The sequence below is a fragment of the Anaeromyxobacter sp. genome, from assembly GCA_016718565.1.
GTDB lineage: Bacteria > Myxococcota > Myxococcia > Myxococcales > Anaeromyxobacteraceae > JADKCZ01.
This window is the reverse complement of the sequence record JADKCZ010000002.1, coordinates 341858-451786: the sequence shown is the minus strand read 5'-3', so window position 1 is coordinate 451786 and position 109929 is coordinate 341858. Positions and strand designations below refer to the sequence as shown.

The following is a 109929-nucleotide window of genomic DNA, read 5'->3' as shown; positions in this document are numbered from 1 at the left end:
GGGCATCGGCTGGGCCATGACCTTCCAGGACCCCAGCACCGGCTGGCTCTCCAACCACTTCGTCACGCTGCACGAGAACAACGTGCCCACCGGCTACGCCACCGTGCTGGCGCTGGACGGCTGGGAGCACGCCTTCATGCGGGACTACAAGGCCTTCGAGCGCGGCAAGTACGTCGAGGCCTTCCTCAAGAACGTCAACTGGGAGGCGCTCGACAAGCGCGTCAAGTAGGCGCGCCGCCGCCGCAGTCCCCCGGGCCCGGTCGCCACGCACGGCGGCCGGGCCCGCTCGCGTCTCCACGGAGGCCATGCCCACGCCCCTGCCGCCCGCCCGCCGCGCCGCCCTGCGCCGCCGCCTGCTCGCCTGGTACGACGCGGCGGCGCGCCCGCTGCCGTGGCGGGTGGCGCAGCACGGCGCCGATCCCTACCGGGTCTGGCTGGCCGAGGCCATGTTGCAGCAGACGCAGGTGGCCCGGGTCATCCCCTATTACCTGCGCTTCCTCGAGGCGCTCCCCACCCTGGAGGCGCTGGCCGCCGCGCCGGAGGACCAGGTCCTGGCGCTCTGGAGCGGCCTCGGGTACTACGCGCGCGCCCGCGCCCTGCGCCGCGCCGCCCAGGCCGCGCGCTCGCGCCACGGCGGCCTGCCCGACACGGCGGAGGACCTGCGGCGGCTGCCGGGCTTCGGCCCCTACACGGCCGGCGCGGTGGCCAGCATCGCCTTCGCCCGCCGCGAGCCGGCGGTGGACGGCAACGTGGCGCGCGTGCTGGCGCGCCTCTGCCTGGTGTCCGGGGACCCGGCCAGCCCGGCCACCCGGCGCACGCTCTGGGCGCTGGCGGGCGAGCTGGTGGACCCGGTCCGACCGGGCGACTGGAACCAGGCGCTCATGGAGCTGGGCGCGACGCTGTGCGGGGCGAGGGCTCCTGCCTGCGCGCGCTGTCCGGTGGCCGGCAGCTGCGCCGCGCGGCTGGCCGGACGGGAGCGCCAGGTGCCGCCGCCGAGGCGACGCGCCCCCCGCCGGGCCCTGACGCTGGCCTGCGCGGTGCTGGAGCGGCGCGGGCGCCTGCTCCTGGTGCGTCGCCCCTCCGGGGGGCTCTTTGGAGGGACCTGGGCGCTGCCCTCCGCCGAGCTGGAGCCTGGCGCGGCGCCGGCCGCCCTGGGGGCGACGCTGCGTCGGGAGCTCGGCGCGAAGGCGGCGAGGGTCGGCCCCGAGGTGGCCCGGACCGAGCGGCTGCTCACCCACCGGGCGCTGGTCCTGGTTGGATATCGCTGTGAGGTCGGCGTCTTGCGCCGGCAGGACGGGGCGCGGTGGGTGGCGCGGGCGGACCTCGACGGCCTGGGGGTCGCGTCGGCCATGCGGGCGCTGATCTCGCAGGTTTGAGCGCCGGACGGGCCCGGACGGCGGGGCGGGCCAAGAAATCGTACCGGGGTCCCTTGGCAACTGCCCCGACTTCCGCTAGGTTGCGCCTCCCGTTGGACACCTCGGGCCGCAGCCGACGAAGTGGCTTGACACGCGGGATCGCTTCCGTATAATTCGCCGCCCTCAACTTGAGGGTCTCATTCCGCCCGAGGGCACCTTCCCGGGCGATCTTGTTGAAGAAAAGAGCTCGTAACCGATGCCGACGATCAGCCAGCTCGTGCGCAAGGGCCGTGAGAAGCTCGCGGTGAAGAAGAAGGCTCCGGCCCTCAAGGAGTCGCCGCAGAAGCGCGGCGTCTGCACGCGCGTCTACACCACGACCCCCAAGAAGCCGAACTCGGCCCTCCGCAAGGTCGCCCGCGTCCGCCTCACCAATGGCTTCGAGGTCACCAGCTACATCCCGGGCGTCGGTCACAACCTGCAGGAGCACTCGGTGGTGCTCATCCGCGGCGGCCGCGTCAAGGACCTCCCGGGCGTGCGCTACCACATCGTCCGCGGGACGCTGGACGCCGTCGGCGTCACGGGCCGGAAGCAGAGCCGCTCCAAGTACGGCGCCAAGCGCCCCAGCTAGCACAGCCAAGGAATCACGATGCCTCGTCGTCGCGTAGTCGAGAAGCGGAAGATCCTGGCCGATCCCAAGTTCCAGGATCGCCTGGTCGCCAAGTTCATCAACGACCTGATGCGCCAGGGCAAGAAGTCGACGGCCGAGCAGATCTGCTACGGCGCCTTCGAGCAGGTCGAGACCAAGCTCAAGGACGACCCGCTCAAGGTCTTCAAGAAGGCGCTCGACAACGTCAAGCCGGTGGTCGAGGTGAAGAGCCGGCGGGTCGGCGGCGCCACCTACCAGGTGCCGGTCGAGGTCCGTCAGGACCGCCGCGTGGCCCTTGCCATGCGCTGGCTCATCGAGTATTCCCGCGCCCGCGGGGAGAAGACCATGATGGAGAAGCTGGCCGGCGAGATCATGGACGCCGCCTCCAACCGTGGCAACGCCGTGAAGAAGCGCGAAGACACGCACAAGATGGCCGAGGCCAACAAGGCCTTCGCGCACTACCGCTGGTGAGCAACTAGAGGAGGCTTTCGAGAGCGGCCGGTCGGACCGGCAAGGTTTCGCGAGGAACCCGCTTCGCTCTTTGACAGCTCGGTTTGGTCGTGAGCTCCGCCCCGATGGGCGAGCTCGTTGGCGCACGCACGAAGGTTCAGGACGAGAAGATCATGCCCCGTACGCATCCACTCGAGCGCTACCGCAACATCGGCATCATGGCGCACATCGACGCCGGCAAGACCACGACCACCGAGCGGATCCTCTTCTACACGGGCGTGACGCACAAGGTCGGCGAGGTCCACGAGGGCACCGCCGTCATGGACTGGATGGAGCAGGAGCGCGAGCGCGGCATCACCATCACCTCCGCCGCCACCACCTGCCCCTGGCGCGACCACCGCGTCAACATCATCGACACCCCCGGCCACGTGGACTTCACCATCGAGGTGGAGCGCTCGCTGCGCGTCCTCGACGGCGCCGTGGCGGTCTTCGACGCGGTCAGCGGCGTGGAGCCCCAGTCGGAGACGGTCTGGCGCCAGGCCGACAAGTACAAGGTCCCGCGCGTCTGCTTCATCAACAAGATGGACCGCGTCGGCGCCGACTTCTTCATGTCGGTGGCCACCATCAAGGCCAAGCTGGGCGCCCGCCCGGTGCCCATCCACCTGCCCATCGGCGCCGAGGACCAGTTCCGCGGCATGGTGGACCTGGTCAAGATGAAGGGCATCACCTTCGACGACGAGTCGATGGGCGCCATGTACCAGGAGATCGAGATCCCGGCCGAGCTGCTCGAGCAGGCCAAGGAGTACCGGGCCGCCATCGAGGAGGCCGTCGCCGAGATCGACGACGCCCTGATGGCCAAGTACCTGGACGGCAAGCCGCTCAGCAACGCCGAGGTGGCCGCCGGTCTCCGCAAGGGCGTCTGCTCGATGGCCTTCTTCCCGGTCATCTGCGGCACCGCCTTCAAGAACAAGGGCGTCCAGCAGATCCTCGACGTGGTGGTGGACTACCTCCCCAGCCCGCTCGACAAGCCCGACGTCACCGGCGTGACCATGAAGGGCGTGGACACCAGCCGCAAGACCTCCGACGCCGAGCCCTTCAGCGCGCTGGCGTTCAAGCTGATGAACGACCCGTTCGTCGGCAACCTGACCTTCTTCCGCGTCTACTCGGGCAAGCTCGAGGCCGGGTCGTACGTCTACAACGCGACCAAGGACAAGAAGGAGCGCATCTCCCGCATCCTGCAGATGCACGCCAACAAGCGCGAGGAGATCAAGGAGGTCTACGCCGGCGACATCGCCGCCGCCGTCGGCCTGCGCACCACCACCACCGGCGACACCCTCTGCGACGAGGAGAAGCCGGTCATCCTCGAGCGGATGATCTTCCCCGAGCCCGTCATCTTCGTGGCCGTCGAGCCGAAGTCGAAGGCCGACCAGGACAAGATGGGCGTGGCCCTGCAGCGGCTCCAGATGGAGGACCCCTCCTTCAACGTCCGCTCGGACGAGGAGACGGGCCAGACCATCATGGGCGGCATGGGCGAGCTCCACCTGGAGATCCTGGTGGACCGCATGCTGCGCGAGTTCAAGGTCGAGGCCAACGTGGGCAAGCCCCAGGTGGCCTACCGCGAGACCATCACCCTGACGGTCGAGGCCGAGGGCAAGTACGTCCGGCAGACCGGCGGCAAGGGCCAGTACGGCCACTGCTGGCTGCGGCTCATCCCGCAGCCGCCCGGCAAGGGCTTCGAGTTCGAGAACGTCATCGTGGGCGGCGCCATCCCCAAGGAGTTCGTCAAGCCCATCGAGAAGGGCATCGTCGAGGCCATGGAGGGCGGCATCCTGGCCGGCTACCCGATGGTCGACATCCGGGTCGAGGTCACCGACGGCAGCTACCACGACGTCGACTCCTCCGAGATGGCGTTCAAGATCGCCGGCTCGATGGGCTTCAAGGAGGGCGCCCACAAGGCCAAGCCCGTCCTGCTCGAGCCCATCATGAAGGTGGTCGTCACCACCCCCGACGAGTTCATGGGCGACGTCATCGGCGATCTCAACAGCCGCCGCGGCAAGATCCAGGGTATGAACCCCGGCTCCGGCGCCCAGATCATCGACGCCCTGGTCCCGCTGGCCACCATGTTCGGCTACGCCACGGACCTGCGGTCCAAGACCCAGGGCCGCGCCACCTACTCCATGCACTTCGGCCACTACGCGCAGGTCCCGAACAGCATCGCCGAGACCATCGTCAGCAAGGCCAAGGGCGTCACCACCAAGTAGCGCCGGTCTGGTTTCCGGTACACCAGGAAGGAGAGCGACACCATGGGCAAGGAGAAGTTCGAGCGGAACAAGCCGCACGTGAACGTCGGCACGATCGGGCACGTGGACCACGGGAAGACGACGCTCACCGCGGCCATCACGAAGGTGGCGGCGCAGAAGGGCCTGGCGTCCTTCATGGCGTACGACCAGATCGACAAGGCGCCGGAGGAGCGGGAGCGCGGCATCACCATCGCGACGGCGCACGTGGAGTACCAGACGGCGGCGCGGCACTACGCGCACGTGGACTGCCCCGGCCACGCCGACTACGTGAAGAACATGATCACGGGCGCGGCGCAGATGGACGGCGCCATCCTGGTGGTGTCGGCGGCGGACGGCCCGATGCCGCAGACGCGGGAGCACATCCTGCTGGCCCGGCAGGTGGGCGTTCCGTACATCGTGGTCTACCTGAACAAGTGCGACATGGTGGACGACTCGGAGCTCTTGGACCTGGTGGAGCTGGAGGTCCGCGAGCTGCTGACCAAGTACGAGTTCCCGGGCGACAAGACCCCGATGATCCGCGGCTCGGCGCTCAAGGCGCTGGAGGGCGACAAGGGCGACCTGGGCGAGCCGTCGATCGGCCGGCTGATGGACGCGGTGGACGCGTACATCCCGACGCCGGTGCGTGCCACGGACAAGCCGTTCCTGATGCCGGTGGAGGACGTGTTCTCCATCTCGGGCCGCGGGACGGTGGCGACCGGCCGCGTGGAGCGCGGCATCGTCAAGGTGGGCGAGGAGGTCGAGGTGGTGGGCCTGCGCCCGACGCAGAAGACGGTGGTGACGGGCGTGGAGATGTTCCGCAAGCTGCTGGACGAGGGGCGTGCGGGCGACAACATCGGGGCGCTGCTGCGCGGCCTGAAGCGCGAGGACGTGGAGCGCGGGCAGGTGCTGTCGAAGCCGGGCTCGATCACGCCGCACACCAAGTTCAAGGCGGCGGTCTACGTGCTGACGAAGGAGGAGGGCGGTCGTCACACGCCGTTCTTCAACGGGTACCGGCCGCAGTTCTACTTCCGGACGACGGACGTGACGGGGACTTTGAACCTCCCGGCCGGGGTCGAGATGGTGATGCCGGGAGACAACATCGGCGTCGAGGTGGAGCTCATCACCACCGTGGCGATGGAGAAGGAGCTGCGCTTCGCCATCCGCGAGGGTGGGCGCACCGTCGGCTCCGGCGTCGTGTCCGAGGTCATCCTGTAAGAGGTCCGCTGGCGGACGGCGGTGAGAGGGCGCTCCTCGGGAGGAGCGCCCACCCTACCGCGCAGCGCCGAGCAGAGAGAGAAGGCTTTTCGATGGCGACGCAGAAGATCAGGATCCGGCTCAAGGCCTACGACTACAAGCTCCTCGACCAGTCGGCCGGGGAGATCGTGGAGACGGCGAAGCGTACCGGCGCGAAGGTGGCCGGGCCGATTCCGCTCCCCACCCGGATCAACAAGTTCACCGTCCTGCGCAGCCCCCACGTCGACAAGAAGTCGCGGGAGCAGTTCGAGATCAGGACGCACAAGCGCCTGCTCGACATCCTCGAGCCGACCGCGCAGACGCTGGACGCGCTCATGAAGCTCGACCTGTCCGCCGGCGTCGACGTCGAGATCAAGTAGGCGAGGGCACCATGGCCAAGTTCGACGTATACGACCTCGAGAAGAAGAAGGTTGGTGAGCTGGAGCTCGCCGACGCCGTCTTCGCCGGCGAGGTGAACGAGCACCTCTTCTACGAGGTGGTCAAGGCGAAGCTCGCCTCCGACCGCTCGGGCACCCACGCCGTCAAGAACCGTTCCCTGGTCTCCGGCGGCGGCAAGAAGCCCTGGAAGCAGAAGGGCACGGGGCGGGCCCGCCAGGGCTCGACCCGCGCCAGCCAGTGGGTCGGCGGCGGCAAGGCGATGGGGCCCAAGCCCCGCGACTACAGCTACGACGTCCCCAAGAAGGTGCGCAAGGCGGCGCTCCGCTCGGCCCTGGCCCTGCGCGGCAACGCCCAGCAGCTCCTCATCGTGGACAAGTGGGCGCCCACCGGCCCCAAGACCTCCGCGGCCGCCAAGGTGCTGGCGACCCTGGGCGTCAAGAAGGCGCTGGTGGTCGACGACGGCGCCAACTTCGCCCTGGCCCGCTCGGTGCGCAACCTGGTCGGCCACGACTTCCTGGCCGTCGAGGGGCTCAACGTCTACGACATCCTCAAGCACGACACCCTGGTGCTGACCGCGGCCACCGCCAAGAAGCTCGAGGAGGCCCTGTCATGAGCATCACCCTGCAGGACGTCGTCAAGCGTCCGCTCATCACCGAGAAGGCGGAGCGCAACCGCGAGGCGGCCCGCGCCTACGCCTTCGAGGTCCACCGCGACGCCACCAAGATCCAGGTGAAGCAGGCGGTCGAGACGCTGTTCAAGGTCCACGTCCTGGCGGTTCGCACCGCCGTGGCGCGCGGCAAGAACAAGCGGGTCGGCCGCAGCACGGGCCGGCGGCCCAATTGGAAGAAGGCCTTCGTGACCCTCAAGGAAGGCGACACCATCGCCCTCTTCGAGGGGACCTCGGCCTAACCGGGAGAGATCATGGGCCTCAAGTCCTACAAGCCGACCAGCTCCGCGCGGCGCCACATGACGGTCTCGGACTTCGCCGAGATCACCAAGGCCAAGCCGGAGAAGAAGCTCACCAAGCCGGTCCGCAAGACCGGCGGCCGCAACAACCACGGCCACATCACCACCCGGCACATCGGCGGCGGCCACAAGCGCCGCTACCGCGTCATCGACTGGCGGCGCGACAAGGATGGCGTGCCGGCCAAGGTGGCCTCGATCGAGTACGATCCGAATCGCACCGCCCGCCTGGCGTTGCTGGTGTACAAGGACGGCGAAAAGCGCTACATCCTCGCGCCCATCGGCGTGGCGGTGGGCGACGTCCTGATGTCGGGCGAGACCGTCGACATCCGGCCGGGCAACGCCCTGCCGGTCAAGAGCATCCCGCTCGGCACGGTCATCCACGGGGTCGAGGCCCAGCCGGGCTCCGGCGCCAAGATGATCCGGTCGGCCGGCTCCTTCGGCCAGCTGATGGCCAAGGAGGGCGAGTACGCCCAGATCCGCATGCCGTCCGGCGAGGTCCGCAAGGTCCAGCAGGACTGCCGGGCGGTGGTCGGGCAGCTCGCCAACGTGGAGAGCTCCACGGTGCGGGTCGGCAAGGCCGGCAAGAGCCGCTGGCTGGGCATCCGCCCGACCGTCCGCGGCCTGGCCATGAACCCGGTCGACCACCCGCACGGTGGCGGCGAAGGCAAGTCGGGGCAGGGCAATCCGCACCCGGTCTCGCCGTGGGGCCAGAAGACCAAGGGCCAGAAGACCCGCAACAACCGCCGCACCGACAAGTTCATCATCTCGCGGCGCAAGCCCGGCGTTCGCAACACGCCGCAGTAGCCCGCGGGAAGGGACAACCGACACATGGCGCGTTCAATCAAGAAGGGCCCGTTCGCCGACAAGCACCTCACCAAGAAGGTGGAGGAGGCGAACAAGTCCAACAAGAAGTCGGTCATCAAGACCTGGTCGCGGCGCAGCACCATCCTCCCCGACTTCGTGGGGCACACCTTCGCCGTGCACAACGGCAAGAAGTTCGTGCCGGTCTTCGTGACCGAGAACATGGTCGGCCACAAGCTTGGCGAGTTCGCCCCCACCCGGAGCTTCTCTGGCCACTCGGCGGAGAAGAAGGCCGCGGCGGCCCCGGCTGGCCCGCCGAAGAAGTAGCGAGGACACCATGGCCGAGACCGAGACCAAGACGATCGTGAAGCGCGTGCGGCGGGCCCCCCCGCTCCCGCGCTCCCGCCCCAACCGCCCGGCGCCCCCCGCGCCCGGGCCGCACGCCAGCCTCAAGTTCCTCCGCCTGGCGCCCCGCAAGGTCCGGCTCGTCGCCGACACCGTGCGCGGCCTCCCGGTGGGGGACGCCCTGGCGGCGCTCAAGTACCGCCCGCAGGCGGCCGCCAAGCCGCTGGCCAAGCTGCTCCGCTCCGCCCTCGCCAACGCCGAGAACAAGGGCGGCAAGGTGGACGTGGACGCCCTGGTCATCAAGACCTTGACCGTCGACCAGGGCCCCAAGATGCGCCGGTTCATGCCGCGCGCCATGGGGCGCGCCTTCCGGGTCGAGAAGAAGACGAGCCACGTGTACGTCGAGCTCGGGACCGTCGGCCGCTAGCGGCCAAGGAGATCAACGTGGGTCAGAAAGTCCATCCCATCGGGTTCCGCCTCGGGGTCATCCGCACCTGGGACTCCAAGTGGTACGAGGAGCGGAACTACGCCAAGTGGCTGCACGAGGACATCCACCTCCGCGAGTTCGTGAAGGAGAAGCTCGGCGCGGCCGGCATCTCCCGCATCGAGATCGAGCGGGCGGCCAACAAGGTCAAGATCAACGTCCACACCGCGCGCCCCGGCATCGTCATCGGCAAGCGCGGCGCCGGCATCGAGACCGTCAAGAAGGACCTCCAGGCCCTCACGCAGAACGAGGTCTACCTGAACGTCGTCGAGGTCCGGAAGGCCGAGACCGACGCCCAGCTGGTGGCCGAGAACATCGCCACCCAGCTCGAGCGCCGCATCGCCTTCCGCCGCGCCATGAAGAAGGCGGTGCAGACCGCCCTCAAGTTCGGCGCCAAGGGCATCCGCGTGGCCTGCGCCGGCCGCCTGGGCGGCGCCGAGATGGCCCGCTACGAGTGGTACCGCGAGGGCCGGGTGCCGCTGCACACCCTGCGCGCCGACATCGACTACGGCTTCGCCGAGGCCAAGACCACCTACGGCAAGATCGGCTGCAAGGTCTGGATCATGAAGGGCGAGGTCCTGCCGCAGTCCGCGGCGGCCCGGGCGCCCCGTTCCGCCGGCCCGCGCGCCGATCGCGCGTAAGGCCTAGGGACCAGGACAGGAGAGACACATGCTTCAGCCCGCTCGTACCAAGTACCGCAAGATGATGAAGGGCCGCATGCGGGGCAAGGCGTACCGCGGCTCGGACCTGAACCAGGGCGAGTACGGCCTGCAGGCCACCGAGTGCGGCTACCTGACGGCCCGCCAGATCGAGGCCGCCCGCGTCGCCATCACCCGCCACGTCAAGCGTGGCGGCAAGCTCTGGATCCGGGTGTTCCCGGACAAGCCCATCACCAAGAAGGCGGCTGAGACCCGCATGGGCACCGGCAAGGGCAACGTGGAGTACTACGTGGCCGTCATCAAGCCGGGTCGCATCCTCTACGAGATGGAGGGCTGCGACGACGCCACCGCCAAGAAGGCGTTCTCCCTGGCCGCCCACAAGCTGCCGGTGTCCACGAAGCTGGTCAAGCGCGGCACGACGCTGTAGGAGGACGACCCCATGGCGAACGTGAAGGAGCTGCGCGAGCTGTCGAGAGGTGAGCTGGAGGCCCGCGCGAGCGAGCTGAAGCAGACCCTCTTCGAGCTCAAGAACAAGGCGTCCACCGGCGTGCTCGATTCGACCGCCGAGCTCATGAAGACCCGCCGCGAGGTGGCCCGCTGCCTCACCGTGGCGCGCGCCAAGGACCTCCCGGCCAAGGCCGGGAAGGCGAAGGAGTGATGGACATGGAGCGCGGCAACCGCAAGACCCGCGTCGGCGTGGTGGTCTCGAACAAGATGACCAAGACCGTGGTCGTCAAGGTCGAGCGCCGCGTGCCAGACCGGAAGTACGGGAAGATCGTCGCCCAGGCCAAGAAGTTCAAGGCCCACGACGAGAACCAGGAGTGCCAGCCGGGCGACAAGGTCCGCATGGTCGAGACCCGTCCGCTGTCCAAGGACAAGCGCTGGCGCGTGGTCGAGATCATCGAGAAGGCGACGGAGGTCTAACCATGATCCAGATGCAGACCATCCTGGACGTTGCCGACAACTCCGGGGCCAAGAAGGTGATGTGCATCAAGGTGCTCGGCGGGTCGAAGCGGAAGTACGCCTCGCTCGGCGACGTCATCGTGGTGTCGGTCCGCGAGGCCATCCCGCAGGCCAAGGTGAAGAAGGGCGAGGTGGCCCGCGCCGTCATCGTCCGCACCGCCCGCGAGGTGAAGCGCCCCGACGGCAGCTACATCCGCTTCGACGGCAACAGCGCGGTCCTCATCAACAAGGACCTCGAGCCGGTGGGCACCCGCATCTTCGGCCCGGTGGCCCGCGAGCTGCGCGCCCGCAAGTTCATGAAGATCATCAGCCTGGCCCCCGAGGTCCTCTAGCCATGCCAGTCATCCGCAAGGGCGACACCGTCAAGGTCATCGCCGGCAAGGAGAAGGGCAAGTCCGGCAAGGTCCTGGAGGTCCTCCGCGAGGACGGCCGGGTCCGGGTCGAGAAGCTCATGACGGTGAAGCGCCACCAGAAGAAGGGGCGCAGCCAGTCCAGCCCCGAGGGCGGCATCGTCGAGAAGACCGGCACCATCGCCATCTCCAACGTGATGGTGGTGGCGGCGGGCGGCGAGCCGGTGCGCCTGGAGAAGGCGCCCCGCGAGCTCGGCGCCAAGGAGAAGGCCCGCCTGGCGAAGCGCCAGGCGGCCACGTAAGCAGCTCACCCGCATCGCCCGGCAGCTGCAGGCGCCGGCCGAAGGCAAGGAGAACGACGATGGCAGCACGACTCAAGGAGCGGTACGAGAAGGAGCTCCGCCCCGCGCTCATGAAGGAGCTCGGCTACGGCAACCCCATGCAGGTGCCCCGCCTCGAGAAGATCGTGGTGAACATGGGCCTGGGCGAAGCCATCAGCAACGGCAAGATCATCGACGCCTCGCTGGCGCAGCTGACCATGATCGCCGGCCAGAAGCCGGTCATCACCAAGTCCCGGAAGTCCATCGCCAACTTCAAGCTGCGCCAGGGCCAGAGCATCGGCGTGATGGTGACGCTGCGGGGCGAGCGGATGTACGAGTTCTTCGACCGGCTGGTCTGCATCGCGCTGCCCCGCGTCCGCGACTTCAAGGGCGTCTCGCCCAAGGCCTTCGACGGCAAGGGGAACTACACCCTCGGCGTCCGCGAGCAGATCATCTTCCCCGAGATCAATTACGACCAGGTCGAGAAGATCAAGGGCCTGAACATCACCGTGGTGACGACGGCCAGGGATGACGAGGCGGGCCGCGCCCTCCTCCGCTCGCTCGGCATGCCGTTCCGCACCTAAGCCCCCCGACCAGGAGACCCCATGGCCAAGCTTTCCAAGATGGCGCAGGCCAAGCGCAAGCTGAAGTTCAAGGTGCGCCAGTACAACCGGTGCCCGCTGTGTGGCCGGCCCCGCGCCTTCCTCCGCAAGTTCCAGATGTGCCGCATCTGCTTCCGCAAGCGCGCGCTGCAGGGCGAGATCACCGGCGTCATCAAGTCCAGCTGGTAAGGGAGACCGCCGCGATGAGCTTTACCGATCCCATTGGCGACATGCTGACGCGCATCCGCAACGCGTCGTCCGCACGTCACGAGAAGTGCCTGGTCCCGGCTTCGGGCCTCAAGCTGCGCCTGGCGGAGGTCCTCAAGAGCGAGGGCTTCATCCAGGACTACGTCCGGCACGACGACGGGCACCAGGGGGCGATCACCATCGTCCTGAAGTACGGTCCCGATCGCGAGCCGGCCATCAGCGACATCAAGCGGGTCAGCAAGCCCGGCCTGCGTCGCTACGTGGCCACGGACGACATTCCGCGGGTCCTCAACGGACTCGGGGTCGCCATCCTGTCCACCAGCAAGGGCGTGATGGTCGACCGCGAGGCCCGCAAGCACAAGGTCGGCGGCGAGCTGATCTGCACGGTTTGGTAAGGGAGCCGCACATGTCCCGCGTCGGAAAGCAGCCAGTCAAGATTCCCGAGAAGGTCAAGGTCGCCATCACCGGCACCCTGATCAAGGTCGAGGGGCCCAAGGGCAAGATGTCCTTGACCTTCAACCCCGTGGTCAAGGTGGAGGTCGCCGGCAACGAGGTGCGCGTCACCCGCCCGGACGAGACCCGCCTGGCCAAGGGCCTGCACGGCCTGACCCGTACCCTGGTCCGCAACGCGCTGGACGGCGTGTCGAAGGGCTACGAGCGCGGCCTGGAGATCAGCGGCGTCGGCTTCAAGGCCGAGGTCAAGGGCAAGGACATCAACTTCACGCTCGGCTTCTCCCACCCGGTGGTCTTCAAGCTGCCCGAGGGGATCACCGCCGAGGTGGATGCCAAGCAGACCAAGCTGCTGATCAAGGGGGTCGACAAGCACCTCCTCGGCCTCACCGCCGCCAAGATCCGCGCGCTCCGCCCGCCCGAGCCGTACAAGGGCAAGGGCATCAAGTACGCTGAGGAGACGGTCCGTCGCAAGGAAGGCAAGACCGGCGCCGCCTAGGCGACGGAACCACCACGCTCATGCGGCGGCCGAGTCGGCGCCACCGCACGGAGGAACGTCATGGCCCAGAAGGTCACCTCGCGCGAGAAGCGCAAGGCTCGCATCCGCCGCAAGGTCTCGGGCACCGCTGCCCGCCCGCGCCTCACGGTCTACAAGAGCCTCAAGCACATGTACGCCCAGCTCGTCGACGACGTGGCTGGCCAGACGCTGGTCAGCGTCGGCAGCACCTCGAAGACCCTCAAGGGCGAGGTCGGCGACGACGACAAGACCGCGACCGCCAAGAAGGTCGGGGCGGCGCTCGCCAAGGCCGCTCTGGCCAAGGGGATCACCGCGGTGGTCTTCGACCGGAACGGTTTCGATTACCACGGTCGCGTCGAGGCGGTGGCCGCCGCTGCGCGCGAGGCCGGGCTGCTGTTCTAGGCGCCCGCCAGACAAGGACGAGAACGAATGGCTGCTCCCATCAACGCGAACGAGCTCGAGCTCAACGACCGCGTCGTCCACATCAACCGCGTCGCCAAGGTCGTGAAGGGCGGTCGGCGCTTCAGCTTCTCTGCGCTGGTCGTCGTCGGCGACGGCCAGGGTCACGTGGGCGTCGGCCTCGGTAAGGCCAACGAGGTCCCGGAGGCCATCCGCAAGGGTGGCGACCAGGCCAAGAAGCACCTCTTCAAGGTGCCGCTGGTCGGCAGCACCATCCCGCACGAGGTGCTGGGGCACTTCGGCTCTGGCTGGGTGCTGCTCAAGCCGGCCGGGGAGGGCACCGGCGTGATCGCCGGCGGCGCCGTCCGCGCCGTGCTGGAGTCGGCGGGCATCCGCAACGTGCTCACCAAGTGCCAGGGCTCCCGCAACCCGCACAACGTCCTCAAGGCGACGGTGGCCGGCCTCAAGCGCCTCCGCTCCGCCGAAGACACCGCCCGTCGGCGCGGCAAGACGCTCGCCGAGATCCAGGGCTAGGAGCATCCATGGCTGCCATCAAGGTGAAGCTGCTCAAGGGGCTGGCCGGCATCTCGGCCGACCACCGCCTCACGGTGGTCGGGATGGGGCTGAAGAAGACCAACTCGGTCAAGCTCCTCCCCGACACGCCCCAGACCATGGGGATGATCTCCAAGGTCTCCTACCTCGTGGCGTGGGAGCGCGTGGACGCCCCCACCCCGGTTGGCCGCAAGGCCCGCAAGAAGGCGGCCGCCCGCTCGTAGCGGCGCCGGCCCCGTGCTAGAAGGAGTGCCTTCCATGTCGCTCAATTCGCTCAAGGTGCCCAAGGGCGCCAAGTCCACCCGCAAGCGCGTCGGCCGCGGCCAGGGCTCCGGCCTCGGCAAGACCGCCGGCCGCGGCGCCAAGGGCCAGAAGGCCCGCACCGGCAACATGCGGTTCGAGGGGTTCGAAGGCGGCCAGATGCCGCTGCAGCGCCGCCTCCCGAAGTTCGGCTTCAAGAACATCCACCGGCGTGAGTACGCCGAGGTGAAGGTCGGCGACCTGCAGGGCCTGGCCGGCGTGGTCGACGTGGCGGCGCTCCGGGCCAACGGCCTGGTGCGGGGCCAGTTCGACGGCGTGGTGCTGCTGGGCGGCGGCGAGCTGACCAGCCCGGTGACCGTCAAGGTCGACCGGGTCACGGCCGGCGCCCGCGCCGCCGTCGAGAAGGCCGGCGGGACCGTGGAGCTCCTCCCGGCCCCGGTGACGATGTACCAGAAGGCCAAGGCCGCCAAGAAGGCCGCCTCGGCCAAGGCCTAGCGCCGGAAGGGCTTTTGGCATGGCGAGCGGTCTGACGAACATCTTCCGGGTCCCGGAGCTGCGCAAGCGGCTGATCTTCTCCCTGGGCATGCTGGCCGTGTACCGGCTCGGCATCTTCGTCACCACCCCCGGCGTGGACCGCAAGGCCATGGGCGAGATCGTCCGGCAGGGCAACCTGCTGGGCCTCCTCAACTTCTTCTCGGGCGGAGCGCTCGAGCAGCTCTCCATCTTCGCGCTCGGCATCATGCCGTACGTGTCGGCCTCCATCATCCTGCAGCTGCTGACGGTGGTGGTGCCGGCCCTGGAGAAGCTGAACAAGGAAGGGGAGCTGGGGCGCCGAAAGATCACCCAGTACACCCGCTACCTGACCATCGTGCTGTCGGCCATCCAGGGCTACGGCATCGCCAGCTACCTCGAGTCGCTCACCACCAACGCGGGGCTCTCGGTGGTGGCCGAGCCGGGCTGGGGCTTCCGGCTGCTGACCATGATCTCGCTGGCCGCCGGCACCGCCTTCATCATGTGGATGGGCGAGCAGATCACCGAGCGGGGCATCGGCAACGGCATCTCGCTGGTGATCTTCGCCGGCATCGTGGCCCGCGCCCCCGCCGCCGCCTACCAGACCTTCATGGCCTACCGGGCGCCCGGCTCCCAGATGAGCGAGCTCGGCCTGCTCATCCTGGGCGTGGTCATGCTGGTGGTGGTCGGGATCATCGTCTTCGTGGAGCGCGGCCAGCGCCGCATCCCCATCCAGTACGCCAAGCGGGTGGTCGGCCGGAAGCTCTACGGCGGCCAGTCGACCCACCTGCCGCTCAAGGTCAACACCTCGGGCGTCATCCCGCCCATCTTCGCCAGCTCCCTGCTGCTCTTCCCGGCCACCCTGGCCGGGTGGTTCCCGGCCCTGACGGCGCTGCAGACCGCCTTCCAGCCGGGCAGCTGGATCTACAACGTCCTCTACGTCCTCCTGATCGTCTTCTTCGCCTACTTCTACACGGCGGTGACCTTCAACCCGGTGGACGTGGCCGACAACCTCAAGAAGTACGGCGGCTACATCCCCGGCATCCGCCCGGGCAAGAAGACGGCCGACTACATCGATCACGTGCTGTCGCGCATCACCTTCGGCGGGGCCATGTACCTGTCCGCCATCTGCGTGCTGCCCACCCTGATCACCGACAAGTTCGGCGTCACCTTCTACTTCGGCGGCACCTCGCTGCTCATCGTGGTGGGCGTGGCCCTCGACACGGTGCAGCAGATCGAAGGGCACCTCATCACCCGCCACTACGAGGGCTTCACCGGCCCCCGGGGGCCGCGCATCCGCGGCCGCTCCATGGCGTCCGGCCAGCCGGTCGGGGCATGATGCGGGGGCGCCCCGTCCCCGGGGCGCGCGCCCGCGAGGTGAACCCATGATCCTCATCCTGCTCGGCCCGCCCGGCGCGGGGAAGGGGACCCAGGCCAAGCTGCTCTCGGCCCGGCTCTCGGTCCCGCACGTCTCCACCGGGGACATGTTCCGCGACCACAAGGCGCGGGCCACCGAGATCGGCATTCGGGTCCAGGCCATCATGGACTCCGGCGGCCTGGTCACGGACGACATCACCAACGCCATGGTCGAGGAGCGGCTGGGCAGGGCCGACGTGGCCAGCGGCTGCATCCTGGACGGCTACCCTCGCACCGTGGGTCAGGCCGGCTTCCTGGACGGCCTGCTGGCCCGCCTGGGCCGCCCGCTGGGCCGGGTGGTGTCCTACGAGGTCTCCGAGTCGGCCCTGGTCGAGCGCATCGGCGGCCGGCGCTCCTGCCCCAGCTGCGGGGCGGTCTACCACGTCACCCAGCAGCCGCCCGCGGTGGCCGGCGTGTGCGACCGGGACGGCGCCGCCCTGGTGCACCGCGAGGACGACAAGCCGGAGAACGTCCGCAAGCGGATGTCGGAGTACGCCGTCAAGACCGCCCCGCTGAAGGCCTTCTACCAGGCCCGCGGCCAGGTGGCCGAGGTGGGCGGCCTGGGCGCCCCGGACGCCATCCTGGCGGCCACGCTGACGCTGCTGGGCCGGTAGTCCGGCCCGCCCCCGCCCATGGATGCCCTTTCGCGCGAGCGCATCGCCGTCAAGTCGCGCGACGAGCTGGCCCGCATCCGCGACGCCTGTCGGGTGGTGCACGACGTGCTGGCGGAGCTGGCCGCCGCGGCGCTGCCGGGCGTGACCACCGCCGAGCTGGACCGCCTGGCCGAGGCCAGGGCCCGGCAGCGGGGGGCCGAGCCGGCCTTCCTCGGCTACCACGGCTACCCCGCCTCGGTGTGCATCTCGCTGAACGACGAGGTGGTGCACGGCATCCCCTCGGCGCTGCGGGTGCTGCGGGACGGCGACATCGTGGGGCTCGACTTCGGGGTGGTGCTGGATGGCTTCTACGGCGACTCCGCGGTGACCGTGCCGGTCGGCACGGCCTCCCCCGAGGCGCTGCGGCTCATCGAGGTCACGCGGGGCGCCCTGGCGCGCGCGGTGGCCGAGGCCTGGCCGGATCGGCGGGTCGGTGACATCGGGGCCGCCGTCCAGGCCTACGTGGAGCCGCGCGGCTTCTCGGTGGTGCGCGACTTCGTGGGCCACGGCATCGGCCGCAGGCTGCACGAGCCTCCCCAGGTCCCCAACTTTGGGTCACCCGGCACCGGGCCCAGGCTGCGGCCGGGCATGGTCCTGGCCCTCGAGCCGATGGTGAACGCCGGCGGCTTCCAGGTCGAGACGCTCGACGACGGCTGGACCGCGGTGACGCAGGACGGCCGGCTTTCGGCCCATTTCGAGCACACCGTGGCCATCACCGAAGATGGCCCGGAGATCCTCACCGTCGCGTGAAGCAGGGCTTCACCCACCCCGAAGCGGGGTGGCTGGGGCGAGGGCGGGACCTGGCGGCTCTGGGCAACGCTTGCATCAGGAAAATGCCTGTGTTAATAGGCCCCCTCCGCTCAGCCGCGTGCTGGGGAGGTCGATCCGGGAAAACCCGGAGAAAATTCGGGCGGCAAGCTGCACCTGGGGGCGTCGCAAGCCCCTGCCGCCGGTCCCGCCGGAAGGCTCGGCGGGGCTTTTCGTCTTTGATGAGAAGGTCAGAGGGAGGCGTCGGTCATGAAGGTCCGCGCGTCGGTCAAGAAGATTTGCGACAAGTGCAAGGTCATCAAGCGCAAGGGCACCGTGCGGATCATCTGCCCGGCCAACCCCCGTCACAAGCAGCGCCAGGGCTAGCCCGGCGCGAGACTGGAGAGTAGACGAATGGCTCGCATCGCCGGCGTCGACCTTCCCCGCGAAAAGCGGATCGAGGTCAGCCTGCAGTACATCTTCGGCATCGGCCGGACCACCGCGACACAGATCTGCGAGAAGTCCAAGGTGGACGTCACCACCCGGACCAAGGATCTGACGGACGACGAGGTCCGCCGCATCCGCGAGACCATCGAGGCGCAGCTCAAGGTGGAGGGTGACCTCCGCCGCGAGATCTCGATGAACATCAAGCGGCTCATGGACCTCGGCTGCTACCGTGGTCTGCGCCACCGCAGGGGCCTGCCGGTCCGCGGGCAGCGCACCCACACCAACGCGCGCACCCGCAAGGGCCCGAAGAAGGGGCTGGTCCGCAAGGCCCCCTCCGCGGCCCCGGCGCCGAAGTAGTCCAGCACCTCATCCACCGGAGAACGACGAGTGGCCGACGAGAAGCAGACGACGGAGAAGCCCGCCAAGAAGCCTGAGGCGGCGCCCAAGGCGGAGGAGAGCAGCGCTCCCTCCGTGCCGAACCTGGGCGGCATCGAGCCCATCACCGCTTCACCCGTGACCCCGAAGAAGGGGAAGAAGCGGGTCAAGAAGAACATCGCCGCCGGCATCGTCCACATCGCGGCGTCGTTCAACAACACCATGATCACCATCACCGACCCGACCGGGAACGTCATCTCCTGGTCGAGCGCCGGCGCCCGCGGCTTCAAGGGCTCGCGCAAGTCGACGCCGTTCGCCGCCCAGGTGGCGGCGGGCGACGCGGCGGCCAAGGCCATGGAGCACGGCCTCAAGTCGGTCAGCGTGGTGGTGACCGGCCCCGGCGCAGGCCGCGAGTCGGCGCTGCGCGCCCTGGCCGCCGCCGGCCTGAAGATCTCGCTCATCCGGGACGTGACCCCGATCCCGCACAACGGTTGCCGGCCGCCCAAGCGCCGCCGCGTCTGATCAGGAGAGACCACCGTGGCTCGTTACTGCGAAAGCGTCTGCCGGCTTTGCCGCCGGGAGAACCTCAAGATGTACCTGAAGGGCGACCGCTGCTACACGGACAAGTGCGCCATCGAGCGCCGCCCTTACCCGCCGGGCCAGCACGGCCAGGGCCGGGTCAAGTTCTCCGAGTACGGCGTCCAGCTGCGTGAGAAGCAGAAGGTGAAGCGGATGTACGGCCTGCTGGAGGCCGGCTTCCGCCACGCCTACGCCAACGCGGCCGCCCGCAAGGGCAAGACCGGCGAGAACCTGCTGCAGACCCTCGAGCTCCGGCTCGACAACGTGGTCTTCCGGCTGGGCTTCGCCGACACCCGCAACGAGGCGCGCCAGCTGGTGCGCCACGGGCACTTCAAGGTGAACGGCCGCAAGGTCAACATCGCCAGCTACCAGTGCCGCGTGGGCGATCGCATCGAGCTGAAGGAGCGCTCCCGCAAGGTGGCGCGCATCGGCGAGGCCGTCGAGGCGGTGGACCGCCGCGGCGTGCCGGCCTGGCTCGACCTGGACAAGACCGCCTTCAAGGGCACGGTGCGGACCTCGCCGGCGCGCGAGGACATCACCATGCCCATCCAGGAACAGCTCATCGTCGAGCTCTACTCGAAGTAGCCGCACGCTTCCCACCTCGCCGCGGGCCCGGGACACCGGGCCCGCGCCGTCAGACGCCGCGCGCCCCATGGCGCCTCGACACCGCCAGGCTGGGCGGCGCCGGGGAGGGGGCGGCGGACCAGGAGACAGCCCATGGCGTCCGATTCCATCACCACCAAGAACTGGCGCGACCTCATCAAGCCCCGCGGGCTGACGGTCGACCAGGAGACCCTCACCAACACCTACGGCAAGTTCGTGGCGGAGCCGCTGGAGCGCGGCTTCGGCATCACCCTCGGCAACTCGCTGCGCCGCGTGCTCCTCTCGAGCCTGCAGGGCGCCGCCATCACCTCGGTCAAGACCGAGGGGGTGGAGCACGAGTTCATGACCATCCCCGAGGTGGCCGAGGACGTCACCGACATCATCCTCAACCTCAAGGAAGTCCTGCTCCAGATCCACACCAACGAGGTCAAGACCATCCGCATCGAGGCCGACGGCCCGCGGGAGATCAAGGCCGGCGACATCATCGCCGACGGCCAGGTCGAGATCCTCAACCCCGGCCACCACGTCCTCACCATCAGCGAGGGTGGGCGGGTGCGCATGGAGATGACGGCCCGCCGCGGCCGCGGCTACGTGCCGGCCGACCGCAACAAGGTCCCGGGCGCGCCCATCGGCACCATCCCCATCGACGCGCTCTTCAGCCCCATCCGCAAGGTGAACTACCAGGTCACCAACGCGCGCGTCGGGCAGCAGACCGACTACGACAAGCTGACCCTCGAGGTCTGGACCGACGGCTCGGTGGCCCCGGCCGACGCGGTGGCCTACGCCGCCAAGATCGTCAAGGAGCAGCTCTCCATCTTCATCAACTTCGACGAGACCGAGGAGCCCGTCGAGGAGGTGAAGCCGGTGGAGGAGGCCAAGCTGAACGAGAACCTCTTCCGCTCGGTCGACGAGCTGGAGCTCTCGGTCCGCAGCGCCAACTGCCTGCAGAACGCCAACATCAAGACCATCGGCGACCTGGTGCAGAAGACCGAGGCCGAGATGCTCAAGACGAAGAACTTCGGCCGGAAGTCGCTGAAGGAGATCAAGGAGATCCTGGCCGAGATGGGCCTCTCGCTCGGGATGAAGCTCGAGAGCTGGCCGCCGAAGACCCCGCCCGCGGCGCCGAAGGCGTAGCGCACCGGACAGACAAGGGAGCATGAGATGAAGCACCGGATTGCCGGCCGCCGGCTCGATCGAACCACCGAGCACCGCACGGCCATGTTCAGGAACATGGTGACCTCGCTGCTGCGGCACGAGAAGATCGTCACCACCACGCCCAAGGCCAAGGAGCTGAAGCGGATCACCGACAAGGTGATCACGCAGGCCAAGCGGGGCACGCCGCACGCCCGCCGGCTCGTCAACCGCGACATCAAGGACGTCGAGGTGCTCGTGAAGCTGTTCGGCCCGGTGGCCGAGCGCTTCAAGGGCCGCCCGGGCGGCTACACCCGCCTCATCAAGGTGGGGCGGCGCGCCGGTGACAACGCCGAGATGTCGGTGATCGAGCTGGTGGAGAAGACCCCGGCCCCCGCCGAGGGCGAGGGCAAGACCAAGAAGGCCGCTGAGTAGAGCGGCCGCACGGGGCCGCCTGCGGGTGGCCCCGAGGAGGCAGGATCACATGGCAGTCGTTCTTCGGCTCTCGCGGGCCGGCACGCACAAGGCGCCCTTCTATCACGTGGTGGCGACCGACTCGCGCAAGCCCCGCGACGGCAAGTACCTCGAGGACGTCGGGATGTACGACCCGACCCGCAAGCCGGCCCTCATCCAGCTCAAGGCGGATCGGGTGGCGCACTGGCTCAAGGCCGGGGCCCGCCCCAGCCAGACCGTGGCGGCCATCCTGAAGCGCGCCAAGATCGGCGCGCCGGCGGCTGAGCCCAAGGCCTGACGCGGATGCGCGACCTCGTCCTGTGGCTCGCGCGCGAGCTCGTCGACCAGAAGGACGCCGTCGTGGTCGAGGCCATCGAGCGTGATCGCTCCACGGTCTTCGAGCTGACGGTGGCCCCGGACGATCTCGGGCGGGTCATCGGCCGGGGCGGGCGCACCGCCAAGGCCTTCCGCACGGTGCTCGACGCGGCGGCTCGCCGCGACGGGCGCCGCGCCGTCCTCGACATCCTCGACTGAGCGTGCCCTTCGTCCGCGTCGGCACGGTCGTCCGGGCCGTCGGGCTCAAGGGCCTGCTCGGCGTGGGCGGCTCGGATGGCGGGCTGGCCCTGGTCTCCAGGGTGGTGCTGCGGCAGGGCGGGCGCGACGAGGAGCTGAAGGTGCTGGAGGCGCGGCCGCAGGGGCGCCTCTGGGTGGTGCAGGTGGAGGGCATCTCCGACCGCACCGCCGCCGAGGGCCGGGTCAGGGCCGAGGTGCTGGCCGACCGGGAGGAGCTCGGCGAGGCAGGGGAGGACCAGCACTACTGGTCCGACCTGGCCGGGCTGAGGGTGGTGACGGTGGCGGGCGCCGAGCTCGGCACCGTGACCGGGCTGCTCGAGACCGGCGGGGTGGACGTGCTGGAGGTGACGGGGCCGGCGGGCGAGGTGCTCATCCCCCTGGCGCCGTACGTGACGGTGGAGCTGGAGGCCGGCCGCGTCGTGGTGGACCCCCCCGAGGGGCTGCTGCCGGGGCCGGGAGGAGACGAGGCGAAGTAGAGGCGAGGCGCGCCGTGGCGAAGCTGGAGGTCGAGATCCTGACGCTGTTCCCGCGGATGTGCGCGGGCTACCTGGGCGAGAGCATCCTGGGGAAGGCGCAGGAGAGCGGGCTCCTCGAGGTGCGGGTGTCGGACATCCGGGAGCACGCCGAGGGGCGGCACCGGGTGTGCGATGACGCCCCCTACGGCGGCGGCGCCGGGATGGTGATGAAGGTGGAGCCGCTCACGGGGGCCATCGAGGCCGCCCGCGGGCGCCTCCCGGGCGCCAGGGTGGTGCTGCTGAGCCCGCGGGGCCGGCCGCTCGACCAGGGCCTGGCGAGGGAGCTGGCGGCCCACGGGCGGCTGGTGCTGGTGTGTGGGCGATACGAGGGCGTCGACGAGCGGGTCCGGCAGGAGGTGGACCTGGAGGTCTCGGTCGGGGACTTCGTGCTGACGGGCGGCGAGCTGGCCGCCCTGTGCCTGGTGGATGCGGCGGCGAGGATGGTGCCAGGGGTGCTCGGGAACGAGGCCTCCGCCGGCGCCGAGAGCTTTGCGGGCGTGGACGGGGTGCTGGAGCACCCCCACTACACCCGGCCCCCGGACTTCCGGGGGAGGAAGGTGCCGGAGGTGCTCCTCTCGGGAGACCACCGGCGGATCGAGCGGTGGCGGCGGCGCGAGGCGCTGCGCGTCACCCGGGAACGGCGGCCGGACCTCCTGGAGAGGGCCGGGCTGACGGGGGCGGATCAGCGCCTCCTCGACGCCGGCGACGACGAGTTGTAAGAAGGGCAGTTCCAAGGAGAAGGACAGGCCATGCTGCGCAACGCGATTGCCGAGATCGAGGCGAAGTACCAGCGGAAGGATGTCCCGGACCTCCGGGCCGGGGACTCCGTCCGCGTCCACAGCAAGATCAAGGAGGGTGACAAGGAGCGCATCCAGATCTTCGAGGGCGTGGTCATCGCCCGCCGCCGCGGCGGCGTGCGCGCCAACTTCACGGTGCGCAAGGTGAGCTACGGCGTCGGGGTGGAGCGCATCTTCCCGACCCACAGCCCGCGCATCGACAAGATCGAGGTGACCGGCCACGGCGAGGTCCGCCGCTCCCGGCTCTTCTACCTGCGCGATCTGCAGGGCAAGGCCGCCCGCCTGACGCAGGACGGCGGCCCCGGGACGCACGGCGGCAAGCCGGCCGCCCAGGCCGAGCCGACCGAGCCCCCGCAGGCCTGACGCGGGCGCAGCGCCGCGGGCACACCGGCCTTCCCGGCGGTGCGCCGCGGCGCTCCCCTCACGCGCCGTGCTGCTGCTCGAGTTCGCGGCCCAGGGAGTACGCGGCGTGGCGCCTTCGGGCGGCCGCGCCGCGCTGCGTCCCGGCTACAACGTGCTGTCGGCCGACGGCGCCGCGCTGCGGCGCCTGCTGGAGGCGCTGCTCTTCCCCGAGGCGCGCGACGCGGAGCAGGTGCCGCGGGCCGCCGGCGGCGCCGGGGCAGGCCCGCTGCGCGCCGGCCTGACCCTGGTGGGCGCCGACCGGGTCACCTACCGGCTGGTGCGCGACTTCGCCGCCGGCTGCCAGCTCCACCGCTTCGACGCCGAGCGCCGCGCCTTCGCGCCGGTGTCGCAGGACCTGGCCGAGATCGCCGCCTTCCTGCGGGACCCGGTGGGGGTGCCGACACGCGCCCGGATGACCGCCCTGCTGACCTTCGCCGCCGCGGAGCTGCCCTCGCGGTCGGGGGGCGGCGGGCTCGCCGTCGCCGGCGCCGCGTCGGCGGGCGCGGCGGCCCGCCCCGCCGCCACGGTGGCGCAGGCCACCCGGCGAGTGTCCGAGCTCTCGGCCGAGCTGGTGCGGGCCGAGGCCGCCGAGAAGCTGCAGTACCAGATGGACGGGCTGCAGACGCGGCTCTTCAAGCTGGAGGAGGCGCTCCGCAGCGGGCAGCGGCTCCAGGAGGGGCTGGCCACCGCCGAGGCCGCGCTGGCGGCCCTGCAGCCGGTGGCCGAGGTGGCGGCGGCGCTGGGGGACCCGGCCGGCAAGCTGGGGGCCTTCGCGCGGGCCTCGGCGCGGCGCGACGAGGCGCTGGCCCGGGTGGCGGCCGAGCGCGAGGCGCTGGAGGGGGCCGAGGCCCGCGGCGCGCCGCTCGCGCCCTGGAGCGACGGCAGGTTCTGGGCCGGCGCCGCCAGCGGTGCGCTGGCCCTGGCGCTGGGCGCGGCCGGGGCGGCCAGCGGGTCGGAGCTGCGCACCGTGGCGCTGCTGGCGCTGCCGGCCTTCGGCTGGGCCGGCTGGGTGGCCCACCGCTGGATCGGCGGGCTCGACGAGTGGGAGCGGCAGGGGCGGCGCCGCAAGGTGGTGGACGACTGGGAGCGCAAGGTGGGAGAGCAGTTCGGCCGCGACGCCACCGACGTGGCCGGCGCCCTCGGCGCGCTGGGCGTGACCAAGCCCGCCGAGCTGGCCGAGCAGCTGGAGCGGCTGGCCGAGGCCGAGGTGGCCGTGGCCGGCTGGCGCGGCAAGCTGGTCGAGTGGGGGCGGGATCCCGAGACCGCCGGCGCCCTGGCCGCCAAGGGGCAGGTCGAGGAGGAGCTCAAGGGCGTGGAGTCACGCCTGGCCGGCGAGGCCGGCGGCTTCGTGCGCGACGCCCGCACGGTCGAGGCAGAGCTGGAGCGCGCCCGCGCCGAGCTGGCCCAGGCCCAGGCCCGGCCGGCCACCCCGCCCGCGCCCTCCAGCGGGGCGGAGGACGGCGCGCCGGCCGGCGGCGTGGACGCCGTCGAGGGCAGCGGGGCGCCGCTGCTGGCCCACCTGGGGGCGCCCGGCGGCGAGCCGCTGCGCGCCCTGCTGGAGCGGGCCGCCGCCGAGCTGGGCGGCAGCCCCGCCGCGGTGGCGCGGACGGTGGCCCAGCGCGCCTCGCAGGCCATCAGCGGGCTGACGCTCAACCGGCTCACCGGGGTCACCGCCGACGACCGCGGCAACGTGCAGGTGGTGAGCGGGGGCCGGCCGGCACCGGCCCTGACCCTGCCGCCCGCCGACCGCGACCTGGTCTACGTGGCGCTCAAGCTGGCCCTGCTGGAGCAGGCGGTGGCCTCCGGCAAGACCGCGGCGGTGCTGGAGGACGCCTTCGCCGGCCTCTCCGACGCCGCGCGCCGCACCATCGGCCGCCTGCTCAAGCAGGCGGCCAAGGCCGGGCAGATCCTGCACGCCACCTCCGACCCGGCCTTCCGAGAGGCCGCGGACCACCAGGCGTGAGCGCCCCGCCCCGGCTGGCGCCCGGCGCCCGATCCACGCGCGCCGGCTGGCGGGGCGCCCCGTGAGCGCGCCCACCCCGCCGCCGGGCGAGGCCCCGGACACCCGGGCCCGCGGCCAGGCTGCCGAGGCGCTGGTCGAGGCCCACCTGACCGGCCTGGGCTGGCAGGTGCTGGCCCGCAACCACGCCACCCGGCGCGGCGAGGTGGACCTGGTCTGCCAGGAGGGCGAGGTCATCTGCTTCGTGGAGGTGCGCAGCCGGTCCAGCCTGGCGCAGGGCTCTCCGCTGGAGACCATCACCCCGGTGAAGGCCCGCCGCGTGGTGGCGGCCGCCACCGACTGGGCCTGGCGCCACGGCAAGCTGGACGCCGCGCTGCGCTTCGACGTGGTGGGCGTGGTCCCCGGGCCGGACGGCCCGGCCATCGAGCTGGTCCGGGGCGCCTTCGACGCCCACGGCCAGCCGACGCCGTGAGCGGGGCGCCGGTGGCCGAGCGAGCGCCTGGGCGCGGGACCCTCTACGTGGTGGCCACGCCCATCGGTCACCTCGGCGACCTGACGCCACGCGCTGCCGAGGTGCTGCGCACGGTGGACGCGGTGGCGGCCGAGGACACCCGCCGCACCGCCCAGCTCTACGCGCACCTGGGCGCCGCGGCGCCGCCGCTCCTCTCGCTGCCGGCCTTCGACGAGCGCGGCCGGCTCGAGGTGGTGGTGTCGCGCCTGGCGGCCGGGCAGGTGGTGGCGCTCTGCACCGACGCCGGCACCCCGGGGATCTCCGACCCCGGGGCGGCGCTGGTGGCGGCCGCCTGGGAGGTGGGGGCGCGGGTGGTGCCGGTGCCCGGTGCCTCGGCGGTCCTGGCGGCGCTGTCGGCCTCCGGCCTGCCGGCCGACCGCTTCTTCTTCGCCGGGTTCCTGCCGCGCAAGGGGGGCGGGCGGGCCGAGCAGCTGGCCTTCCTGGCCGGGCTGCCGTGCACCCTGGTGCTCTACGAGGCCGGCAACCGGACCGCCGACACGCTGCGGGACCTGGTGGTGGCGCTGGGCGACCGGGTGGCGCTGGTGGCGCGCGAGCTCACCAAGCTGCACGAGGAGCTGGCGCGGGGCCGGCTCTCCGAGCTGGCGGCCCGCTTCGACGGCCAGGTGCGGGGCGAGGTGACCGTGGTGGTGGCCGGGGGCGGGGCGGCGGCCCCGCCGGCGCCGCTCCCGCCGCTGGACGACGAGCTGCGCCGCCGGCTGGCGGCCGGCGAGCCGCCCAGCGGGGTGGCGCGCGAGGTGGCCCGGGCGCGCGGCCTGAAGCGGGCCGACGTCTACGACGCGCTGGAGCGGCTCAAGCGGGGCGGCTGAGGCGCCCGGAGGCGGTGGCGCCGCGGGCCGTCAGAACTGCAGCACGCCGGCCACCTGCAGGTCGAAGACGGTGGCCTCGGTCAGGCGGAAGCGGCGCGCCGGGGCGTCGTAGCGCCAGTCGAAGTTGGGGTTCTCGGCCTGGCCGGCCAGCGACTCGCCGGTGAGCAGGTGCGGAGTGACGTAGCCCATCGAGGCCGCGCCCTGGATCATGACGTGCTCGGAGGCCCGGAAGAGCAGCCCCAGGCGCGCGCTCACGGTGAGGTAGTCCTCGGTGGCGTGCAGCTTGCCGGTGGCGTCGGTCAGCTCGTTGTACCAGCGGGCCGAGGAGGTGTAGTCGCCGGTGACGCGCAGGTCGAAGGCGATCTTCTGCCCCGCGGCGGCGTCCTCGTAGGGCACCAGCTCGGCCCCGAAGGTGAGGCCGGCCAGGTAGGGCAGGCGGGCGCCCCAGCGCGACGGGTCGGCGGCGCACAGGGCCGCCGCGTCGCTCGCCATCTGCGGCCCGGTGGCCGAGGCGCCGGGCGCCGCCAGCTGGGCCGCGTGCTCGCAGTTGGAGTAGGTGCCGGAGGAGCGGCGCAGCGCGGTCACGTGGGCCCGCAGGTAGGGGTCGAGCGCGCCCATGCGGCGCGACAGGGTGGTGTGCAGGTCGTAGCGCCACACCTTCTGGCCCACGGGGCCGACCTCGCTGGGGACCACGTAGGGCAGCAGCCAGCTCTGGGTGCGCCCCTCGATGGGATCGAACCGCCTGGCGGTGGGGAAGGTGACGTCCAGCCCCACCACCCAGGCCGGCTTGGTGTCGTCGCGGCGGTCGGAGAAGATGCCCCAGGCCAGCCCCACCACCAGGTCGCCGGTGGCGCCGCCGTGGTAGACGGTGGTGCCGGCGTCCACCGGGAAGAGCGGGCGGGTGCAGCCCGCCCCGGCGCAGGGCGCGCCGTCCGGATCGAGGACGTTGCCGGCGATGGTGTCCACCACGTCCACGCCCACGCCCGGGGCGGCGCGCCAGCTCACCTCGTGGCCCAGGACGTAGGGCAGCTCGGCGTGCAGGCCCAGGTCCTGCCACAGGCCCACCGCCAGGCGCGTCACCAGGGTGTTGGTGATCTCGGCGTAGCGCAGCTGCGGCAGCTCGGTGACCGTGCCGAAGGGCTCACCGGGCGAGGCCGCGGCGGCGTACTCGCGCTTGATGGCGGACCGCTTCTGGGAGCGCTCCCAGCGCACCGAGAGGTCGAGGTCGAAGGCGTTGTCCGGCTCGCCGCTCGACGGCACGCGGGTCAGCTCGGCCGCGCCAGCCGGCGGCGCCAGGGTGAGCAGGGTGCAGGCGGTGACGAGAGCGATCAGCCGGCCCATGGCGCTCCTCCGGTGGGGTCGAGGGACGCTAGCAGCGGGTCCGGGGGTGGTCAAGGCGACGGCCGCGGCGCGCCCGCACCGCCGGTGCAGGCAGCTCACTCGTCGCCGGCGCCGTTCTCGGCGTCGCGCAGCCCCAGCTCCTTCATCTTCACCTGGAGCGACTTGCGGCTGATCTGGAGCCGCTTGGCGGCGCGGGTGACGTTGCCGCCGGTCTCCTCGAGCGCCCGGGCGATGAGCTCGCGCTCCAGCTCGGCCTGGGCCTGGCGGACGATCTCCTTCATGGAGGCGCCGCTGGGGGCGGCGATGGCGCCCAGCGGGCCGACCGCGGCGATGGGAACCGGGGCGGCCGCCCCCCGCTCCCGCAGGGCGTCGGGCAGCGCCGCGGCCTCGATGAGCGGCCCGTCGGCGAAGAGCACCGAGCGCTCCATCAGGTTCTCCAGCTCGCGGATGTTGCCGGGCCAGGCGTAGCCCTGCAGCAGCTGGAGCGCCTCGTCCTCGATGCCCTCGACCTTCTTGCCGAGCCGCCGGTCGTACTTCTCGATGAAGTGGCGCACCAGCAGCGGGACGTCCTCGCGCCGGTCGCGCAGCGGCGGCAGGGCGATGGGCACCACCGCCAGCCGGTAGTACAGGTCCTCGCGGAAGCGTCCCTCGGCGATGAGCGCCTTGAGATCCCGGTTGGTGGCGGCGATGAGCCGGACGTCCACCTTGAGGGTCTTGATGCCGCCCACCCGCTCGAACTCGGACTCCTGCAGGGCCCGCAGCAGCTTGACCTGGATCTCGACCGGGATCTCGCCGATCTCGTCGAGGAAGAGGGTGCCGCCGTCGGCCAGCTCGAAGCGACCCGGCTTGGAGCCGACCGCCCCGGTGAAGGCGCCGCGCTCGTAGCCGAAGAGCTCCGACTCCACCAGGTCCTTGGGGATGGCGGCGCAGTTGACCTTGATGAGCGGCTTGTCGCGCCGGCTGGAGCCGCGGTGCAGCGCCTTGGCGATGAGCTCCTTGCCGGTGCCGCTCTCGCCGGTGATGAGCACGGTGGAGGGCGAGTCGGCCACCCGCGCCACCATGTCGTAGATGGTCTTCATGGCCGGCGAGGAGCCCACCAGCGGCGGGCGGTCGGCCTCGCTGCCGCCCTCGTGCACGTTCTGCCGCTCCAGGTCGTGGGCCCGGGCGGCCTTGGCGATCACCTTGCGGAGCTCGTCCTGCTCGAAGGGCTTGGTGACGTAGTCGAAGGCGCCGGCCTTGAGGGCGGCCACCGCGCTGTCCACCGAGCCGTGGGCCGTGATGAGGATGACCGGCACGTCGGGGTAGTCGGCGCCGACCCGCTTGAGCAGCTCCATGCCGCCCACCTTGGGCATGACCAGGTCGGTGACCACCACGTGCACCGGGGTCTTCTGCAGGACGGCCAGCGCCTGCTCGCCGTCGGCGGCGGTGGTGACCTCGTACCCGTCGCGCTTCAGCATGGCCGCGAGCACGCGGCGGATGTTCATCTCGTCGTCGACGATGAGGACGTGCGCCACGGGCCGAGTGGTAACACGGATCGGGGGGCCGCGGCAGCGGGGAGGGGGGCGGCGGCTCGGCGGACGGGAGGGGCTCCTGCGCGACCCCTCAGCCCCGGCGCCGCCGCTTCTTGAGGCGGACCTCGGCCCGGGCGCGCCGCCGCTCGCGGGCCTTCTGCCGCTCCGGGTCGTCGCGCCGGGGCTCGGCCTCGGGCCGGTCCTCGCGCAGCCCGGGCAGCGAGATGACGAACTCGGCGCCGCCGCCGGCCGGGGCCTGCACCGCGATGGCCCCGTGGTGCGCCGTCACGATGCGCTGGCAGATGGCCAGCCCGAGCCCGGTGCCCTTCTCCTTGGTGGTGTAGAAGGGCACGAAGATGCGCTCCCGCGCCTCCTCGGGGATGCCGGCCCCGCTGTCGCGGAAGCGGACCTCCACCAGGTCGGGGCGGCGGGCCCCCTCGCGCCAGTAGGCCAGGTCGTCGCGGGTCACGCTGGTGGAGACCTCCAGCCGCCCGCCCGCCGGCATGGCCTGGAAGGCGTTCTGCGCCAGGTTGATGAAGACCTGCTTGAGCTGCTCGGCGTCGCAGGCCACCCGCGGCAGCTCCGGCGCCAGGGCCACGGTGAGGTCGATGCCCTCCGGGACGGCCGGCGCCAGCAGGCGGAAGGTGCGGGTCAGGACCTCGTTCAGGTCGGCGGGGGCCAGCGCCGGCTTGAGCGGGCGCGAGTAGTCGAGGAACTGGGTGACCACGCCGTTGAGCCGGTTGACCTCGTCCACCACGATCTCGAGGAACTCGCGGTCCCCCTCCGGCAGGGTGCGCGGATCCAGGTACTGGATGGCCCCCTTGATGGCGGCCAGCGGGTTGCGGATCTCGTGGGCCAGGCCGGCCGACATCTCGCCGATGGCCGCCAGCCGGTCGCGCTCCTTCATCTGCTGGAACAGCTTGGAGTTCTCGATGACCCGGGCGCACTGCTCCGCCACCTCCAGCATGGCGGCGATCTCGTCGGAGGCGAAGGCCTCGGGGACCCGCTCGTCCCAGCAGGCCAGGAAGCCGACGGCCCGCTCCCCGGCCGCCAGCGGCATGCAGATGCCGGCCTTCATGGAGGCCATGACGGCGCGGGCGTCGGAGAGCCGGCTCAGCTCGGCGGCCACCGCGGCGGTGGCGGGCCGGCCGCTGCGGGGCTCGGCCTCGGCCGGGCCGGCCGGCAGCAGGCGGCGCAGCTCGCCCATGCGCCGGTCCAGGTTCTCCAGCAGCACCGCCTTCTGCCCGCTGGCGGTGGCCGCCAGCAGCGCCCGCGCCGCGGCCGGCTCGAGGAACTTGACCGGCGCGGGGCCGCGGAAGTCCTGGGCGCGGTAGCCGGGCCGGTCCTCCGCCAGCATCCAGAGCGACGCGTGGGTGACCCGCCGGGTCTCGACCAGGCCGTCGAGCACCACCAGCCCCAGCTCGGCCGGGTCGATGACCGTGCCGCAGCGGTCGCGCACCGCCTCCAGGCGCCGCACCAGCTCGTAGCGCTCGTGGAAGAGGGTCACCACCACCCACTCCTCGACCCGGGCGCGCAGCGGCTCGAAGAGCGAGAGGATGACGAAGGAGGCCACCACGGTGTTGAAGTAGAAGAGCTCGCGCCGGTCGCCCACCCAGGAGACCAGGCCGCCGTAGACCACCACCAGCACCAGGCTGAGGGCGGTCACCACCACGATCTTCCCGAGGAACTCGTGCAGGTCGAGCAGCCGGTGGCGCTGCAGCGTCTGCGACAGGAAGAACATGAAGATGGTGAGGGTGATGGAGCCCAGCCCCTCGACCGGCCAGGGCAGGCCGAAGCGCGGCGCCATGTCGAGCAGCGACAGCGCCATGGCCACCACCGCGCCCACGAACAGGTAGCGCAGGCGGGCCCGCTCGACGCGGGTGGCGGCGGCGCGCATCCGGTTCCACAGCACCGAGAGCACCACCGTCAGGCCGAAGAGCACGTAGGCGGCCACCAGCAGCTTGGCCGGACGGGCGTGCACCAGCGGCGAGAGCGCCACCACCAGGCCGCCCAGCGAGCCGGCCAGCATGGCGTTGCGGGCTCGCCGGGCCGGGCGGCGGGCCACCCCGAGGAACTCCAGGAAGAAGGCCAGGCCGGCCGAGGGCACCAGCGCCCCGGACCCCACGGCCAGGCGCTCCCACCAGGTGGGGTCGCCGCCCACCTCGGGCCAGCGCTGCAGGCAGATGGCCAGCGAGAAGAGGAAGAGGTCGAGGCTGAAGAGGGCGAAGAGGGTGAAGACGCGCGAGCGGTTGTCGCGCAGCAGCGCGGCCACGGCCAGCGCCAGCGTCACGATGGCGGCGAGCAGCGCGGCCTGGGTGCGGATGTCCACGGCGATCCATCCTAGCCCGCTTTGCCCGGGGCGCCGCCGCCGCCGGCCGGCGACTTGACCGGCTGGCGGGCCGGGCGCACCCTCGGCCACGATGACATCGCTCCTCCTGGCGCTGGCCGCGGCGGCCGCGTCGGCGCTGCTCGGCGAGGCCGACCTCGCCCCGGCCCTGACCGGGCCACCCGCCACCGCCGCCGCGCTGCTGGAAGACGGCCGCCCCACCGACGCGCTGGCCGCGCTGGGGCGCGCCACCCGGCCAGAGGCGCGGCTGGTGCGCGGCCTCTCCTGCGAGGCGGCCGGCCGCTTCGATGAGGCCCTGGCGGCGCTGGACCGCCTGGAGATCGCGCTCCCGGCCCTGGCCGACCGGGTGCTGGCGGCGCGCGGCCGCGCCCTGGCCGGGCTGGGCCGCCACCGCGAGGCGGCGCAGGCCTTCGCCGGGGTGGGGCCGGGCTCGCTGCACCGGCAGGGGGCGGTGCTGGGGAGGGCCCGCGCCCTGGCGGCGGCGGGCGACCCGCGGTCCGGGCTGGCGGCCCTGGCCCCGCTCCTGGAGGCCGGCCAGGGTGGGGTCCGGCCTGCCGCGGCGCTGCTGCTGGCGGGGCGCCTGCTGGCGGCGTCGCCCCCGCCGGATCCCGCCGGGGCCCGCGCCGCGCTGCTGGAGTGCTGGGCCGGCCGCCCCGCCGAGCCCGAGGCCCCGGCCTGCCTGGCGGCCCTGCGCGAGCTGCCAGGGGCGGCCGGCGAGGCGCCGCCCCCGGCCGAGGTGCTGCGCCGGGCCGAGGGGCTGCTGGAGCGGAACCAGACCGCCGAGGTGCTGGCCCTGCTCGGGCCGGTGGTCAAGCTGGCTCCGCCGGCGGCCGCCGCCGAGCCGGAGGCCTGCCGCGCCCGCGCCGCCCTGGGCCGGGCGCTGCGGCGCGACCGCCAGAACGGCCGGGCCGCCGAGCTGCTGCGCCCGGTGGCCGACCGCTGCACAGACCCGGCCGTGCGCAGCCGCGCGCTCTACGTGCTGGCCACCGCGGTCTCGGCCGGCGGCGCCCGGGAGGAGGCCATCGCGCTCTACCGTCGCTTCGCCCGCGAGCAGGCCGACAGCCCGCTGGCCGACGACGCCCTCTTCGCCGCGGCCGACCTGGCGGCCCGGGCCGGCCGCGCCGCCGAGGCCGGGGAGGCCCTGGCCGCGCTGGTCCGCGACCACCCGGCGGGCGATCGGCGCGACGAGGCCCGCTTCCGCCTGGCCTGGCTGGCCTGGCGAGGTGGCGACGCGGCGCAGGCGGTGGCGGGCCTCCTGGCCATCGAGGAGGAGGCGCGGGAGGTGGACCCCTACGAGCACGCCCGCGCCGCCTACTGGCGCGCCCGCCTGCTCTCCGCCGGCGGCGAGGCGGAGCGGGCGGCGGCCCGGGCGGTCTGGGCCGGCCTGGTGGAGGCCGCCCCCGCCGACTACTACGCGCTGCTGTCCAGGGCCCGGCTGGCGGGCGAGGACGGCCTGCTGCTCCCGGGGGCGGCCCCGCCGGCGCCCGCGGCGGCGCCGCTCGATCCCGGCCCGCTGGCCGAGGACCCCCACCTGGCGGCCGGCCTGGCGCTCCTCAGGGCCGGGTTCCGGCGGGTGGCCGCCGAGGAGCTGCGCGCCGTGGAGCGCTCGCGGCTGGCCGCCGGCGGGCCGCTCGGGCCGGTCCTCTGCCTGGCGGCGCTGCTGGAGCGGGCCGGCGACCACCAGGCGGCGCACCAGCTGCTGCGCGGCGCGGCCCGGGCGGCGCTGCGGCAGCCGCCGGAGGGCCCGCTGCGGCAGCTCTGGGAGGTGGCCTACCCGCCGGCCCACCGCGAGCTGGTGCGCCGCCACGCCCCGCCGGCCGGGGTGCCGCCCGAGCTCCTGCAGGCGCTCATGCGGGAGGAGAGCGCGCTGGATCCGGCGGCGGTCTCCCCGGCCGGCGCCGTGGGGCTGACCCAGCTCATGCTGCCCACCGCGAGGCGGGTGGCGCGCCGGCTGGCGCTGCCGGCGCCCGACCGGGCCGGGCTGATGGAGCCGGCCACCTCCATCCACATCGGCGCCGCCTACCTGGGCGAGCTGCTGGGCCGCTTCCACGGCTCGGCGCCGCTGGCCCTGGCGGCCTACAACGCCGGCGAGAACGCCGTGGAGCGATGGCGCGCCGCCGCGCCCGGCCTGCCCCTCGACGAGTTCGTCGAGGAGATCCCCTACGACGAGACGCGCGGCTACGTGAAGCGGGTGCTCCGCTCCTACGCCAGCTACCGGCTGCTCTCGGGCGGCGCCCAGGCTGCCCAGGTGGTGGCGCCGGAGCGCCCCGGCCGGGCCGGTCGAGCGGCGGCGCGGCCGGGCGGGTGAGGGCGGCGGCGACCGGACGGCGTTAGGATGTGAGACGCCATGCTCGACGGCGGCGTCCTGGTCCTCAACCGGCTCTACCGGCCGGTGCACGTCACCTCGGTGCGCCGCGCCCTGGTGCTCCTCTACCAGGGCGGCGCCCGGGCCCTCGACGCCGAGTTCCGGCTCTTCGACTTCCCCAGCTGGGCGGCGCTCGGCGCCGGCGCGGGGCAGGACGCGGTGGCCACGGTGGGCGGCCGGCTGCGGGTGCCGCGGGTCATCGTGCTGCTGGCCTACCAGCACCTGCCGCGGGCCAGGGTGCGCTTCTCCCGCTTCAACGTCTACGCCCGCGACGACGACACCTGCCAGTACTGCGCCCGCCGCTTCCCGCGCAGCGACCTGAACCTCGACCACGTGGTGCCGCGCTCGCGCGGCGGGGACACCAGCTGGGAGAACGTGGTCTGCTCCTGCGTGGCCTGCAACCTCCGGAAGGGCGGGCGCACGCCGGAGGAGGCCGGGCTGCGGCTGCTCCGGGCCCCGGCGCGGCCACGCTGGACGCCGCTGCTGCGCAGCGCGGCGCGCCGGGTGCTGCACGCCGAGTGGCGCCCGTTCCTCACGCTGGCCGACGCCGCCTACTGGAACGTCGAGCTTTTGGACTGAGCCGCGCCGGCGGCGTAGGATCCGACGAGATGGGCGACGCACCGATCCTGAAGCTGGTCCACGTGCTCGAGGAGGCGGCCAAGCCGGCCGCGCCCCGGGCCGCGCCGCGCCCCAAGAAGCCGGCCCCGCGCGCCGGCCGCATCCTCTCGGTGGGCGGCGGCAAGGGCGGCATCGGCAAGAGCCTGGTGGCCGCCAACCTGGGCATCGCCCTGGCGCGGCGCGGCAAGCGGGTGGTGCTGGTGGACGCCGACCTGGGCGGCGCCAACCTGCACACCACCCTGGGCCTGGAGCTGCCCAGGCGGACCCTCTCCGACTTCATCGAGCGGCGCGTCGAGCGCATCGAGGACGTGCTGACGCCCACCGGCGTGCCCAACCTGACGCTGGTCTCCGGGGCGCTCGACCACCTCGACGCCGCCACCCCCAAGCACGCCCAGAAGATGCGGCTGCTGCGCCACGTCCAGGCCATGGACACCGACTACGCCATCCTGGACCTGGGCGCCGGCACCCACACCAACACCCTCGACTTCTTCCTGGTGTCGGACCACGGCGTGCTGGTGCTGGTGCCGGAGCCCACCGCGGTGGAGAACGCCTACCGCTTCGTCAAGGCGGCCTTCTGGCGCCGCATGCGCAGCGTGGCCCAGGTCTTCGGCTACGAGGCGCTGCTCCGCCAGGTGATGGAGGGCGCCAGCTTCAAGAGCCCGGTGGAGCTGGTGGCCACCGTGGCGGAGCGCGACCCGGAGGCGGGCATGAACCTGGCGCGCCAGCTGGCCGCCTTCCGCCCCCGCCTGGTGGTGAACCAGGCGCGCACGCCGCAGGACGCCGAGATCGGGCTGGCGGTGGTGGCGGCCTGGCGCAAGTACTTCGGCCTGGAGATGGACTACCTGGGCGCCATCACCTACGACGAGGAGATGTGGCGGGCCGTCCGGCTGCGCCAGCCGCTGCTGGTGGCGCGCCCCGAGGTCCCGGCCGGCCGCGCCTTCGACGGCATCGCCGAGCGGCTGCTGGTGATGGACGCGGCGGAGCGGGCAGCGGAGCAGCCGTGAAGCGCCTCTCGGACCAGACCCTCTACGAGATCCTGGAGGTCTCGGTGGACGCCCCTCCCGAGGAGATCGAGCGGGCCTGGTCGCGGGCGGTGGCCCTCTACGCGCCGGGCTCGCTGGCCACCTACACGCTGGTGTCGCCGGACGAGGCCCAGCTCCTCAACAACCGGATCGAGGAGGCCAAGCTGGTGCTGCTGGACGCGGACGCCCGCGGCCGCTACGACGAGCGGATCGGCGTGCGGCCCCGCCACCAGCCGCCCCTCGCGCCGCCGGCGGGGATCGCCACGCCCTGGCCCCCGGCCCAGGCGGTGGCGCCGGCCGAGGCCGCGCCGGCGGCGACCACCCCCGGCGTCCCGGTGGCGCTCGAGCCCGCCGCGGCGCCCACCACCTCGCCGCCGGCGCCCGCCGACGAGCCCACCAGCCAGCTGACGCTGCCCACGGTGGAGGCCAGCCCGGCCTGGCCACCCCTGGCGGTCACCTCTCCGGCGGCCGCCGCCGCCGCGGCCGCCGCCGCGGCAGCCGAGGCAGCCGCCGCGCCGCCACCCGAGCCGGGGGCTCCGGGCGCCGACCTGGCCGAGGCGCCCGTCCTGCCGGGCCTGGGGGCCACCTTCCCCGAGTCCCTGCCCGGGGCCACGCTGGAGCCCGCCCTCGACCCGGGCGCGCCGCCGGCCGCCGCGCCGGCCCAGCCTGACCCGGCGTCGCTGGCCGACCACGGGCCGCCCCCCATCCGGCTCGACGCACCCGTCGCCACGCCCGCACCCGTCGCCACGCCCGCGCCGGAGGCCGCCGCCTTCCCCGCGCCCCCCTCGCCCGGCACCGCGGCGCTGACCAGCTCGCCGGTGGGCGCCGGCCCGGCCGCGCCGGCGCCCATCCCGCTCCGCCACGAGCTGTCGGCCCCCCGGCAGCTGCTGGTGCCGGAGGGCGCGGCCTGGACCGGGGAGATGCTGCGCCAGGTCCGCGAGGCGCGCGGCCTCACCCTGCCGCAGCTCTCGGAGCGGACCAAGGTGACGCGCCACCACCTCGAGAACATCGAGGCCGAGAAGTTCGCGGCGCTGCCGGCGGGGGTCTACCTGCGCGGCATCCTCCTGAGCCTGGCCCGCGAGCTGCGCCTCGACGGGCAGCGGGTGGCGCGCTCCTACCTCGATCGGCTGGCGGCCGCGCAGGCCGCCGCGCCCAAGCGGTGAGCGGGCGGGCCCGGCGGATCGCCGCGCCCATCGGCCGTGGAGACGCTTCGCTTCGTTGACCCGGCCGCGGGCGTCCCGTACCATTCCGGGATGGCGCTCATCGAGGCCCCCGACCAGGCGATGCGGCTGGCGCGGGCCATCTGCTCCGACATCTCGCTCTACAACGAGCAGAAGATCGTCAAGAGCATCGAACAGGACAGCTTCTTCGACGCGCTCCGCGCCGAGCTGGAGGAGGGGCGCGAGCACTACCGCGCCCGCGTCGATCCCGCGCTCTTCGCCCGCACCAACTACTTCGACCGCGCCATCGTCGACGTGATCCTGAAGTCGAAGGGTCGCGTCCGGTCGCGCATCTGGTAGGCCCCGACCCCGCGCCCGAGCGGCGCGCCCTCGAGGCTGGTCCCGAGCTGGCGGGCCTCCGGCTGGACCTGGCGCTGGTGCGCTGCTGGCCCGACCTGACCCGGGCCCGCCTCCAGCGGCTGCTCGACGAGGGGCAGGCGCTGGTGGACGGCCGTCCGGCCAAGGCCTCGCTGAAGCTCCGCGGCGGCGAGCGGCTCACCATCGCGCTGGCCCCGCCGCCCCCCTCGGACCTGGTGGCCGAGGACCTGCCGCTCGCGGTGCTGCACGAGGATCGCGACCTGCTGGTGCTCGACAAGGCGCCGGGCATGGTGGTCCACCCGGCGCGCGGCGCGCCCTCGGGCACGGTGGTGAACGCGGTGCTGCACCACCTGGGGGGCGCCGCCGCCGGCGCCCGCACCGGCCTGGTGCACCGGCTCGACAAGGACACCAGCGGCTGCCTGCTGATCGCCAAGACCGAGGCGGCGCTGGCCACCCTGCAGGCGGCCTTCAAGGCGCGCGCCGTGGAGAAGACCTACCTGGCGCTGGTGCACGGCGCCCCGCCGGAGACCGGGCGGCTCGACACCATGTACGGGCGCCACCCGGCCGACCGGACCCGCTTCACCTCGCGCGGCCAGCACGCCCGGCGGGCGGTGACGGGCTGGCGGGTGCTGGAGCGGTTCGGCGACCGGGCGGCGCTGCTGGAGGTGGCGCTGGAGACCGGCCGGACCCACCAGATCCGGGTGCACCTCACCGAGGCCGGCCACCCGCTGCTGGCCGACGCCACCTACGCCGGCCGGCGCCGCGAGGCGCGCCTGGCGGTGGGCGACCCGCTGAAGGTGGCGGCGGCGGCGGTGGGCCGCCAGGCGCTGCACGCCTGGAAGCTGGCCTTCGACCACCCGCGCACCGGCCGGCGGCTGCGCCTGGTGGCGCCGGTGCCGGCCGATCTCGAGGCGGCGCTGGCCGTGCTGCGGGCCGCCCTGGGCGGGCCGGCCCCGCCGCGCTGAGGCGGCCTCAGTCCCCCAGCGAGATGCCCAGGTCGCGGCAGGTGTGGATGGTGTCGGAGTCCACCGGCACCAGCTTCGACTGGCCGATCACCTCGGTGACCGGGATGGCCCTCATCTCCGGCGGCTGCCAGGCCACCATGACGTTGCGCTTGCCCTCGGCCACGAAGCGCACCGCCGCCGCGCCGAAGCGCAGCGACAGGAGCCGGTCCCAGGTGGTGGGGGAGCCGCCGCGCTGCAGGTGGCCCAGCACCAGCGAGCGGGTCTCCTTGCCGGTGCGCTTGTGGATCTCCTTGGCCACCCACTCGGCGATGCCGCCCAGCATGACCTCCTGGCGCCCCACGTCGGCGTTCTCCCTGGTGACCAGCCCGCCGCCGGCCACCTTGGCGCCCTCGGCCACCACCACGATGGCGTAGCGCTTGCCGGTCTCGTTCTCCATGATCCGGTCGCAGACCCTGTCGATGGCGAAGGGGATCTCCGGGATGAGGATGACGTCGGCGTCGCCCGAGAGGCCGCTGTGCAGCGCGATCCAGCCGGCGTAGCGGCCCATCACCTCCACCACCATGACCCGCTCGTGCGCCGCGGCGGTGGAGTGGAGCTTGTCGATGCACTCGGTGGCGGTGGTCACCGCGGTGTCGAAGCCGAAGGTCTGCTGGGTCTTGACCAGGTCGTTGTCGATGGTCTTGGGCACCCCGATGAACTGCAGCCCCTTCTCGGAGAGGCGGTGCGCCAGCCCGAGCGAGCCGTCGCCGCCCAGGGCCACCAGCACGTCGAAGCCCAGCCGCTTGAAGTTCTCGACCACCTTGTCCGACTCGTCGCGGTACTCCACCGTGCCGTCGCCGCGCTCGTGGGGGCGGTGGAACGGATCCCCCTTGTTGGTGGTGCCCAGGATGGTGCCGCCGTGGTCGAGGATGCCGGCCACCTTCTCCGGGGTGAGCTGGACGATCTTGCTGGTGTCGAAGAGCCCGGCGTACCCCTGCAGGATCCCGTGGACCTCCCAGCCGCGCTGGTGGGCCGCCATGGTGACCGCGTAGATGACCGCGTTCAGGCCGGGCGCGTCACCGCCCCCGGTGTTGATGGCGATGCGGAACCGGTTGTTCTTGGCCATGGCGTCACTCCCCCCAGCGCTGAATCGAGGACCGAGGGTCGCATGGGGCGGCACCCCCGGCAACGAACCGGATGCCCATTCGGGCCTGGAGGCTCAGGGGCCGGCGCGGCCGCGCAGGCGGGTGCGGGGGCGGGCGCCGGCCGCCGGCGACGCCTCGGCGCAGGCGAGGGTTCAGCCTCCAGGGGCGCCCTGCGGCGGCGTGGCGGCCGGGGGAGGGTCGATCGGGGGTGGGTCGGCCTGGGGTGGCGTGGCCGGCGGCTGGTCGGCCGGGGCCAGCGGCGCGGCCGGCGCGGTCGGCTGCGGCCCGACCAGCGGCGGGGGGCTCCAGGGCCTGGCGGCGTCGAGCGGCGAGGCCGGCAGGCCAGCCGCGGGCGGGCGGCGCGGGCCGGGGCGCCGGGGGGAGGCGTCGAACTGCACCTCCAGCCGCAGCACCACCGAGCGGATGCGGTTGCGGCCGCCGCCGGGCGGGCGGACGAAGTCCAGCTCCGGCTCCAGCTCCACGAAGAGCCAGCGGCGGTAGACGTCGCGGCGCAGGCGGGCCCTGACGCGCCAGGTCTCGACCACCCAGGCGGTGGCCGGCCCGACGAGCGTCCCCGGCACCGGCCCGGGCACCAGCCCCGGCCGGCTGGCGCCGAGGGCCGCGCCCGACAGCCCGACCGCGCTGCGCGCTCCGACCGTGGCCAGCAGGGAGAGCTCGCTGGTCCACTCCCAGCCGCGGGTCACCTCGGAGAGGGTGGCGGTGTTGGCGAGCCGCAGCAGCAGCCAGGGCTTGAGCGGTCGCTCCAGGTCGAGGTCCTGGCGCGTGCCCCAGCCGGTGTTGGTCTGCCAGAAGCCGGAGAGCGCCAGCCGCGCCACCAGCACCTCGCCGAGCGGCTGGACGTGGCGGAAGCGGAGCCGGGTGAACCAGCCCACCGGCAGGCCGAAGAGGAGGCCGACCCGCAGGTCGGTCTGGGTGAAGAGATCGTCCAGGACGTCGAGCCGCAGCCCGGCGCTGCCGCGCCCGGTGGGGTCGGCGGCCGAGGCGTCGCCGGGCAGGAGCCGGTCGAGGGCGTCGGTGGTGCCGCCCGAGATGACCAGGCCGAGCCGGTCGAGGCGCCGGTCGAGCCCTGGGAAGCGCAGCTCGGCCCGGACGTCGGTGGTGTACGCGTGCGCACCGTCGTCGTAGAGCTTGAGGTTGTTGCGCCACCGCACGAAGGAGCGGGCCCGCGGCAGGTCCACCTCGCGCTCGTCGGAGAAGAAGCGATCGAGCCGGGCCACCGGCCAGAGCAGGCCGCGGGAGACCGCCTGGTGCCCCTCGTCGAGCCAGTCGTCGGGCTCCGAGGTGGGCGCGGCGGACTGCGCCAGCCCGGGGAGCGGGGCCAGGAGCAGGGCCAGCGCCGCGGTCACCAGGAACGCCGGGAGGAAGGCGGTGGGGCGCAGGTCGCGTGCCATCGTCATGTCAGAGTTACACCCAGACCGGCTCCCACGCTGCACTGACAAGAGGGGGTGCCAGGAAGGCCCCTAGGCCGGGTCGCCGGAACCCCAGGGGTCGACGTCCCCCGCCGCAACCGCTCGGGATCCCTCCGCTGCACCAGGCCCGGGGGCTGCACCCCGGGCCTCCGGGAGGCCGGGCCATGAACGACAGGACGCTCACCGAGGTGCGCAAGAAGCTGGTCCGCCTCATTCGGAGCGACCCGCCGCCGCCGGTCATGGGGCTCCCGCGCGAGCCGCTGGCGCCGGTCTTCGACCGGTGGATGGCCAAGCGCTTCGACGCCGACGAGGTCCACGCGCTGTTCCGGCTGGAGCTGGAGTACGGCGAGCGGGCCATGTCCGACTGGTTCGCCGAGGTGCTGGTGGAGGCCGGGGCGCTCTGCCCGCAGCGCATCCGCACCTGAACCCCTGCTGCACCGCGCTGGCCCGCTCCCGCGCCGCTCAGCGCGCCGGCCGGGCCGCCGCGGCGCGCACCACCAGCCTCCGCCAGTTCCCGCGCGCCACCCGCGTGGCCGGCACGAGCTCGAACCCGGCCGCCGCCACCAGCCGCTCGGTGTCGCGGTTCGGCCGGCAGCCCCCCGCCACCAGGGTCCAGGCCGGCTGCACCAGGTCCTGCAGCCGGGCCGGCAGCGCCGCCTCGGCCCGCACGTGCTCCAGCAGGCGGAAGGCGCCGCCCGGAGCCAGCACCCGGCGCACCTCGGCCAGCCCGGCCGCCGGGTCGTCCACCGAGCAGAGGACCATCCCCGAGAGGACGGTGTCGAAGGCGCCGCCCTTGAAGGGCAGCGCCTCGGCGCGGGCCCGCACCAGCGCCACCCCGGGGGCCCGCCGGTGCGCCGCCGCCAGGTTCTGGGGGCAGGGGTCCACCGCCACCGCCGCCAGGCCGGGCGGCAGCCAGGGCAGGTTGCGCCCGGTGCCGGTGCCGAGGTCGAGGGTGCGGCCGGCGGCGCCGCCCGGCAGCCAGCGGCGCCAGCGGCCGAAGCCGCCGCGCTCGGCCAGCCACAGGCCGAGATCGTAGAGCCAGGGGATCTGCTCGAGGCCGCGCATGGTGGGGTCCTAGTCGAGGTAGCCGCGGGCCTGCAGCCGGAAGAGGTGGGCGTAGCGGCCGTCCTGGGCCACCAGCTCGCGGTGGCTCCCCAGCTCCACCAGCCGCCCGCCGTGCAGCACCGCGATCTGGTCGGCCAGCCGCACCGTGGAGAAGCGGTGCGAGATCACCAGCGCGGTCCGCCCCGCCGAGAGCTGGCGGAAGCGCTCGAACAGCTCGTGCTCGGCCTCGGCGTCCACCGAGGCGGTGGGCTCGTCCAGGATGAGCAGCTGCGCGTCCTCGCGCATGAAGGCGCGCGCCACGGCCAGCTTCTGCCACTGCCCGGCCGACAGCTCGTGGCCCCGCTCGAACCAGCCGCCCAGCACCGTGTCGTAGCCCTGCGGCAGCCCGGCCACCACCTCGGCGGCGCCGCCCCGGGCCGCCGCGGCCTCCACCAGGGCCCGGTCGTCGAGGCGGGAGGGCTCGCCCAGGCCGATGTTCTCGGCGGCCGTGAACTGGTAGCGGACGTAGTCCTGGAAGACGGCGCCGATGCGGGAGCGCAGGTCGGCCGGCTCCAGGTCGCGCAGGTCGACGCCGCCCCAGCGGATGGCCCCCTCGGTGGGCTCGTGCAGCCGCAGCAGCAGCTTCACGATGGTGGACTTGCCGGCGCCGTTCTCCCCGACCAGCCCGAGGGTCTGGCCGGGCGCCAGGGTGAGCGAGACGTCGCGCAGCACCCAGGCCTCGCGCCCCGGGTAGCGGAAGGAGACGTGGTCGAGCTCGAGGGGGAGCGGTGGGCCGCGGGGCAGGGTGGCCGCCGGGGTGCGGCGCGGGCGCTCGCCGCCGGCCGGGATGGCCAGGAAGGCGAAGAGGTTCTGCATGAAGAGGGCGTCCTCGTACATGCCGCCCACCGCCGCCAGCACCGCCTGGATGGCCCCCTGGCCCTGGCGGAAGACCACGATGTAGAGCGTCAGGTCGCCCAGGCTGATGGCGGCGGCGGCGGCCCGCCCGGCCATGAGCGCGTACATGGCGTAGAAGGCCAGCAGGGAGAGCAGGCCGAAGCCGGTGCCGGCGGCGAAGCGGCGCAGCGCCAGGCGGCGGTCCTCGGCGAAGAACTTCTGGAAGAGGGCGCGGTAGCGGGCCAGCACCAGCGGCCCGAGCCCGAAGAGCTTGACCTCCTTGACGTGCACGTCGCGCGTCAGGATCCACTCGAGGTAGTTGAGCCGGCGCCCCTCGGGGGCCCGCCAGGAGTAGAGCTTGAAGGCCTCGCCGGCCAGGCGCGCCTCGGCCAGGAAGGCCGGGATGGAGGCCGCCACCACCACTGCCACCGAGGCCGGGGAGAGGCGCCACAGCAGGCCCGACAGGGCGGCCAGGGTGACCGTGTTCTGCCCGATGGCCACCAGCTGGAGCGCCAGCGAGAGCGGCCGGGAGGCGGCCTCCCGCCGGGCGTTCTGCATCTTGTCGTAGGTCTCGCTGTCCTCGAAGTGGCGCAGCTCCAGGGTGAGCGCCTTCTCCAGGATGCGCTCGTTGAGCAGGTTGCCCAGGCTGGCGCGCAGCAGGTCGCGCCGCAGGCCGGCCAGGCGCAGCAGCAGGAGCTGGGCGGCCATGAGCGCCAGCTCCAGCCCCACCAGGGCCAGCACCCGCTCCCGGGCCGCCGCCGCGCCGCCGGCCGAGGCCACCACGCCGTCCACGATGAGCTTGCCCACCCAGGCCACCGCGGCGGGCAGCAGGGCCAGCCCGGCGGTCAGGGCCAGGAGCTGCAGGGCCCCGGCCCGGTCGGCCGCCCAGACCAGCCGCAGCGTGCCGGGCACCTCGCGGAAGGTGGAGCGCAGGGAGGCCAGGCGGCCGGGGCGCTCGACGGATGGGGCGGCGGCGGGCTTCATTTTTGGACCGCTCTCCTGTAATGACCGGGGCACCGATGATCATGCCCGAGCCCCGCAGCGACGCCACCACGGCCATGGCCCCGTCCGACTGGTCCATCGAGCGCGCCACGCAGTACTACAACATCGCCGGGTGGGGGGCCGGGTACTTCTCGGTGAACGACAAGGGGCACGTGGTGGTCCACCCCCACGGCCAGCCCGGCCCGGTCATCGACATGATGGACGTGGTGGAGGACCTGATCGAGCGGAAGATCGGCTTCCCCTGCGTGGTGCGCTTCCAGGACGTGCTGCGCGCCCGGGTCAAGCAGATCAACGAGGGGTTCAAGAAGGCCATCGCCGACAACGACTACGGCGGGCGCTACTTCGGCGTCTACCCGGTCAAGGTCAACCAGATGCGCGAGGTGGTCGACGAGATCGTCGACGCCGGGGCCCCCTACCACTACGGGCTGGAGGCCGGCTCCAAGGGTGAGCTGCTGCTGGTGCTGGGCATGAACACCGACCCCGAGGCCCTCACCATCTGCAACGGCTACAAGGACGAGGAGTTCCTGCGCCTGGCGCTGCTGGGGCGCAAGCTGGGGCGCAAGGTGATCGTGGTCATCGAGAAGCTCTCCGAGCTGCCCATGCTGCTCCGGCTGGCCGACGAGATGCAGGTCGAGCCCATGATCGGCCTGCGCTCCAAGCTGACCACCCGCGGCACCGGGAAGTGGGAGGGCTCCTCCGGCGACTTCGCCAAGTTCGGGCTGACCATCCCGGAGCTGATCCACGCGGTGAAGCTGCTCAAGGCGCAGGGCAAGGAGCACTGCGCCAAGCTGCTGCACTTCCACGCCGGCAGCCAGCTCACCGAGATCCGGGTCATCAAGGACGCCGTCAACGAGGGCGCCCGGGTGTACGCCAAGCTGCGCAAGATGGGGCTGCCCATCGAGTACTTCGACGTGGGCGGCGGCCTGGGGGTGGACTACGTGGGCACCCGCTCCAGCGGCTACGCCTCCTCGCTCAACTACTCCCTGGAGGAGTACGTCGAGGACGTCGTCTACAGCCTGCAGCGGGTCTGCACCAGCGAGGGCGTGCCCGAGCCGCACATCGTCTCGGAGTCGGGCCGGGCGGTGGCGGCGCACCACTCCTGCATCATCATGAACGTCTTCGGCCACATCGAGATCGGCTCGGCCGAGGAGATCGCGGCGGCCTCGGTGCCGCAGCCCAACGAGCCCTCGGTGGTCCGCGAGATGCGCGAGATCGTGGCCTCCATGACGCCGCGCAACCGCGCCGAGGCCTACCACGACGCCGCCGCCAAGAAGGAGGAGGCCCTGCAGATGTTCAAGCTGGGCTCGCTCGGCCTGGAGGAGCGCGCCGTGGTGGAGAGCCTCTTCTGGAAGCTGGCCCGCGGCATCGCCGACCTGAACCGCGGCAAGAAGCGGCTGCCCCGCGAGACCAAGGACCTGGGCGACAAGATCGCCGATCAGTACCTGGCCAACTTCTCGCTCTTCCAGAGCGCCCCCGACCACTGGGCCTTCGACCAGCTCTTCCCCATCGTGCCGCTGCACCGCATGGCCGAGGCGCCCACCAAGGACTGCACCATCGTGGACGTGACCTGCGACTCGGACGGCAAGATCGACCGCTTCATCGAGGGCGACGGGGTCGACGAGACGCTCTCCCTGCACGCGCTGCGGCCCGGCGAGCCCTACTACCTGGGCATGTTCCTGACCGGCGCCTACCAGGACATCCTGGCCGACATGCACAACCTCTTCGGCCGGGTGAACGAGATCCACGTCTTCGCCGACGACGAGGACCCGGAGGACTTCTACATCGAGGAGTACATCCCCGGGGACACCGTCCAGCAGGTGCTGTCGCGGGTGCAGTACGAGCCCTCCGACCTGTGCCGGCGGGTCAAGAGCGCCCTCGACCAGCGCATGAAGGACGGGGCGCTGCGCCCCAAGGACGGGGTCTACCTCTCCGACTTCTACGACGAGGTGATGCGCGGCTACACCTACCTGGCCGGCACCTCGCCGGGCTAGCCGGGCCGGGACCGGCCGGCCGCGACCGGCCCACCCCGGAAGGGGCGAGCCGCGGGGGGCCTGGACGCGATAGAGACTGTGGGTCACCCCACATTCCAGCCGGGAGCGAGCGCGCGGTCCGGGCGCGGCCCGAGGGAGCCTCCACACACCATGGCCGTCTACAAGAAGATCGAGGTCGTCGGAACGTCCAAGTCCAGCTTCGCCGAGGCCGTCAAGGCCGCGGTGGCCGAGGCCGGCAAGTCGGTCCGCCACATGAGCTGGTTCGAGGTGGTCGAGCAGCGCGGCGCCATCAAGGACGGCAAGGTGCTCGAGTTCCAGGTGACCGTCCGCATCGGCTTCAAGATCGAGTAGCCGGGCGCCAGCCCGGCGAGACCCAGGGGCCGCCCTCCGCGGGTCCGCGCCAGCCGCGCGGCGCGCGGGGTGCGGCCCCTCCCTCATGTCCACCCAGACCGTCGCCCTGCTGATCGCCGCCGTGGCCACCCCGCTCGCCCTGGTGGGGGGGTGGGTCTGGCGCAGCATGTTCACGGCCACCCGCGGGCGACGCATCGCGCGCTACGCCGCGCCGCGCCGGGCGCTGCTGGTGCTCGACCTGCAGGAGGGGTACGTCGGGACGGCGCGCCGCCAGCCGGTCACCCAGGCGCCCGGCGGCGGGTACTTCGGCACCGTCAACCGCCTCATCGCGGCCTTCGCCGCGGCCGGCGACGAGGTGGCCTACGTCCGGCAGGTCTTCGGCAGCGACCTGGTGGTCCGGCTGCACGGCGGCCGCCGCGCCGGGCGGGTCATCGTCGACCGGCGCGTCGCGCTCATCAACGACCACGACTTCGAGAAGAACCGCACCGACGCCTTCTCCAGCGCCGGGCTGGAGCGGCTGCTGGTGGACCGGCAGGTGGACCACGTCTTCCTGGTGGGCGTGGACGCCGCCTACTGCGTCCACTACACGGCGCTGGGCGCGCTCAATCGCGGCTACCGGGTCAGCGTGGTGGTGGACGCGGTGCGCTCGCGCCACGGCATGGCCCGGGTGCTGGCGCGCTACCGGCGCGCCGGCGTCGGGGTGGTCACCAGCCAGGCGCTGCTCGACGAGGCCGTCGCCGCCGCGGGCCGGCCGGCCACGGGCCCGGGCGTCGACACGGGACGGCCCTAGACGAACCCGAGCCGCGGGTAGGCCGGCAGCGCGGCCCCCTGCAGCAGCAGGGCGTCGGTGGCGGGGGCCGGCAGGCCGAGCCAGCGCTCCAGCACCGTGGCGTAGAGGCTGCGGAAGTCCACCGTGAAGCGCAGGTTGCCGTTGCCGTCCAGGTCGCCGAGGTCCGGGTAGGCGCCGTAGAAGCCCCCGGTGACGCCGCGCCCCACGCAGAAGGCCAGCCCGGCGGTGCCGTGGTCGGTCCCGTTCTGGTTCTGCTGCACCCGCCGCCCGAACTCGCTCCAGGCCAGGATCATGGTCCGGTCCTGGGCGTTGCCGCTCTCGGTCTGCACGTCGGCCAGGTCCTCGTAGAAGGCCGAGATGGACCCGCCCAGCGCCCGCATCAGGTTGGCGTGCTCGACCTGCTGGTTGGCGTGGGTGTCGAAGCCGCCCACCCGGGTGAAGAAGACCTGCGCGTCGAGGCCGCCGGCCAGCATGCGGGCCACCAGCTTGAGCTGGCGCGCCAGGCCGCCGGAGAGGGCGCCGCCGTCGAGCCGCCGCACCGGGTAGCTGGCGTCGCCGGGGTAGGGCACGGCCGGGGTGCGCGGCGGCAGGGTGCCGTCGGTGCCGAAGCCCTGGGTGGCCGAGAGGAAGGCCTTGCCCACCTGGGCGGCGTAGGCCAGGCCGGGCGGGCCCCCGGCGCCCGGGTCGCTCACCGCGGCGTCGTAGCCGGCCTCCAGCAGGCCGGCGTCCCAGGGGGCGCCGAGCAGGCCGCCGCGCAGCGAGGAGGGGAAGACGAAGCCGCTCGGGCTGGTGATGGAGACGAAGCTGCGCCCCTGGCCGCGCAGCATCACCGGCAGGTCGTTGGTCACGGTGATGCCCCGCAGCACGTCGCCGGCCGGGGCGAAGGCGGCGTCGGCGTAGCGCCCCAGCCAGCCGGTCCCGCCCGGCTGCGCCGAGCCCTGGCCCCACAGATCGGTGGAGACGAAGTGGGAGAGGTTGGGGTTGTTCATGCCGATGCCCGGGATCCAGGCCACCCGCCCGCGGTCGGAGAGCAGGCTCATGCCGGAGAAGTCGGTGTTGAGCCCCGCGCCGGCGCCGATCTCCACCAGGCCAGCCGGCAGCACCCGCAGGGTGGGGCGCCGCTGCTCGTAGACCGAGCGGTTCTGCCCGGCGGTGGGCGGCAGCATGTTGAGCCAGTCGTTGCCGCCGTCGATGTTGATCACCACCAGGATGGGCCTGGTGGGACGGGGCGAGGCGGGCTCGAGGGCGCGGGTGGCGGGGGCACAGCCGGGCAGGCCCCAGGCGGCCGCGCCGGCCGCGGTCAGCCCCTGGAGGAAACGGCGGCGGGTCAGGCGCATGGCGGCTCCTAGGAGAGCTGGCTGGAGGGGGCGCAGAGGATCAGGAAGGCCAGCTGGCGCGCCTGGTCCTGGGAGGCGGCGTCCCAGGTGAAGGCCGCGGGCCAGAGGCTGCCCAGCCAGCCGGCCTGCACCGCCGCCGGGATGGGGGCCGGCTGGAGCAGCGCCACCAGGCGGTCGAGCACCTCCTGCGGGCTGGCCGGGGCGGTGGGGAACCAGCGCGCCACCTCGGAGGGGAAGAGGGCCCGCGCCGCGCCGCCCTGCGTGAAGGTCTCGCCCAGCGCCAGCGCCGCCGCCAGCTTGGTGCGGTAGCGCACGGTGTTGGAGTTGAGCCAGGCGCGATCCTCGTGCCAGCCGTTCGGGCCGGCCGGGTCGAGCAGCCGCATCCCGGCCAGGTCGAAGGTCTCCACGACCTGGGCCCAAGCGGCGAAGCGGTTCTGGGCCGCCCCGGCGGCGTCGGCGGCGGCCAGGTCGAGGCCCAGGGCTCGAGCCGCCCGCACCGTCCAGGAGACCGGCCCCTCCACCAGGGCGAAGCGGTTGGCCGGCTCGAAGAACCACTGGCTCTTGAGCAGCACCTTCAGGACCTGGCGCAGGTCGAAGCCGGGGGTGGTCCGGACCAGCTCGGCCACCTGGTCGAGGTCGGCCTGGCTGGCGGCCCCGCTGACGAAGTGCAGCACCAGCCGGCGGGCCAGGAACTGCGAGGCCTGGGCGGCCCGCGACACCACGATGGAGCGGAGCACGTCCTCGCCCTTGGCCAGGCCGGGGCCGGACGCCGCGTCGATGTCGGCGAAGACCTGCCCGAGGAAGGTGACCGGGCCGCCGCCGTGGCGGTCCGGCAGGCGGGCGGGCGGCGCCTCGGCCCCCAGGGCGTTCCACAGGTACTCGCCCTCCGGGTTGGCGCCGCCGTCGTAGACGCGGAAGGTGCCGCGCCCCGCCACCCAGCGCCCGGGCGAGGTGGGGTCGGGGATCCGGTCGCCGGCGGCCACCGTGAAGCTCCAGCCGGACAGCGCCCGGGCCAGCTCGGTGATGTCCTGCTGGTTGTAGCCGTTGTCGGCGCCCAGCGAGTAGAGCTCCATGGCCTCGCGGGCGTAGTTCTCGTTGGGCACGTTGGCGCCGTCGGCCCGGTTGAGCACCGAGTCGAGCCAGATGGCCATGGCCGGGTCCCTCGACATGGCCGCGTGCAGGTCGGCGAAGGGCGCCAGGCCGAGCTCCCGCAGCGTCTGCTGCTGCTGCAGCATGAGGGCGACGCTGTCCACCTTCTGCCAGCCGGTGGCGAACAGGTTGTGCCAGAAGAGCGCCAGCCGCTCCTGGAACGGGTAGGGGCCGTGCTGCATGCGGAAGGCCAGGTAGGCCTGGGCGCGCGAGAGGTCGTTGCGCCAGGCCTGGGCCCCCTCCACCAGGTAGGGGTGGGGGCCGGGCACGGCGGGCGCCTGGTTGGGCGCGGAGCCGCGCGCCGGCTCGTCCACCGGGTCGGCGTGCGCCAGCGCGGCGGTGAAGGCGCCGTGGTCGGCGCCGAGGCCGTCGATCCAGGCGTCGATGGCGGCGCCAGGCGGGGAGGCGGCCAGCGCCGCCGCGGCCTCGGGCGAGAGGCCGAAGCCGGCCCGGCGGCCCAGGTGGGCGGCGTCGGCCGGGGTCCAGCTGGTGATGGGATCGAGGTTGGCCATCGCGCGCCTCCGCGTCGTCGGGCGAGTCAGTCTTCGAGGGCGCCCTGGGAGATCCAGGCGCGGAAGGTCTGCACCGTGGGGGCGCAGAGGTTGGGCAGGCCGTAGGGCATGCGGTTGCCGGCGGCCTGCCCCGCGCCGCCCGGGTCGTCCTGGGTGACCTTCTCCAGGAGCCAGGAGTGGGCCGGGTCGAAGGCCGCCACCCGCTTCCAGCCGGCGCCGGTGGGCGCGTTGGCGGGCTCGACGCCCACCAGCTGGCTCCAGACCTGGTGGGCCGAGAGCCGCACCGCGAAGGAGACGTGGCCGGCCGGCGACGGGTCGCCGTGGCAGGAGAGGGCGTCGTTGCCGGCCCCGCAGCTGGACCGCAGGGCGGGCAGGACGTGGCCGGTGAAGGTGGGGGCGGCCACGGCCGCCGGGAGCGGGCAGGTGGTGGGGGGCGCCGGCGGCTCGGCCGCGCCGCAGGCGGCCAGGCCGGTGGCCAGCGCCAGCCCGGCAGCCAGCGCCAGCGGCGCGAGCCGGGCAGGGCGCCTGGCAGGCCCCGGTCCGCTGCGGAGGTGTGGTGGCACGGTCCGAAGAAGGTATCGACGGGGCGGGCCGCCGGCTACCCGGCGGGGCCTGTCCACGTTGGGTCTGTGTCCGCCCGCGCACATCCAGATCCACTGTAGGTGCAGCGGCGCCGATGTGCGGCGCCCCCTTCGCAGCGTTGTGGCCGGACGCGCCAGCCACCACAATCGGTGCACACCATCGAGAGAGGTCCACCATGTGCCCGTCGCCCCGAGCCCGTCTCCTCGCCGCCGCGCTGACGCTGGCCGCCGCCGCCCCGGCCGCGGCCCAGCAGCGGGGCGGCGCCGCGCCGCCCGCGCCGGCGCCGAGGGCCAGCCCGGCGGCGCAGGCCGCCGAGGAGGGCGACGGTGAGCGGGCCATGGGCACCTGGGCGCTGGTGGTGTTCAACACCAAGCCCTTCGAGTTCCCCAACACCGGGGGCGCCGCGGCGCTGCCGCTGACCGTCTACACCCTGGGGCTGCGCCACTGGCTCAGGGAGCCGCGCTGGGGCTTCCGCAACTGGGGCTACGACCTGGGCGTCGGGCTGGTCTTCAACCGCAGCTCGATCACCCAGCCGCAGACCGGCACCCTCACGACCCGCGACGGCCCGTCGGCCACCGGGTTCGGCCTGCACGCCGGGCTGCCGCTGGCCCTGACCCACCACAAGCACGCCACCTTCGAGGTGGTGCCGGAGATCGACCTGATCTACGCCGGGCAGGTCCTCCCCGCGGCCAGCGCAGGCGGCGACGCGACCGAGTACAGCGGCTGGTCGCTGCGGGTCGGCGCCCGGGCCGGGTTCGAGGTCTACTTCGGCTTCGTGGGGCTCCCGCAGCTGGCCATCGAGGCCAGCATGGGCGCGGCCATCACCTACGACAGCGTCAGGTCGAAGGTGGGCCCCATCGAGCGCTCGACGCGCCAGTGGGGGCTCAGCACCCAGCGCGGCAGCGAGCCCTGGAGCGTCTTCACCGGCAGCGTGGCGGCCCTGTACCACTTCTGAGCGGAGGCAGGGCCGGGCGCCTCCGCCCTCATGACCTGGAGGATGGCGGACTCGGCAGGAGGACCTGCCCGGGGGCGCGCCACCTGTCGACGGGAGGCGCGCGGGGGCCCGGCGAGATCCGGCCGTTCAGGGCCCGGGGGCCGGAGGTCCTGGAGGCGCGGGCGCGGGCTGGTGCGTGCGGGTCCCCGGCACCAGGAGCAGGCCGATGCCCGCCATGATGGCGACGTCGGCGACGTTGAAGATCCCCGTGCGCACCGGGCCGATCCCCACGTTCATGAAGTCGACCACCCACCCGCCCGTCATGGCCCGGTCGATCAGGTTCCCGATCCCCCCACCGGCGACCAGCGCCCACCCCAGCGCCTGGCGGGCCGGGAGTCGCCTCGAGAAGGCCGCGCCCGCGGCAACCAGCGTCACCAGCGCAACCCCCCAGAGGAAGATGGCGCCCCGGGTCCCCTCGCCGAGCCCGGCCCCGGCGCCGAGGAACCCGCCCGCGTTCCGGGCGTGCTCCAGGCGGATCACGTCGCCGAGGAGGGTGATCCGCCTCCCCTCGGGGAGCAGCGCCAGCGCCAGCCGCTTGGTGGCCTGGTCGCACCCGATGCAGCCGAGCAGGAGGAGCAGCACCACCCACCGGCTGGCGGGGAGGGCTGGGCTGCCGAGTCCTGTCGGGGCGCTGGCCGGCACGGGGGTGACCGGGGCGCCACCCTCATGGCCGTGGTGTTGGCAGTACGGGCAGGACCGCAGCGACGCCAGCGCCTCCGGTCCAGAGGTCCGAAGTGGCTGCTTGAACGTCCAGAAGCCGACCGAGCGGCGGCAGCTCGGGCAGCGAATGGACCAGAACGCCACGCAGCTGAGGGTCCCGACGATGGCCGACACCAGGCTCGCCGTGAGCGCGACGTCCCGGGGGGCCAGCCAATCCAGCAGGACGGCGACCGCCGTGGCGGCGAAGAGCACCCAGGCCAGCGTCAGCTTCCAGCCCTGCCCGGTGGCTCGAACGAACGACGGCTTCTCCGCGGGTGCGAGCGGCGTCATCGGCTCCAAGGGTAGCACGAGGGGTGAAGGCGGTGCGCCAGAGGTGGAGTCACTGCAGGGTGGGCCCGGAGCAGGCTGGGCCCGGTCCGGTCCTGCTACGAGGCGGAGCTGAGGAAGGCCCCCGCCATGGCCGGGAGGGTGGTGCTGCGCTTCACCATCCGGCCGGACGGGCGGCTGGAGGAGGTCGAAATCGTCGAGGACCAGCTCGCGGGGGCCAGCGTGGCGGACTGCGTCCGGTCGCAGGTCGCAGCCTGGCGGACGCCGTTCCGGCCGAAGGAGGGCGTCGCGGTGGAGTACCCCTTCATCTTCGCGCCGCTCCGCTGAGCGGGGCGCACCGCCACCGAGGCAGGCGCCCGGTCGGCGCGGGCCCGGGGTCGCGAAAGCGGCGGGTGGGAGCGGTGTGGCGCGGAGCCGGCGCCCCGTCGGCGGGGACGACACCGGCCGGGAGGACCCGCGTCGGGCGTGGTTCGCCTCTACCTGGAGAGGCCGGGTGGCGGGGTCGAGCAGGCCGCCCTGGCCGCCACTACCGAGGAGGCGGGTATCCAGATACTGGTCGCACTGTCCGATTCGTTCATCGCTCGGTGGCGCTGAACCTGGCCGCTACCAGGTAGGACTGGCCTAGCGTGAGAAGCAGGAGCCGCTGATCCTCGATGAGCCACGCTCCGCCTGCCATGAACGCTTCGGAGGCCGGCTTCCAGTACATCGGCGGCCGCTGCCCAGCCAGGCTCCAGGAGATACCCAGCGCATCCAACTCTTCCCCGTAGGCGCTGAGGAGGCGGAGGGGTCCGGTGGCGAGGAGGCCGGCCCCCCAACCGAGGAGCGCGACGAGAGGAACCTCCGAGTTCAGGAAGCGATGGGAAGGCACCCAGCCACCGGTCTCCCGCTGATGCCGGTCCCAGATCCTGCCGGCCGCGGCCGTGGGGTTGGGAGCTGGCTTCGAAAAGTACAGGCTGGCCTGCGCATCGACGTGCGTCCACAGCAGCGGGTGGTCGTCGCCAAGAGCCAGCTCATCGCACCATCCGAGTTCGATGCGGTGCTCCCTCACTGAGCCGAGAGAGAGGCTCCATGTTTGCGACCGGGCATCGGCTTCCACGACTCGAACCACGAGGTCCAATTCGTCCCCGCGTCGCGTGAGCGACTCGATGCTGATGCCGCCGAGCTGGTCCAGTACCTCCCCGGCGCGGCGCAAGAAGGCTTCCATATATGGGAAGGTAGCACCCCTGGTCTTGGTCGCCAGCCGTCGCTCCTCCACGGGAACCGTGCCAGACGTCGGGTTCCACGCGCCCACCGCGCGGACCTCGGACCCCGAGGCACCCTTCTGTGTTGTTCGGGCGCCCGAACAACACGGAGGGGTCGTTCAGGTGCGCCGGCGGAACCGCGCCGCGAACGGCGACCTTGGCGGCAGGGCAGGGGAATCGAAAGAGCAGCCGGATGGCGGGGGAAGCCCGGTCGTGGCGGCTCTTCCCGGTCGATCCCCTTCGATGACGGCATCACCGCCCCAGGCGATCCCCGCTGATGCCCTGCGTCTCCTGGGTCAGTTGACCACGGCGATGGCTGGTGGGGACCGCCAGGGAGCCGTTGAGCTCCTCCGGGCCCTGCAAGTGGCGCTGGAACGGGAGTCCTGAGCGCCCAGGAGCCTCCAGGCGGCCCTGGAGCAGCGCGGGACGGCTGCCGGGGTGGCCAGGGCCTACGGCGTCACCAGGGCCAGCGTGTGCCAGTACCTGACGCTCCTGCGGCGGCTGCCGCCGGAGGTGCTGGAGGCGGTGGAGGTTGAGAAGGACCCGGTGAAGCTGAGGCAGCTCACGCTGCGGAGGCTCCTCACGGCGTCGAGGGCGAAGGGGGAGGACTGGCCTCGACAGCCGGCTGGGCGGACTTCCACCAGACGATGAGCCCCGTGGCCGCGCCGACGAGCATCCCGATCAGGCCCAGCACACTCGCGTGCTCCGCCGCCGACGGCCCGCCGGCCACGAGGCCCATGGCAACCCCGGCTGAGAGGCCGAGGAAGGCGGCCAGGTAGCTCGCCCACGGGCTTCGGGGGTCGAGCCCCCTCCAGAAGGCGAGCTCCATCAGCCCGGTGAAGATCATGCTCGGCAAGATGGCCGCGACGTAGGCCACCAGCAGGACCACCGGGATCAGGACAACGGAGCCCGTGATGATCGCCATGAAGAGGAACGGCGACGACCCGAGGAGCGGGGGCGCGAAGAGCTCGATGAAGACCCTCGTGGTGCGTGTCATGGGCCGGAACCTCCCTTGCAGCGTCAGGCTTCGGCGGCCTGGGACGGCTTGAAGTGGCGGTCCAGCTCCGAGGCCCACGCCACCCCGAGCCCGGCGGCGTTCTGGCCGAGCCAGTCGGAGAACCGCGTCGTGCCGGTGGCCGGGCCGCTCGACACCAGCAGGTTCGAGGTGAGGCCCACCACCTCGTCGGAGGTCAGGACGACGTCGCCCACCACGGCCTGGAGGAGGCGGGAGGCCAGGAGCAGGAACCAGGGCGGCACGGTGGTCACCAGGGCCCTCGACCCGACGGCCCGGCGGACGAGGTGAACCAACTCGTCGAAGCCGAGCGCCTCCGGCCCGACGGCGTCCAGGGTGACGTTGGTCCTGCTCGCCCCCTGCTCCGCCGAGAGGCGCGCCATGTCCTCGACGTGGATCGGCTGGAGGCCGTAGCGCCCGGGCGCGATCCCGAAGACCGGCAGGCGGCGCAGCAGCCAGGCGATGTTGTTGATGAGGACGTCGCGGCCGCCGAAGAAGACCGCGGGGCGCAGGATGGCGTGGGACAGGCCGGTCGCCGCGAGGGCCTGCTCCACCTCGGCCTTGCCCTTGAAGTAGGGCAGGGGAGAGTCGAGCGACGGGTTGGTGATGGAGACGTGGACCACCCGCTCGACGCCGGCCTCGGCGGCCGCCTGGAAGAGGGAGCGGCTGTGCCCCACGGCGCGGGCGTGGGTGGTCGTCCCGTGGGCGAAGCGAACCCAGTAGGTGTTGTAGAGGACCTTCACGTCGGCCAGCGCCGCTCGCATGCGCGCCGGGTCCTCGAACTGGAACCGTCGCACCTCGACGCGGCCACCGAACGGGTCGGGTCGATCAGGATGGCCGGTGAGCGAACACACCGCCTCGCCTCGCTCCAGGAGGAGCCTCGAGAGGTGCAGGCCGCTGTACCCGAACGCTCCCGTCACCGCATGGACCTCGCGACGCATGGTGTCCTCCTGTTGTCATAGTTCAGAAACTTCAGAACGATCAGCGCCCACGCGCCCCTTCGCCTGGCACCGCCAGCACCTACTTCTTCCGACGCTTGGTGCTGAAGGGCAGGTCCGCCATGAACGACAAGGCCGCCTTGGACGAGGCCGGGTCCTTCAGGAAGCGGTTCGCCAGGGACTCGACCGTGGTGAGGAGGTCGGCCATCTGCTTGAGCCGGCCCAGCACCTCGCCCTTGGCGCTCGGCTGCTCCAGGAGCTGGTGGATGGCGTCCAGGGCCGGGTCGAACTCGCGGCGCTTCCGCTCCTTCATGATGCGGAAGAACATCGTCCAGACGTCGGGCTCGGTGACGTAGAAGTCACGCCGGTCGCCGGGGACCTCGACCTGCCGCACCACGCCGAAGGTGCGCAGCTCGCGCAGCGACATGGAGGCGTTGCCCTTGGACATCTGGAGCCGCTCGGAGATCTCCTCCAGGCTGAGGTGACCCGCGGTGGCCATCAGGAGGGCGTGGACCCGGGCCACGGAGCGGTTGATGCCCCAGAGCGCCCCCATCGCGCCCCAGGCTTCGACGAACTGCTGGACGGTGTCGTTCGAGGTGGGCTCCATCGTGTGTTCAGAATAATCTGAACGATGGAGTCGGTCAAGGCGGGGAGTTCCAGGGAGCGACGCCGAGGGAGCCGCGCCGGGCGTTGGGTACGGCAGGCCCACCGCGCGGACCTCGGACCCCGTGGCACCCTTCTGTGTTGTTCGGGCGCCCGAACAACACGGAGGGGGCGTTCAGGTGCGCCGGCGGGGCTGCGCCGCGAACGGCGACCTTGGCGGCAGGGCAGGGGAATCGAACCCCCCAACAGCGCCTCTCAGCACCATCCACCGGTTTTGAAGACCGGGCCCGGCACCAGCCTGGGACGCCCTGCCGTCACCGGGTGTACGGGAGCACCGGCGGGGCGTCAAGCGCGCCCAGGGCCGGGCTGGTCACCCGCGGCGCGCCCGGTCAGTCGTGGTGCTCGAACCAGATGAAGTCGATGAGCACCGCGGCGGCCAGCACCAGGGCCCGCAGGGTGGTGTCGTCGGGCGGCAGGGTGACGAGGAAGTTGTCGGCGTCGGTGAAGATCTCGGTGAAGGCGCCGGACCACTTCTTCTCGACCCGCCCCACCTCGCGCGGGTTGCTCTCCGGCCCCACCCGGAGGAGCAGCGTCCAGGGGCGCAGGATGGGGCCGATGAAGCGCGCCAGCACCCGCCCGTCGGGCCCCTCCAGGTCCATCCGCTTGTGGAACCAGCCCCAGCGCTGCCGCACCCGGCCCAGCACCCGGCCCCCGGCGGCCTCGGACAGCGTCAGCTCGGAGAGCCACCAGGTCCAGGGGCGGTCGAGCAGCAGCAGCGGCCGGTCGGGGTGCTCGGCGGGGTAGAGCCCCATGACGAACGGGCGGCGGGCCTTGAGGAAGAAGCGGCCCATGAAGGCGCCCACGCCGTCGGCGTGCTCGGCGAAGCCGGCGGTGAAGGCGCCGTCGGCGGTGTAGACGGCGAAGCGCCCGCGGGCCTCCAGGCCGGTGAAGTTCTCCAGCATGGTGCGCTTCTGCTGGACCACCAGGCGCGGGGCCTGCGCCAGCGCGGCGGAGAACGGGACGGTGGCGGTGGGCGAGGTGGGGCGGGCCATGCGGCATTGTCGCCGCGGCGGGCCCGCACGGGAAGCGGGAGTTGCGAGGCCGACGGCGGCGCCGGCCCCGCCCACCGGCCCTAGCGGCTGGCCTTGCTGGCCTTGGACGGTCGCGCCGCGGCCGCGGCCGGGGCGTGCTCCTCGCCCCAGGAGGAGAGCACCACGGTGGCCCGCTCGTGCGGCATGGCCGCCCGCGGCGAGCGGTAGCGCTCCACCGGCGAGTAGTAGGCCAGGTTGGAGACCCGGCTGGTGTAGAGGCAGGCGTAGTTCTCCACCTGCTCGCCCAGGCGGGAGTTCTCGTTCCCCTCCTTGAAGGTGAGCCCCCACTGCGGGTTGACGCCGGCCTCCAGCGCCTGCGCCACCTCCTCGAGCCGCGCCTGCGCCACCTTGAGGGCCCGCCGCAGGGTGTCGAGCTCGGCCTTGAGGCGCCGCCGCTCGCCCTCCGCCCAGGCGCGGCCGTCGCCGGCCGGCTCGCGGTCCAGCCGGCGCTCGGCCAGGTTGAGGGCGGTGCGGTGGGAGGCGATGGCGTCCTCCAGCCGCACCCGCAGGGCCTCCAGCGCGGCCAGCTCGGCCAGCGCCTCGCGGTGGCCGGTCAGCCACAGCAGCTCCCGCTCCAGCTCCTCCACCACCAGGCAGGTGCGCCACAGCGAGCTCTTCCGCGAGCGCAGGATGTCGCCGTAGATGTGATCGCCGACGTAGAGGATGCGGTCGCCGCCGATGCCCAGCAGCTCCTCGAGCCGCCACAGGTCGCCGCCCTGGTAGGTGCGGCCGCGCTCCAGCGCGCTGGCCTCGCCGGCCGGCAGCCCGTCCGGGCCCAGCAGCAGCAGCGGGCGGTGCTCCGAGAAGAAGCCCGGCTTCTGGGCGCCGGTCACCACCGCGTCGAAGTAGTTCCGCCAGCTCGGGTACTCGGGCAGCAGCCCGTCCAGCACGTGGCGCATCACCGCGTCGGTGTAGTCGGTTAGCGAGTTGGTGAGCAGGAAGAGCTTCTTGCCGCCGGAGCGGAGCCGGTGGAGCGCCCCACCCAGCTCGGGGTCCTTGACCAGGTAGCGCGCCAGGTCGGCCCGCACCACCACCTTGAGGCTGCCGTCGCGGTGGACGGTGTCGATGGCCTCGCGGATGTCGTCGTAGAGCCGGACGTAGTCGACCGCCCCGCCGCCCGCCTCCAAGAGCTCGATGGCCTCGGCGAACAGGCAGGCCTCGGGCAGGGCGAAGAGGGTGTCGATCCAGGCGAAGCGCGGCGAGGAGAGGTGGATCTTCTCCTCCCGGTACAGCCGCTGCAGCGCCGCGTCGGGGATGGGCCGGCGGCCGTGGGTGCCGCGCCCCACGTGGTTGTGGCGGTCCATCTTGAAGAGGTTGCCGTGCTGCTTGTCCACCACCAGGCCGCGGATGACGAAGGCCGGGTCGTAGCGGGCGGCCGACAGCGCCGCCGGGTAGCCGTGGTGGGCCACCAGCCGCGCCACCGTCATGCGGAAGGCCAGGTCCTCCAGCTCGCGCAGCTGGTAGATGGCCAGCGTGTAGTCCATGTCGAAGCCGACGGCCTCGATCTTGTCCATGCGCAGGTTCCGGTTGACGAAGACCTGCCGCTCCGGCGGGACGTCGCGCCGGCCGGCCACCGGCGCCGCCAGCAGGGCCTCGACCTCGGCCGCCAGGGCCGGGCCCAGGGCGGCCTCCACCACCTGGTCGGCCGCCTCATCGCTCCGCTGGTGCGCGCGTGGCATGGAGGGCCGGGATACCACGCGCCCCGGGCGCCCTCAACGCGCGCGGAAAGTTGCGTCCCGGCGGCCGGGGTCTAGGCTCGGCGAGCCGATGCCCCGTCGCCCAGCCGCCCCCACGCCTGCCCCCGCTCCCGCCGCGCTGACGCGCCGGCTGGCCGCGCTCGAGGCGCGGGTGGCCAGGCTGGAGCAGGGCAAGGCGCCGCCCGGCGACGGCCGCGCCGCGGCCGTGGAGCGCGTCAGGGAAGTGGAGCGGTGCCCGGGCTGTGGCCTGCCGCTGCGGCGGCGGCTGGGGCGCTGCGCGGCCTGCCGCCGCCCGCTCGACCACCGCTGAGCGGCGGCGGCGGCGCAGGGTGGGCCGGCTCAGGTCCGCCGAGGCGGACGGCCTGGCCTACTCGTCGGCGACCAGGCGGGTGGCCGGCACGCCGAGCGCCCTGGCGATGGCCACCACGGTGGTGTACGGCGGGTTGCGGCCGCCGCGCTCGATGAGGCTCACGTAGGCCACCGACAGCTCCAGCGACTCGGCCAGGTTCTCCTGGGTCAGGCCGCGGTGCTTGCGGTGGTCGCGGATCCGCTCACCGAGCTTGCGCAGCTCCTCGCGGCGGGGATCCTTGTGGCTCTTGGGCTTGGCAGGCATGTATCCGGCTCCCTCTGGTTCGCCCCGCTCGTCGAGCGAAGGTTGTCCCGAATACGGCGGGTGCGCGATCCTGTCCACCGACAGTGTGTAGAACCGAAGCCCCAGGCGGCTCCCCCGCCCCGTGCCCGTGTCGCTGAGATAGCCATAGGCCGGCCGGAGCGCCGCGCTCAATGTGGCGCCCGGCGTGTCGCCCCGTCTGGGGACGTCCGGGCGGACCCAGGGTTGCCCCAGGGTTGACGCTGCCCGGGGCGCGGGTAAGGTCCCCGCCACATGACCCGCCCGGTGACGGTCGGCGCCCGCGTCCTGGAGCTCGACGCGGTCCGCGCCACCACGCTCTCCAATGGTCTCAGGCTGCGCATCCTCGCCGAGGCGAGCTCGCCCACGGTGAGCTACTCCACGGTGTTCCAGGTCGGCTCGCGCAACGAGCGGCCCGGCATCACCGGCATCAGCCACCTCTTCGAGCACATGATGTTCAACGGGGCGGCCCGCTACGGTCCCAAGGAGTTCGACCGGGTGCTGGAGGGCAAGGGCGGCCACTCCAACGCCTTCACCTCCAACGACCTGACCGTGTACTACGAGGACTTCGGCGCCGAGGCGCTGGAGACGGTCGTGGACCTCGAGTCGGACCGGATGGGCGCGCTCCGGCTGGACGACGCGGCGCTGGAGCAGGAGCGCGAGGTGGTGAAGGAGGAGCGGCGCCTCCGCACCGACGACTCGGTCTTCGGCCTGATGGAGGAGCAGCTGGAGTCGCTGGTCTTCCAGGCCCACCCGTATCGCTGGCCGGTCATCGGCTGGATGGACGACATCCAGCGCATCTCCCGGCAGGACTGCCAGGACTTCTTCCGCACCTGCTACGCCCCCAGCAACGCCGCCATCTACCTGGTGGGCGACGTGGACCCGGACGCCGCCGCGGCGCTGGTGGAGCGCTTCTACGGCGCCCTGCCGGCCGGCCCGCCCCTGCCGCCGGTGGCCGCAGGCGAGCCGGACCAGCGGGGCGAGCGGCGCGCCGAGATCCGCTTCCCGGCCCAGGCTCCGGCGCTGCTGGTGGGCTGGCGCGGGCCGGCGGCCCGCAGCCCGGACGCGGCCGCCCTCGACCTGGCGCAGGTCTGCCTGGCGGTGGGCGAGGCCTCGCGGCTGCGGCGCATCCTGGTGCACGAGAAGGCGCTGGTGGTGTCGGTCCAGGCCTCCTTCGCCTGGCGCATCGACCCGGGCGTCTTCCTGGTCTCCTGCGAGCTGGCCCCCGGGGCCAAGGTGGCGGGGGTGGAGCGGGCCCTCTTCGACGAGGTGGCCCGCCTGGGAGCCCGCGGCCCGACGGCGCGCGAGCTGGCGCGGGCCCGGGCCCTGCTGCGCAGCGCGGTGCTGCACGATCTCGGCACCCACCACGGGCTGGCCCAGGCGCTCGGCCAGGCCGAGGCGCTGCTGGGCGACTGGCGCGAGGCCGGCCGGACGCTGGAGCACTACGAGGCCGTCGGCGCGGCGGACGTGAAGCGGGTGGTGGCCCGCTACCTCGACCCGGCGCTCCGCTCGGTGGTGACGCTGGTCCCCGGGGCCACCCGATGAGCCGCGGCGTCGCGCTGCCGCCGCTGCGCCGGGAGCGGCTGGCCTCCGGCCTGACGGTGGTGGTGGCCTCGCGCCCGGGCGTCCCCCTGGCGGCGGTCCGCATCGTGGTGCGGGCCGGCTCGGCCCTCGACCCGGCCGGGCGCTTCGGCCTGGCCCACCTGACGGCCGCCGCGGCGCGCCGCGGCACCCGCACCCGCAGCGGCGCCGAGATCGACGAGGGGCTGGAGGCGCTGGGGGCCTCGCTGGGCGCCGGCGTGGACGAGGACGCCGCCTCGGTGGGGCTGTCGGCGCCGGTGGAGGCGCTGCCGAAGGTCCTGATGGTGCTGGCCGAGCTGGTGGGCGCGCCGGCCTTCCCGACCCGCGAGGTGGCGCGGCTGCGCGACCGCGAGGTGGCGGCGCTGGCCCACGACCTGGACGAGCCGGACGTGGTGGCCGACCGGGCTGCGCTGGTGGCCGCCTACGCCGATCACCCCTACGGTCACCCGTCCGAGGGCCGGGCCCGCCACCTGGCGACCCTGCGCCGGGGGGACCTGGCGGCCTTCCACGCCCGCCACTGGCGCCCCTCGCGGACCACCCTGGTGGTGGTGGGGCCGGTGGACGCCGAGGCCACGCTGGCGCTGGTGCGCCGCCGCTTCGGGGCGTGGCGCGGCGAGCCCGGGGGCGACGTCGAGCTGGCGCCGCCCCCGCCGCCGCGCCCCGCGGTGGTGGTGGTGGACCTGCCCGAGCTGACCCAGGCGCAGGTCCGGCTGATCGGGCCCGGCCACGCCCGCGGCTCGGCCGCCTACGCCGCCGGCGTGGTGACCGGCTCCATCCTGGGCGGCGGCTTCACCTCGCGCCTCATGCAGGCCATCCGCGTCGAGCGCGGCCTCTCCTACGGGGCGCGGGCGCGCTTCGCCTCGGGGCGCGCCGGCGGCCTGTTCTTCGTCTCCTCCTTCACCAAGGTGGAGACGGCCGGGCAGCTGGTGCAGGTGGCGCAGGACGTGCTGGCGAGCTTCCGCAGCCAGGGGCCCTCCGAGGAGGAGCTGGTGCGGGTGCGCGGCTACCTGGCCGGCCTGCACGCCCTCTCCTTCGAGACCCACGAGGCCTGGGCCGAGAAGCTGGCCGAGATGGAGCTCTACGGGCTGCCGGCCGACGAGGTGAGCGGCTTCCGCGCGCGCATCGAGGCGGTGGACGCCGCCGCCTGCCGCGCGCTGGCCGAGCAGCGGGCGCTGGGCGAGCGGCCGCTGGTGGTGGCGGCCGGCCCGGCCCGCTCCCTGGCGTCCCAGCTGGCCCCCTTCGGCCCGGTGCGGGTGGTGACGGCCCGCTCGGTGGCGTAGCCGTGGCGGCGCCGCCCCCGCGCCCGCCCGCCCTGGCCCCCACCGCGGTGCTGCACCTCGACGCCGCGCTGCTGGCGGTGGACAAGCCGGCCGGCCGCCTGGTCATCCCCGGCCGCGACGCCGGCGAGCCGAGCCTGCGCGCCGACCTCGAGGCCGCCCACGGTCCGCTCTGGGTGGTGCACCGGCTCGACCGCGGCACCAGCGGCGTGCTGCTCTTCGCCCGCAGCGCCGCGGCCCACCGGGCCCTCAACCTGGCGTTCGAGCGGGGCGAGCCGGAGAAGACCTACCTGGCCCTGGTGGCCGGCCTGCCGCCCGAGGACGCGCGGGTGGCGCTGGCGCTGGCCCCGGCGCGGCGGGGCCGGATGCGCCCGGCGCGCCCGGACGAGCCGGGCGCCAAGGAGGCGGCCACCCGCTTCCGGGTCCTGGCGGCCTTCCCGGCGCGGGTCGGGCGCCCGGCCGCGGCGCTGGTCGAGGCCACGCCGGAGACCGGCCGGACCCACCAGATCCGGGTCCACCTCAGGTCGCTGGGCCACCCGCTGCTGCTGGATCCCGACTACGGGGAGCCGGGTCCGGTGCTCGGCGAGGGCGGCGCGGTGGTGCTGGCGCGCACGCCGCTGCACGCGGCGCGGCTGGTGCTGGCCCATCCGGACGGAGGCCGGCTGGCGCTCGAGGCGCCGCTGCCGGCCGATCTCGAGGTGGCGCTGGCCTGGCTGCGCGGCTGAGCGGCCGCCGCGGCCTCAGCTCCGGGCGTGGATGAGCGTCTTGACGTCGCCGCGGAAGGTGATCTCGAGCTTGCTCTCGCGCACCGCCGTGACGAAGCCCAGCCCGAAGGTCGGGTGGTCCACCACGTCGTCCACCGCGAAGGTGCGCTTGGGGGAGTAGGCCACCGCCGGCCGCTTGCGCGCCGCCAGCAGCTCCTCGAAGGGGACCTCCACCTTCCGCTCGCGGGCCGGCCTGGCCGCCTTCTTCTTGGCCACCGAGGCGGTGCTGGTGGCGGTCCCGACCGCGCCCCGGTACTTGTGCTCGCCCTGGCAGGTGTTGCACTTCACCTTGACGGGCTTGGCCCCGAGCATGGCGATGACCGTGTGGGCCAGGGAGAGCTCGCACTTGGTGCAGAACGCATCGACTTCGCCGCCGACCTTTGTCATGGGCCGCGCAGCATACAGGAAAGGGCTGGCGCGTGCGGTCAGGAACCGTGCCATGATGCCCCCCGCATGCGCCGCCTCGCCGCTGCCCTGGAAGACTTCGGGCAGATGATCTTCTTCGCCTTCGAGGCGGTCGCCTGGGCGTTCCGCCCGCCCTTCCGTCCGGGCCTGGTGCTGGGCCAGATGGCCTTCATCGGGGTGGGCTCGATCTTCATCGTGGGCGTGACCGGCACCTTCAGCGGCATGGTGCTGGCCCTCCAGTTCGGCTACGCCATGAAGCAGTTCGCCGCCGAGGGCTACGTGGGCGGGTCGGTGGCCCTGTCCCTGGCCCGCGAGCTGGCGCCGGTGCTCACCGCCCTGATGGTGACGGGGCGCGCCGGCAGCGCCATCGCCACCGAGCTCGGCACCATGCGGGTCACCGAGCAGATCGACGCCATGGACTCCATGGCGGTCAACCCCATCCAGTACCTGGTGGTGCCGCGGGTGCTGGCCTCGCTGGTGATGTTCCCGGCCCTCACCATGCTCTTCAACGTGCTGGGCTTCGGCGGCGCCTACGTCATGGGCATCTACGTGAGCGGCATCCCGGTGGGGCCGTTCATCGAGCACACCCGCGGCTTCCTGGTGCCGGACGACATCCTGCACGGGCTGTGGAAGGCCGTCCTCTTCGGGCTGGTGGTCTCCATCGTCACCACCTGGCGCGGCTACGCGGCCAGCGGGGGGTCGCGCGGGGTGGGGGAGGGCACCACCCGGGCGGTGGTGACCAGCTCCATCGGCATCCTGGTGGTCGACTACGCCCTGACCCTCCTCGCGGTGGGGACCTGACGCCGTGATCCAGGTGGACGACCTGTGGAAGTCGTTCGGCCCGAACGAGGTCCTCAAGGGGATCACGCTCTCCATCCCCAAGGGCCAGACCTACGTGGTGCTGGGCGGCTCGGGCTCGGGCAAGACGGTGCTCATGAAGCACGTCATCGGGCTGCTGCGGCCGGATCGCGGCAGCGTGCGGGTCAACGGGGTGGAGATCTCGGCCCTCTCCGGCAAGGCCCTCACCGAGGCGCGCCGGGTCTTCGGCATGGTCTTCCAGGGGGCGGCCCTCTTCGACTCGATGACGGTCTTCGAGAACGTGGCCTTCCCCCTCACCGAGAAGAACCGGCGCATGGGCGCGGCCGAGGTGCGGCGGCGCTGCCTGGAGAAGCTCCAGGTGGTGGACCTGGGCGAGGAGGTGCTGGGGCGCTTCCCCTCCGAGCTCTCCGGCGGCATGCGCAAGCGGGTGGCGCTGGCGCGGGCGCTGGTCTCCGACCCGCAGGTGGTGCTCTACGACGAGCCCACCACCGGCCTCGATCCCATCACCACCGACTCGGTCGACGGCATGATCGTGGCGGCCAAGCAGAAGCTGGGGGTCACCTCCATGGTCATCAGCCACGACATCGCCTCGGCCTTCCGGGTGGCCGACCGGCTGGCCGTGCTCTACGATGGCCACCTGGCGGCCGAGGGCACCCCGGCCGAGGTCAAGGCCAGCCCGGATCCCTACGTGCAGAAGTTCCTCTCCACCTGGTTCGACAAGCAGTGAGCCCCCACCCGTGAGCAAGCTCCACTTCAACAAGGCCCTCTCGGTGGGCGCCCTGGTGGCCGTCACCGGCGCCGCCTTCCTGGGCGCCTTCACCTTCTTCAAGAAGGGCGGCTACTCGGAGGACGAGAGCTACCAGGTGTACGCCTACTTCTCGGACGCCACCGGCCTGACCTGGAAGAGCCGGGTCCAGATCGCCGGCATCCAGGTGGGCGAGGTGTCGCGGATCTCGCTGGAGGGGTCGCGGGCCCGCCTCGACCTGCGCATCAAGAAGGAGGTCGAGCTGCGCCCCGGCGCCTGCCTCACCAAGTCCTTCCCCTCGGCCCTGCTGCCCGACGCCCTGCTGGAGCTGGCGCCCGGCACCGGGACGGGCCCGGGGCTCTCGGGCCTGCCCGAGGAGCGGCGCGAGGTGACCTGCGTGCGCGAGGCCACCAGCGTCCAGAAGCTGGTCGACGCGATGGCCAAGATCGCCGACGACGTGCAGGTGGTCACCGGCGACCTGGCCAAGACGGTCGGCGGCGACCGCGGCTCGATGCGCGAGATCATCGAGAACCTGGCCCAGCTGACCCGCCGGCTCGACGCCACCGTGGCCGCCAACGAGGGCCGGCTCTCCGCCATCCTGGCCAACGTGGAGGTGATCTCCAGCGACCTGCGCGACGTGACCCAGAGCGAGCGGGAGCGGGTCAAGCAGATCGTCCGCAACGTGGAGGACTTCACCGTGCAGCTGCGCGAGGTGGCGGCCACCGTGCAGGGCGTGATGGACGGCGGCGCCGGGGCCGGTGGCGCGCCGGCCGTCGGAAGCCAGGCCGAGCAGGCGGCCGCGGCGCGGGCCCGCGGCGTCAAGCAGGCGGTGGAGAAGCTCAACGTCAACCTGGCCAAGCTGGACGAGCTCCTGGTGAAGCTCCAGGAGGGCAAGAGCGTCGGCAGCCGCCTCATCGTGGACGAGAAGATGGGGCGCGACCTGGCCAACGTGGTGGACGTGGCCTCCAACTACGTGGAGAAGCTCGACAAGCTGCAGGTGGAGGTGCACTTCCGCTCGGAGTGGCTGCTCAACCAGACCGGGGCCAAGGCCTACTTCGGGGCCCGCCTGCTGCCGCGGCCGGACAAGTACTACCAGGTCGAGATCGTCTCCGACCCGCGCGGCGTGGACACCGTCACCACCGAGACCATCACCACCCGGGACCCCACCACCGGCACCGACCGCACCGTGGTCTCCACCAAGACGCTGCACGAGGAGAAGCTCACCTTCTCGGTGCAGATGGCCAAGCGCTACGGCCTGGTGACCTTCCGCGGCGGCGTCATCGAGAGCTCGGGCGGCGTGGGCTCGGACCTGCACCTCTTCGACGACGCCCTGCAGCTCTCGGTGTCGGTCTACCAGTTCTCCCGCCCGTACCAGAACGTCTTCCCGCGCGCCAAGGTCTGGATCGACTACCAGTTCCTGCAGCACTTCTACCTGACGGCCGGCGCCGACGACTTCCTCAACGTGTGGCGGCAGGGGCGCTACCCGGGCGGACCCAAGTTCACCCTGGGCAACGACGTGTTCTTCGGCGGCGGGCTCTACTTCACCGACGAGGACCTCAAGACGCTGCTCGGGGTGGGCGCCGGCTCGGCCATCACCTCCATGAGCGGCAAGTAGGCGCGCGTGCGGTCCTGGACCAAGCTCGGCCTGCTGGTGCTGCTCGCCGTGGTGGCGGGCCAGGTGCTGGTGCGCGGCGCCGCGCCGCCCCTCCGCGAGGGCAGCCAGGCCCCGCCGCTGGCCCTCACCGCGCTGGACGGCCGCCTGGTGGACCTGGCCGGCCTGCGCGGCCGGGTGGTGGCGGTCAACTTCTGGGCCACCTGGTGCGCCCCGTGCCGGCAGGAGCTGCCCGAGCTGGCGGCCACCTGGCTGGCCACCCAGGACCGCTGCTTCGAGCTGCTGGGGGTGGTGGAGGAGTCGGCCAGCGACGAGGTGGCCGCGGCGGCGGCCCGGCTGCCGTACCCGGTGCTGCCGGATCCCGGGGCCGAGGTGGCCGCCGCCTGGAAGGTGGCCGGCTACCCGCGCACCTACCTCGTCGACGCCGAGGGGCGGGTGCGGCAGGTCTTCGACGGCGCCCTGACCCGCGCCCGGCTGGAGGCGGCGCTGGCGCCGCTCCTGCCGGCCAGCTGCCCCCCGAGGTAGGCCCTGGCCCACCCCTGTCCCATCTGCCGCAAGCCGGTGGCGCCGCGCGCCGCCAACGCGGCCTTCCCGTTCTGCTCCCCCCGCTGCCGCCTGCTGGACCTGGGCAAGTGGATCGAGGGCGACTACCGCATCGCCGGCGATCGGGCCGGCGACGGCGCGGCCGGTCCGGCGCGACCGGGCGACGACGAGGAGCAGCCGTGAGGCCGGTGCTCTACCTGCTCAGGGCCCTGCCGGGCGGCCAGGTCGGCCGGCTGGGGGAGCGCTTCGAGGTGCGGGGCGGGGAGCCCCTGCCGCCGCCGCGCCCGCGGGTGCTGGCCGAGGCGGCCGACGCCGAGGTGCTGGTGGTGACCTACCTCGACCGGGTCGACGAGGCGCTGCTGGCCGGGCTGCCGCGGCTGCGCCACCTGGCGTCCTACGGCGTGGGCACCAACCACCTCGACCTGGAGGCCTGCCGCCGCCGCGGGGTGCTGATCACCAACACGCCGGGGGTGGTCACCGAGGCCACCGCCGAGCACGCCCTGGCGCTCCTGCTGGCCGTGGCCCGGCGCGTCGCCGAGGGCGACCGGATCATCCGCCGCGGCGGCTGGACCTCGCTGGACCCCTCCTGGCTGCTCGGCACCGGCCTGGACGGCAAGGTGCTGGGGCTGGTGGGCTTCGGCCGCATCGGGCAGGCGGTGGCCCGGCGCGCCGCCGCCTTCGGCCTGGCCATCACCTACGCCGCGCCCCGCCTGGTGGACCACCCGGGCGCGCGCCGGGTGCCGCTGGAGCAGCTGCTGGCGGAGTCGGACGTGGTCTCGCTCCACTGCCCGCTCACCCCGGCCACCACCGGCCTGCTCTCGCGGGAGCGGCTGGCGCTCATGAAGCCGGGCGCGCTGCTGGTGAACACGGCGCGCGGCCCGGTGGTGGACGACGCGGCGCTGGTGGAGGCGCTGGCCGGCGGGCGGCTGGGTGGGGCCGGGCTGGACGTCTTCCCCGACGAGCCCGGCGTGCCGGCGGGCTACCTGGCGCTGGAGAACGTGGTGCTGACCCCGCACCTGGGCTCCGGCACCCGCGAGACCCGCGGCGCCATGGCGGCTCTGGTGGTGGACGAGGCCTTGCGGGTGGCGCGCGGCGAGCCGGCGCGCCACCGGGTCGGGTAGCGGACCCGGCCGGTCCGGCACGGCCAGGGCGCCGCGCCACGCCACCTCGTCTCGGCTGCCCCGGGTGTGGTATGAGGCCGCGCCTCGCATGGGCCTCGTCGATCTCCATTGCCACCTGCTGTGGGCGCTCGACGACGGGGTCGAGACGTCGGCGGAGGCGCTCGCCGGGGCCCGGCTGCTGGCCTCGCTGGGGTTCACCGACGTGGCCCCCAGCCCGCACGCCAGCCCCGACATGCCGTCCGGCGACGCGGCCGCCTGCGAGCGCCGCCGCGCCGAGCTGGCCGCCCTGCTGGAGGCCGAGGGGGTGGCGCTCCAGCTGCACCGCAACACCGAGAACAAGCTCGACGAGGGCTTCCTGGAGCGCGTCGACGGCGACGACCGGCGCGGGGTGGGGGAGACGCAGCGCTGGGTGCTGGTGGAGCTGCCCTTCCGCGCGGGCGTCCCGGCCCTGCCCGAGCTCGTCTTCCGGCTGCGCCGCAAGGGGGTCCTGCCGCTCTTCGCCCACCCCGAGCGCTGCGCCGAGTTCGAGCGGCCCGGCCGCGCCGAGGAGGTGGTGCGCCTGGGCGGCGCGCTGCAGCTCAACGTGGCCTCGCTGGTCGGGCTGTACGGCAAGGCCGCCAAGAAGGTGGCCGACCGGCTCCTCGACGAGGGGCTCTACGCCGTGGCCGCCACCGACCTGCACCACGCCGCCGGGGCGGAGGAGTGGGTGCCGGAGGCGCTGGAGGCGCTGGAGAAGCGGGCCGGGCGGGCCACCTTCGAGCGGCTGCTGGTCGAGCACCCGCGCCGCATCCTGGACGGGCAGGAGCTGGCCTGAAGCGCGCCCTGCAGATCCTGGCCGGACTGGCGGTCTCCGGGCTGGCGCTCTGGCTGACGCTGCGGGGCAAGGACCTGGGGGCCATCTGGCAGGCCACGCGGGCCGCCGACTACCGCTACCTGGCGCCCTACCTGCTGGTGCTGCTGGCCATCCACCTGGTCCGCACGGTGCGCTGGGGCATCCTGCTCGAGCCGGTGGCCACGGTCCCCTTCGCCCGGCTGAACGCCGTCTCGGCGGTGGGCTTCATGGCGCTGGTGCTGCTGCCCTTCCGGCTCGGCGAGTTCGCCAGGCCCTACCTGGTGGCCGACCGCCCGCGCCTGCGGGTCTCGGCGGCGCTCTCCTCGGTGGTGGTGGAGCGGGTGGCCGACGGCATCTTCACCGGGCTCCTGCTGGTGGTCACCCTGCTGGCGGTGCCCGAGGGCACGCCGGGGCTCCGGGTGCTGCGGCTGGCCGGGGTCGGGGTCTCGCTGGCCTTCGCCGGGCTGCTGGCCTTCCTGGTGCTGGCCTACCGCAACCGGGCGCTGGCGGTGCGGCTCACCGCCCGCCTGCTCGGCCCCCTCTCGCAGCGCCTGGCGACCCGCCTCTCCGGGATGATGGACGCCTTCATCCACGGGCTGCGGCTGGTGCCGAGCCGCGGCAAGGTGGCCCTGTTCTTCGCCCTCACCGCCGCCTACTGGGCGCTCAACGGCTGGGGCATGCAGCTGCTGGCCCGGGCCTTCGCGCTGGACCTGGCGCTGGTGGACGCCTACACGGTGCTGGGGGTGCTGGTGGTGGGGGTGATGATCCCGGCCGGCCCCGGCATGGTGGGCACCTTCCAGGGCGCGGTGGTGCTCGGGCTGTCGCTCTTCGTGTCGCACGAGGCGGCCCAGGCCCGCGGCCCGGCCTACGCCAACGTGCTCTGGGCGGCGCAGATCGGCTTCCAGGTGCTGCTCGGCCTCGTCTTCCTCTTCTCGCCGCACGTGCAGGTGGGCCGGCTCTTCGCCGGGCCCGGGGACGCCGGCGTGGAGCTCGAGGAGGAGGAGGCCGAGTACCAGGCCGGCGGGGACGGGGCCGCGCCTCCTCCTTGACGGATCCCGCCGGGGGCCCTATAAACCCGCGTCCTTGCGGCCGAAGCGGCCGCGCCATCACCTCGGTGAGGTAGCTCAGTCGGCTAGAGCGGGGGTCTCATAATCCCCAGGTCGGGAGTTCGATTCTCCCCCTCACCACTCGAGAGGCCGCCCCGCACGGGCGGCCTCTCCTTTCTGGGCTGCCAGCGGCGCCCTGGCCCGACCCGCGGTCGGCCACCCCCACCCGTGCCACCCCCGCCCGGAAGGTTGCGGGCTGCCCCGGCCCGGCCGATGCTCTCCCCACACACCAGGGAGGTGGCGCGTGAAGGTGCTCATCGCGGATGCGTTCCCGCAGGACCGGCTGGCCGACCTGTCGGCGCTGGGGCTCACGGTGGATCACCGCCCCGACGTGCCGGTGAAGGACCTGGCCGCCGCCGTGCAGGGGGCCTCCATCCTGGTGGTGCGCGGCAAGCAGGTGCCGGCCGAGGTCTTCGAGAAGTCCGACGCCCTCTCGCTGGTGGTCCGGGCCGGGGCCGGCGTGAACACCATCGACGTGGCGGCCGCCTCCAGGGTCGGCGTCTACGTGGCCAACTGCCCGGGCCAGAACGCCATCGCGGTGGCCGAGCTGGCCATCGGCCTGATGGTCTCGCTCGACCGGCGCATCCCCGACAACGTGGAGCGCCTGCGCGCCGGCAAGTGGGAGAAGAAGGCCTTCTCGGAGGCCAGCGGCCTCTACGGGCGCACCCTGGGCGTGGCCGGCTTCGGCCCCATCGGCCAGGAGACCGCCCGCCGCGCCCTGGGCTTCGGCATGAAGGTGCTGGCCTGGTCGCGCTCGCTCGACGCGGCGCGGGCCGCCGCGGCCGGGGTGGGGCTGGCCACCGACCTCCTGGACCTGGCGCGCCGCAGCGACGTGCTCTCGCTGCACCTGCCGCTCAAGCCGGCCACCCGCGGCCTGGTGTCGCGCGAGGTGCTGGCCGCCCTCAAGCCCGGCGCCCTGCTCGTCAACACCGCACGCGCCGAGGTGGTGGACCAGGAGGCGCTGCTCGAGGCGGTGCTGGCCGGCCGGCTGCGCCTGGGCACCGACGTCTTCCCCGGCGAGCCCGAGAAGGGCAAGGCCGACTTCGACAGCCCGCTCGGCAAGGCGCCCGGCGTCTACGGCACGCACCACATCGGCGCCTCGACGGCCCAGGCGCAGGACGCCATCGCCGCCGAGACGGTGCGCATCCTGGCGGCCTTCGTGCGCGACGGCTCGGTGCCCAACTGCGTCAACGTGGCGCGCCGCTCGCCGGCGCGCGCCCGCCTGGTGGTCCGCCACTTCGACAAGGTGGGCGTGCTGGCCAACGTCCTGGGCGCCCTGCGGGAGGCCGGCATCAACGTCGAGGAGGTGCACAACACCATCTTCGAGGGGGCCGCGGCGGCCTGCTGCGTCATCCAGCTGGGGGCGCGGCCCGAGCCGGCCCTGCTGGAGCGCATCGCCGCCCGCACGGACGAGGTGATGTTCGTGGAGTGCTTCGACGTGGCGCCGGGGTAGCGCGCCGGCCGGCTATCCCCACGCCCCGGCGTGGACCTCGGCCCCCTCCGCCTCGAGGAGGGGGCCCACCACCTCCACCACCCGCTGCCCGGCGGCGAAGACCGCCCGGCACGGCAGGTCCAGGGTGGGGTTCTCGGGGTGCGAGCCGGTCAGCGCCTTGAGCTGCCGCTCGGAGAGCCCGTACACCACCCGCCCGACCCCGGCCCAGTAGAGGGCCCCGGAGCACATGGCGCAGGGCTCCGCCGAGCTGTAGAGGGTGCAGCCGGCCAGGAAGGCCGGCCGCCAGGCCTGGCTGGCCCGCGAGGCCAGCAGGCGCTCGGCGTGGGCCGTCATGTCGCGGGTCGGCTGGTAGCCGTTCTCCTGCTCCAGCAGCACCTCGCCGGCGGGGCCGACCAGCACGCAGCCGAACGGGTGGTTGCCGTGCTGGAGGGCGCGGCGGGCCACCCGGTAGGCCAGGCGCAGGTGGTCCTCGTCCGAGCGGCGCGCGGCGGTGCCGGGCTGGTCCATGGGTGCTCCTCCTGGCCCCGTTGTACGATGCCGCGCCCCGCGACGCGACCACAGGGATCCCCCACATGCCCGAGCCACGCACCCTGCTGATCCGCGACGCCACCCTGGTCGCCACCTTCGACGAGGCCCGGCGCGAGCTCCCCGGCGCCTCGGTCCTGGTGCGCGGCAACCTGGTGGAGGCGGTCGGCCCGGCCGCCGACCTGCCGGCCACCGCCGACGAGGTCATCGACGCCCGCGGCCACCTGGTCATCCCGGGCCTGGTCAACACCCACCACCACATGGTGCAGTCCTTGACCCGGGCGGTGCGGGCGGTGCAGGACGCCGAGCTCTTCTCCTGGCTGCAGGGGCTCTACCCGATCTGGGCCAACCTGACGCCCGAGATGGTGCGGGTCTCCACCCAGGTGGCCATGGCGGAGCTGCTCCTCTCCGGCTGCACCACCACCAGCGACCACCTCTACATCTACCCGAACGGCTGCCGGCTCGACGACGCCATCGAGGGCGCGGCCCTGGCCGGCATGCGCTTCACCGCCACCCGCGGCTCGATGAGCGTGGGCCAGAGCCAGGGCGGCCTGCCGCCCGACCGGGTGGTGGAGCGCGAGCCGGACATCCTGCGCGAGACCCAGCGGCTGGTGGAGCGCTGGCACGACCGCCGCCACGGCGCCATGCTGCAGGTGGCGGTGGCGCCCTGCTCGCCGTTCTCGGTGAGCCAGGACCTGATGCGCGAGTCGGCCAGGCTGGCGCGCGCCCTGGGGGTGCGGCTGCACACCCACCTGGCCGAGAACGACCACGACATCCGCTACACCAGGGAGAAGTTCGGCTGCACGCCCACCGAGTACGCCGAGGAGCTCGGCTGGCTGGGGGAGGACGTGTGGCACGCCCACTGCGTCAAGCTCGACGACCCCGGCATCCGGCGCTTCGCCGCCACCGGCACCGGGGTGGCCCACTGCCCGTGCAGCAACATGCGCCTGGCCTCCGGCATCGCGCCCATCCGGAGGATGATGGACGCCGGCGTGCCGGTGGGGCTGGGCGTGGACGGCAGCGCCTCGAACGACGGGGCGCAGATGGTCTCCGAGGCGCGCCAGGCCATGCTGCTGCAGCGGGTCGGCATCGCCCTCGAGCCCTTCGGCTGCGATCGCGGACCGGCCGCCATGACGGCCCGCGACGCGCTGGCCCTGGCCACCCGCGGCGGCGCCCGGGTGCTGGGGCGGGGCGACATCGGCCAGCTGGCCCCCGGGTTCTGCGCCGACCTGGCGCTCTACGACCTCGGCACGCTCGGCTTCGCCGGGGGGGCCGTGCACGACCCGCTCGGCGCGCTCCTGCTGTGCGCCGCGCCGCAGGCCGCCTGGACGGTGGTGGACGGGAGGGTGCGGGTGCGCCAGGGGCGGCTCGCCTCCTTCGAGCTCGAGCCGGTGGTGGAGCGCCACAACGCCCTGGCGCGCCAGCTGGCGTCGGCGGCGGGCTGAGGCGGGCCGAGGCCCGCCCGCGGCTCAGCCGAGGGCCGCCCGCGCCTCGGCCACGAAGCGGGTCCGCTCGTCGGCCTCGTCGATCTCCCGCGACAGGTCGGCGACCAGCTGCTCCAGCCTGGCCCGGGAGGGCGGGGCGGCGGCGGCCCAGGCGGCCCAGGCCTCCTCGAAGACCAGCCCGCCGATGGGGCCGATGTGGCGGACCAGCACCTCCTGCAGCGGCGCCCTGGCCGTCACCACCTCCGCCGGGACGGCGGCTGGCGCCGCCGGCTGGGGCGCGGGCCGGTGGGGGGCCGGCGCCTGTCCGGCGGCCGCGTCCAGGCGGCGCACCGCCTGCTCCAGCGAGAGCCCGACCAGCGCCGCGTCCACCGCCAGGGTCCCGATGACCAGCACCATGCCGCGGGCGAAGGGCCTGGCCAGGGCCCGCCCCCGGGCGTAGCGCAGGTCGAGCGAGCCGTCGGGGCCGGCGCGCTGGCGCAGGCCGGAGGTCTCGTCGGCGAAGAGCGCGGCCACCTGGCGCAGCGCCGCCTCGTCGAAGAGGGGCGGGAAGGCGGAGGCGAGCAGCTCGCCGCTCGGGCCGCAGGCCATGGTGCCCACCACCCCCGGGATCCCCGCCAGCTGCTGGAGCACCTGCTGCATGGCTCAGGCCCCCGGCTGGGCGCTGACGGCCCGCCGGACCGCGGCCTCGGTGTCGGCCAGCGAGGCGGTCGGCTGCAGGCTGACGGCCAGGTAGGCGTCCTTGGCGTGCAGGAGGAGGAGCTGGTCCAGCTGCGGGTTGCAGAGCACCAGGCGGCTCAGCTCGCCGAGGCCGAGCAGCTTCCCGAGCGGGTCGGCCAGGGAGGAGAGCAGGGAGGCGCTGCGGGTCGCCAGGGCGGTGCCCTCCGGGGAGGCGTCGTTGAGCGCCACCCCGCCGCGCAGCACCGCCGCGTGGCGCACGCCATCCACGGCGCGGGCGCGCAGGGCGGCGGCGGGGGCCCTGGGCGGCGCCGGCTCGGTGGGCGGCCTGGGGGCGGGCGCCGCCGCCTGGGCCGGCGGGCGCTCCCGGCCGTCCTGGCGGGCCTCGTCGAGGCTCCGCGCCGCGTCGAGCAGCAGGTGGTCCAGCCGCTTGTCGATGGAGCGGGCGAAGGTGGCCACGTTGGCGTGGGCCTCGAAGCTGCCGGTGGGCCAGGCCAGGATGGCGGCGAGCACCTCCTCGCCGTGCACCGCGCCGAACTCGGCGTGGATCACCTCGCCGTGCTGCATGAAGACGGCCGCCGCCTGCCCCTGGTAGGAGAAGACGATGGAGCCGGAGAAGCGGTGGCCACCCTGGAGCTGCAGCACGTCGGCCACGGAGAGCGCCGCCACCGATCCCTCGAAGCCTCGCTGTGGGTTCGACGACATGTGAGGCTCCCGTGATGCTCGGCCCGGGGAGCTCTCCCCGGGCCGGCGAGCGGCGCGTGCACCGAGCCCTGAAGGTACCGCCTCGGCGCGCCGCAGCCAACGATCTGGTCCATCCCTGCCCTGCGCGCAACCGCACAGGGGGTCCTGCGACGGCCGGTCCGGCCGCCGGCGCCAGGCCTACTTGAGGAGCCTGAACTCGACGCGCCGGTTGAGCTGCTGGTTCCGCGGGCTGGTGTTGGGCGCCAGGGGCCGCCCCTGGCCGAACCAGGCCACCACCAGGCGGTCCGCCGGGATCTGGTGGCGCGAGGCGAGCCGATCGCGCACCGCCTCGGCGCGCCGCCTGGAGAGCGCCAGGTTGGCCTCCGGGTCGCCGGTGTCGTCGGTGTGCCCGGCGATCTCCAGCCGGGCGCCGGCCAGGGCCGGGCGCCGCAGCGCCTCCCCCACCACGGCCAGCTTGCCGAGGCTCGACTCGTCGAGCGATGCGGCGCCGAGCTTGAAGAGGATCTGCATGCGCACCATGGGGCCCTCGGCGCTCTCGGCGGGCCCGCCCTTCACCTCGGCCTGGCTCATGACCCGCACGAACTCGTCGCTGGAGATGTCCTCGCCTCGCTGGGCCCGGGCCTTGATGCGCGCCACCTCCAGCGCCTTGCCGGCGCGGGCGTTGGCGGGATCGAGCTTGAGCCCACGCTCGTAGGCGGCCACCGCGCCGGCCGTGTCGCCCAGCAGCATGAGCGTGTCCGCCACCCCGACGTGGGCCTTGGCGTGCGCCGGGTCGAGCTCGGCCGCGGTCCGGTAGGCCACCAGCGCCTCGGGGTAGCGGCGCAGCCGCTCCAGCGCGAAGGCGTGCTCGTAGGCCACCGGGGCGTCCTGCGGGCACTTGGCGGCGGCGACGTCCAGGAGCTTGGCCCGCTCGAGCAGGCTGGTGACCGACTTGACGTGCACCAGCAGGGCCGGACAGTCGATCTCGCGGGTCGGCGCCTGGGCCGGCGCCGGGGCCGGCGCCGCCAGCGCGGAGGCCAGCGCGGCGGCGGCGAGGAGGCGGCCCGGGCCCGGCCTCACGTGGCGCTCCGCTTCAGCAGCTTGGCCACGCTGACCCGGAGCCGCTCGATGCCCTGCGCCAGGGTGGCGATCTCGGCGGGGCCGGTGGTGGTGACCCGCTCCTCCAGGCCGCGCCCCATGCTGATGGCCTCGGTCCGGCCGCTCAGCTCCACGATGGGGCGGACCACGCTGCGGTCGAGCAGGACCCAGATGGCCGCCAGCGCCAGGCCCAGGCCGGCCGCGGCAACGGCCAGCAGCCGGAGGGCGTTGGCCCGGGCCTCGGCCAGCGCCTCGGTGAGCGGCACGTACACCACGAAGGCGGCCGCCACGTCGCCCTCCTTCCACCCGTAGCCGCGCTCCGCGCCGTAGATCTCCACCTGGTCCTTGGGGGCGGAGGCCGCGTCGCTGTGGCACTGCAGGCAGCCCTTGGCCGCGTTCCGCCGGGTGGCGAAGTAGTAGTAGGGCTCGCCGCGCCGGGAGATGATCCCCTCCTGCGTCTTGAGGCCGGCGTCGGTCCGGAAGCCCTGGATGATGGCCGTCTCCTGCTCGTCGGCCTTGTTGGGCGGCCAGCGGGGATCGACCGCCGCCTGCTTGAACTGGTAGCCGGGCAGCTTCTTCTCCAGGACGTCCCAGACCATGCGGGTGATGACCGCGCCCGACATGATCTCCGGGTAGAAGCGGTCCTTCTCGACCACCTGCAGCAGCAGCGGGCGCTGGGAGACCACGAAGTTGGACTGGATCGACTCCATGGTGGTGAAGATGAGCCGGCCCTTCTGCTCGGCGTCGGCCATGGCGCGGCGGCGGCTCAGCTCGTAGCTGGCCGCACCCACCGCGAGGATGGTGAGCAGGCCCAGCACGCCGGTGGTGATCATGAAGCGGTTGCGAATGCCCATCGTCTCTCCCTGGCGGAACGCTGCGTGCCCGAGGGGAGGCTGGCTCCCCTGCGGCGCCGACCTGCGGCAGCGACGAGCGTCGGATGTGATCGAGGGTAGAGAACGTACCGCCGGAGTCAATGTTCCGGTTGACGCAGTTGCGGCTCCGCGCCGTCAGGGTGTGGGGCGAGGTGGGTCCATGGCCTCCAGGGACGCACTGACGAAGTTCACCGTGTCCGGGCCGGTCACGGCGCCCCGCAGCGCCTCCATGACGCGCAGCCAGGTGAGCTCCACCGGGCCGGTGGCGGTCCCCTCGGCCGTGCCGGCCGGATCGGCGGGATCGAGGCGCAGGTCGAAGCCGTCGCCGGCGTAGCGCAGGCGCGCCCCGCCGGACCAGACCTGGTAGGTCCGACCGGCCACGCGCCCCACCATGCGCACCCCCCCCTCGACCCGCTCCAGCGCGAAGCCGTCGCGGGTCGGCGCGGCGCTCCAGCTCGCCACGCTGCCGAAGAAGTTGGGCTTCACCGCGTAGGGTCCGCCGTCCTCCGGGCACATCACGTCGCAGTGGCCGCACTCGTTGCAGGCGTCGGCGAAGGTGGCGATCTGCCGGGGCTTCACCAGCACCTGCGGGGCGCCGGTCTCCAGCGTGAAGCGCCCGCCGGCCGGCACCAGCCGCTCCACCGCGAGGGTCACCGCCGCCAGCGGCAGGGAGAAGTTGGCGTCGTTGGGGCAGACCGGGATGCACTTGTCGCAGGTGAGGCAGTCGAAGAGCGCCAGCGCGCTCCCCACCTTGCGGGGCGGCGTGGCGTTCCTGGCGGCGGCGTAGCGGGGGTCGTCGGCCAGGCCGGCGGCGTAGCGGCTGGTGCCGAGCAGCCGCGCCGCCGAGACCCAGGACGCCCAGTGGGCGCCGGCCGCGGCGCGCAGGTCCCCGCCGGCGCGCAGGGCCAGGCGGCAGGCCGCGGCCGCCGGCGCCGGGAGCGCGGCCCGCACCAGCGCCCCCTCCGCCTGGCCGTAGGCCAGCAGCGAGAAGGTCTCCAGGTCGGGGGCCCTGACCGCCTCCATCCGCTTGCCCAGCTCCTCGAAGTACCTGCGCCCCCGCCCGTAGCCGCCGGCCCGCAGGAGGTCGGTGCAGACGCTGACCGGCCCGAGTCCGAGCGCCACCGCGTCGGGGAAGTTGGCGGCGTCGACGCCGGCCGAGAAGGAGATGGGGTGGCGGTCGCCGAAGGTGGCGCGGAAGCGGTCCACCAGCGTCATCGCCAGCACGTGCAGCGGCGGGCCGGAGAGGTACATGAGCCGCTCGGTGGCCGGGAAGAAGGTGCGGTGGTTCTCCACCACCAGGGTGTTGGTGAACTTGACCCCGAAGCCCCGCCCCAGCCTGGCGGCGCTGGCCCCCAGCCGATCGACGAACCCGGTCACCTGGTCCCACCTCGCGTCCTGCTCGAAGGCCTGGTCCGGCACCGCCAGGTCGCGGTAGCCGAGCCGGCGGTGCAGCAGGTCGCGCAGGTCCACCTTCCCGAGCAGGGTGGGGTTGAGCTTCACGATGACGTGCAGCCCCACCTCCTCGAGCAGGAAGGCGGCGATGGCCTCGATCTCCTCGGGCGGGCAGCCGTGGAAGGTGGAGAGGGTCAGGGTGTCGGAGAGGCGGGTGGGGAAGGCCAGATCGCGGAGGTGGGCGAAGGGGGCCGGGATCTGGCGCCGCAGCCGCTCCACCACCGGGCCGGCGTCGAGCAGCCCGGCCATGAAGGCCCGCACCCGGGGCGAGCGGACGCCGGCCAGGTCGTAGCCCACGCTCATGTCGTAGACCGTGTCGCCGAAGCCGGGCGCCAGGCCGGAGGCCTTGAGCATCTCCACCAGCATGGCCGCCTTGACGTACTCCTCCAGCGACTGCTCCAGCTTGAGCTCCTGCGACCACTCCACGTTGTAGCCGACCGTGGCCATGTCGATGCAGGGGCGCGGGATGACCAGGTCGTCCTTCACCTGCACCGTCTTCAGCTCCATGATCCGGCCGCCGGCCAGCCAGGCCAGCACGATGTTCTGCGCCAGCTGGGTGTGGGGCCCGGCCGCCGGGCCGAAGGGCGTCGAGGCGCGGTGGCCGTGCAGCGAGGTCGACAGGTCGCGGCCGCCGCCGGAGGTGACGAAGGCGCGGGCGGGCAGGTCGAAGGCGGCCTGGCGGCGCTCCAGCTCGGTGAAGAGCCGGGTGACCAGGGCGCCGAAGGGGACGGGGGTGAGCTCGGCCATGCACATCCGTACCGCCGGTGCCCCGGCCCCGCAACCGGCCGGCGCCCCGGGAAGCCGGGGGCTGGCCCGATTGAGGCCGGCGCCTCGCCCGGGTGGCGTGAAAGGCCACTTCCTGCTCGAATGCCGCCGCCGGTTTCGGGCCGACCGGGCCCGCCGCCACCCCAAGGAGCGCCACCCTCATGAAGACCGTCACCTTCCAGCTCAACGGGACCACCCGGCAGGCGTCGGTGGCCCCGGGCGAGTCGGTGCTCGAGGTGCTGCGCGAGCGCTTCCAGCTCACCTCGCTCAAGGACGCCTGCGCGCCGCAGGGGCAGTGCGGCTGCTGCCTGGCGCTGGTGGACGGCCAGCCCAAGGTGACCTGCGCCATGCCGGCCGACAAGGTGGACGGCAAGGAGATCTGGACGCTGGAGGGGGTGGCCGCCGCCGAGAAGCAGCTCTACGCCGACGCCTTCCAGGCGGCCGCCGGCCTGCAGTGCGGCTTCTGCACGCCCGGCCTGGTGCTGCGCATCAAGGCGCTCACCGACAAGGCGCAGCGGCTCTCGCGCCCCGAGATCGCCCGGGCGCTCGACGGGCACCTGTGCCGCTGCACCGGGTACGCCAAGATCGTGGACGCGGTGGAGCTGATCCAGGTCGCCAAGCAGGGCGGCCCGGCGCCGGTGGTGGTGGAGGACGGCGGCGTGGGCGGCCGGCTGCAGCGCTACCAGGGCGGCGCGCTGACGCTGGGGGAGCGCCCCTTCGTGGCCGATCTCGACGCCCCCGGCCTGCTGCACGGGGCGGTGACGCTCTCGCCCCACGCCCGGGCCCGGGTGGTGCGCATCGACACCACCAGGGCGCGCGCGCTGCCCGGGGTGGTGGCGGTGGCCACGGCCAGGGACGTGCCGGGCCAGCGCTGGGTGGGGCTCGTCTACCGCGACTGGCCGGTCTTCGTGGCCGAGGGCGAGGAGGTGCGCTACGTGGGCGACGTGCTGGCCGCGGTGGCGGCCGAGAGCCCGCGCATCGCCCGCGAGGCGGCCAGGCTGGTGGAGGTGGAGTACGAGCGGCTGCCCCCGGTGCTCGACCCGGTGGCCGCCGTCCAGCCCGGCGCCCCGCGCGTCAACCCGAAGCACGACAACGTCCTCTCGACCACCCACTTCGGCCGCGGCGACGTGGACGCGGCGCTGGCCGCCTCGGCCCACGTGGTGACCGGCACCTGGGCCACCCAGCGCATCGAGCACCTCTTCCTCGAGCCGGAGGCGGCGCTGGCGGTGCCCCGGGCCGACGGGGTGCTGCAGCTCTCCTCGCAGGGGCAGGGCATCTGGGACGATCGCCGCCAGGTGGCGGAGGTGCTCGGCCTGCCCGAGGACCGGCTGCACGTTGAGCTGGTGCCCAACGGCGGCGCCTTCGGCGGCAAGGAGGACATGTCGATCCAGGCGCAGACCGCGCTCCTGGCCCACCTGACTGGCCGCCCGGTCAAGCTGGTGCTCAACCGGGAGGAGTCGATCCGGATGCACCCCAAGCGCCACCCCATCACCATGACCTACACGGTGGGCTGCGACGCCACTGGGCGGCTCACCGCCGCCCGGGTGCGGATGATCGGCGACTCGGGCGCCTACGCCTCGGTGGGCGGCAAGGTGCTGGAGCGGGCGGCCGGCCACGCCTGCGGCCCCTACCAGGTGCCGGCCGTGGACATCGAGGCGGTGGCCGCCTACACCAACAACCCGCCCTGCGGCGCCATGCGCGGGTTCGGGGTGAACCAGACCAGCTTCGCCATGGAGGGCTGCCTGGACCTGCTGGCCGGGAAGGTCGGGCTGGACGGCTGGGAGATGCGCTTCCGCAACGCGCTGCGGGTCGGCGACACCTTCACCACCGGGCAGGTGCTGGAGAAGGCGGTGGGGGTGGAGGCCACCCTGCTGGCGGTCAAGGAGCGCTACTACGCGGCCCGGGCCACCGGCCGGGCGGTGGGCATCGCCTGCGGGGTGAAGAACTCCGGCATCGGCAACGGCGCGGTGGAGCACGGCCGGGTCACGCTCAAGGTGGAGGCGGACGGCACCGTGGCGGTGCACATCGGCTTCACCGAGATGGGGCAGGGGCTCCTGACCATCACCACCCAGTGCGTGGTCTCGGTGACCGGCCTGCCGGCCGCCACCTTCCGGCCGCAGGTCAACACCACCTACGAGCTGGGGGCGGGCCAGACCACCGGCTCGCGCGGCACGCTGCTGGCGGGGCGGGCGGCCATCGACGCGGCCCGGAAGCTCAAGGCCGACCTCGACCTCGGCCTGACCCTGGCCTCGCTGGCCGGGCGCGAGTACGCCGGCGTCACGGTCATCGACGACACCAACGCGCCGGGCAAGGCCAACGGCAAGAAGATCAAGACCCACACCACCTTCGGCTGGGCCACCCAGGTGGTGCTGCTCGACGAGGCCGGCAAGCTGGAGAAGGTGATCGCCGCCCACGACGTCGGCCGCGCCATCAACCCGCAGCAGTGCGAGGCCCAGATCGAGGGGGCCGTGCACATGGGGCTGGGCTACGCGCTCACCGAGGAGCTGCCCTGCAAGGACGGCATGCCGGTGACCTTCCGCCTGAGGGACCTCGGGGTGCTCCGGGCCCAGCACATGCCGCCGGTGGAGGTGATCCTGGTGGAGGTGCCCGAGCCGGAGGGGCCCTTCGGCGCCAAGGGGGTGGGCGAGATCGGCCTGGTGCCCACCGCCGGCGCGGTGGCCGGGGCCCTGGCCGCCTTCGACGGCGTCCGCCGCACCCGGCTCCCCATGAAGGACTCCCCGGCCGCCAGGGCCATCAACGTGGGGCGCCTCCCGGACGCCGACCGGGCCGACTGGCACTGACTCGCGACACCACGGCACCACCCCGCCAGCGCGGCGGGACCCTGCTCGAGGAGGCACCCCGATGGCACCGCTCCCCCGCATCGACGGCCCCCGTCTCTCCCGCCGGCTCGAGGCCCTCGGCCAGGTCGGCGCCATCCCCGGCGGCGGCGTGGCCCGCCTGGCCCTCACCGACGCCGACAAGGCCGGGCGCGACCTGGTGGTGGGCTGGATGGCGGCGCTGGGGCTGGCCGTCTCGGTGGACGGGCTGGGCAACGTGGTCGGCGTGCGGGCCGGGCGCGAGCCGGGCCCCCCGGTGATGACCGGCAGCCACATCGACACGGTGGCCACCGGCGGCCGCTACGACGGCAACCTGGGGGTGCTGGCCGGCCTGGAGGTGCTGCAGGCGCTCGACGACGCCGGGGTGGTGACGCGCCGCCCGCTGGCGGTGGCCTTCTTCACCAACGAGGAGGGGAGCCGCTTCCAGCCGGACATGATGGGCAGCCTGGTCTTCACCGGCGGCCTCACCCTGGAGGCGGCGCGGGCCACGGTCGGGGTGGACGGCCGGGCGGTGGGGGCCGAGCTGGACCGGATCGGCTACGCCGGGCCGGCCCCGGTCGGGCAGCCGCAGGTCCACGCCTACGTGGAGCTGCACGTCGAGCAGGGGCCGGTGCTGGAGGCCGAGGGCTACACCATCGGCGCGGTCGAGGGGGTCCAGGGGATCCGCTGGACCGAGCTGACGCTGCGCGGGCAGTCGAACCACGCCGGCACCACCCCCATGTCGCTGCGCCACGACGCGGCGCTGGTGGCCGCCCAGATCGCCTGCGAGGTGCGGCGGGTGGCCCGGGCCACCGGCGGCCACCAGGTGGGCACGGTGGGGCTGCTGACGGTCTCGCCCAACCTGGTCAACGTGGTCGCCAACCAGGTGGTGATGACGCTCGACCTGCGCAACACCGACGACGCCGTCCTCGACGTGGCGGAGCGCCAGGTGCTGGCCTTCGCCGAGCAGGCGGCCCTGGCCGAGGGGGTGACCCTGGCCCGCCGGCCGCTGGCCCGCTTCGCGCCGGTGGCCTTCGACCCCAGGCTGGTGGCGCGGGTGGAGGCCATCGCCGCGGGCAAGGGGCACCGGGTCCGGAGGCTCCCCAGCGGCGCCGGCCACGACGCCCAGATCCTGGCGGCGGTGTGCCCCGCCTGCATGATCTTCGTGCCGAGCGCCAAGGGCATCAGCCACAACGTCGCCGAGTACACCAGCCCGGCGGATCTCACGGCCGGGGCCGAGGTGCTCCTCGACCTGCTCCTGGAGCTGGCGGCCTGATGCGGCAGCTGATCCGCGGCGCCCGCATCGTGACGGGCGACGGCCTGGCGCCGCCGGTCGAGGGCGACGTGCTGCTCGAGGGCGACCTGGTGGCCCGGCTCGGGGCGGTGGGCCACTCCGACCTGGTCACCGCCGACGTGGTGGTGGAGGCGCGCGGCCGGGTGCTGGCGCCGTCCTTCGTGGACACCCACAACCACGGCGCGCTGGGCGGCACCCTGCCGGGCCAGAGCGGCCTGCCGCGCGCCTGCGAGCTGGCGCTGCGCGGGGGGGTCACCAAGCGCATCTGCGGCGTGGACGGCCTCTCGCCGGCGCCGGTGACCGAGGCCCAGCGGTCGCAGTACGCCGCCCAGCTCAAGCCGCTGGACGGCGCCATCGAGGGCGAGTGGACCTGGACCACCATCGCCGGCTTCCTCGACTGGCACCGCGGCCGCTCGGTCACCGACCTGGGGCTCTACCTGGGCCACTCGGCGGTGCGGCGGGTGGTGATGGACAACCTGGCCCGGGTGGCCACCGACGCCGAGGTGGCGGCCATGGCGGCGGTGGTGCGGCGCGAGGCGCCCCACGCGCTCGGGCTCTCCACCGGCCTGGTCTACAACCCGGCCGTCTACTGCGACCAGCGCGAGCTGACCGAGCTGGTGCGGGCCTTCAACCAGGTGAAGCCGGGGGCGCTCTTCCCGCACCTGCGCTCGGAGAGCGACAACATCGTCGCCAGCGTCCGGGAGGTGGTGAGCGCCGCGGTGGACGGCGGCGGCGGGTACTGCAACGAGCACTCCAAGATCGCCGGCGCCGGCAACTACGACCGCATCGGCGAGCTGGAGTCGATCCTGCGGGACGCGGCCACGCTCATCCCCACCATGGAGAACATGTACCCGTACACCGCCGGCTCCACCACCGGCGACGCCATCTTCCCGCCCGACATGCGGGCCGGCACCCGCGCCGAGTTCCTGGCGCGGCTCTCCGACCCGGCGGCGCGGCGGAGCATGTCCGAGCGGATGCGCCACGACTCGCGCAGCTGGGACAACTTCGTCCACTTCTGCGGCGGGCTGGGCGGCGTCCAGATCGCGGGGGTCAAGCCGGGGGTGGGGGAGGCCTTCCTGGGGCAGCGGCTCGGCGACGTGGCGCGCGCCGCCGGCGTGGCCGACCTGGCCTCCGACGCGGCCTTCCAGGCGGTCTTCGACTTCTTCCGCGACAACGCCGGCGAGATCGCCATCATCACCCACTACGGCAACGAGGCCACGGTGGAGCGCTTCTTCCGGCGCCCCACCATGGCGCTCTGCACCGACGGCCTGATGCCCGGGCCCGGGCAGAAGCCGCACCCGCGGGCCCTGGGCGCCTTCCCCAAGGCGCTGCGCATGGCGCGCCAGATGGGGATCCCGCTGGAGCAGATGGTGCACCGGCTGGCCACCCTGCCGTGCCGGTTCCTGCACCTGCCCGACCCGGTGCTGCGCCCCGGGGCCGACGCCTCGCTGGTGCTCTTCGACGCCGAGGCGGTGCGGGAGAACAACGACTACCTGGATCCGCTGGTGCCCCCCACCGGCATCGACGCGGTCTGGGTCCACGGGGCGCTGGTGCTCGACCACGGGGTGCTGCGCTCGCCCTGGCCGCTGCCGGGCCGGATCCTGCAGAGCCCGGTCCGTGCCGATGGCTGAGCGCTCCGGGCCCGGGGGCCGGCCCTCAGATCTGGCCCTGGTAGGCCGGGCCGAAGGGCCGGCGCGGCAGGTAGCGCCCGCTGCCGGGCTCGGCCCGGAGGTCGCCGTCGGCGTAGAGGTGGCGCCCGCCGGCCAGGGTGTGCACCACCACGCCGCGCACCTCGCGCCCCTCCCAGACCGAGAAGTCGGTGCGCTGCCGCTGGGTGCGCGCCGAGAGGGTGCGGGTGCGGGTGGGGTCGAGCACCACCACGTCGGCGTCGGCGCCCGGCTGCAGGGACCCCTTGCGCGGGTAGAGGTTGAAGGCGCGGGCGGCGCTGGTGGAGGTGAGGGCCACGAAGCGCTCCGGCGTGAGGTGCCCGCCGTTCACGCCCAGGTGCCACAGCACGTGCAGGCGGTCCTCGACCCCGCCGCAGCCGTTGGGGATGCGGGTGAAGTCGGCGGCCCCCAGCCGCTTCTGCTCGGTGGTGAAGCAGCAGTGGTCGGTGCCGCTGGTGGAGAGCACCCCCTCGGCGACGGCCCGCCACAGCGCCGCCTGGTGGCCGGCCGGGCGGTAGGGGGGGCTCATGACGTGGCCGGCGGCGACGTCGAGGTCGGGGCTCTCGTAGACCGAGGCGTCGATGCCCAGGAACCCGGGCAGGGTCTCGCCGACCACCCGGGCGCCGCGCCCGCGGGCCCGGCCGATGGCCTCGGCCGCCTCGGCGGCCGAGACGTGCACCACGTAGAGCGGGACGTCGAGCACCTCGGCCATGGTGACGGCCCGGTGGGTGGCCTCGCCCTCCAGGATGGGCGGGCGGGACAGGACGTGGCCGCGCGGCCCGGTCACCCCCTCGGCCTTCAGCTTGGCCTGCAGGTGCGCGATCAGCTCGCCGTTCTCGGCGTGGACCTGGGGCAGGGCGCCGAGCTCGCGGCAGCGCAGGAAGCCCTGGATGATGCTCTCGTCCGGCAGCATCAGCCCGCCCTTGTAGGCCAGGAAGAACTTGAAGCTGCAGACGCCGTGCTGGTGGACCAGCGGCGCCATCTCGGCGGCGAAGCGCTCGCCCCACCAGGACACGGTCATGTGCAGGCCGAAGTCCACGGTGGCGCGCGAGGCCCAGGCCTGCCAGGTGGCCAGGGCCGCCAGCGGCGACTCGCCGCGCTCCGGCCCGACGAAGTCGAGGATGGTGGTGGTGCCGCCGGCCGCGGCGGCCGCGGTGCCGGAGAGGAAGTCGTCGGCCACCACCGTGCCCATCATGGGCAGCTGCATGTGGGTGTGCGGATCGACGCCGCCGGGCATGACGAAGCAGCCCCCCGCGTCCACCACCGCGGCGCCCGGGGAGGGGACCAGCCCCTCGCCCACCTCGGCGATCAGGCCGTCGCGGCAGCGCACGTCGGCGCGCCGACGCCCCTCGGCCGTCACCACCGTCCCGCCGCGGACCAGCGTCTCCACCATGCGCCACCTCGCCCTGCAGGCCAGGGCCATCCATACTGCACCGGCGCCCGGGTCGCAGCACCGAACGGCGCCAGGAGCCCGGACCACCCGTGACCAGCGCCGCCTCCCTCGTCGTCGGGCCCGACCGGACCGGCCGCACCGTGCACCTCCTCGCCGGCCGGGTGGTGGCGGAGGCGCCGGCCGGCGCCCGGCGCCTGGCCTGCCCGGACGGCCTCATCGCGCCCGGGGCGGTCTGCGCCCACACCCACCTCTACAGCGGCCTGGCCCGCCACGGCCTGCCGCCGCCGACGCCGCCGCCGCAGGACTTCCTCCAGATCCTGCGGCGGGTCTGGTGGCGCCTCGACCGGGCGCTCGACGCGCCCTCGCTGCGGGCCGCGGCGCGGGACTACGTGGCCCGGGCGCTCCTGTGCGGCACCACCGCGCTGGTGGACCACCACGAGTCGCCGGCCCTCATCGAGGGCTCGCTGGCCATCCTGGCGGCCGCCTGCGACGAGCTCGGCATCCGGGCGCTGCTCTGCTACGGGGCCACCGACCGGAACGGCGGGCCGGAGGAGGGGCGGCGCGGCCTGGCCGAGTGCCGCCGCCTGCCCGCCTCGCCCAGGCTGCGGCCCCTGGTGGGCCTGCACGCCTCCTTCACCGCCAGCGACGCCACCCTGCGGGCCGCCGGCGAGCTGGCCCGCGCGCTCGGCACGGTGGTCCACGTGCACGTGGCCGAGGACCTGGCCGACGTGGTGGACGCCCGGGCGCGCGGCGCGGCCGGGCCGCTGGAGCGGCTGCTGGCCTGCCAGGCGCTGCCGCCGGGCTCCATCCTGGCGCACGGCGTCCACCTCTCGCCGGCGCAGGTGGCGCTGGCGGAGGCCCACGGCTGCTGGCTGGTCCAGAACCCCCGCTCCAACGAGGGCAACAGGGTGGGGTACCCCGGCGCGCTGGCCGGGGCCTCGCGGGTGGCGCTGGGCACCGACGGCTGGGAGGCCGACATGGCGGCCGAGGAGGCCGCGCTCCTCCGCCTGGCGGCGGCGCACGGCGATCCGGCCGCGGCGGGCCGGCTGGCGGCCGGCCACCGGCTGGTGGCCGAGCGGTTCGGGGCCGCGGTGGCGCCGCTCGCGCCGGGCGGCCTGGGCGACCTGGTGGTGCGGCAGGACGGGCGGCTGCGCCACGTGGTAGTGGACGGACGCGTGGTGGTCGAGGAAGGGCGGCTGGTGGCCGCCGACGCGGCGGCCGTCGAGGCCGAGGCGAGGCGCGAGGCGGCAGGACTCTGGGCCCGCATGGCCCGGCTGGCGACGACCGAAGGTCCTTGAGAGGGAGCGGTGAGATGGCGCGACTCGGAGTCGAGCGGACGGTGGTGGATGGCGCGGTGTACCAGCGGACCGTCGAGGGGTTCGCCCGGGCCGGGGTGCTCCTGCCGACCCTGGGGCAGCTCAAGGACCCCGCCACCATCCCGGCGGCCATCCGCGAGCGGCTGGCGGCGGTGGACCCCGACGCGCCGCACGCGCTCAACCTGTTCCGGGTGCACTGGTTCAACGACGCGGCCCGGCGCGGCCTGGCCGCGGTGCCCGGCCACCTGGTGCTGCCGCCGGCGCTGACCGGGGTGCCGGCGCGCATCGTGCTGGCGCTGGGCGACCGCTTCCCCATGATCACGGCGCACAAGGTGCTGGCGGCCTACGGCTGCCTGGTGCCGCGGGTGGTGACCGGCCAGTTCGACCCGACGCGCCACCGCGCCATCTGGCCCTCCACCGGCAACTACTGCCGGGGCGGCGTGGCCATCTCGCGCATCCTCGGCTGCCGCGGCGTGGCGGTGCTGCCGGAGAACATGTCGCAGGAGCGCTTCGACTGGCTCGACCGGTGGGTGGGCAGCCCGTCCGACATCGTCCGGACCCCCGGCTCCGAGTCGAACGTGAAGGAGATCTACGACACCTGCGCCACGCTCGACCGCGATCCGGCCAACATCATCTTCAACCAGTTCTGCGAGTTCGGGAACTACGTGACCCACCGCTCGGTCACCGGCGCCGCCCTGGCGGCCATCTTCGGCGCGGTGGCGGCGGCCTCGCCGAAGGCCCGCCTGGCGGCCTTCGTCTCGGCCTCCGGCTCGGCCGGCACGCTGGCGGCCGGCGACCACCTCAAGGCCGCCTTCGGCGCCCGCATCGTGGCGGTGGAGGCGTCCGAGTGCCCCACGCTGCTCTCCAACGGCTACGGCGAGCACAACATCCAGGGCATCGGCGACAAGCACGTCCCGTACATCCACAACGTCATGAACACCGACCTGGTGGTGGGCATCACCGACCGGTCCACCGACTCGCTCTTCGTGCTCTTCAACACCGAGGAGGGGCGGCGCTACCTGGTGGAGCGGCGCGGCCTGGACGCCGGGCTGGTGGCGCAGCTCTCCCACCTGGGCTTCTCCGGCATCTGCAACGTGCTGGCGGCCATCAAGACCGCCAAGCAGCTCGACCTGGGCGCCGACGACGTGCTCATGACGGTGGCCACCGACGGCGCGGCGCTCTACCCCAGCGAGATCCCCAAGATCGTGGCCACCCGCTGCGGCGGCCGCTTCGACGCCGTCTCGGCCGGCGAGGTGTGGGGGCGCGACCTGGCGGCGGTCACCACGGATCACGTCCTCGAGCTGACCCACGCCGAGCGCAGGCGCATCTTCAACCTGGGCTACTTCACCTGGGTGGAGCAGCAGGGGGTCTCGCTGCAGGAGTTCGACGCCCGCCTGCACCAGTCGTTCTGGGACGGCCTGATGGACCTGGTGCCGGCCTGGGACGCCATGATCGACGAGTTCAACGCCAAGACCGGCGCGGCCAGGGCGCTCGGGGCCTGAGGCGGTGGCGGTGCGCTTCACCTGCCACGGCTGCGGCGCCCGGGTGGACGCCGCCGCGGCGCTGCCCTTCCGCTGCCCGGCGGCGGGGGCGCCGGGCGACGAGGTGGACCACCTGCTGGTGCCCGAGGACGCGCCCGCCCCGTTCGGCGTGGGCGACGAGGCCGACCCGTACCTCCGCTTCCGCGCGCTGCTGTCGCCCTACCGGCTGCTCAGGGCGGCCGGCCTGCCCGACCAGGCCTGGCTCGACCTGGCCGGCCAGCTCGACGGCGCGCTGCAGGAGGTGGACGGCCGGGGCTTCCGCGCCACGCCGCTGGCCCTGCAGCCGGCGCTGGCGCGCGCCGCCGGCCACGCCGGCGCGCTGTGGGTGAAGGACGAGACCGGCAACGTGGCCGGCTCGCACAAGGCGCGGCACCTGATGCTGGTGATGCTGTACCTCCGGGTGCTGGAGGCGGCCCGGCTGCCGGCCGGGGCGGGGCTGCGGTCCCGGCGGCTGGCCATCGCCTCCTGCGGCAACGCCGCGCTGGCGGCCGCGGTGGTGGCCCGCGCCGCCGGGTGGCCGCTCGACGTCTTCGTCCCCCCCGACGCCGAGGCCGCGGTGGTGGAGCGGCTGGCGGCGCTGGGCGCCACCCGCACCGTCTGCCAGCGGCGGCCCGGCGAGCCGGGTGATCCCTGCTACCTGCGCTTCCGCGAGGCGGTGGCGGCCGGGGCCATCCCCTTCGGCGTGCAGGGGCCCGACAACGGCCTGGCCATCGAGGGCGGGCGCACCCTGGCGTTCGAGCTGGCCGAGGGCCTTCGGGCCGCCGGGGCCGCGCCAGAGGCGCTCTACGTGCAGGTGGGCGGGGGCGCCCTGGCCAGCGCGCTGGCCCAGGGGCTGGCGCTGGCGGTGGCGGGCGGCGTCCTGGCGCGCGCGCCGCGGCTGGTGGCGGTCCAGACCGCCGGGTGCGCGCCGCTGGAGCGGGCCTGGCGGCGGCTGGGCGCGACGCCGCTCGACGAGGCGGCCCGCCACCGCGGCCGCTACATGTGGCCCTGGGAGGAGCCCCCCCACAGCCTGGCCCACGGCATCCTGGACGACGAGACCTACGACTGGTGGGCCATCGCCGCCGGCATGCGCGCCACCGGGGGCGGCCCGGTGGTGGTGGACGAGGTGGCGGTGGCGCGGGCCCACGCCCTGGCCAGGCCCCACGCCGGCATCGCCGCGTCGGCCACCGGCACGGCCGGGCTGGCCGGCCTGCTGTCCCAGCCGGCCCCGGGCCGGTCGGTGGCGGTGCTCCTCACCGGCGTGGCGCGCTGAGCCTGCCGGAGGGGCCGCCCGTGGCGCGGCTCAGGGGGACGGCCGGCGCAGGTGGGCCAGCAGCTCCGCCAGGATGGCCACCGCGATCTCGCCGGGCCCCTCGGCCCCCAGGTCGAGCCCGATGGGCCCCCGCACCCGCTCCACCAGCCCGGCCGCCAGCCCCATCGCCGCCAGCCGCTGGCAGCGGGCGGCGTGGGTGGTGCGGCTGCCGAGCGCCCCCACGTAGAAGGCGCCGGCGCGCAGCGCCGCCGCCAGCGCCGGGTCGTCGATGCGGGGCTGGTGGCTCAGGGCCACCAGCGCGGTGTGGCGGTCCAGGGCCAGCCGCGCCAGGGCCGCCTCCGGCCAGGCGGTGAGCACCTCGGCCCCGGGGAAGCGGGCCGCGGCGGCGAAGGCCGGGCGGGGGTCGACCACCAGCGCGTGGTAGCCGGCCAGCTGCGCCATGGGCACCAGGGCCTGCGCCACGTGCACCGCGCCGATCACCACCAGCCGCACCGGCGGGGCGTAGACCCTGAGGAAGGTGGCGGGCCCGGGCCACTCCAGCGGCCCGGAGCGCCCGCGCCGGGCCGCCGCCCGCGCCGCCTGGGCCAGCTGGGCGCCGTGGCCGGCCAGGGGCGCGGCCGCCGGCGCCGGTGGGTCGTCCGGGTGGAGCAGGGTGGCGGTGCCCGCGACCAGGTCGAGCGCCAGCACCGCCGGCCTCCTGGCCGCCAGGTCGTCCAGGAGCTGGGCCAGCGCGGCGGGGCCAGGCAGGGGGGCCACCGCCACCTCGACGGTGCCGCCGCAGGCCAGGCCCACCTCCCAGGCCTGCTCGTCGGTGACGCCGAAGGCCAGCCGCCGCGGCGCCCCGGTGCGGAGGCAGCCCTGTGCCGCCTCGATGACCGCCGCCTCGACGCAGCCGCCGGAGACCGAGCCGGCGAAGTCGCCGCGCTGGTTGACCACCAGCTGGCTGCCGGCCGGGCGCGGCGCCGAGCCCCAGGTCCGGACCACGGTGGCCAGCGCCACCCCCAGGCCCTGCTCCAGCCAGGCCGCGGCCTGGGCCAGGATGGCGGCGTCCGTCACGGTCGGCCCCCCGGGAGCGTGGCCAGGCCGGCCAGGTCGGCCGGCACGTCCACGTCCGCCAGCGCCTCGGCCGGGAAGGCGACGGTGAGGGCCTCGGCGCGGTGGCGGGCCAGCACCCGCCGGCCCGGGGTCTCGCCCGGATCGCTCAGCTCCTGGAACAGGGCCCGGCGGTAGAGGGCGGGCGGGGCCAGGACCCCGCCGTAGTCGGACAGGACCAGCGGGGCCTCCGAGCCGGTGGCGCGCGCCACCAGCGCCGACACCATGGCCGCCGTCACCCGGGGCATGTCGGCCAGCAGCACCACCGCCGCCTCGGCCCCGGGCGGCAGGGCCGCCAGGCCGGCCGCGAGCGAGGCGCCCTGGCCCTGCGCTGGATCGGGGGCGCGCACGGCGCGGCAGGGCAGGCCTCGCAGCGCCGCCTCGACCAGCGCCGCCTGGTGACCGGTCACCACCACCACCGGGTCGAGCCCGGCCTCCAGGGCGACCCGCGCGGCGCGACGGACCAGCGGCTCGCCGCCAACCTCGAGCAGGAGCTTGTTGGACCCCATGCGGGACGACCGCCCCGCCGCCAGCAGCACGCCCGCCACCGGCGCGGGGCGCGAGGGGGTGGGGGCCGCCGGGCCGCTGGTCGTCTGGTCTGCCATCCGCGTCGTGGCCCGCTCTCCTGCTACTCTCGCATGGCGGCCGGTGCCCGGCTATGAAGGCGGGGCGCCCGGCGCGGCGCGCGGAGGAGCGGCGTGGACGGCAGCGGCATCCGGTTCATCCTCGACGGCCAGGTGCGGGAGCTCGACGGCGTCGACCCGACGCTGACGGTGCTGCGCTGGCTGCGCGAGGTGGAGGGCCGCAGCGGCACCAAGGAGGGCTGCGCCGAGGGAGACTGCGGCGCCTGCACCGTGGTGCTGGTGGAGCTGCGGGGGGGCGAGCTCCGCTACCGCGCCCTCAACGCCTGCCTGCTCTTCCTGCCGGCGCTCGACGGGGCGGCGCTCCTCACGGTGGAGAGCCTGTGCCGCGAGGGCCAGCCGCTCCACCCGGTGCAGGACGCCCTGGTGCGGTGCCACGCCTCGCAGTGCGGCTTCTGCACGCCGGGCTTCGTGATGTCCCTGACGGCCCTCTACGAGTCGGAGGTGGCGCCGTCGCGCCAGCGGCTCGACGAGGTGCTGGCCGGCAACCTGTGCCGCTGCACCGGCTACCGGCCCATCGTGGAGGCGGCCCGGCTGGCCTGCGCCGGCGGCCAGGTCCCGCGGCTGGCGGCGCAGCAGGCGGCGCTGCGGGCCCAGCTCGAGGGGCTGGCGCGGACCGAGGGGCTGGCGCTCCGCCACGGGGGCCGGCGCTGGTTCGCCCCGCGCTCGCTGGCCGAGGCGGCCCGCCTGGCCGAGGCCCACCCGGCGGCCCACCTGGTGGCGGGCGCCACCGACGTGGGGCTGTGGGTCACCAAGCAGCGGCGCGCGCTCGACACCGTCATCGCGCTGGGCGGGGTGCCCGAGCTGACCGCGGTGTCGCTGGGCGCCACCCACGTGGAGGTGGGCGCCGCCGCCAGCTACACCGACGCGCTCGGGCCGCTCGAGGCGGAGCACCCGGACCTGGGCCGGCTGCTGCGCCGCATCGGCTCGCAGCAGATCCGCAACGCCGGCACCCTGGGCGGCAACCTGGCCAACGCCTCGCCCATCGGCGACACCGCCCCGGCGCTGCTGGCGCTGGACGCCTCGGTGGTGCTGCGGCGCGGCCAGGACACCCGCGAGCTGCCCCTGGCCGCCTTCTTCGCAGGCTACCGCCGGACGGCGCTCAGGCCCGGCGAGCTGCTGGAGCGGATCCGGGTGCCGCGGCGGGCACCGGGCCTCTCGTTCCGCGCCTACAAGGTCGCCAAGCGGTTCGACCAGGACATCTCCACGGTGTGCGGCGCCTTCGCGCTGGTGCTGGAGCGGGGGCGGGTGGCGCAGGTGCGGGTGGCCTTCGGCGGCATGGCCGCCACGCCGGTGCGGGTGGACGCGGTGGAGCGGGCCCTGCTCGGCCTCCCCTGGACCCTGGCCGCCGTCGAGCAGGTGGTGCCGCTGCTGGACCAGGCGCTCGCGCCGCTCTCCGACCTCCGCGGCAGCGCCACCTACCGCCGCCTGGTGGCGGGGAACCTGCTGCGCAAGTTCCAGCTGGAGACCGGCGGGGAGGCCCCCGCCACCCGGCTGCGCGCCGGCGCGGAGGGGCGGTGAGCCCGCCCCGCCCGGCCCGGCGGGCCGCCGCGCGGCCGCGCCGGCCCCTCCCCGGCCCGGAGTTCGTCCCCGCGGTGGCCGCCTCCCGGCCCCACGACAGCGCCGAGCACCACGTGCGGGGCGCCGCCCGGTACGTGGACGACCTGCCCGAGCCGCGCGGCCTGCTCCACGCCTTCGTGGCCCTCTCGGCGCGCGCCCACGCCCGCGTCGACCGCCTGGACGTGGGCCCGGTGCGCGCCGCCCCCGGCGTGGCGGCGGTGCTCACGGCCGCCGACCTGGCGCACGGCAACGACGTCGGGCCGGTGCTGCCGGGGGACCCGATCTTCGCCGATGGGCTGGTCGAGTACTGGGGCCAGTCGCTGTTCGCGGTGGCGGCCGAGACCGGCGACCAGGCCCGCGCGGCCGCCGGCGCGGCGGTCGTCGAGTACCAGGACCTGCCCCCCATCCTCACCGTGGAGGAGGCCCTGGCGGCCGGCTCCTTCGTGCTGCCCACCGAGGTGCTGCGCCGGGGCGCCTCGGCGGCGGCGCTGGCCCGCGCGCCGCGGCGGCTGGCCGGGCGCTTCGCCATGGGCGGGCAGGAGCACTTCTACCTGGAGGGGCAGGTGGCCATGGCGGTGCCGGGGGAGGGCGGGACCATGCTGGTGCACGCCTCCACCCAGCACCCCAGCGAGGTGCAGCACCTGGTCGCCAGGGCGCTCGGCCGGGCGGACGCCGCCGTCTCGGTCGAGGTGCGGCGGCTGGGCGGTGGCTTCGGCGGGAAGGAGACCCAGGCCGCGCTGCCGGCCTGCGTGGCGGCGCTGCTGGCGGCGCGCACCGGCCGCCCGGTCAAGCTCAGGCTCGACCGCGACGACGACATGGCGCTGACCGGCAAGCGCCACGACTTCGTCGCCGAGTACGAGGTGGGCTTCGACGACCGGGGGCGCCTGCTGGCGCTGGACCTGACCCTGGCCTCCCGCTGCGGCATGTCGGCGGACCTCTCGGGCGCCGTCAACGACCGGGCCATGCTGCACGCCGACAACGCCTACTACCTGCCGCACGTCACGGTGACCTCCCACCGCTGCCGCACCAACACCGCCTCCAACACCGCCTTCCGCGGGTTCGGCGGCCCGCAGGGCATCCTGGCCATCGAGCAGGTGATCGACGAGGTGGCCCGCGCCCTGGGCCGGGACCCGCTGGAGGTCCGCCGCGCCAACCTCTACGGGGGCCGCGGCCGCGACGTCACGCCCTACGGCATGCGGTTCACCGACAACGTGCTGCCGGCGCTGCTGGACGAGCTGTGCGCCTCCTCCGGCTACGCGGCCCGGCGCGAGGCCGTCGCCCGCTTCAACGCCGTGAGCCCGTGGCTGAAGCGCGGTCTGGCGCTCACCCCGGTGAAGTTCGGCATCGCCTTCACCGCCTTCTCCATGAACCAGGCCGGCGCGCTGCTGCACGTCTACACCGACGGCAGCGTCCACCTGAACCACGGCGGCGTGGAGATGGGGCAGGGGCTCTTCACCAAGGTGGCCCAGGTGGTGGCCGACGAGCTGGGGCTGCCGCCCGAGCTGGTGCGGCTCATGCCGACCGCCACCGAGAAGGTGCCCAACACCTCGCCCACCGCCGCCTCCTCGGGCAGCGACCTGAACGGCGCGGCGGCCCTGGTGGCGGCCCGGACCCTGCGCGGCCGCCTGGCGGCGGTGGCCGCCACCCTGCTGGGGGGACGCGCGGCCGACGTGGTCTTCGAGGGCGGGCGGGTCCGCCAGGGGCGGCGCAGCGCCAGCTTCGCCGAGGTGGCCAGGGCGGCCCACGCCGCCCGGGTCGGGCTCTCGGCCGCCGGCTTCTACCGCACCCCCAGGCTCCGCTACGACCGGAGGCGCCACCGCGGCCGTCCCTTCCTCTACTTCTCGCAGGGGGCGGCGGTCGCCGAGGTGGAGGTGGACACCCTGACCGGCGAGCACCGGCTGCTGCGGGTCGACCTGCTGCACGACTGCGGCGGCTCGCTCAACCCGGCCCTCGACCGGGGGCAGGTGGAGGGCGGCTTCGTGCAGGGGATGGGCTGGCTCACCTCGGAGGAGCTGGTCTGGGACGAGCGCGGGCGGCTGCTGACCCACGCCCCCTCCACGTACAAGATCCCGGCCTGCAGCGACGTGCCGGAGGACTTCCGGGTGACGCTGCGGGGCCGGCCCAACCGCGAGCCGACGGTGCGCCGCTCCAAGGCCGTCGGCGAGCCGCCGCTGCCGCTGGCCGCCGCGGTCTTCTTCGCCCTGCGCGACGCCGTGGCGGCGGTCGGCCCGCCGGGGCTGCGGCCGCGCCTCGACGCGCCGGCCACGCCGGAGCGGGTGCTCATGGCCATCGAGGAGCTCCGGGGCAGGCAGGCGGCCCCGGGCCGCGGGGAGGCCGGGTGAGCGGCTGGCTCGACGCCCTGGCGCGCCTGGTGGCGGCGGGCACCCCCGCGGTGCTGGTGACGGTGGTGCGCGCCGAGGGCTCCTCGCCGCGGGAGGCCGGCGCCAAGCTGGTGGTCACGGGCGAGGGCCAGCACGGCAGCGTGGGCGGCGGCCACCTGGAGCTGACGGCGGTGGAGCTGGCCCGCGACCTGCTGGCGGCCCGGCCCGGGGTGGCCGGGGCCGCGCCGCTGCTGCGCGAGTACCCGCTCGGCCCCAGCCTGGGCCAGTGCTGCGGCGGCGCGGTGACGCTCCTCTTCGAGCTGGTGGCCCCGCCGGCCTGGCGGGTGGCGCTCTTCGGCGCCGGTCACGTGGGCAGGGCCCTGGTGCGGCTGCTCGGCGACCTGGCCTGCCGGGTGGACTGGATCGACGAGCGGGCCGAGGCCTTCCCGTCGGCCACGCCGCCCGGGGTCCGGGTGGTGGTCTCCGACGCGCCGGAGGAGGAGGTGGCACGGCTGCCCGCCGGCGCCGACGTCCTCGTCATGACCCACAGCCACGCGCTCGACCTGCGCATCGTGGCGGCGGCGCTCGGCCGCCCGGACCTGCGGCTGGTGGGGCTGATCGGCTCCCGCACCAAGCGGGCGCGCTTCCTGGCCCGCCTGGAGCACCGCGGCGTCCCGCCCGCGGCGCTGGCCCGGCTCACCTGCCCCATCGGCCTGCCCGGGGTGGGCGGCAAGCGCCCCGCCGAGATCGCCATCGCGGTGGCGGCGCAGCTGCTTCAGCTGGAGGGGGCGTCGGTGGCCCAGGCCACCAGCCCGGCCGCCGCGAAGGCGGCGCCGGCGGCGCAGACCCCGGGCCAGCCCCAGGCGGCCCAGGCGCGGGCCGCGGACCAGGTGCCGGCCGCCCCGCCGACGAAGTAGGCCACCATGTAGACCGTGTTGAGGCGGCTGCGGGCGGCCGGCTCCAGGGCGTGGACCCGCGCCAGGTTGCTCACCTGGTTGGCCTGCACGCCGACGTCGAGGAGGAGCACGCCCGCCAGCAGCCCCCAGAGCCTCCACCCCAGCAGGGCGAGGACGGCCCAGGCCAGCAGCAGGGTGGTGAGGGCCAGGCCGCTGGTGAAGCGCGCCCCGCGCCGGTCCGCCACCCGGCCCACCAGCGGGGCCGCCACCACCCCGGCGGCGCCCGCCAGCCCGAAGAGCCCGGCCACGCCGCTGCCCAGCCCGAAGGGCGGCGCCGCCAGGTGGAAGGCCAGGGCGGTCCAGAGCACGCTGAAGGCGCCCATGCCCGCGGCGCCCAGCAGCGAGGCCCGCCGCAGCTCGCGGTGCCGCCGCAGCAGCGTCCCCAGGGAGCGCAGCAGCGCCCGGTAGGGCAGGCTGGCCTCCGGGGGCTGGCGCGGCAGCAGCACCTGGAGCGCCACCCCGAGCGCCGCCATGGCGGCCGCCGCCACCAGGTAGACGGCCCGCCACCCGAGGGCCTGGGCCACCAGGCCGCCCAGCGCGCGCGCCGAGAGGATGCCCGCCAGCAGCCCCCCCAGGACCGCCCCGATGACCCGCCCGCGCTCGGCCGGCGCCGCCAGGTGGGCCGCCAGGGGCAGCGCCACGTGTGGCACCACCGTGAAGAGGCCGACCAGCAGGCTGGCCGCGCCCAGCCAGGCCAGGGAGGGCGCCGCCGCCACGCCCAGGAGCGCCGCGGTGGTGGCGGCGCACAGCCAGAGGATGAGCCGCTTGCGCTCCACGGCATCGCCCAGCGGGATGAAGAGCAGCAGGCCCGCCGCGTAGCCGGCCTGGGTGAGCACCGCCACCCGTCCGATGCCCGACGGGTCGGCGCCGAAGCGCGCCGCCAGCGTCGGCAGGAGCGGCTGCACGTAGTACAGGTTGGCCACGCTGACCCCGGCCACCAGCGCCAGGAGGGCCACCAGCCCCGGCGCGATGCCGCCGCCTCCCGCCGCCTCGCCGGTCTCGCTGGTCACCCCCGGGCTTGTGGCAGGCGCCGGGCCGACGCGCAAGGCGCCGGACTGCCCCGGCGCCTCGTCCGGCCTCGGATCCGTGCAGGTGCCCGCTCCACGGGCCGCGAATTCCTGGCCCGACCCCCAACCTGCACGTGGTCTCCGCCCCGGGCGGTGGCGTAGAGTCCGGCCTTCCACCGCCTCCCCCTCCCAGGAGAATCCGACATGCGGAAGCTGCTCCTCGCCCTCGCCGCCCTGCTCGTCACCTTCCAGGCCGGCGCCGCGGCGCCCAAGGCCAAGGTCAAGGTCGCCCTCATCGTCGAGTCCACCGTGGACGACAAGGGCTGGTGCCAGGCCATGCACGACGCCATCGGCACGGTGCAGAAGCGCTACGGCGCGGCGCTGGTGGAGTACAGCTTCAGCGAGAAGATGAAGCCGGTGGACGCCGGGTCGGCGGCGCGCCAGTACGCCTCCAAGGGCTTCGACATCGTCATCTGCCACGGCGCCCAGTACAAGAACCTGGTGCTGGAGATGGCCGAGGAGTTCCCCAAGACCTCCTTCGTCTTCGGCACCAGCGCCGACGTCGGCCCCAGGAACGTCTTCACCTACATGCCCCAGAGCGAGGAGACCGGCTACCTCAACGGCCTCATCGCGGGCCTGACCACCAGGTCGAACGTGGTGGGCCTGGTGGGCCCGGTGGACGGCGGCGACGCCGCCCGCTACGACCGCGGCTTCGTGCTGGGCGTGAAGGCCGTCAACGCCAAGGCCGAGGTCAAGGTGGCCCACACCGGCAGCTTCGGCGACTTCGTCAAGGCCGGGGAGCTGGCCCACACGCAGGTGAAGGCCGGCGCCGACGTGCTGACCGGCTCGTCCCAGCAGGCCCTGGGCGCCCTGCGCGCCGTGGCCACCTACAAGGACCAGCCGATCTGGTGGGTCGGCCAGGACGTCGCCCAGCTGGCCACCCCGGAGGGCTTCAAGGTGGTGGCCGCCGCCAGCTACGACTACTCGGCCATCATCGAGGCGCTGCTGGCCCGGCGCGAGGCCGGGGTGCTGGGCGGCGAGAACCTGCCGCTCACCTTCGCCAACGGCGGCTTCGTCTACCGGTTCAACGACCAGGTGGGCCCGGTGCTGACCAAGGAGATCCGCGCCAAGGTCGAGGCCGCGCAGGCCAGCCTGAAGGCCGGCAAGCTCCCCCTCGACTGGAAGAGCGTGAAGTTCTAGGCCCCGGCCCGCGCCGCCGCCCGTGCCGCTCCCGCCCATCGACGAGCTCCGGCTCGAGGGGATCACCAAGCGCTTCCCCGGCATCCTGGCCTGCGACCGGATCTCGCTCGAGGTCCGGCGCGGGCAGGCGCTCGCCCTGGTGGGCGAGAACGGCGCGGGCAAGTCGACCCTGATGAACATCCTGGCCGGGCTCTACCAGCCCGACGAGGGGCGCATCCTCATCGACGGCCGGCCGGTCCACTTCCGGACCCCGGCCGACGCCTGCGCGCTGGGCGTGGGCATGGTGCACCAGAACTTCATGCTGGTGCCCACCATGACGGTGGCCGAGAACGTGGCGCTGGGGCTGGAGGTGCTGCAGGGCGGCTTCCGGCTCGACCTCGACGAGGCCCGCCGCCGGGTCCGCCAGGTCTCGGAGCACCACCAGCTCCCGGTGGAGGCCGACGCGCCGGTCTGGCAGCTCTCGGTGGGCGAGCAGCAGCGGGTCGAGCTGGTCAAGGCCCTCTGCCTGGGGGCGCGCCTGCTCATCCTCGACGAGCCCACCTCGGCGCTGACGCCGCAGGAGACCGACGACCTGCTGGAGCGCCTGGCCCGCATGGTGGCCGAGCTGCCCATCATCTTCATCAGCCACAAGCTGCACGAGGTGAAGGCGCTGTCGCACCGGGTCACCATCCTGCGCCACGGCCAGGTGGCCTTCCACGGCGACACCGACGACCACTCCACCTCCGAGCTGGCCGCGCTCATGACCGGCCGCGAGGTGGTGCTGCCGCGCAACCAGGGCGGGGGGACGGCCGGCCCGGTGGTGCTGGCGGCGCGGGGGCTCTCGGTGCGCGGCGATCGCGGCCACCTGGCGCTGGACGGCCTGGACCTGGAGGTGCGGGCCGGCGAGATCGTGGGGCTGGCCGGGGTCTCCGGCAACGGGCAGCGCGAGCTGGCCGACGTCCTGGCGGGGCTGCGCCCGGTGGAGCGGGGCACCATCGAGCTGGCCGGCCAGGACGTGACCGGCCGGTCGCCGCGGGCCATCATCGACGGCGGCCTCAGCTACATCCCGGAGGACCGGCACCACGAGGGGATCGTGCCGGCCTTCTCGGTGAAGGAGAACCTGGTCCTGAAGGACGTGGCGTCGCCGCCCTTCAGCCGCGCCGGGCTGCTGCGGCTCTCGGAGATCGACCGCAACGCCGCCGCCCTGACCGCGCGCTTCGACGTGCGCTGCGCCTCCACCGCGGTGGCGGCCGGCTCGCTCTCCGGCGGCAACATCCAGAAGGTCATCCTGGCGCGCGAGCTGGCCCGCGGCCCCAGGGCGCTGGTGGCGGTCTACCCCACCCGCGGCGTGGACATGGGCGCCGAGGAGTTCATCCACACCCAGCTCCTGGCGCTGCGGGGGGCCGGGGTGGGGATCCTGCTGATCTCCGAGGAGCTCGAGGAGATCATGAACCTGTCGGACCGGATCGCGGTGATCTGCGAGGGGCGGATCCTGGGGGTGGTGCCGGCCGCCGAGGCCACCCGCGAGCGGCTCGGCCTGCTCATGGCCGGGGTGGCGGCGTGACGCGCCGGTTCCGGCTGCTCTACGCGGGCGGCGTGACGGCCCTGGCCGGCGCGGCCGCGGTCGGCCTGGCGGCGGCGGTGCTGCTCTCCATCGGCGCCAGCCCGCTGGCCTCCTTCACCGTCATCCTGACCGGGCCGCTGCAGGACCTCTTCGGCGCCTCGGAGGTGCTGGTCCGGGCCGTCCCGCTGATCCTGGTCGGCCTGGGCATCGCCATCTCCTTCCGGAGCGGCATCCTCAACATCGGCGCCGAGGGGCAGATGCTGGTCGGCATCCTCTGCTCCACGGCGGTGGCGCTGGCGCTGCCGCACTGGCCCAAGGCCGCGCTGCTGCCGCTCTCGCTGCTGGCCGGCGCCCTGGGCGGGGCCGCCTGGGGCGGCATCGCCGGGGTGCTGCGGGCCCGGCTGGACGTCAACGAGATCCTGAGCACGGTGATGCTCAACTACGTGGCGGCGCAGCTCTACACCTTCTTCCTGCGCGGGCCGATGATCGACCCCGAGGAGCTGATGACCGGCTCGGGCACGCCGCAGTCGATGCGGCTGGTCAAGGCCGCCTGGCTGGACCGGCTGGTGCCCGGCACCCGGGTCCACGCCGGGCTGCTGCTGGCGCTGGCGCTGGCGGGGCTGGTCTGGGTGCTGCTGTGGCGCACCACCTTCGGCTACCGGATGCGCGCCGCCGGGGCGGGCCGCAAGGCCGCCCGCTACGCCGGCATCCAGGTGGAGCGCTCCCTGGTGTCGGCCATGCTCTTCGCCGGCGGCTTCGCGGGCCTGGCCGGCGCGGTCGAGGTGGCCGGCGTGCACCACCGGGCCATCGAGGCCATCACCTCCGGCTACGGCTTCTCCGGCATCGTGGTGGCGCTCTTCGGCGGCCTGCACCCGGCCGGCATCGTGCCGGCGGCGGTCTTCTTCGGGCTCCTGCTGGTGGGGGCCGACATGACGCAGCGCTCGGCCGGCGTGCCGGCCAACATGATCCTGGTCCTGCAGGGGGTCATCATCCTGGCCATCGTCTCGGCCAAGCAGTTCCTCGACAACCCCTACGCCATGGAGCGGGCGGCCCGGCTGCTCAGGCGGCTCGGGCTGCGCGGCGCGCCGCCGCCGGCCGACGCGGCGGGTGAGCCGTGAGCGCGGCCCAGTTCGTCCACGACGTGCTGGCGCTGGGCGTCCCGTTCTCGGTGGCGCTGCTGCTGGCGGCCCTGGGCGAGATGTTCAACCAGCGCGCCGGGGTCTTCAACCTGGGCTGCGAGGGCATCATGGCCATGGGGGCCTTCCTCGGCTTCCTGGCGCCGCACCTGCTGGCCGGCGCCGGGTACGGCGCCTGGGCCAACCTGGCGGGGCTGGCGCTGGCGGTGGGGGCGGGGGTGCTGATGGGCCTCCTCTTCGGGCTGGTCACGGTCTCCTTCGGCGCGCCGCAGGGCATCGCCGGCATCGGCCTGCAGATGCTGGGCTGGGGCCTGGCGGGCACCATCTTCCGGCGCTTCATCGGCGGGGTGACCGGGGTGGAGGGCATCGCCGCCTGGCCGGTGCCCGGGCTGTCGCGCCTGCCCTGGGTGGGCGAGATCCTCTTCAGCCTCACGCCGCTGGCCTACCTGGCCTTCCTCATGGTGCCGGCCTCCTGGTGGCTGCTCTACCGCACCCCCTGGGGCCTCAGGGTGCGGGCGGTGGGCACCCACCCGCGCGCCGCCGACACCATGGGCATCAGCGTGGTGCGGGTGCGCTACCAGGCGCTCATGCTGGGCGGCGCCATGGCCGGCCTGGGCGGCGCCTACCTCTCGCTCTGCCAGGCCAAGATGTTCGCCGACGACCTGGTGGCGGGGCGGGGCTTCATCGCCGTGGCGCTGGTCTACTTCGGCCGCTGGACGCCCTGGGGCATCCTGGGCGGGGCGCTGCTCTTCAGCCTGGCGCAGGCGCTCCAGCTCGCCATCCAGGTGGCCGGCATCCAGTTCCCCTACGAGTTCGCGGTCATGCTGCCCTACGTGCTGGTGATCGTGGTCCTGGCCCTGGCGCGCCGCTCCCGCATGCTCGGGCCGGCCGCGCTGGGCAAGCCCTACGACCGCGAGCGGCGGGTCTAGGCCGCCCTGGCCGGGCCCCGGCCCCGCCCGGTGCCCCCCGGGGCGGGCTTTCGCGCGCCGCCGCTTCCGGCTAGGGATCCGGCATGACGACCTGGTCGCGCGAGGAGCTCTCGAAGGTGCTGGCGGACCGGGAGCGCTGGACCGCCGAGGAGCTGGCGCAGGCGCTGCAGCGGCTGCCGAGGCGGCGCCGGGACTTCACCACCGACTCGGGCATCCCCATCCCGGACGTGGTGGACGCCGCCACCCGCGGCGCCCCCGACGAGGCCGCCGACGTGGGGCTGCCGGGCCGCTTCCCCTTCACCCGCGGCACCCAGCCCACCATGTACCGCGGCCGGCTCTGGACCATGCGCCAGTTCGCCGGCTTCGGCTCGCCCGAGGACACCAACCGGCGCTTCAAGTACCTGCTGGCGCACGGCGTCAACGGGCTCTCCACCGCCTTCGACATGCCGGCGCTCATGGGCTACGACGCCGACCACGCCATGAGCCGCGGCGAGGTGGGCAAGGAGGGCGTGGCCGTCTCCTCGCTGCGCGACTTCGAGCTGCTCTTCGACGGCATCCCGCTCGGCGACGTCACCACCTCGATGACCATCAACGCCACCGCGCCCATCGCGCTGGCCATGTACGTGGCGGTGGCCGAGGCCGCCGGCACGCCGCGGGCCCGCCTGGGCGGCACCCTGCAGAACGACATGCTCAAGGAGTACATCGCGCAGAAGGAGTGGATGATCCCGCCGGCCCCGGCGGTCCGCATCAACTGCGACGTCATCGAGTTCTGCGCCGCCGAGATGCCGCGCTGGAACCCGGTGTCGGTGAGCGGGTACCACATCCGGGAGGCCGGGGCGACGGCGGTGCAGGAGCTGGCCTTCACCCTGGCCGACGGCCTGCAGTACGTGCAGGACTGCGTCGGGCGCGGCATGGACGTGGACGCCTTCGCGCAGCGGCTCAGCTTCTTCTGGGACGTGCACAACGACTTCTTCGAGGAGGTGGCCAAGTTCCGCGCCGCCCGCCGCATGTGGGCCCGCCTGCTGCGCGACCGCTTCCAGGCCAGGAAGCTGGAGTCGCTGCTGCTGCGCACCCACGCCCAGACGGCCGGCGTCTCGCTGACGGCGCAGCAGCCCATCAACAACGTGGTGCGGGTGGCGCTGCAGGCCTTCGCGGCGGTGCTGGGCGGCACCCAGTCCCTGCACACCAACTCGATGGACGAGACCTACGCGCTGCCCACCGAGGCGGCGGTGACCATCGCGCTGCGCACCCAGCAGATCATCGCCTTCGAGAGCGGCGCCGACCGGGTGGTGGACCCCCTGGCCGGCAGCCACTACGTGGAGTGGCTCACCGACGAGATGGAGCGGCGGGCCCTGGAGCTGATCGGGAAGATCGACGCCATGGGCGGCATGCTCAAGGCGGTGGAGAACGGCTTCCCGCAGCGCGAGATCGCCGAGAGCGCCTTCCGCTGGCAGCTGGAGGTGGAGCGGGGCGACCGGACGGTGGTGGGGGTCAACGCCTTCCGGGTGGCGGCCGATCCGCCCATCGCCACCCTCAAGGTGGACGAGTCGGTGCAGCACGCCCAGATCGAGCGGCTCCAGGCGGTCAAGGCGGGCCGCAGCGCCCCGGCGGTGGCGGCGGCGCTCACCGGCGTGGAGCGCGCCGCCCGCGAGGGGCGCAACGTCATGCCGCCCATCCTGGCGGCGGTGAAGACCTACGCCACGCTGGGCGAGCTCTCCGACGTGCTGCGAAAGGTGCACGGCACCTACCGGGAGGACGGGCGGTTCTAGCGCCGCCGGCGCGCCGGGCGTATGACCGTGGCTCGGCATGCCCGGGCACTGGAGCGACGGCTACTACGGTGAGCTCTACCTGGCGACCGCGCCGGACCTGCTCACGCCGCGCCTCTCGGCGCTGGAGGCGGAGGTGATGGCCGGGCTGCTCCGGCTGGGGCCGGGCGACCGGGTCCTCGACCTGGGCTGCGGCCACGGGCGGCACGCCTGGCCGCTGGCCGGGCGGGCCGGCCTGGTGGTCGGCCTGGAGCGGAGCGCGGCCGCGCTGCGGGGCGCCAGGGCAGGGGGGAGGGCGCCGGCCGTGGGCCTCGGCGCCGGCACGACGGCGGCTCACCCCGGTCGGTGGGCCGAGGGCCCGGGGCCTGGGGGGCCGCCCGGCTTCGTCCGCGCCGACCTGCGCGCCCTGCCGCTCCGGCCGGGCAGCTTCGACGCGGTGGTCAGCTGGTACGCCTCGCTCTTCATGTACGACGACGCGGCCAACCTGGCCCGGCTGGCCGAGGTGGGCCGGCTCCTCCGGCCAGGCGGCCGGCTGCTGGTGCAGCACGCCAACCCGCTGGCCCTGGCCGCCGCGCCGCACGACGAGGCCCGCCGCACGCTGCCCGACGGGGGGCTGGTGGACGAGGTGTGCGACTACGATCCGGCCACCGGGGTGGACCGGTGCGCCCGGCGGCTGCGCCGCCCCGACGGCCGCGTGCTGGAAGGTGCGGCCGAGTTGAGGTACTACAGTCCGGACGAGTGGGGGCCCCTGGCGACGCGCGCCGGGCTCCGCCTCACCTCGCTGACGAGCACCGCGCCGCCCCCGGGCGGCACCCTGGGCCCGGACGCGCCGGACCTCATCGCCCTCCTGGAGACGCCATGAGCACCGCCAGCCGAAAGCTCCGCATCCTGGTCGCCAAGCCCGGCCTCGACGGCCACGACCGCGGCGCCAAGATCATCGCCCGGGCGCTCCGCGACGCCGGCATGGAGGTCATCTACACCGGCCTCCACCAGACGCCCGAGATGATCGTGGCGGCGGCCATCCAGGAGGACGTGGACGCGGTGGGCCTCTCCATCCTCTCCGGCGCCCACATGACCATCTTCCCGGCGGTCATCGAGCTCCTGCGGGCCCAGCAGGCCGGCGACGTCAAGGTCTTCGGCGGCGGCATCATCCCGCAGGACGACGTGCCGCTGCTGGAGCAGAAGGGCGTGGCGGCGGTGTTCCTGCCGGGCTCGTCCACCCAGACCATCATCGAGTGGATCCGCGGCAACGTGCCGCCGCGCGCCGCCGCCGCCTAGGTCGGCGAACGATGCCTGGCTGCGGCGGGCGGGCTCGTCGCTCCGCTGCTCGGCGTACGACAGCAGGACGCCTCCGCTGCTCGCTCCGTCGCGCGCCCGCCTCGCTGGCGGCCTCCTTCGCCTCCGGGCACTGGGCCCGCCGCCTAGCCGCCGGTGCCGATCATCGGCAGCAGCGCCCCGTCGCCCATCTGGTGGCGCTCGCGCTTCTCCGCCAGCGCCGCCACGATGCGCGCCGCGATGGCCTGGTCGTCCGGCTCCTGGCGCAGCAGCGGCTTCAGGGCCACCTGGTCGCGCCCGCCCAGGCAGGCGCGCAGCGAGCCGTCGGCCGCCACCCGCACCCGGTTGCAGCCGTCGCAGAAGTTCTCGGTCAAGGCGCCGATGAAGCCCACCAGCCCGGTCACCGGGCGGCCGTCCTCCACGGCGTCGCCGCGCAGGTGGTGGGCCGGGCCCCAGCCGCGGGTGGCGTCGGGCGTGAGCCGGACCCCCTGGGCCTCGAGGCGCGCCTTCACCTCGGCCAGCGGCACCGGGTCACCGTCACCGAAGGGCATGAGCTCGATGAAGCGGGCCGTGGCCCCGGCGCGCCAGGCGTAGCGCGCCAGCGCCCCCACCTCGTCCTCGTTGAGGCCACGCACCACCACGGTGTTGAGCTTCACCGAGGCGAAGCCGGCGGCGCGCGCCGCGGCGATGCCGCGGGTGATCCGCTCCAGCGAGGCGGTCCGGCCGGAGAGGCGCAGCAGCTTGTCGGGGTCGAGGGTGTCGAGGGAGACGTTGACCCGGGTCACCCCGGCGGCCCTGAGCGGCGCCGCCAGCTCGGCCAGCGCTTGCCCGTTGGTGGTGAGGGCCACCTCCTCGATGCCCGGGGTGGCGCCCACCGCCGCCACGATCTCCAGCAGGTCGCGCCGCAGGGTCGGCTCGCCGCCGGTGAGGCGCACCCGGCGCACCCCCAGCCGGGCGAAGATCGAGACCAGGCGCCCCACCTCGGCCAGGCTGAGCGGGTCCTCGTGGTGCTCCAGGCCCATGGGCGCGCAGTAGCTGCAGCGGAAGTTGCAGCGGTCGGTCAGCGACAGGCGCAGGTAGGTGATGGCGCGCCCCTGCGCGTCGGCCAGCGGGTGCCCGGCGAGCGGGGGCGGGGTGGTCGGCACGCCGCGGGTCATAACGCCTCGGGGCCGAGGAGTCACGCCGGCGCGCTAGATGGGCTGCACGCTGGTGGGCCTGGCCAGGTCCTCCAGCTCCGCCACCGGGATGGCCAGGAAGGCCTCGGCGCAGCGGGGGTCGAACTGGGTGGCGGCGCAGCGCGCCACCTCGGCGCGGGCCGCGTCGACGGTGGTCTTCTTGCGGTAGGGCCGGTCGCTGGTCATGGCGTCGAAGGTGTCGGCGATGGCGAAGATGCGGGCCCCCAGCGGGATGGCCTCGCCGGCCAGGCCGCGCGGGTAGCCCTTGCCGTCGAAGCGCTCCTGGTGCGACAGCACGATGTCGGCCGGCAGCCCCAGGAACGGGATGGCCTTGAGGATCTCGAAGCCGATCTGGGGGTGGCGCCGCATCTCCTGCCACTCCTCGTCGGTCAGCTTGGCGGGCTTGAGCAGGATGCCGTCGGGGATGCCGATCTTGCCGATGTCGTGCAGCAGCGCGCCGCGCCCGATGTCCGGCAGCTCGGCCTCCGCGAGGCCCATGCGCCGGGCGATGGCCAGGGTGTAGCGGACCACCCGCTGCGAGTGGTTGGAGACCTCGTGCTCGCGGGCGTCGAGCGCCGCCACCAGGGCCCACAGGGTGGTGCCGTAGGTGTCCTCCAGGTCGCGCAGCGCCTGCTGCAGCTCGGCGGTGCGGTCGCGCACCCGCTTCTCCAGGCTGCGCCGGTAGCGCTGGCGCGCCAGCTCGAGCCGGCGCTTGGCCAGCGCCCGCTCGATGGAGCGGATGAGGTCGGTCACCTTGGGCGGCTTGAGCAGGTAGTCGGTGGCGCCCTTGCGCAGGCACTCGACGGCCGCCTCGGTGTCGCCGTAGGCGGTCAGCATGATGACCGCGGTGTCGGGGCGCGACTCGCGCAGCTGCTCCAGCAGCCAGTCCCCGCCCTTGCCCGGCATCTTCATGTCGCTGATGACCAGCGGGAAGTCCTCCTTGCGGGCCGCCGCCAGGCCGGCCTCGGCGCCGTCCACCAGGGTGGGGTGGTAGCCCTCTTCCTTGAGGAGGACCCCGATGACGTCGCGCACCGCGTCGTCGTCGTCGACCACCAGGATGCGGGTGGCTTCGTGTCTGGGATCGGCGCCGATGTCTGGCATGCCTCGATTGGCCCTCCTGGCGCGCCCCGGCCGGGGCGCCGCAGCGCCGGGGACTGTACCACGCGCCATCCGCGCCTTGACCGGCGAGTCGGGCGCGGATAAGTGCCCGGGCGATCTCATGTCCGACCCCGCGCCGCCGCGCCTCCCCGTGCTGGGCGTGGAGCCCGTCCCCCCCTCCCACCGGGAGCTGGCGGCCGCGCTCCGGGGCGGCGGCGTGGCGATCGGCGCCCGGAAGCCGGGCTGGCTGCGGGTGCCGCTGGCGGGAGGGGAGCGCTACCAGCGGGTGCGGGACACGCTGCGGCGGCTCGGGCTCCACACCGTGTGCGCCGAGGCGCACTGCCCCAACGTGGGGGAGTGCTGGAGCGGCGGCACCGCCACCGTGATGCTGATGGGCGACACCTGCACCCGCGGCTGCCGCTTCTGCCAGGTCAAGACGTCCGCCGCCCCGCCGCCCCTCGATCCCGACGAGCCGCGCCACCTGGCCGAGGCGGTGGGGGCGCTGGGGCTCGACTACCTGGTGGTCACCAGCGTGGACCGCGACGACCTGCCGGACGGCGGGGCGGGCCACTTCGCCGAGGCCATCCGCCTCCTCAAGGCCATCGACGGCCTGCTGGTGGAGGTGCTCACCCCGGACTTCCGCGGCGACCCGGCCGCGGTGGCCGCGGTGGGCCGGGCCGGGCCGGACGTCTTCGCCAACAACCTGGAGACGGTGCGGCGCCTCACCCCGGTGGTGCGCGACGCCCGGGCCGGCTACGACCAGACCCTCGAGGTGCTGGCGCGCATGAAGCGCGAGTTCCCCCGGGTGGTCACCAAGTCGTCGCTCATGGTGGGGCTGGGCGAGACCCCGGACGAGGTGGAGCAGGCCATGCGGGACCTCAGGGCCCACGGCGTGGAGATCCTCACCTTCGGGCAGTACCTGCGCCCCAGCGCCTGGCACCTGCCGGTGGCCGAGTGGATCACCCCAGAGCGGTTCGAGGCCCTGCGCCGGCGCGGCCTCGAGCTGGGGTTCCGCTACGTGGCGAGCGGCCCGCTGGTCCGCTCCTCCTACCGTGCGGCCGAGCTCTTCCTGCGCGGCGAGCTGGCCAGCCGGGCCGCGCCGTGACCGGGCCCCGACCGTGAGCGATCCCAGGCCCACCTCGCCACGCGCCCCGCCGGCCGAGCCGCAGGCCCGGCGCCGCCACGACGGCACCGCCCGCGAGTGGGCCCCCGGCCGGTTCCTGGCGGAGTTCCCGCTCTACGCCGTGGTGGACGAGGAGGGGCGCCTCGCCGACGAGGCCGAGCTGACGCTGGCCGACCCGGCGCTGCTGGCGCTCTACCGCTGGATGGTGCTGGA

Annotated in this window: 117 protein-coding genes and 2 tRNA genes (2 of these 119 only partly in view); 88 read left to right on the top strand and 31 right to left on the bottom strand. The window is 74.0% G+C overall.

Translation table 11 applies throughout. The features are described 5' to 3' along the window. From IPO09_08865 to rsmI, 43 genes are all read left to right on the top strand, one after another. Positions 1-229 carry the end of a superoxide dismutase gene (locus IPO09_08865; GenBank protein ID MBK9517449.1) on the top strand. It extends 377 nt beyond the left edge of the window, so only the last 229 of its 606 coding nucleotides appear in the window; its start codon lies off the left edge, out of view; the stop codon is at positions 227-229. A gap of 76 nt (positions 230-305) precedes the next feature. Then, a complete protein-coding gene (mutY, locus tag IPO09_08860; protein ID MBK9517448.1) occupies positions 306-1376 on the top strand; it encodes an A/G-specific adenine glycosylase in 1071 nt (356 codons plus the stop codon). A 235-nt stretch (positions 1377-1611) separates the two neighbouring features. After that, positions 1612-1983: a 30S ribosomal protein S12 gene (locus tag IPO09_08855; protein MBK9517447.1), complete on the top strand. Its 372-nt coding sequence runs from the start codon at positions 1612-1614 to the stop codon at positions 1981-1983. Between the two features lie 18 nt (positions 1984-2001). Beyond that, positions 2002-2472, top strand: a complete 471-nt coding sequence (gene rpsG / locus IPO09_08850) for a 30S ribosomal protein S7 (GenBank protein ID MBK9517446.1) — start codon at positions 2002-2004, stop codon at positions 2470-2472. 152 nt (positions 2473-2624) lie between these two features. Continuing rightward, entirely contained in the window at positions 2625-4712 is a 2088-nt protein-coding gene (gene fusA, locus IPO09_08845; GenBank protein ID MBK9517445.1) for an elongation factor G, read from the top strand. A 42-nt stretch (positions 4713-4754) separates the two neighbouring features. Then, a complete protein-coding gene (tuf, locus tag IPO09_08840; protein ID MBK9517444.1) occupies positions 4755-5945 on the top strand; it encodes an elongation factor Tu in 1191 nt (396 codons plus the stop codon). Between the two features lie 92 nt (positions 5946-6037). Then, positions 6038-6343 carry a 30S ribosomal protein S10 gene (rpsJ, locus tag IPO09_08835; GenBank protein MBK9517443.1) on the top strand — a complete coding sequence of 102 codons (306 nt, stop codon included), beginning with the start codon at positions 6038-6040 and terminating at the stop codon, positions 6341-6343. Between the two features lie 11 nt (positions 6344-6354). Next, positions 6355-6975 carry a 50S ribosomal protein L4 gene (gene rplD / locus IPO09_08830; protein MBK9517442.1) on the top strand — a complete coding sequence of 207 codons (621 nt, stop codon included), beginning with the start codon at positions 6355-6357 and terminating at the stop codon, positions 6973-6975. Further along, positions 6972-7271: a 50S ribosomal protein L23 gene (locus IPO09_08825; protein ID MBK9517441.1), complete on the top strand. Its 300-nt coding sequence runs from the start codon at positions 6972-6974 to the stop codon at positions 7269-7271. The genes rplD and IPO09_08825 overlap by 4 nt, the downstream gene beginning before the upstream one ends. A gap of 12 nt (positions 7272-7283) precedes the next feature. After that, positions 7284-8132 (top strand): 50S ribosomal protein L2, encoded by an 849-nt coding sequence (gene rplB, locus IPO09_08820; protein MBK9517440.1) that lies wholly within the window; start codon positions 7284-7286, stop codon positions 8130-8132. 24 nt (positions 8133-8156) lie between these two features. Next, positions 8157-8456 (top strand): 30S ribosomal protein S19, encoded by a 300-nt coding sequence (gene rpsS, locus IPO09_08815; GenBank protein ID MBK9517439.1) that lies wholly within the window; start codon positions 8157-8159, stop codon positions 8454-8456. 10 nt (positions 8457-8466) lie between these two features. Further along, positions 8467-8901 carry a 50S ribosomal protein L22 gene (rplV, locus tag IPO09_08810; protein ID MBK9517438.1) on the top strand — a complete coding sequence of 145 codons (435 nt, stop codon included), beginning with the start codon at positions 8467-8469 and terminating at the stop codon, positions 8899-8901. A gap of 17 nt (positions 8902-8918) precedes the next feature. Further along, positions 8919-9599 (top strand): 30S ribosomal protein S3, encoded by a 681-nt coding sequence (gene rpsC, locus IPO09_08805; GenBank protein ID MBK9517437.1) that lies wholly within the window; start codon positions 8919-8921, stop codon positions 9597-9599. Between the two features lie 28 nt (positions 9600-9627). Next, positions 9628-10044, top strand: a complete 417-nt coding sequence (gene rplP, locus IPO09_08800) for a 50S ribosomal protein L16 (GenBank protein MBK9517436.1) — start codon at positions 9628-9630, stop codon at positions 10042-10044. 12 nt (positions 10045-10056) lie between these two features. After that, positions 10057-10275, top strand: a complete 219-nt coding sequence (locus IPO09_08795) for a 50S ribosomal protein L29 (GenBank protein ID MBK9517435.1) — start codon at positions 10057-10059, stop codon at positions 10273-10275. A 5-nt stretch (positions 10276-10280) separates the two neighbouring features. Further along, positions 10281-10541 (top strand): 30S ribosomal protein S17, encoded by a 261-nt coding sequence (gene rpsQ / locus IPO09_08790; GenBank protein MBK9517434.1) that lies wholly within the window; start codon positions 10281-10283, stop codon positions 10539-10541. Between the two features lie 2 nt (positions 10542-10543). Next, on the top strand, positions 10544-10912 hold the full coding sequence (gene rplN / locus IPO09_08785) for a 50S ribosomal protein L14 (GenBank protein MBK9517433.1): 369 nt from the start codon (positions 10544-10546) through the stop codon (positions 10910-10912). Between the two features lie 2 nt (positions 10913-10914). Then, entirely contained in the window at positions 10915-11232 is a 318-nt protein-coding gene (gene rplX / locus IPO09_08780; protein ID MBK9517432.1) for a 50S ribosomal protein L24, read from the top strand. A 59-nt stretch (positions 11233-11291) separates the two neighbouring features. Further along, positions 11292-11834: a 50S ribosomal protein L5 gene (gene rplE, locus IPO09_08775; GenBank protein MBK9517431.1), complete on the top strand. Its 543-nt coding sequence runs from the start codon at positions 11292-11294 to the stop codon at positions 11832-11834. 21 nt (positions 11835-11855) lie between these two features. Beyond that, positions 11856-12041, top strand: a complete 186-nt coding sequence (locus tag IPO09_08770) for a type Z 30S ribosomal protein S14 (GenBank protein MBK9517430.1) — start codon at positions 11856-11858, stop codon at positions 12039-12041. Positions 12042-12055: 14 nt separating this feature from the next. After that, positions 12056-12454, top strand: a complete 399-nt coding sequence (rpsH, locus tag IPO09_08765; GenBank protein ID MBK9517429.1) for a 30S ribosomal protein S8 — start codon at positions 12056-12058, stop codon at positions 12452-12454. A gap of 11 nt (positions 12455-12465) precedes the next feature. Beyond that, a complete protein-coding gene (gene rplF, locus IPO09_08760) occupies positions 12466-13008 on the top strand; it encodes a 50S ribosomal protein L6 (GenBank protein ID MBK9517428.1) in 543 nt (180 codons plus the stop codon). Positions 13009-13068: 60 nt separating this feature from the next. After that, entirely contained in the window at positions 13069-13428 is a 360-nt protein-coding gene (locus IPO09_08755) for a 50S ribosomal protein L18 (GenBank protein MBK9517427.1), read from the top strand. Positions 13429-13455: 27 nt separating this feature from the next. Then, positions 13456-13959 (top strand): 30S ribosomal protein S5, encoded by a 504-nt coding sequence (rpsE, locus tag IPO09_08750; GenBank protein MBK9517426.1) that lies wholly within the window; start codon positions 13456-13458, stop codon positions 13957-13959. Positions 13960-13967: 8 nt separating this feature from the next. Beyond that, entirely contained in the window at positions 13968-14201 is a 234-nt protein-coding gene (rpmD, locus tag IPO09_08745) for a 50S ribosomal protein L30 (GenBank protein MBK9517425.1), read from the top strand. Positions 14202-14235: 34 nt separating this feature from the next. Then, positions 14236-14733, top strand: a complete 498-nt coding sequence (gene rplO / locus IPO09_08740) for a 50S ribosomal protein L15 (protein MBK9517424.1) — start codon at positions 14236-14238, stop codon at positions 14731-14733. Between the two features lie 19 nt (positions 14734-14752). Beyond that, the gene (secY, locus tag IPO09_08735; protein MBK9517423.1) at positions 14753-16087 is read left to right on the top strand and encodes a preprotein translocase subunit SecY; all 1335 of its coding nucleotides are present in this window, start codon (positions 14753-14755) and stop codon (positions 16085-16087) included. A gap of 46 nt (positions 16088-16133) precedes the next feature. Further along, entirely contained in the window at positions 16134-16778 is a 645-nt protein-coding gene (locus tag IPO09_08730; protein MBK9517422.1) for an adenylate kinase, read from the top strand. Positions 16779-16796: 18 nt separating this feature from the next. Next, the gene (map, locus tag IPO09_08725) at positions 16797-17567 is read left to right on the top strand and encodes a type I methionyl aminopeptidase (protein MBK9517421.1); all 771 of its coding nucleotides are present in this window, start codon (positions 16797-16799) and stop codon (positions 17565-17567) included. A 267-nt stretch (positions 17568-17834) separates the two neighbouring features. Next, a complete protein-coding gene (gene rpmJ, locus IPO09_08720) occupies positions 17835-17951 on the top strand; it encodes a 50S ribosomal protein L36 (protein ID MBK9517420.1) in 117 nt (38 codons plus the stop codon). Positions 17952-17978: 27 nt separating this feature from the next. Continuing rightward, positions 17979-18368 carry a 30S ribosomal protein S13 gene (gene rpsM / locus IPO09_08715; GenBank protein ID MBK9517419.1) on the top strand — a complete coding sequence of 130 codons (390 nt, stop codon included), beginning with the start codon at positions 17979-17981 and terminating at the stop codon, positions 18366-18368. Positions 18369-18524: 156 nt separating this feature from the next. After that, entirely contained in the window at positions 18525-18908 is a 384-nt protein-coding gene (gene rpsK / locus IPO09_08710; protein MBK9517418.1) for a 30S ribosomal protein S11, read from the top strand. Between the two features lie 15 nt (positions 18909-18923). Further along, positions 18924-19550: a 30S ribosomal protein S4 gene (gene rpsD / locus IPO09_08705; protein MBK9517417.1), complete on the top strand. Its 627-nt coding sequence runs from the start codon at positions 18924-18926 to the stop codon at positions 19548-19550. 132 nt (positions 19551-19682) lie between these two features. Then, a complete protein-coding gene (locus tag IPO09_08700; protein ID MBK9517416.1) occupies positions 19683-20702 on the top strand; it encodes a DNA-directed RNA polymerase subunit alpha in 1020 nt (339 codons plus the stop codon). Between the two features lie 27 nt (positions 20703-20729). Beyond that, positions 20730-21134 carry a 50S ribosomal protein L17 gene (rplQ, locus tag IPO09_08695; protein MBK9517415.1) on the top strand — a complete coding sequence of 135 codons (405 nt, stop codon included), beginning with the start codon at positions 20730-20732 and terminating at the stop codon, positions 21132-21134. Positions 21135-21183: 49 nt separating this feature from the next. Beyond that, positions 21184-21450, top strand: coding sequence for a 30S ribosomal protein S16 (locus IPO09_08690; GenBank protein MBK9517414.1), 267 nt, complete (start codon positions 21184-21186; stop codon positions 21448-21450). 5 nt (positions 21451-21455) lie between these two features. Then, positions 21456-21686 carry a KH domain-containing protein gene (locus IPO09_08685; GenBank protein MBK9517413.1) on the top strand — a complete coding sequence of 77 codons (231 nt, stop codon included), beginning with the start codon at positions 21456-21458 and terminating at the stop codon, positions 21684-21686. A 2-nt stretch (positions 21687-21688) separates the two neighbouring features. Next, positions 21689-22201, top strand: a complete 513-nt coding sequence (gene rimM, locus IPO09_08680; GenBank protein MBK9517412.1) for a 16S rRNA processing protein RimM — start codon at positions 21689-21691, stop codon at positions 22199-22201. Between the two features lie 14 nt (positions 22202-22215). Beyond that, positions 22216-22959: a tRNA (guanosine(37)-N1)-methyltransferase TrmD gene (gene trmD, locus IPO09_08675; GenBank protein ID MBK9517411.1), complete on the top strand. Its 744-nt coding sequence runs from the start codon at positions 22216-22218 to the stop codon at positions 22957-22959. Between the two features lie 30 nt (positions 22960-22989). After that, positions 22990-23400: a 50S ribosomal protein L19 gene (gene rplS, locus IPO09_08670; GenBank protein ID MBK9517410.1), complete on the top strand. Its 411-nt coding sequence runs from the start codon at positions 22990-22992 to the stop codon at positions 23398-23400. A gap of 67 nt (positions 23401-23467) precedes the next feature. Then, positions 23468-25402, top strand: coding sequence for a hypothetical protein (locus tag IPO09_08665; GenBank protein MBK9517409.1), 1935 nt, complete (start codon positions 23468-23470; stop codon positions 25400-25402). 61 nt (positions 25403-25463) lie between these two features. Beyond that, the gene (locus tag IPO09_08660) at positions 25464-25871 is read left to right on the top strand and encodes a YraN family protein (GenBank protein ID MBK9517408.1); all 408 of its coding nucleotides are present in this window, start codon (positions 25464-25466) and stop codon (positions 25869-25871) included. Next, on the top strand, positions 25868-26737 hold the full coding sequence (gene rsmI / locus IPO09_08655) for a 16S rRNA (cytidine(1402)-2'-O)-methyltransferase (GenBank protein ID MBK9517407.1): 870 nt from the start codon (positions 25868-25870) through the stop codon (positions 26735-26737). The genes IPO09_08660 and rsmI overlap by 4 nt, the downstream gene beginning before the upstream one ends. A gap of 30 nt (positions 26738-26767) precedes the next feature. Here the strand turns inward: rsmI and IPO09_08650 are convergent, their stop codons facing one another. The 3 genes from IPO09_08650 to IPO09_08640 all read right to left on the bottom strand — a co-directional run bounded on the left by IPO09_08650 (position 26768) and on the right by IPO09_08640 (position 31918). Then, a complete protein-coding gene (locus IPO09_08650; GenBank protein MBK9517406.1) occupies positions 26768-28078 on the bottom strand; it encodes a hypothetical protein in 1311 nt (436 codons plus the stop codon). A 95-nt stretch (positions 28079-28173) separates the two neighbouring features. After that, positions 28174-29592 (bottom strand): sigma-54-dependent Fis family transcriptional regulator, encoded by a 1419-nt coding sequence (locus IPO09_08645; GenBank protein MBK9517405.1) that lies wholly within the window; start codon positions 29590-29592, stop codon positions 28174-28176. A gap of 88 nt (positions 29593-29680) precedes the next feature. After that, positions 29681-31918 (bottom strand): GAF domain-containing protein, encoded by a 2238-nt coding sequence (locus IPO09_08640; GenBank protein MBK9517404.1) that lies wholly within the window; start codon positions 31916-31918, stop codon positions 29681-29683. A gap of 91 nt (positions 31919-32009) precedes the next feature. Between IPO09_08640 and IPO09_08635 the strand changes: the two genes are divergently transcribed. The 6 genes from IPO09_08635 (at position 32010) to IPO09_08610 (ending at position 38444) form a co-directional block, all read left to right on the top strand. Next, positions 32010-34244, top strand: coding sequence for a lytic transglycosylase domain-containing protein (locus IPO09_08635; GenBank protein ID MBK9517403.1), 2235 nt, complete (start codon positions 32010-32012; stop codon positions 34242-34244). A gap of 39 nt (positions 34245-34283) precedes the next feature. Next, positions 34284-34880 (top strand): HNH endonuclease, encoded by a 597-nt coding sequence (locus tag IPO09_08630; GenBank protein MBK9517402.1) that lies wholly within the window; start codon positions 34284-34286, stop codon positions 34878-34880. Between the two features lie 29 nt (positions 34881-34909). After that, the gene (locus tag IPO09_08625) at positions 34910-35923 is read left to right on the top strand and encodes a P-loop NTPase (GenBank protein ID MBK9517401.1); all 1014 of its coding nucleotides are present in this window, start codon (positions 34910-34912) and stop codon (positions 35921-35923) included. Between the two features lie 938 nt (positions 35924-36861). Next, positions 36862-37104 (top strand): helix-turn-helix domain-containing protein, encoded by a 243-nt coding sequence (locus tag IPO09_08620; protein MBK9517400.1) that lies wholly within the window; start codon positions 36862-36864, stop codon positions 37102-37104. Between the two features lie 90 nt (positions 37105-37194). Beyond that, positions 37195-37461, top strand: coding sequence for a hypothetical protein (locus IPO09_08615; protein ID MBK9517399.1), 267 nt, complete (start codon positions 37195-37197; stop codon positions 37459-37461). Between the two features lie 62 nt (positions 37462-37523). Then, a complete protein-coding gene (locus IPO09_08610; GenBank protein ID MBK9517398.1) occupies positions 37524-38444 on the top strand; it encodes an RluA family pseudouridine synthase in 921 nt (306 codons plus the stop codon). Positions 38445-38451: 7 nt separating this feature from the next. Here IPO09_08610 and IPO09_08605 read toward each other — a convergent pair whose 3' ends face one another. Together IPO09_08605 and IPO09_08600 are read right to left on the bottom strand one after the other, a co-directional pair. Continuing rightward, the gene (locus IPO09_08605; protein ID MBK9517397.1) at positions 38452-39549 is read right to left on the bottom strand and encodes an ATP-dependent 6-phosphofructokinase; all 1098 of its coding nucleotides are present in this window, start codon (positions 39547-39549) and stop codon (positions 38452-38454) included. A 171-nt stretch (positions 39550-39720) separates the two neighbouring features. Then, on the bottom strand, positions 39721-40986 hold the full coding sequence (locus IPO09_08600) for a hypothetical protein (GenBank protein MBK9517396.1): 1266 nt from the start codon (positions 40984-40986) through the stop codon (positions 39721-39723). Between the two features lie 176 nt (positions 40987-41162). On the opposite strand from IPO09_08600, the gene IPO09_08595 reads away from it, so the two are divergent. Continuing rightward, positions 41163-41423 (top strand): hypothetical protein, encoded by a 261-nt coding sequence (locus IPO09_08595; GenBank protein MBK9517395.1) that lies wholly within the window; start codon positions 41163-41165, stop codon positions 41421-41423. Positions 41424-41460: 37 nt separating this feature from the next. Here IPO09_08595 and IPO09_08590 read toward each other — a convergent pair whose 3' ends face one another. Together IPO09_08590 and IPO09_08585 are read right to left on the bottom strand one after the other, a co-directional pair. Next, the gene (locus IPO09_08590) at positions 41461-42063 is read right to left on the bottom strand and encodes a class I SAM-dependent methyltransferase (GenBank protein ID MBK9517394.1); all 603 of its coding nucleotides are present in this window, start codon (positions 42061-42063) and stop codon (positions 41461-41463) included. 9 nt (positions 42064-42072) lie between these two features. After that, positions 42073-43920 (bottom strand): ABC transporter ATP-binding protein, encoded by a 1848-nt coding sequence (locus IPO09_08585; protein MBK9517393.1) that lies wholly within the window; start codon positions 43918-43920, stop codon positions 42073-42075. A gap of 35 nt (positions 43921-43955) precedes the next feature. Here IPO09_08585 and speA point away from each other — a divergent pair, with 35 nt between their 5' ends. The 3 genes from speA to IPO09_08570 all read left to right on the top strand — a co-directional run bounded on the left by speA (position 43956) and on the right by IPO09_08570 (position 47070). After that, complete coding sequence (gene speA / locus IPO09_08580) at positions 43956-45929, top strand: biosynthetic arginine decarboxylase (protein MBK9517392.1); 1974 nt, start codon at positions 43956-43958, stop codon at positions 45927-45929. A gap of 150 nt (positions 45930-46079) precedes the next feature. Next, positions 46080-46280 (top strand): dodecin domain-containing protein, encoded by a 201-nt coding sequence (locus IPO09_08575; GenBank protein ID MBK9517391.1) that lies wholly within the window; start codon positions 46080-46082, stop codon positions 46278-46280. Between the two features lie 85 nt (positions 46281-46365). After that, a complete protein-coding gene (locus IPO09_08570; GenBank protein ID MBK9517390.1) occupies positions 46366-47070 on the top strand; it encodes a cysteine hydrolase in 705 nt (234 codons plus the stop codon). On the opposite strand, the gene IPO09_08565 is transcribed toward IPO09_08570, so the two are convergent. Genes IPO09_08565 through IPO09_08555 form a run of 3 tightly spaced genes read right to left on the bottom strand, consistent with a single transcriptional unit; the run spans position 47067 to position 50631 of the window. Then, complete coding sequence (locus IPO09_08565; protein MBK9517389.1) at positions 47067-48407, bottom strand: DUF1501 domain-containing protein; 1341 nt, start codon at positions 48405-48407, stop codon at positions 47067-47069. The genes IPO09_08570 and IPO09_08565 overlap by 4 nt on opposite strands. Before the next feature lie 8 nt (positions 48408-48415). Next, a complete protein-coding gene (locus IPO09_08560; GenBank protein MBK9517388.1) occupies positions 48416-50068 on the bottom strand; it encodes a DUF1800 family protein in 1653 nt (550 codons plus the stop codon). Between the two features lie 26 nt (positions 50069-50094). Further along, entirely contained in the window at positions 50095-50631 is a 537-nt protein-coding gene (locus IPO09_08555) for a hypothetical protein (protein MBK9517387.1), read from the bottom strand. Between the two features lie 194 nt (positions 50632-50825). On the opposite strand from IPO09_08555, the gene IPO09_08550 reads away from it, so the two are divergent. Then, positions 50826-51605, top strand: coding sequence for a hypothetical protein (locus tag IPO09_08550; protein ID MBK9517386.1), 780 nt, complete (start codon positions 50826-50828; stop codon positions 51603-51605). 126 nt (positions 51606-51731) lie between these two features. On the opposite strand, the gene IPO09_08545 is transcribed toward IPO09_08550, so the two are convergent. Continuing rightward, positions 51732-52634 carry a signal peptidase II gene (locus tag IPO09_08545; protein MBK9517385.1) on the bottom strand — a complete coding sequence of 301 codons (903 nt, stop codon included), beginning with the start codon at positions 52632-52634 and terminating at the stop codon, positions 51732-51734. A gap of 75 nt (positions 52635-52709) precedes the next feature. On the opposite strand from IPO09_08545, the gene IPO09_08540 reads away from it, so the two are divergent. Beyond that, a complete protein-coding gene (locus IPO09_08540) occupies positions 52710-52958 on the top strand; it encodes an AgmX/PglI C-terminal domain-containing protein (protein MBK9517384.1) in 249 nt (82 codons plus the stop codon). A gap of 247 nt (positions 52959-53205) precedes the next feature. Here IPO09_08540 and IPO09_08535 read toward each other — a convergent pair whose 3' ends face one another. From IPO09_08535 to IPO09_08505, 7 genes are all read right to left on the bottom strand, one after another. Beyond that, positions 53206-53835, bottom strand: a complete 630-nt coding sequence (locus IPO09_08535) for a hypothetical protein (GenBank protein MBK9517383.1) — start codon at positions 53833-53835, stop codon at positions 53206-53208. A 617-nt stretch (positions 53836-54452) separates the two neighbouring features. Further along, a complete protein-coding gene (locus tag IPO09_08530; protein MBK9517382.1) occupies positions 54453-54869 on the bottom strand; it encodes a hypothetical protein in 417 nt (138 codons plus the stop codon). Between the two features lie 23 nt (positions 54870-54892). Beyond that, positions 54893-55825 (bottom strand): NAD(P)H-binding protein, encoded by a 933-nt coding sequence (locus IPO09_08525; GenBank protein MBK9517381.1) that lies wholly within the window; start codon positions 55823-55825, stop codon positions 54893-54895. A 79-nt stretch (positions 55826-55904) separates the two neighbouring features. Continuing rightward, positions 55905-56429, bottom strand: a complete 525-nt coding sequence (locus IPO09_08520) for a transcriptional regulator (GenBank protein ID MBK9517380.1) — start codon at positions 56427-56429, stop codon at positions 55905-55907. Positions 56430-56639: 210 nt separating this feature from the next. Next, positions 56640-56738 (bottom strand) — tRNA-Sec (locus IPO09_08515). Between the two features lie 76 nt (positions 56739-56814). Beyond that, on the bottom strand, positions 56815-57477 hold the full coding sequence (locus IPO09_08510) for a hypothetical protein (protein ID MBK9517379.1): 663 nt from the start codon (positions 57475-57477) through the stop codon (positions 56815-56817). Positions 57478-57557: 80 nt separating this feature from the next. Further along, a complete protein-coding gene (locus tag IPO09_08505) occupies positions 57558-59195 on the bottom strand; it encodes an HAD-IG family 5'-nucleotidase (protein ID MBK9517378.1) in 1638 nt (545 codons plus the stop codon). Positions 59196-59283: 88 nt separating this feature from the next. Here IPO09_08505 and IPO09_08500 point away from each other — a divergent pair, with 88 nt between their 5' ends. Further along, the gene (locus IPO09_08500) at positions 59284-59523 is read left to right on the top strand and encodes a hypothetical protein (GenBank protein ID MBK9517377.1); all 240 of its coding nucleotides are present in this window, start codon (positions 59284-59286) and stop codon (positions 59521-59523) included. Between the two features lie 57 nt (positions 59524-59580). Here IPO09_08500 and IPO09_08495 read toward each other — a convergent pair whose 3' ends face one another. Beyond that, positions 59581-59826: a helix-turn-helix transcriptional regulator gene (locus tag IPO09_08495; GenBank protein MBK9517376.1), complete on the bottom strand. Its 246-nt coding sequence runs from the start codon at positions 59824-59826 to the stop codon at positions 59581-59583. A gap of 270 nt (positions 59827-60096) precedes the next feature. On the opposite strand from IPO09_08495, the gene IPO09_08490 reads away from it, so the two are divergent. From IPO09_08490 to IPO09_08480, 3 genes are read left to right on the top strand one after another with little or no spacing between them, the layout of a single operon-like run. Further along, the gene (locus tag IPO09_08490) at positions 60097-61386 is read left to right on the top strand and encodes an insulinase family protein (GenBank protein MBK9517375.1); all 1290 of its coding nucleotides are present in this window, start codon (positions 60097-60099) and stop codon (positions 61384-61386) included. Beyond that, a complete protein-coding gene (locus IPO09_08485) occupies positions 61383-62702 on the top strand; it encodes an insulinase family protein (protein ID MBK9517374.1) in 1320 nt (439 codons plus the stop codon). Before IPO09_08490 ends, IPO09_08485 begins: the two co-directional genes overlap by 4 nt. 32 nt (positions 62703-62734) lie before the next feature. Further along, on the top strand, positions 62735-63424 hold the full coding sequence (locus IPO09_08480; protein ID MBK9517373.1) for an RluA family pseudouridine synthase: 690 nt from the start codon (positions 62735-62737) through the stop codon (positions 63422-63424). A 15-nt stretch (positions 63425-63439) separates the two neighbouring features. On the opposite strand, the gene IPO09_08475 is transcribed toward IPO09_08480, so the two are convergent. Further along, positions 63440-63850, bottom strand: a complete 411-nt coding sequence (locus IPO09_08475; protein ID MBK9517372.1) for a hypothetical protein — start codon at positions 63848-63850, stop codon at positions 63440-63442. 66 nt (positions 63851-63916) lie between these two features. Between IPO09_08475 and IPO09_08470 the strand changes: the two genes are divergently transcribed. The 10 genes from IPO09_08470 to IPO09_08425 all read left to right on the top strand — a co-directional run bounded on the left by IPO09_08470 (position 63917) and on the right by IPO09_08425 (position 72099). After that, positions 63917-64669 carry an ABC transporter permease gene (locus tag IPO09_08470; protein ID MBK9517371.1) on the top strand — a complete coding sequence of 251 codons (753 nt, stop codon included), beginning with the start codon at positions 63917-63919 and terminating at the stop codon, positions 64667-64669. A 4-nt stretch (positions 64670-64673) separates the two neighbouring features. After that, complete coding sequence (locus tag IPO09_08465; GenBank protein MBK9517370.1) at positions 64674-65414, top strand: ABC transporter ATP-binding protein; 741 nt, start codon at positions 64674-64676, stop codon at positions 65412-65414. Next, a complete protein-coding gene (locus tag IPO09_08460) occupies positions 65317-67047 on the top strand; it encodes an MCE family protein (GenBank protein MBK9517369.1) in 1731 nt (576 codons plus the stop codon). The genes IPO09_08465 and IPO09_08460 overlap by 98 nt, the downstream gene beginning before the upstream one ends. Before the next feature lie 6 nt (positions 67048-67053). Continuing rightward, the gene (locus IPO09_08455; GenBank protein ID MBK9517368.1) at positions 67054-67569 is read left to right on the top strand and encodes a TlpA family protein disulfide reductase; all 516 of its coding nucleotides are present in this window, start codon (positions 67054-67056) and stop codon (positions 67567-67569) included. Between the two features lie 3 nt (positions 67570-67572). After that, complete coding sequence (gene yacG, locus IPO09_08450) at positions 67573-67770, top strand: DNA gyrase inhibitor YacG (GenBank protein MBK9517367.1); 198 nt, start codon at positions 67573-67575, stop codon at positions 67768-67770. Further along, positions 67767-68708, top strand: coding sequence for a D-glycerate dehydrogenase (locus IPO09_08445; GenBank protein MBK9517366.1), 942 nt, complete (start codon positions 67767-67769; stop codon positions 68706-68708). Before yacG ends, IPO09_08445 begins: the two co-directional genes overlap by 4 nt. A gap of 88 nt (positions 68709-68796) precedes the next feature. Further along, positions 68797-69522, top strand: coding sequence for a protein tyrosine phosphatase (locus IPO09_08440; protein ID MBK9517365.1), 726 nt, complete (start codon positions 68797-68799; stop codon positions 69520-69522). Then, positions 69519-70589: a flippase-like domain-containing protein gene (locus tag IPO09_08435; protein ID MBK9517364.1), complete on the top strand. Its 1071-nt coding sequence runs from the start codon at positions 69519-69521 to the stop codon at positions 70587-70589. Before IPO09_08440 ends, IPO09_08435 begins: the two co-directional genes overlap by 4 nt. 64 nt (positions 70590-70653) lie before the next feature. Then, a tRNA-Met gene (locus IPO09_08430) sits at positions 70654-70727 on the top strand. 163 nt (positions 70728-70890) lie between these two features. After that, on the top strand, positions 70891-72099 hold the full coding sequence (locus IPO09_08425) for a hydroxyacid dehydrogenase (GenBank protein ID MBK9517363.1): 1209 nt from the start codon (positions 70891-70893) through the stop codon (positions 72097-72099). Between the two features lie 12 nt (positions 72100-72111). Here the strand turns inward: IPO09_08425 and IPO09_08420 are convergent, their stop codons facing one another. Then, positions 72112-72606, bottom strand: a complete 495-nt coding sequence (locus tag IPO09_08420; GenBank protein MBK9517362.1) for a nucleoside deaminase — start codon at positions 72604-72606, stop codon at positions 72112-72114. Between the two features lie 65 nt (positions 72607-72671). On the opposite strand from IPO09_08420, the gene IPO09_08415 reads away from it, so the two are divergent. Beyond that, entirely contained in the window at positions 72672-74069 is a 1398-nt protein-coding gene (locus tag IPO09_08415; GenBank protein MBK9517361.1) for an 8-oxoguanine deaminase, read from the top strand. A gap of 24 nt (positions 74070-74093) precedes the next feature. Here IPO09_08415 and IPO09_08410 read toward each other — a convergent pair whose 3' ends face one another. The 5 genes from IPO09_08410 to IPO09_08390 all read right to left on the bottom strand — a co-directional run bounded on the left by IPO09_08410 (position 74094) and on the right by IPO09_08390 (position 79597). After that, complete coding sequence (locus IPO09_08410) at positions 74094-74708, bottom strand: hypothetical protein (protein MBK9517360.1); 615 nt, start codon at positions 74706-74708, stop codon at positions 74094-74096. A gap of 3 nt (positions 74709-74711) precedes the next feature. Then, positions 74712-75449: a DUF4388 domain-containing protein gene (locus tag IPO09_08405; GenBank protein MBK9517359.1), complete on the bottom strand. Its 738-nt coding sequence runs from the start codon at positions 75447-75449 to the stop codon at positions 74712-74714. A gap of 177 nt (positions 75450-75626) precedes the next feature. Next, positions 75627-76508 (bottom strand): OmpA family protein, encoded by an 882-nt coding sequence (locus tag IPO09_08400; GenBank protein ID MBK9517358.1) that lies wholly within the window; start codon positions 76506-76508, stop codon positions 75627-75629. Then, positions 76505-77380, bottom strand: a complete 876-nt coding sequence (locus tag IPO09_08395; GenBank protein MBK9517357.1) for a DUF3365 domain-containing protein — start codon at positions 77378-77380, stop codon at positions 76505-76507. Before IPO09_08395 ends, IPO09_08400 begins: the two co-directional genes overlap by 4 nt. A gap of 153 nt (positions 77381-77533) precedes the next feature. Then, complete coding sequence (locus tag IPO09_08390) at positions 77534-79597, bottom strand: glutamate synthase (protein ID MBK9517356.1); 2064 nt, start codon at positions 79595-79597, stop codon at positions 77534-77536. Between the two features lie 179 nt (positions 79598-79776). Here IPO09_08390 and xdh point away from each other — a divergent pair, with 179 nt between their 5' ends. From xdh to IPO09_08375, 3 genes are all read left to right on the top strand, one after another. Continuing rightward, positions 79777-82416 (top strand): selenium-dependent xanthine dehydrogenase, encoded by a 2640-nt coding sequence (gene xdh, locus IPO09_08385; GenBank protein ID MBK9517355.1) that lies wholly within the window; start codon positions 79777-79779, stop codon positions 82414-82416. A gap of 61 nt (positions 82417-82477) precedes the next feature. After that, complete coding sequence (locus IPO09_08380; protein MBK9517354.1) at positions 82478-83707, top strand: Zn-dependent hydrolase; 1230 nt, start codon at positions 82478-82480, stop codon at positions 83705-83707. Further along, positions 83707-85356, top strand: coding sequence for a hypothetical protein (locus IPO09_08375; protein MBK9517353.1), 1650 nt, complete (start codon positions 83707-83709; stop codon positions 85354-85356). The genes IPO09_08380 and IPO09_08375 overlap by 1 nt, the downstream gene beginning before the upstream one ends. A 25-nt stretch (positions 85357-85381) precedes the next feature. Here IPO09_08375 and hydA read toward each other — a convergent pair whose 3' ends face one another. Then, on the bottom strand, positions 85382-86785 hold the full coding sequence (gene hydA, locus IPO09_08370; protein ID MBK9517352.1) for a dihydropyrimidinase: 1404 nt from the start codon (positions 86783-86785) through the stop codon (positions 85382-85384). 89 nt (positions 86786-86874) lie between these two features. Here hydA and IPO09_08365 point away from each other — a divergent pair, with 89 nt between their 5' ends. From IPO09_08365 to IPO09_08355, 3 genes are read left to right on the top strand one after another with little or no spacing between them, the layout of a single operon-like run. Further along, entirely contained in the window at positions 86875-88083 is a 1209-nt protein-coding gene (locus IPO09_08365) for an amidohydrolase family protein (protein ID MBK9517351.1), read from the top strand. A 14-nt stretch (positions 88084-88097) separates the two neighbouring features. Next, positions 88098-89603, top strand: a complete 1506-nt coding sequence (locus IPO09_08360) for a pyridoxal-5'-phosphate-dependent protein subunit beta (protein ID MBK9517350.1) — start codon at positions 88098-88100, stop codon at positions 89601-89603. A gap of 10 nt (positions 89604-89613) precedes the next feature. Beyond that, positions 89614-90894 carry a pyridoxal-phosphate dependent enzyme gene (locus IPO09_08355; GenBank protein ID MBK9517349.1) on the top strand — a complete coding sequence of 427 codons (1281 nt, stop codon included), beginning with the start codon at positions 89614-89616 and terminating at the stop codon, positions 90892-90894. A 30-nt stretch (positions 90895-90924) separates the two neighbouring features. Here the strand turns inward: IPO09_08355 and IPO09_08350 are convergent, their stop codons facing one another. Together IPO09_08350 and IPO09_08345 are read right to left on the bottom strand one after the other, a co-directional pair. Continuing rightward, positions 90925-91950, bottom strand: coding sequence for an XdhC family protein (locus IPO09_08350; protein ID MBK9517348.1), 1026 nt, complete (start codon positions 91948-91950; stop codon positions 90925-90927). Continuing rightward, positions 91947-92591, bottom strand: coding sequence for a nucleotidyltransferase family protein (locus tag IPO09_08345; protein MBK9517347.1), 645 nt, complete (start codon positions 92589-92591; stop codon positions 91947-91949). Before IPO09_08345 ends, IPO09_08350 begins: the two co-directional genes overlap by 4 nt. Positions 92592-92684: 93 nt before the next feature. Here IPO09_08345 and xdhA point away from each other — a divergent pair, with 93 nt between their 5' ends. The 10 genes from xdhA to IPO09_08295 all read left to right on the top strand — a co-directional run bounded on the left by xdhA (position 92685) and on the right by IPO09_08295 (position 106323). Continuing rightward, positions 92685-94148 carry a xanthine dehydrogenase small subunit gene (xdhA, locus tag IPO09_08340; GenBank protein ID MBK9517346.1) on the top strand — a complete coding sequence of 488 codons (1464 nt, stop codon included), beginning with the start codon at positions 92685-92687 and terminating at the stop codon, positions 94146-94148. 74 nt (positions 94149-94222) lie between these two features. Beyond that, positions 94223-96529 carry a xanthine dehydrogenase molybdopterin binding subunit gene (xdhB, locus tag IPO09_08335; GenBank protein ID MBK9517345.1) on the top strand — a complete coding sequence of 769 codons (2307 nt, stop codon included), beginning with the start codon at positions 94223-94225 and terminating at the stop codon, positions 96527-96529. After that, entirely contained in the window at positions 96526-97425 is a 900-nt protein-coding gene (gene xdhC / locus IPO09_08330; GenBank protein MBK9517344.1) for a xanthine dehydrogenase accessory protein XdhC, read from the top strand. The genes xdhB and xdhC overlap by 4 nt, the downstream gene beginning before the upstream one ends. A gap of 1250 nt (positions 97426-98675) precedes the next feature. After that, positions 98676-99671: a BMP family protein gene (locus tag IPO09_08325; GenBank protein MBK9517343.1), complete on the top strand. Its 996-nt coding sequence runs from the start codon at positions 98676-98678 to the stop codon at positions 99669-99671. Between the two features lie 22 nt (positions 99672-99693). After that, positions 99694-101214, top strand: coding sequence for an ABC transporter ATP-binding protein (locus tag IPO09_08320; GenBank protein MBK9517342.1), 1521 nt, complete (start codon positions 99694-99696; stop codon positions 101212-101214). Beyond that, entirely contained in the window at positions 101211-102332 is a 1122-nt protein-coding gene (locus IPO09_08315; protein ID MBK9517341.1) for an ABC transporter permease, read from the top strand. The genes IPO09_08320 and IPO09_08315 overlap by 4 nt, the downstream gene beginning before the upstream one ends. Positions 102333-102412: 80 nt before the next feature. After that, positions 102413-103279 (top strand): ABC transporter permease, encoded by an 867-nt coding sequence (locus IPO09_08310; GenBank protein ID MBK9517340.1) that lies wholly within the window; start codon positions 102413-102415, stop codon positions 103277-103279. An 83-nt stretch (positions 103280-103362) separates the two neighbouring features. Further along, the gene (locus IPO09_08305; protein MBK9517339.1) at positions 103363-105048 is read left to right on the top strand and encodes a methylmalonyl-CoA mutase family protein; all 1686 of its coding nucleotides are present in this window, start codon (positions 103363-103365) and stop codon (positions 105046-105048) included. Positions 105049-105085: 37 nt separating this feature from the next. Further along, positions 105086-105907 carry a class I SAM-dependent methyltransferase gene (locus tag IPO09_08300; protein MBK9517338.1) on the top strand — a complete coding sequence of 274 codons (822 nt, stop codon included), beginning with the start codon at positions 105086-105088 and terminating at the stop codon, positions 105905-105907. Then, the gene (locus tag IPO09_08295) at positions 105904-106323 is read left to right on the top strand and encodes a cobalamin B12-binding domain-containing protein (protein ID MBK9517337.1); all 420 of its coding nucleotides are present in this window, start codon (positions 105904-105906) and stop codon (positions 106321-106323) included. The genes IPO09_08300 and IPO09_08295 overlap by 4 nt, the downstream gene beginning before the upstream one ends. A 143-nt stretch (positions 106324-106466) precedes the next feature. Here IPO09_08295 and moaA read toward each other — a convergent pair whose 3' ends face one another. Together moaA and IPO09_08285 are read right to left on the bottom strand one after the other, a co-directional pair. Beyond that, the gene (moaA, locus tag IPO09_08290) at positions 106467-107477 is read right to left on the bottom strand and encodes a GTP 3',8-cyclase MoaA (protein ID MBK9517336.1); all 1011 of its coding nucleotides are present in this window, start codon (positions 107475-107477) and stop codon (positions 106467-106469) included. Between the two features lie 33 nt (positions 107478-107510). Continuing rightward, positions 107511-108596, bottom strand: a complete 1086-nt coding sequence (locus IPO09_08285) for a response regulator (GenBank protein ID MBK9517335.1) — start codon at positions 108594-108596, stop codon at positions 107511-107513. A gap of 118 nt (positions 108597-108714) precedes the next feature. Between IPO09_08285 and lipA the strand changes: the two genes are divergently transcribed. Both lipA and IPO09_08275 read left to right on the top strand, forming a co-directional pair. Continuing rightward, positions 108715-109698, top strand: coding sequence for a lipoyl synthase (gene lipA, locus IPO09_08280; protein MBK9517334.1), 984 nt, complete (start codon positions 108715-108717; stop codon positions 109696-109698). Positions 109699-109711: 13 nt separating this feature from the next. Next, a protein-coding gene (locus IPO09_08275; protein MBK9517333.1) for a thiamine pyrophosphate-dependent dehydrogenase E1 component subunit alpha crosses the window boundary here: on the top strand, positions 109712-109929 show its 5' end (the start). Its footprint extends 1003 nt past the window's final position; the window shows 218 of its 1221 coding nt (coding positions 1-218); the start codon lies at positions 109712-109714; its stop codon lies beyond the right edge, outside the window.

Excerpts from the sequence above, each read along its gene's own strand:
- mutY (MBK9517448.1), top strand. The coding sequence starts at position 306 with ATGCCCACGCCCCTGCCGCCCGCCCGCCGCGCCGCCCTGCGCCGCCGC.
- IPO09_08855 (MBK9517447.1), top strand. The coding sequence starts at position 1,612 with ATGCCGACGATCAGCCAGCTCGTGCGCAAGGGCCGTGAGAAGCTCGCG.
- rpsG (MBK9517446.1), top strand. The coding sequence starts at position 2,002 with ATGCCTCGTCGTCGCGTAGTCGAGAAGCGGAAGATCCTGGCCGATCCC.
- fusA (MBK9517445.1), top strand. The coding sequence starts at position 2,625 with ATGCCCCGTACGCATCCACTCGAGCGCTACCGCAACATCGGCATCATG.
- tuf (MBK9517444.1), top strand. The coding sequence starts at position 4,755 with ATGGGCAAGGAGAAGTTCGAGCGGAACAAGCCGCACGTGAACGTCGGC.
- rpsJ (MBK9517443.1), top strand. The coding sequence starts at position 6,038 with ATGGCGACGCAGAAGATCAGGATCCGGCTCAAGGCCTACGACTACAAG.
- rplD (MBK9517442.1), top strand. The coding sequence starts at position 6,355 with ATGGCCAAGTTCGACGTATACGACCTCGAGAAGAAGAAGGTTGGTGAG.
- IPO09_08825 (MBK9517441.1), top strand. The coding sequence starts at position 6,972 with ATGAGCATCACCCTGCAGGACGTCGTCAAGCGTCCGCTCATCACCGAG.
- rplB (MBK9517440.1), top strand. The coding sequence starts at position 7,284 with ATGGGCCTCAAGTCCTACAAGCCGACCAGCTCCGCGCGGCGCCACATG.
- rpsS (MBK9517439.1), top strand. The coding sequence starts at position 8,157 with ATGGCGCGTTCAATCAAGAAGGGCCCGTTCGCCGACAAGCACCTCACC.
- rplV (MBK9517438.1), top strand. The coding sequence starts at position 8,467 with ATGGCCGAGACCGAGACCAAGACGATCGTGAAGCGCGTGCGGCGGGCC.
- rplP (MBK9517436.1), top strand. The coding sequence starts at position 9,628 with ATGCTTCAGCCCGCTCGTACCAAGTACCGCAAGATGATGAAGGGCCGC.
- IPO09_08795 (MBK9517435.1), top strand. The coding sequence starts at position 10,057 with ATGGCGAACGTGAAGGAGCTGCGCGAGCTGTCGAGAGGTGAGCTGGAG.
- rpsQ (MBK9517434.1), top strand. The coding sequence starts at position 10,281 with ATGGAGCGCGGCAACCGCAAGACCCGCGTCGGCGTGGTGGTCTCGAAC.
- rplN (MBK9517433.1), top strand. The coding sequence starts at position 10,544 with ATGATCCAGATGCAGACCATCCTGGACGTTGCCGACAACTCCGGGGCC.
- rplX (MBK9517432.1), top strand. The coding sequence starts at position 10,915 with ATGCCAGTCATCCGCAAGGGCGACACCGTCAAGGTCATCGCCGGCAAG.
- rplE (MBK9517431.1), top strand. The coding sequence starts at position 11,292 with ATGGCAGCACGACTCAAGGAGCGGTACGAGAAGGAGCTCCGCCCCGCG.
- IPO09_08770 (MBK9517430.1), top strand. The coding sequence starts at position 11,856 with ATGGCCAAGCTTTCCAAGATGGCGCAGGCCAAGCGCAAGCTGAAGTTC.
- rpsH (MBK9517429.1), top strand. The coding sequence starts at position 12,056 with ATGAGCTTTACCGATCCCATTGGCGACATGCTGACGCGCATCCGCAAC.
- rplF (MBK9517428.1), top strand. The coding sequence starts at position 12,466 with ATGTCCCGCGTCGGAAAGCAGCCAGTCAAGATTCCCGAGAAGGTCAAG.
- IPO09_08755 (MBK9517427.1), top strand. The coding sequence starts at position 13,069 with ATGGCCCAGAAGGTCACCTCGCGCGAGAAGCGCAAGGCTCGCATCCGC.
- rpsE (MBK9517426.1), top strand. The coding sequence starts at position 13,456 with ATGGCTGCTCCCATCAACGCGAACGAGCTCGAGCTCAACGACCGCGTC.
- rpmD (MBK9517425.1), top strand. The coding sequence starts at position 13,968 with ATGGCTGCCATCAAGGTGAAGCTGCTCAAGGGGCTGGCCGGCATCTCG.
- rplO (MBK9517424.1), top strand. The coding sequence starts at position 14,236 with ATGTCGCTCAATTCGCTCAAGGTGCCCAAGGGCGCCAAGTCCACCCGC.
- secY (MBK9517423.1), top strand. The coding sequence starts at position 14,753 with ATGGCGAGCGGTCTGACGAACATCTTCCGGGTCCCGGAGCTGCGCAAG.
- IPO09_08730 (MBK9517422.1), top strand. The coding sequence starts at position 16,134 with ATGATCCTCATCCTGCTCGGCCCGCCCGGCGCGGGGAAGGGGACCCAG.
- map (MBK9517421.1), top strand. The coding sequence starts at position 16,797 with ATGGATGCCCTTTCGCGCGAGCGCATCGCCGTCAAGTCGCGCGACGAG.
- rpmJ (MBK9517420.1), top strand. The coding sequence starts at position 17,835 with ATGAAGGTCCGCGCGTCGGTCAAGAAGATTTGCGACAAGTGCAAGGTC.
- rpsM (MBK9517419.1), top strand. The coding sequence starts at position 17,979 with ATGGCTCGCATCGCCGGCGTCGACCTTCCCCGCGAAAAGCGGATCGAG.
- IPO09_08700 (MBK9517416.1), top strand. The coding sequence starts at position 19,683 with ATGGCGTCCGATTCCATCACCACCAAGAACTGGCGCGACCTCATCAAG.
- rplQ (MBK9517415.1), top strand. The coding sequence starts at position 20,730 with ATGAAGCACCGGATTGCCGGCCGCCGGCTCGATCGAACCACCGAGCAC.
- IPO09_08690 (MBK9517414.1), top strand. The coding sequence starts at position 21,184 with ATGGCAGTCGTTCTTCGGCTCTCGCGGGCCGGCACGCACAAGGCGCCC.
- IPO09_08685 (MBK9517413.1), top strand. The coding sequence starts at position 21,456 with ATGCGCGACCTCGTCCTGTGGCTCGCGCGCGAGCTCGTCGACCAGAAG.
- rplS (MBK9517410.1), top strand. The coding sequence starts at position 22,990 with ATGCTGCGCAACGCGATTGCCGAGATCGAGGCGAAGTACCAGCGGAAG.
- IPO09_08650 (MBK9517406.1), bottom strand. The coding sequence starts at position 28,078 with ATGGGCCGGCTGATCGCTCTCGTCACCGCCTGCACCCTGCTCACCCTG.
- IPO09_08635 (MBK9517403.1), top strand. The coding sequence starts at position 32,010 with ATGACATCGCTCCTCCTGGCGCTGGCCGCGGCGGCCGCGTCGGCGCTG.
- IPO09_08630 (MBK9517402.1), top strand. The coding sequence starts at position 34,284 with ATGCTCGACGGCGGCGTCCTGGTCCTCAACCGGCTCTACCGGCCGGTG.
- IPO09_08625 (MBK9517401.1), top strand. The coding sequence starts at position 34,910 with ATGGGCGACGCACCGATCCTGAAGCTGGTCCACGTGCTCGAGGAGGCG.
- IPO09_08620 (MBK9517400.1), top strand. The coding sequence starts at position 36,862 with ATGCTGCGCCAGGTCCGCGAGGCGCGCGGCCTCACCCTGCCGCAGCTC.
- IPO09_08615 (MBK9517399.1), top strand. The coding sequence starts at position 37,195 with ATGGCGCTCATCGAGGCCCCCGACCAGGCGATGCGGCTGGCGCGGGCC.
- IPO09_08605 (MBK9517397.1), bottom strand. The coding sequence starts at position 39,549 with ATGGCCAAGAACAACCGGTTCCGCATCGCCATCAACACCGGGGGCGGT.
- IPO09_08600 (MBK9517396.1), bottom strand. The coding sequence starts at position 40,986 with ATGACGATGGCACGCGACCTGCGCCCCACCGCCTTCCTCCCGGCGTTC.
- IPO09_08595 (MBK9517395.1), top strand. The coding sequence starts at position 41,163 with ATGAACGACAGGACGCTCACCGAGGTGCGCAAGAAGCTGGTCCGCCTC.
- IPO09_08590 (MBK9517394.1), bottom strand. The coding sequence starts at position 42,063 with ATGCGCGGCCTCGAGCAGATCCCCTGGCTCTACGATCTCGGCCTGTGG.
- IPO09_08585 (MBK9517393.1), bottom strand. The coding sequence starts at position 43,920 with ATGAAGCCCGCCGCCGCCCCATCCGTCGAGCGCCCCGGCCGCCTGGCC.
- speA (MBK9517392.1), top strand. The coding sequence starts at position 43,956 with ATGATCATGCCCGAGCCCCGCAGCGACGCCACCACGGCCATGGCCCCG.
- IPO09_08575 (MBK9517391.1), top strand. The coding sequence starts at position 46,080 with ATGGCCGTCTACAAGAAGATCGAGGTCGTCGGAACGTCCAAGTCCAGC.
- IPO09_08570 (MBK9517390.1), top strand. The coding sequence starts at position 46,366 with ATGTCCACCCAGACCGTCGCCCTGCTGATCGCCGCCGTGGCCACCCCG.
- IPO09_08565 (MBK9517389.1), bottom strand. The coding sequence starts at position 48,407 with ATGCGCCTGACCCGCCGCCGTTTCCTCCAGGGGCTGACCGCGGCCGGC.
- IPO09_08560 (MBK9517388.1), bottom strand. The coding sequence starts at position 50,068 with ATGGCCAACCTCGATCCCATCACCAGCTGGACCCCGGCCGACGCCGCC.
- IPO09_08550 (MBK9517386.1), top strand. The coding sequence starts at position 50,826 with ATGTGCCCGTCGCCCCGAGCCCGTCTCCTCGCCGCCGCGCTGACGCTG.
- IPO09_08545 (MBK9517385.1), bottom strand. The coding sequence starts at position 52,634 with ATGACGCCGCTCGCACCCGCGGAGAAGCCGTCGTTCGTTCGAGCCACC.
- IPO09_08535 (MBK9517383.1), bottom strand. The coding sequence starts at position 53,835 with ATGGAAGCCTTCTTGCGCCGCGCCGGGGAGGTACTGGACCAGCTCGGC.
- IPO09_08530 (MBK9517382.1), bottom strand. The coding sequence starts at position 54,869 with ATGACACGCACCACGAGGGTCTTCATCGAGCTCTTCGCGCCCCCGCTC.
- IPO09_08525 (MBK9517381.1), bottom strand. The coding sequence starts at position 55,825 with ATGCGTCGCGAGGTCCATGCGGTGACGGGAGCGTTCGGGTACAGCGGC.
- IPO09_08520 (MBK9517380.1), bottom strand. The coding sequence starts at position 56,429 with ATGGAGCCCACCTCGAACGACACCGTCCAGCAGTTCGTCGAAGCCTGG.
- IPO09_08510 (MBK9517379.1), bottom strand. The coding sequence starts at position 57,477 with ATGGCCCGCCCCACCTCGCCCACCGCCACCGTCCCGTTCTCCGCCGCG.
- IPO09_08505 (MBK9517378.1), bottom strand. The coding sequence starts at position 59,195 with ATGCCACGCGCGCACCAGCGGAGCGATGAGGCGGCCGACCAGGTGGTG.
- IPO09_08500 (MBK9517377.1), top strand. The coding sequence starts at position 59,284 with ATGCCCCGTCGCCCAGCCGCCCCCACGCCTGCCCCCGCTCCCGCCGCG.
- IPO09_08495 (MBK9517376.1), bottom strand. The coding sequence starts at position 59,826 with ATGCCTGCCAAGCCCAAGAGCCACAAGGATCCCCGCCGCGAGGAGCTG.
- IPO09_08490 (MBK9517375.1), top strand. The coding sequence starts at position 60,097 with ATGACCCGCCCGGTGACGGTCGGCGCCCGCGTCCTGGAGCTCGACGCG.
- IPO09_08485 (MBK9517374.1), top strand. The coding sequence starts at position 61,383 with ATGAGCCGCGGCGTCGCGCTGCCGCCGCTGCGCCGGGAGCGGCTGGCC.
- IPO09_08475 (MBK9517372.1), bottom strand. The coding sequence starts at position 63,850 with ATGACAAAGGTCGGCGGCGAAGTCGATGCGTTCTGCACCAAGTGCGAG.
- IPO09_08470 (MBK9517371.1), top strand. The coding sequence starts at position 63,917 with ATGCGCCGCCTCGCCGCTGCCCTGGAAGACTTCGGGCAGATGATCTTC.
- IPO09_08460 (MBK9517369.1), top strand. The coding sequence starts at position 65,317 with ATGGCCACCTGGCGGCCGAGGGCACCCCGGCCGAGGTCAAGGCCAGCC.
- IPO09_08440 (MBK9517365.1), top strand. The coding sequence starts at position 68,797 with ATGGGCCTCGTCGATCTCCATTGCCACCTGCTGTGGGCGCTCGACGAC.
- IPO09_08420 (MBK9517362.1), bottom strand. The coding sequence starts at position 72,606 with ATGGACCAGCCCGGCACCGCCGCGCGCCGCTCGGACGAGGACCACCTG.
- IPO09_08415 (MBK9517361.1), top strand. The coding sequence starts at position 72,672 with ATGCCCGAGCCACGCACCCTGCTGATCCGCGACGCCACCCTGGTCGCC.
- IPO09_08410 (MBK9517360.1), bottom strand. The coding sequence starts at position 74,708 with ATGCAGCAGGTGCTCCAGCAGCTGGCGGGGATCCCGGGGGTGGTGGGC.
- IPO09_08405 (MBK9517359.1), bottom strand. The coding sequence starts at position 75,449 with ATGTCGTCGAACCCACAGCGAGGCTTCGAGGGATCGGTGGCGGCGCTC.
- IPO09_08395 (MBK9517357.1), bottom strand. The coding sequence starts at position 77,380 with ATGGGCATTCGCAACCGCTTCATGATCACCACCGGCGTGCTGGGCCTG.
- IPO09_08390 (MBK9517356.1), bottom strand. The coding sequence starts at position 79,597 with ATGGCCGAGCTCACCCCCGTCCCCTTCGGCGCCCTGGTCACCCGGCTC.
- xdh (MBK9517355.1), top strand. The coding sequence starts at position 79,777 with ATGAAGACCGTCACCTTCCAGCTCAACGGGACCACCCGGCAGGCGTCG.
- IPO09_08380 (MBK9517354.1), top strand. The coding sequence starts at position 82,478 with ATGGCACCGCTCCCCCGCATCGACGGCCCCCGTCTCTCCCGCCGGCTC.
- IPO09_08375 (MBK9517353.1), top strand. The coding sequence starts at position 83,707 with ATGCGGCAGCTGATCCGCGGCGCCCGCATCGTGACGGGCGACGGCCTG.
- hydA (MBK9517352.1), bottom strand. The coding sequence starts at position 86,785 with ATGGTGGAGACGCTGGTCCGCGGCGGGACGGTGGTGACGGCCGAGGGG.
- IPO09_08360 (MBK9517350.1), top strand. The coding sequence starts at position 88,098 with ATGGCGCGACTCGGAGTCGAGCGGACGGTGGTGGATGGCGCGGTGTAC.
- IPO09_08345 (MBK9517347.1), bottom strand. The coding sequence starts at position 92,591 with ATGGCAGACCAGACGACCAGCGGCCCGGCGGCCCCCACCCCCTCGCGC.
- IPO09_08325 (MBK9517343.1), top strand. The coding sequence starts at position 98,676 with ATGCGGAAGCTGCTCCTCGCCCTCGCCGCCCTGCTCGTCACCTTCCAG.
- IPO09_08310 (MBK9517340.1), top strand. The coding sequence starts at position 102,413 with ATGTTCAACCAGCGCGCCGGGGTCTTCAACCTGGGCTGCGAGGGCATC.
- IPO09_08305 (MBK9517339.1), top strand. The coding sequence starts at position 103,363 with ATGACGACCTGGTCGCGCGAGGAGCTCTCGAAGGTGCTGGCGGACCGG.
- IPO09_08300 (MBK9517338.1), top strand. The coding sequence starts at position 105,086 with ATGCCCGGGCACTGGAGCGACGGCTACTACGGTGAGCTCTACCTGGCG.
- IPO09_08295 (MBK9517337.1), top strand. The coding sequence starts at position 105,904 with ATGAGCACCGCCAGCCGAAAGCTCCGCATCCTGGTCGCCAAGCCCGGC.
- moaA (MBK9517336.1), bottom strand. The coding sequence starts at position 107,477 with ATGACCCGCGGCGTGCCGACCACCCCGCCCCCGCTCGCCGGGCACCCG.
- IPO09_08285 (MBK9517335.1), bottom strand. The coding sequence starts at position 108,596 with ATGCCAGACATCGGCGCCGATCCCAGACACGAAGCCACCCGCATCCTG.
- lipA (MBK9517334.1), top strand. The coding sequence starts at position 108,715 with ATGTCCGACCCCGCGCCGCCGCGCCTCCCCGTGCTGGGCGTGGAGCCC.